Origin of the sequence: Agrobacterium sp. ST15.13.013 (genome assembly GCF_027956525.1) — a bacterium.
Taxonomy (GTDB): domain Bacteria; phylum Pseudomonadota; class Alphaproteobacteria; order Rhizobiales; family Rhizobiaceae; genus Agrobacterium; species Agrobacterium salinitolerans.
In genome coordinates this window covers 1-113,688 of the sequence record NZ_JAQKGP010000011.1, presented here as the reverse complement: position 1 = coordinate 113,688, position 113,688 = coordinate 1, and the positions used below count along the sequence as shown (strand labels likewise).

The following is a 113,688-nucleotide window of genomic DNA, read 5'->3' as shown; positions in this document are numbered from 1 at the left end:
GGATGAGGAATTCAAGGCGACGATCCGCCGAAACCGCGCCTTCTGAGCGCGGCAGACCGGCCTCAGCGCTTTTTAAAATGATTCTTCGTAACCGCCTGGACCCTCCGGGCGGTTTTATTTTGCCGCCTCACGGGGCGATACGGAGAAGATGACGGCCGAAAAACCGGCCTCCAATCACATAAGCGTTTTCAAAACCCCGTTTTTCCAAGGCAAATTCCCTTCAATTTCCCTTTGGATTGATTTAAGGAACGCCGATACGTTGCGGGCCGGAAGGCTGGCGACCGCAATGACGTTCCTGTGAGGTTTGCATAACGATGCTCGATTCCCTGAGAAATGCTTCTCGAACCATGGCAGCCAAGCTGCTGCTTCTCCTGCTTGTTGTTTCGTTCGGCGTCTGGGGCGTTTCCGCATCGCTTGTCACCTCCAATTCCCATGCCGTCATGACGGTGGGTGACCAGACGGTGAGCCCGCAGGAATTCCGCCTTGCCTATCAGCGCCAGATTTCCGATCTCAGCCGTCAATTCGGAACAAGGCTGACGACCGAGCAGGCCAAGGCCTTCGGCATTGATCGTCAGGTCTTTAGCCAGCTTGCGGCGGGCGCAGCACTTGACGAACTGGCATCAAAAATGAATCTCGGCCTTTCGGAAGACCGCCTCGCCAACCTGATCGCCGAAGACCCGGCCTTCAAGTCGGTCAACGGCCAGTTCGATCGCAATCTCTTCAGCGAACGCCTGCGCAATTCGGGGTTCCGCGAGGATGACTATATCAAGGAACGCAGCAAGGTCGCCGTCCGAAGCCAGATCGTCGAAGCCGTGTCGGACGGTTTTACCGCACCGCAGGTGCTGGTGGATGCGTTGAAACAATATCGCAACGAGCAGCGCGCCGTCGATTACGTCATTCTTTCGAACGCCGTCATTCCACCGGTCAAGGCACCGGGCGACGACGTGCTTGCCCCCTGGTTCGAAACCAACAAGGCGAAATATCGCGCACCGGAATTCCGCAAGTTCACCTATGTGAAGCTGGAACCATCCGATATTGCAGAACCGGCGTCGGTAACGGACGCGCAGATTGCCGATTATTATAACAGCCACAAGGACAGCTTCCGCACCGCCGGCCGTCGCACCGTCGAGCAGCTGACCTTCCCGGAAAAGGAAATGGCAGCCGCTGCCGCCGAGCAGATCAGGCTTGGCAACACCACCTATGACCAGGTGGTGAAGGATCAGGGCAAGACCGCGTCCGACGTCACGCTCGGCGAATTCACCAAGGACACCATTCCCGACCAGTCGATTGCCGACGCCGCTTTCGCCATCCAGAAGGATGGCGGCGTATCTCCGGTGGTCGACGGCTCTTTTGGCCCGGTCATCCTGCGCGTCACCGGCATCAAGCCGGAAACGACCCGCACACTGGAAGAGGCGAAGGAAGATATCCGCAAGGATCTCGCCACGGCCGCCGCCGCCGAAGAAATCACCAATGTTCACGACCGGTATGAAGACCTGCGCGCCGGCGGTTCTTCGCTCGCCGACGCTGCCCAGCAGCTGAACCTGAAACCCGTCACCGTCGCCGCCATCGACGCGTCCGGCCTCGATGAAAAGGGTGATAAGGTTGAGGGCCTGCCCTCCCCGCAGCTGGCGCAGGAGGTCTTCAAGACCGAACCCGGGACGGAAGCGCTGCCGATAAATCTCGGCCGTGAAGGCTACATCTGGTTCGATGTCGACCAGATCATCCCCGCCCGCGACCGCACGCTTGCCGAAGTCCGCGACGATGTCGTGGCCGACTGGACGGCGGAGCAGCAGCGTAACGCGCTTGCCGCCAAAGCCGAAGAACTGAAAACGCGCGTCGAAAAGGGCGAGACGCTGGAAGCAGTAGCGGGTGAGTTGAGCCTCGCGGTCGAACAGAAGTCCGGCCTGCGCCGCAACAGCGAAGACGCTATTTTCGGCCAGCAGACGATCGCGGCGGTCTTCTCCGGCGCAGAGGGCAAGGTGGGCGAGGCGGCTGATGCCGACGGTTCCAGCCGTATCCTCTTCAAGGTCACCTCGGTCGACACCAATGCGCCTGCCGATGCGCTCGCCAATGACGACCAGCAGTTCGCCGCCATTGCCCGCGCCGCCGGCGACGACATGCTGGACCAGATGGTCAACCGCCTGCAGAATGACTATGGTGTGACGATCAATCAGGCCCTCGCCGATCAGGCGATGGTCGGTTTCTAACCGGGGGGCGACAAGATGGCCGAACTGAAGCCGCTGATCGCCAAGGTCGCGAACGGAGAAAGCCTGAACCGCGAGGATGCGCGCACTGCTTTCGACATTCTGATGTCGGGCGAAGCCACCCCGTCGCAGATCGGCGGTTTCCTGATGGCGCTGCGCGTGCGTGGCGAAACGGTAGACGAAATCGTCGGCGCCGTTTCTTCCATGCGTGCCCGCATGCTGCCGGTTTCGGCCCCCGCCAATGCCATCGATATCGTCGGAACCGGCGGTGATGGCATCGGCACCTACAACATCTCGACCCCGGCCTCGATCATCACCGCCGGCACTGGTCTGCCGGTCGCCAAACACGGCAACCGGGCGCTGAGCTCCAAGTCAGGCACGGCAGATGCCCTCTCGGCACTCGGCGTGAAGCTCGATATCGGTCCCGATCTCATCGCCCGCTGCATCGCGGAGGCTGGCCTCGGTTTCATGTTCGCGCAGCTTCACCACTCGGCCATGCGCCATGTCGGCCCGAGCCGCGTCGAACTCGGCACCCGCACCATTTTCAACCTGCTCGGCCCCCTCTCCAACCCCGCCGGTGCAAAACGTCAGCTACTTGGCGTCTTCTCGCCGCGCTGGCTGGTGCCGCTCGCCGAAGTGCTGCGCGATCTGGGGTCGGAGAGCATCTGGGTCGTGCATGGCGACGGCATGGACGAGGTGACGACGACGGGCGTTACCCACGTCGCGGCGCTGGAAGACGGCAAGATCCGCACTTTCGATCTGACGCCGAGGGATTTCGGTGTCGAGCCCGCTTCCATGGAAGACCTGAAGGGCGGCGATGGCATTGCCAATGCGGCTGCGCTGCGCGAGGTTCTGTCCGGCAAGCGCAACGCCTATCGTGACGTGTCGCTGTGCAACGCGGCCGCAGCGCTGGTCATTGCCGGCAAGGCGGAAACGCTTACCGACGCGATGACGATTGCAAGCGATGCGCTCGATAGCGGCAAGGCCGCTGCCGCGCTCGACCGATTGGTCGCCGTATCCAACGAAGCCAATTCAGGGCAGGAATGAGAGCGAGATCATGAGCGACATCCTGAAAAAGATCGAGGCTTACAAGCTCGAGGAAATCGCCGCCGCCAAGGCCAAGGTTTCGCTGGCCGATCTGAAGGCCATGGCTGCGGATCAGAGCGCACCGCGCGGTTTCTATAAGGCGCTGCGGGCGAAACAGACCGAAGGCAAGTTCGGGCTTATCGCCGAAATCAAGAAGGCCAGCCCCTCGAAAGGCCTCATCCGTCCGGATTTCGATCCGCCGGCGCTGGCCGCCGCCTATGAAGCCGGTGGCGCTGCCTGTCTTTCGGTGCTGACGGATAGGCCAAGCTTTCAGGGCGCACCGGAATTCCTGACCGCCGCCCGCAATGCCTGCGCCCTGCCGGCGCTGCGCAAGGATTTCATGTTCGACACCTATCAGGTGCATGAGGCCCGTGCCTGGGGTGCGGACTGCATTCTCCTCATCATGGCATCGCTGTCGGACGACGATGCGAAGCGCCTCGAAGACGAGGCTTTCGCGCTCGGCATGGATGTGCTGATCGAAGTGCACGATGAAGAGGAAACCGAGCGCGCGCTGAAGCTCGCCTCGCCGCTTCTCGGCATCAACAACCGCAACCTGCGCACCTTCGAAGTCGGCCTCGAAACCAGCGAAAAACTGGCGGGCCTCGTACCGGCTGACAAGCTGCTGGTCGGCGAAAGCGGCATCTTCACCTTCGAGGATTGTAAGCGTCTCGAAAAAAGCGGCATCAGCACCTTCCTCGTCGGCGAAAGCCTGATGCGCAAGGACGATGTGACAGCGGCCACCAAGGCGCTGCTGACCGGCCAATCCGGCATTCTGGCAGCGGAATAAGACGCCAATGAGCGATGGCCAGAAGCTCACCCATATCGATGCGAGCGGCGAAGCGCATATGGTCGATGTCGGAGACAAGTCCGAAACCGTCCGTGTCGCAGTGGCCGAAGGTTTCGTGAAGATGAAGCCGGAAACGCTGGCGCTCATCCGCGAAGGCAACGCCAAGAAGGGCGATGTCATCGGCACCGCGCGCCTCGCCGGCATCATGGCCGCCAAGCAGACGGCAAACCTCATCCCGCTCTGCCATCCGCTGATGCTGACCAAGGTGGCGGTGGACATTGCCGAAGACGCCGCCCTGCCCGGCCTGCGGGTCGAAGCGCTGGTGAAACTGTCCGGCAAGACCGGCGTGGAGATGGAAGCGCTGACCGCCGTCTCCATCGCCTGCCTGACAATCTATGACATGGCGAAAGCCGCCGACAAGGCGATGGAGATCGTCAATATCCGCCTGCTCGAAAAGAGCGGCGGTAAATCCGGCGATTTCCGGCGACAGGAGAATTGAATGAAACCGCTGCTGCCCGTGGATGAAGCCATAAGGCGCCTTCTGGAAGCGGCGGTTCCTGTAGCGGAAAGCGAGACCCTACCGCTTGCCGAATGTGATGGCCGGGTTCTTTCGACCGATCTGACGGCGCGCCTCACCCAGCCGCCCTTCGACGCCTCTGCCATGGACGGCTACGCGCTGCGCAGCGCCGATGCGGCCGATATCGGCTCGGTGCTGACCGTCATTGGTCAGGCCGCCGCCGGCCATGCCTTTACCGGCACGGTAGGTGAAGGCCAGGCCGTTCGCATCTTCACCGGCGCGCCCGTGCCTCAGGGTGCGGATACCATTCTCATTCAGGAAGATGCCGAAGTGCTGGAGGGCGGAAAAATCCGCACCGCCTTCGACGTCACCGCCGGGCGACATATCCGCCCGCGCGGACAGGATTTTACCGAAGGCGAAGCGGCCCTGAAGACCGGTCGGGAACTCGGCTTCACCGAACTGACGCTGGCGGCCGCGATGAACCATGCCGCTCTCACTGTCTATCGCAGGCCCCGCATCGCCATCCTCGCCACCGGCGACGAGTTGCTGCCGCCGGGAAGCGCGCCACAGCCCGCGCAGATCATCGCCTCCAACACCTTCGGCGTCGCAGCCCTTGCCCGGCAGGCCGGGGCCGAGGTTATCGATCTCGGCATCGTCGCCGATAATGACAGGCTGATCCGCGCCGCCATCGGCAAGGCCGTCGCAGCGAATGTCGATGTGCTGGTGACGCTCGGCGGCGCTTCCGTCGGCGACCATGACCTCGTGCAGGCAGCCTTGAAGGCGGAAGGCATGCAGCTCGATTTCTGGCGCATCGCCATGCGTCCGGGAAAACCGCTAATGGTCGGCGCCATCGGCTCCATGCAGGTTCTGGGCCTGCCTGGAAACCCGGTTGCCAGCCTTGTCTGCGGCCTGCTGTTCCTGGAACCGCTGATCCGCAGCATCGCCCGCCGCGCACCCCGGCAACGAGCGGCGACCGCCCGCACCGCCACACCGCTGAAAGCGAATGATCATCGGCAGGATTATCTGCGCGCCCGTTTCAGCACCGACGAAAACGGCCTGCTGGTGGCGGAAGCCCATACGAAGCAGGACTCATCGATGATGAAGATATTGGCCCATTCCGACGGGCTGCTCGTGCGCCCGCCAAATGCGCCAGCGGCGGCGGCTGGGACAGAATGCCCGGTCATCCGGTTGAAATCCTGACGCACGGTCTATACGCGCGAATTACGGCCGGCCGCATAGCTGGCCTTTTCCTGAACCTTGCCGAATGATTGCCGCGCCGTCCCAAAACGGCGCTGCCGCGTCCCGCAGGCGCAGGAACCCAAGATAAGACTGTAACATTCCTGTATCCCGACACGAATGACAAAAAAAACCGCCTATAGGCGGGGTCGCGCCGAATTAAAAAACCACCATACCTTTTCACGCCGGGATTATTTCTCCATCTTGTTGTACCAAAATAAACCACACGAATCCCGTTATTAGGATTGACAGAATAAATGCGGTTCTGCCACCAAGGCAAACAATAGAGGAAAAAGTACCGGAATTCGGGAAAATGAAAATTACTTATATTTATCAATTAAATAAAATACAAAGTGGCAAAAATGAAGTTTCATGGCACAAAAATTAGTTTCCCATAAATTAAGCTTTCCAAAACGAACTTCATAATAATAATCATAGTCGATAAGCAGACTCACTGGAGTTTCTTGATGAACACGGCATCCACGCCCAAAACCACGGGGCCCGACATTGCCGGGCAGATTGCCTATGCCATGCGGAGCATGGGTGTTTCGCCGATCCCGCGTAACTATAGTCTCTTTTACGAAGCCTATATCGGCTCGAACCCTGCCCTGACGAAGGAGCTGGCCGCGCTTGGACACCGGGTGACGCAGGAGGATCTGGACGAGCTGTCCTCCCGTTACGGAGAAGGAAATCCCGCCCGGTCGATCGACGACGCGCATGAGAAGCTCAGGCGCGAACTGGAGGGCCTTCTGGGCACGCTGAGGCGCGAACAATCCTCCATCGAAAACTACAACCGGATACTCGGTGAAACGCGCCAGCGCATCGATGACAAGAATGCAGCCAGCAGCAATATTCTAAGGAATGCGATTTCGCTGCTGGCCGAGGCCACTGGCTCGAAAATCATCGACGGCGAAAAGACCTTCAACGATGTCAACCGCCATGCCGAGGAAATGCACCAGGTGCGCCTGGAGTTGGATGAGTACAAGCGCATCGCCAATACGGATTCGCTGACGCGCCTGTCCAACCGACGCGCCTTCGATGACCGGCTGGCGTCCATCTATGACAGCTCCATCGGCCTGCAATATACCACGCTCGTCCTGCTCGATATCGATCACTTCAAGCGGATCAACGACACTTTCGGCCACCCGGTCGGCGACAAGATTCTCGCCACCGTCGCTTCCGTCATCCGCGCCAATGTGCGCAAGGACGGTTTCGTCGCCCGAAGCGGTGGCGAGGAATTCGCCATCATTCTGGATGGCAACACACCGGAAGAGGTGATGGTGATGTGCGAGCGCATCCGCCTGTCGCTGGAAAGCACGCCCTTCCGCAATTCCAGATCAGGCGCCGACTACGGCACGGTCACAATCTCCCTCGGCTTCGCTTCCGCCGCGCAGGCCAGCAACCCGAGCGAGCTTTACGGCCATGCCGATACCGCGCTCTATCATGCCAAGGAAACCGGCCGGAACCGTTCCATCTATTACGAGGACGGCATGCAGAAGAACTATGCGGGCAAGAACTGGCTGATTTATCGGACGTGAAAATTAGAGGGCAGCAGCCGTTCCGTTGACGCCCTCATTCCTGTGCTCGTCACAGGAATGAGGGCGGGGTGACGCAAGTGCATGCCCTTTAAATGCCAACCTGTTGCTGCGGCAATTGATGCCTCACCACATGGTCTTTGCCGCCCGCGCCGCCCATTCCTGATCATAAGTCTCCTGATCGAACTCCGCCTTCGCCGCCTTGAGCATGGTGCCGGGCGTCGGCAGCGATGCCACATCGACGAAATTGGCGGGGTTCCACAGTTCGGAGCGCATCAGCGCCCGTGCACACTGGAAATAGACCTCGTTTATCGTCACCACGATGACGGTGCGCGGATGTTTGCCATCCATCTCGAAGCTCTGCAACAACCCCGTATCGACGGAAACCACCGCGTGGCCATTGATGCGCATGGTCGTGTTGGAACCGGGGATCAGGAACATCAGCGCCACCCGTGGGTCGCGCACGATGTTCAGAAGCGAATCGATGCGGTTGTTGCCACGCCAGTCCGGCAACAGCACGGTCCTGTCATCGGCCACCCGCACCACGCCGCCCTTGTCGCCGCGCGGTGAACAGTCCATGCCTTCAGGCCCCACCGTCGCCAGCGCCAGAAAGGGCGATGCCTCGATCATCAGCCGGTATTCGGCTGTCAGCGCGGCTGTCACCTTGGCGATCGACGCCTCGCTCGTGCCGTCATAGATGGCCTTCAATTCCTCAACCGTGCGAATGATCGTCATGTCCGTTCCTATCCCTGCCAATTGCCTCTGTCGCCGCCGAAAGACCGGGGCGTCCTATTCCTCTGCGGCTTCCGCCTTTTCCCGCTCTGCCCGCTCGCGCGCGGTGCGGGCGGCCACGAGATCGGCCGGCTGGGCGTTGCCGCGGATCAGCGAACGGCCGGCATAGATGCCGCCGACGACTTCCATGGCGAAACGCTCCTCGTCGCGGTCGCGGAATTCCTCCACCAGACGTGCGGCGTCTTCCCGCTCCTCGCCCATGGCGCCCAGCACTTCCTCGCTGAAATTCAGCGCCGATTCCAGCGTCTCGCGGATCTGGTAGTCGACGCCGGCTTTCAGCAGATCGATGGCATGGCCGCGGTCGTAAGCACGGGCGAGAACCGGAACCAGCGGAAATTCGTGTTTGACGATCTCCGCGATCCGCACAGCAGCTTCCTTGTCATCGACGCAAATAAGTACCGCGCGCGCCGTGCTGGCACCGGCGGCATGCAGGATTTCCGCCCGCGAACCGTCGCCATAATAGACCTTGAAGCCGAATTCCGCCGCATCGCGCACGAAGTCGGCGTCCTTGTCGATCAGCGACAGCGTATAACCGCGCGCCAGAAGCGGCTGGCTGACGATCTGGCCGAAACGGCCGAAGCCGATCAGCAGAATGCTGCCCTCGACATTCTCAGGCACATCGAGATCGTCGGTATTGGGAACCGCCGCCGGCACCAGCCGGTCATGCAGTATGACCATCAGCGGCGTCAGCACCATGGAGATGATGATGGTCGCCGTCAGGATGGCGTTCGCCTCCCGGTCGAGAATGCCGGCGCTGACGGCAGCCGAATAGAGCACGAAGGCGAATTCGCCGCCCTGCGCCATCAGCACCGCCCGTTCCAGGCTTTCGCGCCGGGTGGTGCCGAGCGCCCGCGCCACGCCATAGATCAGGAAGGCCTTGAGCAGCATATAGCCCACAACGCTGATGACCACGAGCTGCCAGCTGGAGGCAATGACGGCAAGATCGATCGCCATGCCGACACCGAGGAAAAACAGGCCGAGCAGAATGCCGCGAAACGGCTCGATATCCGCTTCCAGCTGATGGCGGAAGGAGGATTCCGACAGCAGCACGCCGGCGAGAAAGGCCCCCATGGCCATGGAAAGGCCGCTGACCTGCATCAGAAGCGCTGAACCCAGCACCACCAGCAGCGCGGCGGCCGTCATCACCTCGCGCGCGCCGGAGGCCGCCAGCAGGCGGAAGAACGGGTTGAGCAGATAACGCCCGGCAAGGATGAGCGCACCGACGGCAGCAAGCGCGATGCCGACGGAAGCCCAGCGCTCCGATGCCGTGACGTGTTCGCCGCCCGAACCGAGGAAAGCGACAAGCGCCAGCAGCGGCACGATGGCCAGATCCTCAAACAGCAGAATGGCGATGATGCGCTGCCCTTTCAGGCTCGACATGCTGTTGCGCTCCTGCAGCATCTGCATGACGATGGCTGTCGAGGTCAGCACGAAACCGGTGCCGGCAACGAACGACATGATGACGGGAAAACCGAGACCGACCCCGATCAATGTCAGGCCGGCCATGCAGACCAGCACCTGAAGCGCACCCAGCCCGAAAATATCCTGCCGCATCGACCACAGCCGCGACGGTTGCATCTCAAGGCCGATGATGAACAGGAACATCACCACGCCGAGTTCCGCTATATGCAGAATGGCCTGCGAATCGGAGAAAAAACCGAGACCGTAAGGCCCGATCACCAGACCGGCGGCCAGATAACCGAGCACCGAACCGAGGCCGATGCGCTTGAAGATCGGCGCGGCGACAACGCCGGCCGCCAAAAGCACGACCACCTGGGCCAGATCATTCCCGTTCGCTTCTACAGCCACACGCCACCCCGCTGAAAATCGATAAGACGAGGGTGTTCCCTCCCTCACTTCCTAGCGCATCGGCGTGAAAAGCGAAAACGATTTTACTGAAGGACGATGCACAGATTCAACGGGTTATTTGTCGCTCAGGGCATGCGATCCTTGGATGCCGCTGTCCTCCTCCCCTCATTGGTGTGCTTGTCACAGGAATGCGGGTGGGTCCGCAGGCCTTGCGTCCGTCTACCGGTATCGCGGCTCTCTGCTCAAGCCCTTTTCGGCGAGCTCCCGCTCATAATCCGCAAACAGCGCATCGCCGGTCTCGCCCAGTTCCTTCACATATTTCCAGGTGTAGATGCCGCTATCGTGGCCATCGTCAAAGATGATGCGCACCGCATAATTGCCGGTCGCGACCATGGAGCGGATGGCGACATCGCGTTTTCCGGGCACCGTGACCTTTTGCCCCGGCCCGTGGCCCTGCACTTCGGCCGAGGGAGAAAGGACGCGCAGCATCTCGGCTCGGAGACGGTAAACGCTGCCGTCATCAAAAGAGACGGTCAGTTCGCGCCGGTCTTTTGACACAAGCAGCTCGGTCGGCCAGGCATCACTCATTTTTCACTTCCGCAAGCTCGTCATATGCGTCAGAATTACGAACTTGCCTCACGATAGGCAAGCCACTACATCACCTGATAGAGCACACATTCGGCGTGTGTGCCAGGCGCGAGGCGCAGTGAGGATGGAGACGTGAACGGTTTCTCCGGTTCGCTTGAAAAAGCGAAAACCCTGACGGAAAACAGCACACCGATGGTGGACCCTTTCGGCCGCTCCATCACCTATCTGCGTGTCTCGGTCACCGACCGCTGCGATTTCCGCTGTACCTATTGCATGTCCGAGCACATGACCTTCCTGCCCAAAAAGGATCTTCTGACGCTTGAAGAACTGGACCGGCTCTGTTCCGTCTTCATAACGCGCGGCGTGCGCAAGCTGAGGCTGACCGGCGGCGAACCGCTGGTGCGCAAGAACATCATGTCGCTGGTGAGAAACCTTGGCCGCCACATTGAAACCGGTATGCTGGAAGAGCTGACGCTGACGACAAACGGCTCACAGCTCGCCAAATTTGCCGACGAGCTTGCCGATTGCGGGGTGCGCCGCATCAACGTGTCGCTCGATACGCTCGACCGCGATAAGTTCCGCCATATCACCCGCTGGGGCGATCTCGACCGCGTCATGGAGGGGCTCGACGCCGCCCAGGCCGCGGGCATCAAGGTCAAGCTGAACGCGGTGGCGCTGAAGGACTTCAACGACGCCGAGATTCCCGATCTCATGCGTTTTGCCCATGGTCGCGGCATGGACCTGACGGTCATCGAAACCATGCCGATGGGCGAGATCGAGGAAGACCGGACAGACCGCTACCTGCCGCTTTCGCAGTTGCGCGCCGATCTGGAAAAGAGCTTCACACTGATCGACAGCGATTACCAAACCGGCGGTCCCGCCCGTTACGTGACGGTGAAGGAAACCGGAGGCCGGCTCGGCTTCATCACGCCGATGACGCATAATTTCTGCGAAAGCTGCAATCGCGTCCGCCTCACATGCACCGGAACGCTTTATATGTGCCTGGGCCAGGATGACGCCGCCGACCTGCGCACCGCGCTGCGCGCCTCCGACAGTGACGCCTATCTTTCCAGCGCCATCGATGAAGCCCTTCTGCGCAAGCCGAAAGGGCATGATTTCATCATCGACCGCACCCACAACCGGCCTGCCGTCTCCCGCCATATGAGCGTGACCGGCGGCTGAGCGAAGGCTGAAACTGTTTCTCGTCCACCCACCCATATAAACGGTTGAAATGCCGGCTGTGGCGTGCCACGTCTCTTTGCATGGAGGAATGCGTGGTCACGCCCGAAAGGCGGCCCAAATCGCCCCGAAAGGGCGGCCGGAAAACCGCGCATGGTCTGGGATATTTTGGAATGGCATTGACGGACAATACGCGCGGCGCCCTTTTCATGGCGCTCGCCATGGCAAGCTTCACGGCCAATGACGCCCTGACGAAATCCGTCACCCCCTATATCAACACCGGCCAGATCATGTTCGTCCGCGGCATCATAACGGTGGTGCTGATCTACATCGCCGCCCGCCATTTCGGTGCGCTCCGGCCGCTGAAAACCCTCATGCGCCCCATCATCATCCTGCGCTGTCTCTGCGAGGTGACTGCGGCCGTGCTCTATCTGACGGCGCTCGGCCTCATCGAATTTTCCAATGCCTCGGCCATATTGCAGTCCCTGCCCCTGGTGGTGACGCTGGGTGCGGCGCTGTTTCTGCGCGAGCCGGTGGGCTGGCGACGCTGGATGGCGATCATCGTCGGCTTTATCGGCGTGCTCGTCATCATCAGGCCCGGCCCGGAAGGCTTCACGCCGGGGGCGCTTCTGGTCGTCGCATCGCTCGCCGTCACCGCCGCTCGCGATCTGCTGACGCGGAAAATGTATGCCGATGTGCCCTCGCTCGCCATCACCGTCATCACCGCTTTCGTCAATATGGCGGTGGGCGGCCTGCTGATCGTGCCCTTCGGCGGCTGGCAGCCGATGAATTTCATGATCCTCTCACATCTCGCCGGTTCCGCCATCCTGGTGCTGGTGGGCTATCAGGCGATCATTCTCGCCATGAGATCGGGCGAAATCTCCTTCGTCGCGCCGTTCCGTTACACAAGCCTGCTCTGGGGTTTCATGATCGGCGTATTCTTCTTCAATGAAAAAATCGACAATTATACCATCGTCGGCGCCCTGATCGTCATCGGTTCGGGCCTCTACACCTTCTACCGCGAAAGCCTGCGCAAGCGCTCGCAGATGGCCAAGCGCGCGGCCGCCACCCCCACCGCCGCGACCACGGTACGGCCGGCTTCCGTTACGAAAGCTGCCGTAACGGGCGAGGCTGGAGAATGATATGAACAGCGGCCGTTTTCTGGACAGGACCACACCGCCGCACATCATCACGCTGGTCGTCATCGCCGGCGTTGCGGCTCTGTGCATGAATGTGTTCCTGCCCTCGCTTGCGGCCATGGCGGTTTATTTCGAGACCGACTACGCGGTGATGCAATTTGCCGTTTCGGGTTATCTTGCCGCCACCGCCTGCCTGCAGCTCATCATCGGCCCGCTTTCCGATCTTTTCGGGCGCCGCCCGGTCATGCTGGCCAGCATCGCCATCATGATCGTCGCAACGCTCGTCTGCATGCTCGCGCCCAACATCACCGTCTTCATGATCGGGCGCGTTGCGCAGGCGGCAGTCGTTTCCGGCTTCGTGCTGGCGCGCGCCATCGTGCGCGACATGGTGCCGATGGAACAGGCAGCCTCGATGATCGGCTACGTGACCATGGGCATGTCCGTGGTGCCGATGGTGGGGCCGACGGTTGGCGGGCTGCTCAACGACATTTCCGGCTGGCAGTCGAGCTTCGCCCTCCTCTCCCTGCTCGGCGTCGGCATTCTGGTGCTCGCCTGGTTCGATCTCGGTGAAACCAACCATAATAAATCGGCGAGCTTTTCGCAGCAGTTTCACGCCTGGCCGGAACTTCTGCGCTCTCCGCTCTTCTGGGGTTATGCGCTGACCTCGACCTTCTCGTCCGGCATGTTCTTCTCCTTCCTCGGCGGCGCGCCCTTTGTCGGCAGCGTGCTTTACGGGCTCGCCCCGGCCATGCTCGGCCTGCAATTCTTCTTCATGGCCAGCGGTTACATGCTCGGCAACTTCATCTCCGGCCGTTATGCCAGCGAAATCGGCATTACCCGCATGATGCTGTCGGGCAATGTCATCGCCATTGCCGGCATCGTAACGACCATGCTGCTGATCTCCGCCGGGGCGGAAAGCGCCTATGCGTTTTTCGTGCCGCTTGCCTTGATCGGCGTCGGTAACGGCGTGACACTGCCGAGCGCCAATGCCGGCATGGTCAGCGTCCAGCCGCATCTGGCCGGCTCCGCCTCCGGCCTCGGCGGCGCGATGACCATCGGCGGCGGCGCAGCGCTCTCGGTGCTCGCCTCCTCGGTCCTGTCCAGGGAGGACGGAACCTGGCCGCTTCTTCTGGTGATGCTGGCGACCGGCCTTGTCGCCCTCCTCACCACCCATGTCGTAAGGCTGCAGGAACAGCGGGAATGACGGCCCCTTTCGAAATACCAGGTCTTGTGCTCGCCGGCGGGCTTTCGCGGCGCATGGGCAGCAACAAGGCGATGGTGCAATTGGGCGATACGCCCCTCATCTCCCATGTCATCAACCGCATCGCACGGCAGGTGTCAGACGTCACCATCAATGCCGCCGATGGCTGGGCGGAGAGTTTCGGCCTGCCGCTGCTTCGAGATACGCTGAGCGGCCATGCCGGACCGCTTGCCGGCATTCTGGCCGGCATGCGCCATTTCCAGCATCGTGAGGGCGCGGTCAGTCACTTCCTGACCGCGCCCGCCGACAGCCCGTTTTTCCCGAACGATCTCGTGGCGCGGCTTTGCGAACCCCTGTCAGACGATGCAATCGTCATCGCCGCCTCCAGCGGCCAGCTTCACCCGGTTTTTGCGCTGTGGCCGGTAGCGCTTGCCGATGATCTCGAGGACTGGCTGAAGAACGATGAAAACCGGCGCATCCGCGCCTATCTCGCCCGGCACGTCACCATCGGCGTGGCCTTCCCGCCGCTGGAAACGGCAAAGGGCAGCCTCGATCCGTTCTTCAACATCAACACGCCGGATGAACTGGCGCTGGCGCGCAGCTATCTGGAGAAGCTGGAGCAATGACGGCACAAAAGGTCTTCGGCATCGCCGGCTGGAAAAACTCGGGCAAGACCGGCCTTGCGGTCCGTATCGTCGCCGAGCTGGCGGCGCGCGGCTACCGCGTCTCCACCATCAAGCACGCCCATCATGATTTTGATATCGACAAGGTCGGGGCGGATAGCTGGCGTCACCGGCAGGCCGGCGCGCACGAAGTCACCATCGTCTCCGGCACCCGCTTCGCCATCATGCATGAATTGCGCGGCGAACCGGAACCCTCCTTCGAGGACATCCTCTCCCGCCTCGCCCCCTGCGATCTCGTGCTGATCGAGGGTTATAAATACGAGCCGGTGCCGAAGATCGAGGCGCGCCGACTGGACGCGGCCAAGACCGAACCGCTTGCGCCGCTCGATCCGCATATAATCGCCATTGCTGCCGATCATGACGTGGCGGACACGACGTTGCCCGTTTTCGATCTCGACGATACCGGCGCAATTGCCGATTTCATCGAGAAGACGGTGGGACTGGTGAGGCAGTAGCGACGTTTCCGCCGCCTCCTCTCCTCCGTCATCAAGCCAAAAAATGAAAAAGCCGGGCTCATCACCCGGCTTCATCATTCCTTGAGACGCAATACCTATTCAAGGAAAGTGGAAGGGTTCACCGGCGTCGCATCCTTGCGAACTTCGAAGTGAACCTGCGGACGCTTGGCGCTGCCGGTCATGCCCGATGTGGCGATGGTCTGGCCGCGCTGGACCTTCTGGCCACGCTGCACGTCAAGATTGGCGGCGTTGCCGTAAACGGTGACCTTGCCGTCGTCATGGCGCACGAGAACCGTGTTGCCGAGCTGCTTCAGGCCGTTGCCCGCATAGATGACTACACCGTTTTCGGCGGCCTTGATCGGCGTGCCTTCCGGAACGGAGATGTTGATGCCATCGTTGCGGCTGCCTTCGACATTATCGCCGAAATTGTTGATGACCGCGCCGCGAACCGGCCAGCGATATTTACCGATGCCGGTGGATTCCGGTGCGACGGAAGCCATGTCGGCCTTTTTCTCGATGTCGCTGACACTGGCGGTGGCCGGTGCGGCAGGCGCAGTCGGAGCCGCGGCAGCAGCCGGGGCCTTGTAGGGCTCAGGCTTGGCGGACGCTGTTTCAACCGGCTTGGCCGCTTCTTTGGCCGGAACGGAAGCCGTCTTGATGGCGTCCGTCGAAGCGCCCGGCATGTTGAGCGTCTGGCCGACGCGAATGTTTTCGTTGCTGAGACCGTTTGCCGCCTTGAGGGCGGCGACCGACACGCCGTTTGCGCGGGCGATCTTGGACAGGCTGTCGCCCGGCTGCACCTTGTAGCCGCCGGTGGGCGGCAGCGGCTTGCCGCCGGGCGGCGTCAGCTTGCCGGTTTCGGAGGAAACCTTGTCACGGGCGGCGGCCTGCGACGGCAGCACAGCCACGTTCCCCTCGGGACTACGCAGCGGCGTCGGCTGGTCGCCATTGCGGTTGAGCGCAATATTGCCGGCGGCATCCTTGGCGGCATTGCGGACCTGACCGAACTTCGGAATGATGATCGACTGGCCGGCCTGTGCCGAGGATGCGGTCTTCAGGCCGTTGACGCGCAGCAGTTCCTTTTCCGGAACGCCGTAACGGTTGGAGAGCGTCGCGATGTTTTCGCCGGGACGCAGGGTCACGGAGGCGGCGCCATCCGTGTGCCAGCCGTTCTTGTCGGAGCGGACCGTTGCGGTGGTCAGATTGTCGGCCGCGGGAGCGGCAGCCTGCCGGGCGGGCGCTGCAAGAGACGGCGCGGCCTTGGGCTGGGCGGATGGGAAAGGCTGGGCCATGGCTTCGCTGCGGGTCGACGGATCGCGGCTTGCCACAGCTGTCGGCGCAGCCAACTCGGATCGCTGCACGGGAGAGGCCGAAGCCGAGCGGGCCATGGAAGGCTGAACGCCACCATAACCGCCCGATTGCGGATAGGAATTGCCCGCCATGTTCTGGTTGGCATAACCGCCCTGCGGCGCGGCGGAGGCGTAACCGCCATTCATGTCGCCCTGCGGCACCGGGGCCTGCCCGTAAGCACCGCCGCCCTGACGGGCAGGAATTGACGCCGTGGTCATCTGATCCGGTCCACTGGAAAAGAGGCCGCTGAACCGCGTTGCATCCGAGCTACAGCCCGTTGCGACGCTTGCCAGCAATGCCGCTGCGAACATTTTTGCGACTGATTTTCCGATTTTAGACGAATGTCTCATACGCATGACTCGATCTACACTGACGCCAACCCGCCGCATCGAGACCGATCCGGCACAAATTTCACTTCTTGCAAGGCCCATTTCCCGAAGTGGGAAAACCATGCGTCGATGTTTATGATTAAAGCGCGTTAGTGTTACCACGCCGTTAAAACGTTAAGCCGCTTGGCGCTTTTTTGACACTTCGATAACCATGACGAAAACAGAATGCGTCACGTTGGAACAATAATGATATTAAAAATCAGTTAGTTGCAGAAATTCAGAACATTAGGAGACAAAGATGGAATGTCTCCAAAATTTTCATTTCGTCACAAATGACGCGCAATATGCGTGCTGAGCGGCAGGTAAGGCGCCTCGAACAGTTCTTCCTTCTCGAAGCGGCTGCCGGTCTTGGAGAACCGCGTCATCACGCAACGCTCGTCTTCGAGAATGATCGGGGCGATCATCATGCCGCCTGAAACGATCTGTTCGGCAAAGAAGCGGGGCATGGTGGTGAAGGCCGCCGTGGAGACGATTCGGTCGAAGGTACCCTCGCCCACCAGGCCGTTGCTGCCATCCGCCTGACGGATGACGACATTACGGATGGAGAGATCGTCGAGACAGTTCTGCGCCCGCTGCACCAGCGTCCTGTAACGCTCCAGAGAAAAGACGCGTTCGACCCGGCGAGCGATGATCGCCGTCATGAAACCGCTGCCCGTGCCGATTTCCAGCACACGCTGGCCGGGTTTCAGCTGCAGTCGGGCAAGGATTTTCACCGCCATGTCGGCGCCTTCCATGAAGGCGCCGCAGTCGATCGGGATCGTGCGGCTGGAATAGGCATCGGCCGCAAATTGCGGCGGCACGAATTTCGAGCGCGGCGTCTGCTCGACCGCCGTCAGAAGGTCGAGATCGGAAATCCCCTCACCCCTTAAGCGGAGAACGAGAGCGGCAAAACCTTCCTTTTCGACCATTGCGGATTTCAATCGGCTGCTCCGAATCCAAGTGCTTGCGCAACCCGATCCTTCACCGTGTAGTCCGTCAGGTCAAGCTTGAGCGGTGTGACGGAAATCTTGCCATGTTTCAAAGCGTGGATATCGGTGCCTTCGCGGAAGGTACCGAGACGCTCGCCGAAGCGCAGCCAGTAGTAGGGAAGACCGCGACCGTCCTGCCGTTCCTCCACCGTCAGGCCAAAATCGAGCTTGCCCTGCCCGGTGACAGACACGCCCTGCACATCCTTGGGCGCGCAATTGGGGAAGTTGAGGTTGAGGAAGGTGCCATCAGGCAGATCGACATCGATGAGCTTGCGGATGAGATCGGGCGCATAGGTCTCCGCCACTTCCCACGGCACGACACGGCCTTCGGCATGGCTGAAGGCCTGGCTGAGCGCAAAGGAGCGCACGCCCTGCAGCGTGCCTTCGATGGCGCCGGCAATGGTGCCGGAATATGTCACGTCATCGGCCATGTTGGCGCCGGCATTGACGCCGGAGAGGACGAGATCGGGCTTTTCAGGCAGAACTTCGCGAATGCCCATGATGACGCAATCGGTCGGCGTGCCGCGCAGCGCGAAATGCTTGTCGGAAACTTTTCGCAACCGCAGCGGTTCGGACAAGGTCAGCGAGTGCGCGAGACCGCTCTGGTCTGTCTCCGGCGCAACGATCCAGACATCGTCGGACAGCGTGCGGGCGATACGCTCCAGCACCGCCAGACCTTCGGCGTGGATACCGTCGTCATTGGTCAGCAAAATCCGCATGGTTCTCTCTCCGCTTTTCATATCTTCAAGGACGGAGCATCCTCCCCACCGGCAGTGAGGTGTGCAGCTCTCCCATGGTCATCCTCAGGCCTGTCCAGAGAATCTAATCACGTCGAAATCAATCGATAGGTTGCAGATCCTCAGGCCTGTCCCGAGGACGACGTCGGCCTGATTGGAAGACTCTCCTTCCAATAGCACGACGCTGCGCTCCCTCAGGCCGCTTTCTCGATCCGAGTCAGACCACCCATATAGGGAAGCAGCACGTCCGGAATTGTGACGGAGCCATCGTCGTTCAGGTAATTTTCGAGAACCGCGATCAGGCAGCGACCGACAGCCGTTCCGGAACCGTTCAGCGTGTGCACGAATTTCGTCGCCTTGTCTTCCTTGCCGCGATAGCGCGCATTCATGCGCCGCGCCTGGAAATCGCCGCAGACCGAGCAGGACGAAATTTCGCGATAGGTGTTCTGGCCCGGCAGCCACACTTCCAGATCGTATGTCTTGCGGGCGCTGAAGCCCATGTCGCCGGTGCAGAGCGTCATGGTGCGGAAATGCAGGCCGAGGCGCTTCAACACCTCTTCGGCGCAGGCCGTCATGCGCTCATGTTCGGCGACCGCACTTTCCGCATCGGTGATGGAGACGAGTTCGCATTTCCAGAACTGGTGCTGGCGCAGCATGCCGCGCGTGTCGCGGCCGGCCGAACCCGCTTCCGAACGAAAGGATGGCGTCAGCGCGGTAAAACGTAGCGGCAGCTTCTCCTGATCGAGAATTTCGCCGGACACGAGGTTGGTCAGCGTCACCTCGGCCGTCGGAATCAGCCAGCGGCCATCCGTGGTCTTGAACAGGTCCTCGGAGAATTTCGGCAATTGACCGGTGCCGAACATGGCTTCGTCGCGCACCATCAGCGGCGAGGAAACTTCGGTATAGCCATGTTCCGAGGTGTGCAGGTCGATCATGAACTGGCCGAGCGCCCTTTCCAGACGCGCCAGCTGGCTGGTCAGCACGGTAAAACGTGCGCCCGATAGCTTGGCGGCACGCTCGAAATCCATATAGCCGAGCGCTTCGCCAATCTCGAAGTGCTCCTTTGCCTCATGGTTCCAGCCGGGCTTCTGACCGACGACGCGGGTCACCACATTGTCATGCTCATCCTTGCCATCGGGCACATCGTCGAAGGGCATATTGGGCAGGCGCGAAAGCGCATCGTTCAACTCGGCGGTGACCTGGCGGTCCTCCTCCTCGGCGCGCGGCATGTTTTCCTTGATGTCGGCGACTTCGGCTTTCAGCTTTTCGGCCAGCTCCATGTTCTTCTGCGCCATCGCAGCGCCGATTTCCTTGGAGGCGGCGTTGCGGCGCGACTGCATGTCCTGCAGGGACTGGATGACGGAACGACGCTTTTCATCAAGCGCGATCAGGCCGCTGGCGGCGGGCTCTGCGCCACGGCGTGCAAGCGCCGCATCGAAAGCTTCGGGGTTTTCGCGTATCCATTTAATGTCGTGCATCGTCGTTCCAGACCGTTGTTGCATCATCGGTGTTTTACAGCAAAACGCCGGGCATGAGCCCGGCGCGAGGAAATGTCGTGAGCGGCGAGACCCCGAGAATATCAGGTCTCCTCCAGCTCCGTGCTTGCGGATTCTGCCGCACGTTTCCTCTCCACGAGTCGAGCCATGTAGATGGAAATCTCGTAGAGAATGATTGCAGGCAGCGCAAGACCGATCTGGGACATGGGGTCCGGCGGCGTCAGGACGGCTGCGACTACAAAGGCGAGGACAATCGCGAACTTGCGCTTTTGCCGCAGCCAGTCGCTGGTCAAAAGCCCGACGCGGGCCAGAAGTGTGGTGACGACGGGCAGCTGGAACACCAGACCGAAGGAGAGAACCAGCGTCATGATGAGGCTGAGATACTCCGACACCTTCGGCATCAGCGAAATCGCCACCTCGCCGTCTTCGGGCAATTGCTGCATGGCGAGGAAGAACCACATGACCATGGGCGTGAAGAAGAAATAGACAAGCGCCGCACCGATGAGGAAAAGGATCGGCGAAGCGATGAGGAACGGCAGGAAGGCCGCCCGCTCGTTCTTGTAAAGGCCGGGCGCCACGAATTTATAAAGCTGCGAGGCGATCACCGGGAAGGAAATCACAATGGCGCCAAACATGGCGACCTTGATCTGCGTGAAGAAGAATTCCTGTGGCGCGGTATAGATCAGCGACGACTTCGCAACATCGAGCCCGGCCCAGATCACCGCCCATTTATAGGGAACGACCAGCAGGTTAAACAGATGTTTGGCAACGGCGAAACAGGCGATGAAGGCGACGAAGAACGCGCCGAGCGACCAGATCAGCCGCGTGCGCAGTTCCATGAGGTGCTCGATCAGCGGCTGCGGCTTATCCTCGATATCCCCGCTCATGCTTCATCCTTTTTGGGCTTTGCAGCCTTGGTTTTTGCCGTTTTAGCCGGCTTGGCCACGGCCACGACCGCCTTGTCTGCGGAGGACTTGCTGACGGCCGCCTTTTTGGTGACCGTCTTCACGGCGGGCTTCGAGGCGGCGGGCTCACTGGTTTTCACGGTGGCGGCGGTTTCTGGCGCTGAGGCAACCTTGCTCCGCGCTGCACGTTTCGGCTTGGCGGCAACCGCTTCGGCCTCAACAGTCGCAATGGATTTCGCCCGCGCGCGCTTGGGCTTTTCCTCCGCGGCGACAGCTGCGGCGACCGGCGCAGCGGGTGCGGCAACGGGAGGCGGCGCATCCGGCAGCTTCATTTCAGGCTCAGGCACGCTGACCAGCGGCGCGACCGGCTCCCCTGTCGCCGGCGCCGGCGTGGACGAAAGGCCATCCGGCGCAGCCGTCGCCTTCTGGAGATCGGATTTGATCTCGTTGCCCAGCTGGCGAAGTGGGTTCATCGCATCGCGCAACGAATTGGTCGGGTTTAGATTGCGGACATCGGAGATGGTTTGGCGCACATCGTCCATGTCGGCTTCTTTGAGGGCCTCATCGAACTGGCTGCGGAAATCCCCCGCCATCTTGCGAAGGCTAGCCATCGTTTTGCCGAAAGCGCGGATCATGGGCGGCAAGTCTTTAGGCCCGACGATCACGATCAACACGACCGCAATCACCAGCAGCTCGCTCCAGCCGATATCTAACATCAATATGCTCCCGAGACCCTAGCGCTCCGGCCCGACAATCGGAATCGATTTTCGACGGGAATGAAGCGCAACATACAAGTGGCAGAGCGTCCTTGGTGCGTCAAAAAAGGACGCAAGGCGCTCTAGCGCCAGTCTCACACCAAGCGGCGAAAGGCCGCTTACTTGATCTCGTCAGCCTTGTGGTCGACGGTCTTCGTGTTGGCATCGGCCGGCGGCGGCGTCTGGTCTTCGTCAGCCATGCCCTTCTTGAAGCTCTTGATGCCCTTTGCGACATCGCCCATCAATTCCGGAATCTTGCCGCGTCCGAAGAGGACGAGAACAATCACCAGCACGATGAGCCAATGCCACACACTAAAAGAACCCATAACTGAAACTCCTGAATTTCGCTTTCAGACGATGTAAGACGTTTGAAAGGCTTTTTCAAACGACAAATCACCCCTTCGACAGCGAGTGCGCATAAAGTTTTCGTGGCCGCGCCGGCAGGATGTCGATATCAGTCGTCGCCATCGCCGCCGCCGGGGGCCAGCAGGCCCAGTTCCTCGAGATCCAGCTGCGTGATCGGATCTTCATCCTCGCGCAGCTCGTCACTCATCATCGGCAAAGGTACGCCGAAATTGGAGGGAATGCGGCCCGAAAGCAGCCCTGCCCCCTTCAGCTCCTCGAGCCCCGGCAGATCGCGCAACTCCTCAAGACCGAAATGATCGAGAAACTCCACCGTGGTGCCGATCGTCACCGGCCGGCCGGGGGTGCGCCTGCGGCCACGGAACCTGACCCAGCCCGCCTCCATCAACACATCGAGCGTGCCGCGCGATGTCTGCACGCCGCGAATCTCCTCGATTTCGGCGCGTGTCACCGGCTGATGATATGCGATAATCGCCAGAACTTCCAGCGCCGCGCGCGACAGCTTCTTCGGCTCCTTTTCCTCAGCGCGGATGACGAAGGAAAGATCGCCGGCGGTGCGGAAGGCCCATTGCCCGCCCACCTGCACGAGATTGACGCCCCGCTCCGCATAAAGCACCTTGAGACGCTGCAGAATGGCAACGACATCCATGCCGCGCGGCAGGCGCTCGGCGATGAAAGCCACGGAGACCGGCTCGGACGAGGCGAAGACCAAAGCCTCGGTGATCCGCTCGGCCTCCTTCAGTTGCCGTTCGGAAAATACCGTGGGTTCGAATCCCACCCCATCTGTTACGATCATCGCCTCGCCGGTCTCTTCATCATCAGTCATTGTCGCTCCTCCCGGCACTGGCCGCGGGCTCATCCCTCGTGCCGCGGCGCATATAGATGGGCTGGAAAGCGCCCTCCTGCCGGATTTGCAGCGATCCCTCGCGCACCAGTTCCAGCGAAGCGGCAAAGGCGCTGGCGATCGCCGTCACCCGCATGGCGGGATCGGGTACATATTGCAGCAAATATTGGTCGAGCACGGTCCATTCCCCGACATCGCCGAGGAGGTTGGTCAAAAGCTCACGCGCCTCGACAAGCGACCAGACCTGCCGTTTTTCAATCGTGACCTGGGTAATCGCTTGCCGCTGCCGCAGATTGGCATAGGCGCTGAGCAGGTCATAAAGGCTCGCCTCATAGGCGGAGCGGTTGATGTGCGGAATATGCTCGGGCGCGCCGCGGGCGAACACATCGCGGCCGAGCTGGGCGCGGTTGACGAGACGTTCGGCCGCCTCGCGCATCGCCTCCAGACGCTTCAGCCGGAAGGCCAGCGTGGCGGCCATTTCTTCGCCCGAGGGACCGTCATCCTTGGATTGCTGCGGAATGAGGAGCTTGGATTTCAGGAAGGCGAGCCACGCCGCCATGACGAGATAGTCAGCCGCAAGCTCGATGCGGACGCGGCGCGCGCTTTCCACGAATTGCAGATATTGTTCGGCAAGGGCCAGCACCGAAATGCGCGACAGATCGACCTTCTGCGTCCGGGCAAGATGCAACAGCAGATCGAGCGGGCCTTCGAAACCCGCGACATCGATGACCAGCCCGGCCTCGCCCGTCAGCCGCTCCGGCGTCACATCCTGCCAGAGCTTGTCCATCGGTGTCGAATTGCGAGACTTGTCTGCGGCCATTGTTCCATCCGCCGGGCGTCCGGCCTGTCGTCCCGAGTACCGGGCCGCCGCCCGACTGTCAGGAAACGGCCCACATGGCGTTGAATTCGGCTCTCAGCTCCGCTTCGTCGGAAGGGTCCGCAACAGGGAAACCCGCTTCCACGGCCCGCACCCGCTCCAGCGAACGGCCGGAAAGAACGGGAACCTCCTTCACGACCTGCAGCATTTCACCCATCACGCCGTTGCAATGCAAGACTATATCGCAGCCGCCCGCAACAATATTCGCAGCTCTTTCACCAAGCGTGCCCTTCAGCGCATTCATGGAGCTGTCGTCGGACATCAGCAAACCGTCGAAGCCGATCCGCCCGCGAATGATCTCCTCGATCACCTTCGGCGAGGTCGTCGCCGGGCGTTCACGGTCGACGGCGTTGAACACCAGATGCGCGCTCATCGCCATCAATTCGCGGTTCAGCGCCCGGAACGGCACGAAATCATGGGCGTCCAGCTCATCGAGCGGCACATCGACGACCGGCAGTTCATGGTGCGAATCCACCATGCCGCGGCCATGGCCCGGCATATGTTTCATGACAGGCAGCATGCCTCCCGCCTTCAGGCCGTCGGCCGCTGCTTGCCCCATCTCGGCCACCATGGTCGGCGTGTAGCCATAGGCGCGGTTACCGATGACATTGCTGGCGCCTTCCACCGGCACATCGAGCACCGGCAGGCAATCGACATTGATGCCGAATTTCATGAGGTCGAAGGCATGCAGGCGCGACATCAGCCAGGCGGCGCGCAGACCCGCCCCCCGGTCGCGCTCATAGATTTCACCGAGAATGCGGGCGTTCGGATAGGCCTGCAGGATCGGTGGCTTGATACGCTGCACGCGCCCACCCTCCTGATCGATCAGAACCGGCGCATCTGACCTCCCGACGGCGTCGCGCATGGCGGCGACGAGATCGGTGATCTGCTGCGGCTCGCCGATATTGCGCCCGAACAGGATGAAGCCCCAGGGCTGTTCATCGCGGTAAAGGGCAATCTCGTCGGCCGTCAGCGAAAGCCCGCTGCATCCGAGGATCATAGCTTTGCAATCGGTCATGGGTGTCACGCTCAAAGGGAAAAGAGATGGAGGGTGGGTAAAAGGGGATGTGCTCTCGGAGTGCGAAAACAGTCAGGTGGACCTGCGGCCGCCATCCTCGCATAACCTCTCCGCCGTCATCCTCGGGCTTGTCCCGAGGATGACGGCGGAGCGTGAGCAAAGGCCGAGTGCCATCCAAAAGGGCTGCCTCACGCGGTAGCCCCGATCTGTCTAAGCCAATCCGGCCACTATCACCGCGCCACCAGGCAGCTGCCGCCGGCCGAGCGGAACCTTTCGCACAGCGCCACGGCTTCGCTCTTGTCACCCGCCGGGATACGGACGCGGTAGAACGTGCCCTTGCCAGCGATTTCGGCGGCCTTGATGTCGACGCCGCGTCCACCGATGACCGAGCCGAACTTGGCCGACATGTTCTGGTAGGACTTCTGGGCTTCCGCCTGGCTCGGCAACGAGGCGATCTGGATGTAGTAGCCGCCGGCGGAAGGCGTGCTGGTCGCCGCCGGCGTCGCGGCCGCCGTCTGCTGCTGTGCCGGAGCGTTCGTGGGGCGGACATTGCCCTGGTTGGTCACAGTCGCCACCACATTGGCTGGCTGCGAGGACGGACGCGCCGAGGGAACTGGCGCCGCCGACTGTGCTGCCGGTGTCGTGGCGGCAGGCGTGTTCGCCTGCGGCTGAGCCTGCTCCGGTGTGACCGGGACCCGCGATGCGGCGATGACGGCGGGCGCGCCCTCACCCGGCTTTGCGGTCTGCGGTGCTGCAAGCTCCTCAACCTTGTCGGCCTTCGGCGGCTGGGCGGCCGGCGCTTCGACTTCCTGGGCAACCAGCGTGCCGTCAGGCTTGACGATCATGGTGCGGACCTTACGCGGCGAAACGCCGGTTGCAGCCGAACCTTCATTCTGCGCAGCCTTTTCTTCCGGCGAAAGCAGGCGCGGATCTTCTGTCTCGCCAACCGGCGTGCCGGCGGGTTCCATATCCGCGTCGTTTTCGCCTTCCAGCGGCAATTGTTCGGGGATCAGCGTACGCTGCACCACATCCACCGGCTGCTCGTTGCTGGAAATCAACGACGGCTGTTTCGGATCGGCAGCGCCGCCGCCGGCCACGCGGTCATAAACCGCCTTGTCCTGGTTCGGCACAACGCGACCGCCCGGATTTTCCGGAACGACCTTCATCGGATCGCTATCGGCGGAGATGATGACCGGCGCGCCATTCGAACCCATGCTGGACGAACCGCCGGAAACCAGCGCGTAAACGCCGCCGCCGACCAGCACCAGACCGATTGCCGCGGCAACCGGCATGATCCAGCGGCGACCGCCGCGTTCATCCTCACCACGATAATCCGCCGGATGCTCCACATAGGTATTCTCGGCGTCGCGGGATGCGTTGCCACGGGAAGCCGCAGCCTCCTGCATGGAACGACGGAAATCCTCTTCCAGCGCCCTCTCGAACTCATCGGCCTCTTCCGGAGCCGGCGCAGGACGCGCCTGGGCGGCGCCGCGACTGTCGCCATGTTTGTGACGGTCGAGACCACCGGCGACAGCAGGCGCAAACAGCGTCGCAAGCTCGGTATCGATATCGAGATCTTCCTCGTGACGGCGCGCGGCCGGCTTGGGTTCGAAAACACCGACCGGCAGTTCCGGCACATCCATTTCGACGATGGTTTCCGGATGTTCTTCCGTCTCGCCGATCTGCGAAGGATCGAAAGGCAGGCTTTCCAGCGTCTGCGGTGCGACTGGCTGCGGTGCTGCTGCAACAGCGGGGCGCGGCTGCACCGGAACGGCGGTCACCGATGCGGCCACGGAAGCCGGGCGCGGCTGCGGCGCGGGCTGTTCCCTCACCGGCTGCGGCGCGGCGGCCGCAACGGCAACCGGAGCGGCTGGCGGCTGGCGAACGGGTTGCGGCGCGGGCGTAGGCGCGACTTCCGCCTCGGCGATTTCAGACAAATCAAGATCCAGATCGAGATCGTCGAGTGCAAGCTCGAAATCATCATCGTTGAAGCCGGCGAAATCCGTGAAATCCAGCTCTTCTGCGGGTGCCGCGGGCGCAGCAGCGGCAATCGGCGCGGCCTTGACCGGCGCGGCGGCAACCACGGGCGGCTCCACCTTCGCAGCCTGCGCAGCGGGAACATCTTGCACGAGCGGTGTTTCGCCGCGACCGGGAATGGAATATTTCGCGACGTCGTAAATCAGCTCGTCCATCGGCGACAGATGTTTCGCTTCCGGCTTCTCGGCAACCTCAAACGCCATACGCTCTGCGGCAGGCGTGAAGGTCTCGGCGACCGAAGGCGCAAAGGACGGAGCGGCCTCCACCGCCTGAACGACGGCAGGCGCGGGAGCGACTTCGACCTGCGGCTCGATGCGGGCTGCGGCAGGCTGCTGCTCGGAGCGTGGCTCAACCCGCCTCGGATCGACAGCCGAAACATCCCGGCGCGCGCCGAAATTGGCGAGCGGCAGCCGCAGGCTGGAAAATTCCAGCGAGGACCGGCCGCCATGCGACGGCGGACGCACGGAAACCGGTGCGGGCGCCTCCTCGGCGACAGCTATTTCAACCTCGTCGGCGAGATCGAAAGCCTGCGGCTCCGGCGCATAGGAATGACCATCGGCGTGAATGTTGCTCGAAACATCGGCGGGAAGCTCCGGCATCGCATGCCATTCGGTCGCGGCGGGTTCCGCTGCCTGCGGCTCTTCCCACCCAGCCTGCTCGGCGACGGGCTGGTAAACCATCGGCTCGGCGGGACGCGACTGGCGCGAATGCACATCGAAAACTTCCGCCACCGCGGAGGCGTCGTCGCGGAAATCCGCACGAATATCCTGCGCGGTCGTTTCGACGTAGTTGTGAATATAGGCCTGATCGACTTCCGGAAGCGGCTCTTCCATCACCTCCGGTGCGGATGCGGCAACAGGCGCGGGTTCATCCGCCGGCGCAAGCTCGGGCTCGCGGCGGGCGAAAACCTGCTCGACACGCTGCATGAAATCGTTGGGATGGATGCCTGTGCGAACATCGTTTGCCGGATCAAGAACGACCGGATCGGCATGCGGCGCATCGTAGACTTCGAACTCCCGCAGAAGCTCGTCCTCGAGGTTGAATTCCGGTTCGCGGCGGGTCGCCGGCGAAGCGGCGCGCGGCGCAGCCTCGGAACCCGCATGCGAAGGACGATCTTCGAAGCCGACGATACGCGCCAGTTCTGCCAGAGGATCGTTGTCAGCGAACCCTTCGGACCGGGCGTCCCGGTTATACGCGACTTTTTTTTCGACCATTACGTGTTCCACCATCTACGCATTGCAGCTCTTGCCAGCGTATTGTGAGCAAATAATGGTGATATGTTATCGCATTTCGGCAGGTGCGTCCGCTCCTAAAAGCGTGAGGCCGGACCTCAAAACATTCGCGACAGCATTCACCAGCCCAAGTCTGGCAATGCTCAATTCTCGGTTTTTATCGTTAATAAAACGTAATTCCGGCTGGTCTTTGCCCTTGTTCCAGTGTCCATGGAAGGAACTGGCGAGGTCATAGAGATAAAAAGCAAGCCGGTGCGGCTCGTGCGAAAGAGCCGCCGATTCGATCAGGCGCGGATATTCGGCGAGCTTTGCAACCATCTGCAACTCGTTGATATCGCTAATCAAAGCGACGGAGGCCGCCATCTCCTCAGCCGAAGGAGAAAGCCCCGGAAACGCTTCCTGCGCCTGCCGGAAGATCGACTGTGAGCGGGCGTGCGCATATTGCACGTAAAAGACCGGATTATCCTTCGATTGTTCGGTCACTTTCGCGAAATCGAAGTCCAGCGGCTCGGAATTCTTCCGATAAAGCATCATGAATCGCACCGGGTCGCGACCCACTTCGTCGACAACATCGCGCAGCGTGACGAAGTCGCCGGAGCGCTTCGACATCTTCACCGGCTCACCATCGCGGAACAGCTTGACGAGCTGGCACAGCAGCACCGTCAGTTTCGACTTGCCTTCGGAGACGGCGCGCGCGACCGCTTCCAGCCGCTTCACGTAGCCGCCGTGGTCGGCGCCGAGCACATAGATCATCTCGGAAAAACCGCGGTCGAACTTGTTCTTGAAATAAGCGACGTCCGCGGCGAAATAGGTGTAGGAACCGTCCGATTTCATCAGCGCGCGGTCCATGTCGTCGCCCACCTCGGTGGAGCGGAACAGCGTCTGTTCGCGGTCTTCCCAGTCGTCAGGCAATTCGCCCTTCGGTGGCGGCAAGGTGCCCTTGTAGACATGGCCCTTGAACGTCAGGTCATTGATAGCAGAGAGGATCGGACCGCCATTGCCCTCATGCAGCGTGCGCTCCGAGAAGAACACGTCGTGCCGGACGTTGAGCAGCGCCAGATCCTCGCGGATCATCGCCATCATCGCGTCGATCGCCTTGTCCTTGACGATAGGCATCCATTTTTCCTCGGGCATGGCGCGCAGCTTGATGCCATATTCATCCGCCAGCGCCTGGCCGACGGGAACGAGGTAGTCGCCGGGGTAAAGACCGGACGGAATGGTGCCGATATCTTCGCCGAGCGCCTCGCGGTAGCGCAGGAAGACGGAACGGGCTAGTACATCGATCTGCGAGCCGGCATCGTTGATGTAATATTCCTTGGTAACGCCGTAGCCTGCGAATGCCAGCAGGTTCGCCAGCGTGTCACCCACGACAGCACCACGGCAATGGCCGACATGCATCGGGCCTGTCGGATTGGCGGAAACATATTCGACGTTGATCTTCTGGCCGGAACCGATGGTGGAGCGGCCGAAATCGATGCCCTGCCCGATCATGTCTGCCAAAAGACGCTGCCAGTAACCGACCGAGACCTTGAGATTGATGAAACCAGGACCCGCGACATTGACGCTGTCGACATCGCTATCCGCCTGAAGCGCGGGCACGATGAGTTCGGCGAGCGCGCGCGGATTGGTGCCGAGCGGCTTGGCCAGCACCATAGCGGCATTGGTTGCAACATCGCCGTGGCTGAGATCGCGCGGGGATTCGACGGTAATTCGACTGAAATCGACCTTTTCGCGGTTCTCTTTCACGAGATCGAGGGTCTCGAGCGCGTTTTTGATCCTGGTATCGAAATCAGCAAAAATGTTCATCGTTCCAACCTGCGCGAAGGGCTTCTGTTTATGTCCGGCCATCATAACCGGGTCGGCTCCGCGATTGCCCGCTGCCCTATCGCAAATCGGGGGTGTGGTCAAACAGCCGCTGGTGGGCGCGCAGTGCATAACTATCGGTCATGCCGGCCAGATAGTCGCCCACATGCCGGGCTTTTGCGGCCACGCTCATGCCGGAAATGCTGTCCACCCAGTAATGGCTCTGCATTTCCGCCGGCGTTTCCATATAACGGTGGAAAAGATCGGTGACGATCTGTGTCGCGCCGGCGCGGATGCGCATGATTTCCGGATGGCGGTAGATATGGCCGAACAGCAGCTTCTTGATCTGCCGGTCGGTCTCGGCCATTTCCGGCGAGAAGGTCGCGACGGTGAAATCGGCGGCGCGGATATCGGCCGCGCTTCGTGGTTTCAGGCGGGCAAGATTCTGCTGGGCAACGCCGATCACATCCTCGACCATATGGGTGATCTGGCGGCGCATGATCTCATTGGCAAAACGCTCCTTGTCGAGCACGGGATATTTCGCCCGCACCTGCGCCATCAGTCCGCTGAGGAATGGCACCTCCTCCAGCATCTCGAAAGTGAGATAGCCGGCACGCAATCCGTCATCGATATCGTGGGTATTATAAGCGATGTCATCGGCAATCGCCGCCACCTGCGCCTCGAGGCTCGCATAGCTGCCGATTTCCAGATCCTGCTGCTCGCAATATTCGAGGATGGGCAGCGGAACCGGCCCCTTGATCCCCTCGCCCCTCGCATTCACCAGCGGACCGTTGTGTTTGACGAGACCTTCCAGCGTCTCCCAGGTGAGGTTGATACCGTCATATTCGGCATAACGGCGCTCCAGCTTGGTGACGATGCGCAGCGACTGGGCGTTATGATCGAAGCCGCCATAGGGCAGCAACACCGCATCCAGCGCGTCTTCGCCGGTATGGCCGAAGGGCGTGTGGCCGAAATCATGCACCAGCGCCACGCCCTCGGCCAGATCCTCATCCAGCTTCAGCGCACGGGCGAGAGCGCGGGCGATCTGCGCCACCTCGACGGTGTGGGTAAGCCGCGTGCGATAGTGGTCTCCGTCAGGGCTGATGAAGACCTGGGTTTTGTGCTTCAGGCGGCGAAAGGCCGTCGTGTGAACGATGCGGTCGCGGTCGCGCTGGAATTCGGAACGCGTCAGGCTTCCCTCTTCGGGAAAAAGACGCCCGCGCGTGGTCCATGGATCCGAGGCGAAAACCGCCCTCTCACCGCTTCCGAAACCCAATGCGCGCTGGTCTATGATCATGCATCCACCTGTTGTCTTCGCCGCCATGACCTAGACTGTGACTTCCTTTTCACCTCGGCCATTGACCTTTTCATTTACCCTTCATACCTATCGCAGAGGTCGGCGCAAAGCATCATCGCCGCGTTGACCGCCCTCACACAGGCTATAGACCGTTAATTTGACCGGTTTATAATGGTGACAACGAGATTATTGCTCTCCGGTTCTTGACCCCGGCAGGAGGAACGACATGGAAAACAGCGACATTACCCTTTCGGAAGCCGCGGCAAAGCGAATCGCCCAGATCGTCGCCGCCGACGCCGGCAAACAGGCGCTGCGCGTCTCGGTGGAAGGCGGCGGCTGCTCGGGCTTCTCCTACAAATTCGATCTGGCCGAAGACAAAACCGATGACGACATCGTGATTGCCCGCGGCGACGCCAAGGTGCTGATCGACAGCATGTCGGTCATCTATATGGCCGGCTCCGAAATCGACTTCGTCGACAATCTGCTCGGCCAGTCCTTCCAGATCAAGAACCCCAATGCTGTGGCAAGCTGCGGCTGCGGCACCAGCTTCTCGATCTGACGATTCTATCCACCACATCCTCGCCACCACCTTCCAAAAACGGTGGCAATCGGTTTTGCATCGGGTAAAAGTACCCCCGCAAAAGGGAAACTCCGATGAAGATTGCCACCTGGAACATCAATGGCGTCAAGGCGCGTATCGAAAACCTCTGCCAGTGGCTGAAGGATTCATCGCCTGACATCGTCTGCCTTCAGGAAATCAAGTCGGTTGACGAGGGTTTTCCCCGCCTTGAGATCGAGGCGCTCGGTTATCACATCGAAACCCACGGCCAGAAGGGCTTCAACGGCGTCGCGCTGCTCTCGAAGGTCAAGCCGGACGAAGTCAACCGTGGCCTGCCAGGCGATGATGCCGATGAACAGGCCCGTTTCATCGAAGGCGTGTTTTCCGTGGAAGGCGGCGCGATCCGCGTCTGCTCACTTTATCTGCCGAACGGCAATCCGCCAGACGATCCGGTGAAATATCCCTACAAGCTTGCCTGGATGGAGCGCCTGCAGCGCTTTGCAGAAGATCGCCTTGCAATGGAAGAGCCGCTGATCCTGGCCGGTGACTACAACGTCATTCCCGAACCCTTCGATTGTCACGACCCACGCGTGTGGGAAGGCGACGCCCTGTTCCTGCCGCAGACCCGGGCGGCCTTCCGCAAGCTGGAGAATCTCGGCTTCACCGATGCCGCGCGCGCGACGACGGATGAAGCAGGACTTTATTCCTTCTGGGATTATCAGGCTGGCGCATGGCCAAAAAACAACGGCATCCGCATCGATCATCTGATGCTGTCAGCCGAAGCCGCGGACAGGCTGGAATCCGTCAGCATCGAAAAACATGTGCGGGCCTGGGAAAAACCGTCCGACCATGTGCCGGTCTGCGGTTATTTCGCTTTCAATCCGGTCGGCTGACCGGCCCCTTCAGGCGGAAGAAACCACCCTGATCGCCATTCTCAATCCGGGCCATCTCTCAATCCGGCCAACTCTCAATCCGGATCGCTAAACTGCATGTTCTGTGCGAGTGCGATTGCCGCGCGGCGATCCTTCTCACCGGCGAGCGAAAAAGCCTGCTCCTGCAGGTTCTGTATCCAGGTACAGTCCGCCGCCGCGCATTTGTCGAGCGCAGCCGTCATGAAGGCCAGCCCCCGCGTCGTCTGGCCTTCCTGGAAGATCAGGTTGCCGAAGATCGACATCGCGCCTGCATGGCCGTGTTTGCGGGCCTGATTGAGCCACTTCTTGGCCTGCTGCACGTCGGCGCGACCGCCCTCGCCGGCGAGAATCATCTCCGCCAGACGGAACTGCGCCTCCGCGACGCCAAAGGTGGAGGCAACCTGGAAATAAAGCTGGCGGGCCTGCGACAGGTCCATCTTCACCGGGCTGCCGGGAATGCCGTGACGGTAATAATCGGCAAGGGAAAGCAGCGCATTGACAAAAAAGCCGGTATCTTCCGAACCGGGCTCAACGCCCTGGCTGGCGATTTCGCTGTAGATCTTGAAAGCTTCGAAGTCGTTCTTGGCAACGCCGTCGCCATAGGCATACATATTGGCAAGCGCCCAGCGAGAGCCGGTATGGCCTTTTTCAGCCGCATAGCGATAGGCCTCGACGGCTTCGCCCTTGTTGCCGTTCTTGTAGGCCTTGAAGCCGAACTTGAACAGGTCGAAGGGGCCGGATTCCTTGGTCACGCCCGCATTGATGTCAAAAGCCGCAGCAGGCATTGCGAGCGACGCAAGCAACATGCCCATGAGGAGCGGCTTTAAAACGTTGGCTTCACATTTCAGCATTTCAGCGAACTTCTCTCACTCTTCCCGGCATATAGCCAATACTTGCGGAATACTGCAAAGCCGAACTCCGCCGGGTCGCGATTTTTCGAACACACTGCGTCTTTCCGGCAGCACTTTCCAGCGCACCACCGGTGGTCTTTTGCAGCAACTGCCCTAATTTTCCAGTGAGACAGATATAGGCATAATTTCCGGCAATATAACGGCATTTCGCCGTCCACCGGTCAGACCTGAACAAGAATGCCGGATGTAATTCCCGTATTACTTGCTTAAACCCTGAATCCAAACCCGTTTTCACTTTCCGGCCTTGCGCATCACCACATCAAACGCCTGCATGTTCTTCCATTCCCGCGTCCCTAAACATAAGCCAAGCACCCTGTTTGTGGCGGGAAATGGACAGATATGCTCACATTCCAACGCGACCACACGCTTGCAGAAAAGTGTTGCCAAATCGTCACAAAACTTTCGGCCTAGAAAATTTTATCGAGCAGGAATCATAGTCGCGCACGAAAAAGGCCCGGCTGGTAAACCGGACCTTTATTTTAGCATCTGCGGAAGGATGCTGTCAGAATTTGACCTTCACGCCCGTGGAGATTGCTGCCACGAGGTCGTTGCCGAAGTCGTAGCCCACCTCGTTGCCGCAAGTGAACCCGGCACCGCACGGTCCGCCATTAATGGAAGAGCTGCCGGAGGTCAGGAGGCCGAGAGCACCGGCAATCTTGAACTCGATATTCTTGTTCGGGGAGTAGACAATCTGCGTGCCCAGCGTCCAGGTGTCGGTCTGGGTGCCGATGACAGTCGATGTACCGCGATCCCAGGTCAGGCTCACAGCGCCGCTCCACTGCTCATTGAACTTGTGGCCAACGCCACCGGAAATCGTCCAGCCATCGCGGTAAAACAGGTCGAGCGTGTTCAACGTGTCTTGTCCAGCGGGAACGCAAGGTGACGTGCCGACAGCGCAGAAAGGAATGACCTGAATCTGGCTCCAGTCGGTCCATTTCACCGAACCGAAAGCAAGCCAGTCCGGCGCAATGCCGGATTGCACCTTGAGTTCGATACTGTCTGGCATGGAAACAGAGCCATAGATCGGCACGAGCTTGCCGCCGTATTTCGCAAGCGTCGGAGAAATGGACGGCGGCGTCTGCGGAATCGCCCTGACATCGGCGAAGCCGGTCAAGTCGTGATCGACGGCGCTGTTATAAACAAGGCTCGCACGGAAGGCGATCTCTGGAATCTCATAGGCCATGCCGGCGCGCCAGCCCCAGCCATCACCTTCCATCTCAAGTTTGCCAACGCCGCTGAAGCTGGACCAGGCCGGATTGAGGCCCAGAACGGCCGGCCCGAGAACCTGACGGTATTTATAACCGCTGATCTCCTGGTAGAAACCGCCGCCGATGATCGAGAAGTCGCCTTTGCCAAGATCGAACTTCACCCGGCAGGTGGTAGCGTAATTGTGCGACTTGACCTTGGTCTCGATATTGTAGCTCGATCCCTGCCAGATGCCGGGATTGAGATGTGCGCCCCAGGGCTGCGAATAATCGAACATGCAGTCGCCGAAATCGCCGATTGCCGCCTTGGCACCGACGCGGGTCGACCAGAAGTTTTCAGAGTCGTCTGCGGTGCTTGACCAAGAAGCAGGTAAGGGACCGCTCTTTGCCGGGTTGTCGCGCGCATTCTCCACCTTGCGCTGCGGCGCGACGAAGGTTGCGGAACTGTCGAGAACATAATCGGACGGATCGAACAGCAGGTCGATATTGTAACCGCCACGCTCAAGGCCGCCGGCCAGTGAGGGCGTTACCGCCGCGATGCTGACTGCGAAACATACCGCGCCGCGAAAAATTGCAGTTTTTGCCATCTCTCTCCCCAATCAAGGCAATGTGATCGTCAAAAGAGTGAAGCGCTTCGCGGCAAATGACAATCTGCCGCACACTGGCACAGTTCCGCGACACTTCTCCATTTTTTACGTAAGAATTTTATGCGTATGCCCTTAAATAGTCATTTTAGGTTATTTTTCTAATCCAATTGAAGCAATCAGACATAAAATGAAACAAATTCCCACTTGAGACAGGAATTGTCGCCAAATAACCACACTTGCGAGTTTCCCGAAGAAACGCACTTATCAGGCCGTTTTTGTTGGATTTTTTGGCTGTTCCAAAGGTTTTGGGGCGGGCATGGCCTGAAATAATCGCTCTTTCGAACCCGCGTGATTCGTCGTTGCGGCGCAGCAATCAACCGGGGCAATTGTTCCGCCAAAACAAAAAACGCCCCCGTTTCGAGGAGGCGTTTTGTATTCGTAAATGACGGAGGCAGCTATTATCCGGCTTCGCTGACCCGTGTAAGTGCTGTTCTCAAGCTTGCAAGCTGCACTTCCAGCTCCGCCTTGCGCTCGCGCTCGGCGGCCACGACTTCCGGATCGGCATTGGCCACGAACTTCTCGTTCGACAGCTTCTTGTCGATGCGTTCCATTTCCGCATCCACCTTGCCGATCGCCTTTTCGAGCCGGGCCTGTTCAGCCGCGAGATCGACGAGGTTGCCGAGCGGCAGGCAGACCGTGGCCTCACCGACGATGATCTGGGCCGAACCCTTCGGCGCGACATCGGCAGCGCGGATTTCATCCGCCCGCGCCAGGCGCCGGATGGCCGCGGCATGGCGGTCCAGTCGCGCTTCCGTGGAGGTATTGGCACCGACGACCACCAGCGAGGCGGTAGCGCCCGGCGGCACGTTCATCTCCGCGCGCGCGGAGCGAATGCCGGAGACGAGATCGATCAGCCAGTTGATTTCGGCGGCTGCCGCATCGTCGCGGAATTCCGGCTCCGGCCAGTCGGTGAGGCAGAGCAGGTCGTCGCGCTCCTCGCCCTCGCCGGCCGTATGTGCCCAAAGTTCTTCGGTCATGAAGGGCATGAAGGGATGAAGGAGCTTGTAGATCTCCTCCAGAACATAGGCCGCGCAGGCCTGGGATTCCCGCTTCGCCTTTTCGTCCTCGCCGCTGAAGACAGGCTTCAACAGTTCCAGATACCAGTCGCAGAACTGGTTCCAGACGAAACGGTAGAGAATTCCGGAGGCGTCGTTGAAACGGAAGTTCTCAAGCGCCGCCGTCACGTCGCGCGCCGTATTGGCAAGCTCGGTCAGGATCCAGCGGTTGATGGTCAGCGAGGCGGTCTCGGACAGGAAATGCGGATCGCGCTTCACGCCGTTCATCTCGGCAAAACGCGTGGCATTCCATAGCTTGGTGCCGAAGTTGCGATAACCGGCGATACGCGCCGGATCGAGCTTCACGTCGCGGCCCTGCGCCGCCATGATGGCCAGCGTGAAACGCAGCGCATCCGCACCATATTCATCGATCAGTTCCAGCGGATCGATGACGTTGCCCTTGGACTTCGACATCTTCTGGCCGTTCTTGTCGCGAACCAGCGCATGGATGTAGACCGTGCTGAAGGGCTCGACCGGGTTGCCGGCATCGTCCTTCATGAAATGCAGGCCCATCTGCATCATGCGGACAACCCAGAAGGGGATGATGTCAAAACCGGTGACCAGCACGTTGGTCGGATAATAACGCGCCAGTTCCGGCGTCTGCTCGGGCCAGCCAAGGGTCGAGAACGGCCAGAGCGCCGACGAGAACCAGGTGTCGAGCACGTCTTCGTCGCGCGTCAGGATTTCGCCCGGCTTGAAGTTTTCGAGCTTCTCTTCCACCCAGGCCTTCCACGGACCTTCATGGGCAATATAATGCTGGATGGCCGCCTGAAGCGCCTCTTCCTCGGTTTTCTCAACGAAGACCTGCCCGTCCGGGCCATACCATGCCGGAATCTGGTGTCCCCACCACAATTGCCGCGAGATGCACCAGGGCTGGATGTTCTCCATCCACTGGAAGTAGGTGTTTTCCCAGTTCTTCGGCACGAAATTGGTGCGGCCTTCGCGCACCGAGGCAATCGCCGGCTGGGCAAGCGTCTTGTTGTCCACCCACCATTGGTCGGTCAGGCGCGGCTCGATCGGCACACCGCCACGATCGCCATGCGGCACGACGTGCTTGTGCGGCTCGATCTTGTCGAGCAGACCGGCTTCCTCGAAGATTTCGACGATGATCTTGCGCGCGGTAAAGCGGTCCTGCCCTTCCAGACGGTCCCATGCGCCATGCAGCGCAGCCGGATGGCTGAGGCCTTCGAGGAAATCCTCATTCTCCTTGATGGTGATCGTGCCGTCGATATTCATGACGTTGATGGCGCGCAGGCCGCAACGCTTGCCGACTTCGAAATCGTTGAAGTCATGCGCTGGCGTGATCTTGACCGCACCCGTGCCGGCCGTCGGATCGGCATAATCATCGGCGACGATCGGGATCTTGCGCCCGACGATCGGCAGGATGACATGCTTGCCGACGATGCCCCTGTAACGCTCGTCTTCCGGGTTCACCGCAATGCCGGTATCGCCGAGCATCGTTTCCGGACGCGTCGTTGCGACGACGATGTAATCGCGGGTTTCGAACTCGGTGGGCTTGCCCTCTTCGTCGAAGGCAACCGGATACTGATAGGTAACGCCCTTTTCCAGCGGGTAACGCAGGTGCCAGAGATTGCCCTTCATCTCGATCTGCTCGACTTCCATGTCGGAAATCGCCGTCAGCAGCTTCGGATCCCAGTTGACGAGGCGCTTGTCCTTGTAGATCAGGCCCTGCTTGTAGAGCGTGACGAAAACTTCGAGAACCGCTTCGGAGAGGCCTTCATCCATGGTAAAGCGTTCCCGCGACCAGTCGCAGGAGGCGCCGAGACGTTTCAGCTGGTTGAAGATGAGGCCACCGGATTCGGCCTTCCATTCCCAAACCTTTTCGACGAAAGCCTCACGGCCCATATCGCGGCGGCCCGGAAGCTGCTGTTCCATCAGCTTGCGCTCGACGACCATCTGCGTGGCGATGCCGGCATGGTCCATGCCCGGTTGCCACAGCACGTCCTTGCCGCGCATGCGCTCGAAGCGGACCAATATATCCTGCAGCGTGTTGTTGAGCGCGTGGCCCATATGCAGGGAGCCGGTCACATTCGGCGGCGGAATGACGATGGTGAAGGTTTCCGCACCCGGTTTGGCGTTGGCGCCGGCACGAAAAGCGTTAGCCTCGTCCCAGGCTTTGGCGATTTTCGGTTCGACGGAAGCGGAATCGTAGGTCTTTTCGAGCATTTCCTGACCTGAATTTTAGAGTTCTTGTGTGGATTTTTTAAATAAGGATGGACGGGAGAGAGTCAACAGAAACCCGCCCGCGAGCCAACCATTGAGCGGACCCACGGGTGACTATGCCCCCATAACACCTTCATCTTCAACAAAAAAAGCCGCCCCTATGCCGGAGCGGCCCCTGTTTCGTCGCATCCGCCGCAATCGCTCGTGCGGCCGGAGGAGAACTTAGCGACGCGAACCGCGCGCCACGCGCTCGATTTCCTCACGCACCAGACGCTCCACGAGCGTCGGAAGATTGTCTTCCAGCCACTCCTGCAGCATCGGGCGCAGCATTTCAGCGGCCATGTCCTCGATCGAGCGCCGCTCGACGCCGTCGAAAACCTGCGCAAGCTCGCTGAAGGAACGGGCGATCTGCGCGCCGGCAGCGGCGGAAAGGAGATTGAGCGACAGGCCGCCCTCACCATCCGCTACGTCTTCTGCCTGTGGCTTGGCCAGATCGAATGCATGTTTTTCAACAGCAGGTTCCAGCACCGCCATATCGAAACGATCCGCTGTCAGCGGCGTTTCGATGGCGCCGCGCAGCGACAGCTGATCGAAGCGGTTTTCGGCCGAAGGCGCGCTCTCGATGGCGGCAGCGGCGGCGCGATCCTCGGCGGCAAAAGATACCGGCTGCTCGCTCACGCTGGATGCCGGCTGCTCGCCGACGCTCGCGGCGGCCGCAGCCATCAGCGGCCGAACATCCGTCGGGCGCTGCGGTGCGGCGCGTTCCGAAGACGTCGCGGACAAAGGCTGCGATAGAGCCGGCGCAGCAGCCGGCGGCGCGGTCTCGGACGCTCCACTGCGGGCCTGCGCGGCGAAAGCCTGCGGCCCCATGGCCGCGTTACGGTCTGCGGCGGCACGCACACGGGCGGCAACATCGGCAAGGGACATGGTCTTTTCGGCGGGGCTTTCCTGCCCTTCAGCCATTGGCTTTTCGGAAACCGGCGAAAACTCCTGCGCAGGCCGTGAGCCGAAAGCCTGGTTTGCAGCGGGGGGAACGCGCGCCGGCGGGCTGATGGGCTCCGCCACGAAGGCCGCTTCGCTCGCAGCCTCGTCTTCATCGTCATAGACCGGCGGCAACTGCCCGGAAAACGCACCGGCAGGTCCGGTCTCGTTGCTTTCGATGATCCGGCGAATGGACGCCAAAATCTCTTCCATGGACGGTTCACGCGCTACGCTTGGCTGAGCCATATCAATCCCCGGTTTCCACTCTTCGAGCGCCCTTGCCGCATCCCTCGGACACCGGATGAGCGCTCCTTGACCTGTTCAATTTGCACATCGCGTTTTCGACAATCGAAATCGATCGTCACACCGATGCTCTGAAACATGGCCGGCCAAGCGCTTGAGCATTTCGCCGTCCCTGTCGCAGGATCATGCGGGGCAGAAATACGCACACCCCGAATCACCCTTAGTTTAGGTCAGCATAGCGAGGAACTAAATCACTGATTCGACAAGTTTCGTGATGATGCACAGCTTTGTGAGAGCGGCCCGGAAGGAAGCGCCCGCCGGCAAACCGAACATAAAAACGCCGGGGCGGAAACGTCACCCCGGCGTCAAAAGAGAAGATGATCCTTTGCCGATCAGAAAACGAATTCGGCCGCCTTGGCAAAACCCGGCAGCGGCTTGATCGAAGCATTGAAGAAAGCGGCTGCCGATGTGCTGTTGCCATCGCGGCGATAGACGGTGGCCTTTGCGGCGCCACCATATCCGACGACCACGACCAGACGTCCGCCGTCGCGCAGCTGGTCGATCAGTGCCGCCGGCACTTCTTCCACCGAGCCGTTGATGAAAATGAGGTCATAGGGCGCTTCGCCCGCATAGCCCTTTTCGAGATCGCCTGTCACGACGGCGACATTGTCATATCCGAGCGAGGCGAGCGTCTCGGTCGCCTGTGCGGCCAGCGCCTCATCGCTTTCAAGCGAAACCACCGAACCGGCAAGCTGCGAAAGGATGGCAGCCGCATAACCTGCGCCGCCGCCGACTTCCAGCACCACGTCCTCCTTCGACACGGCCGAAAGCTGCAGCAGCTTTGCCAGCGGCGAGGTCTTCATGACATAACGGGCCGGACGGCCATCGCGGGCGGGACAGATCTGCAGATCCTCGTCCACATAGGCAATCTGCCGCACGCCCGCCGGCACGAATGCCTCGCGCGGCACACTCAAAAACGCCTTCAGCACGGAATGCGACGTCACGTCGGTCGTACGCAACTGGCTGTCGACCATATTGGCGCGTGCGGTTTCGAAATCCATCATATCGTCTCGCCTCAATTTCAAGGATGCCGGTCGGGAAGCCTCGGCTCCAAAAGCTCAAAACGGCAGGGGCTCACCCTCGCCTTTGGATAATCTCATAATTGCCCAAGCGCACGCTTTCAAGCGCGCTGAGCAGGATGTGCGGGAAAAAGCGAAACAGTGGAGTTTTCCGGAACAGCAAATTACCGCGAAGCGGGGCAATAATACCGAAAACATTGTGTTCGTGGAATTTTTTGGAGGCCTCGCCCGGAATTGAACCGGGGTACAAGGATTTGCAGTCCTCTGCGTCACCACTCCGCCACGAGGCCTCACACGCTCGTCAATCAAGCGATGGCGGGCATTTAGAACGAATCCATTATGGGCGCAAGAGGGTTCGTTCCGAATGTGGTGTTTTTTCGGGCCGGACCGGCACACCACAGCAGCCGAACTCCTAAGCGCTTAAGATTATGAAGCTTTTCGTATCCGCTGCATATTTCAGAACAAACAAAGCCCGCACCCGGCGCGTTTGCGCCGTTGCGGGCGATGCTGCATTTGCTGTGCCGGGAGGTCAGATTCGCCCAAGCAGAACCAGGATCAGGACGATGACCAGAACCAGTCCGAGACCGCCTGACGGGCCGTAGCCATAATTATGGTAACCCCAGCTTGGCAGTGCGCCGATGAGAAAAAGAATGAGAAGGATGACGAGGATGGTGCCGAGCATGTGTAACCCTCCACTATTGGCATATGTCCTGCGTGTTTGAATGATGAAACGCGCAAAAAGTTCCCTTCTCTCTATAGCCGGCAGCATAAGGGTGGAAACGCATCCTCATCAGTTTCAACGGGTTACACCGGAAATTCGGAAATGCGGCCTTGCCGCTCCGTCTCGGGAAATAATTCTCCGCCAAGTTAGGTCGCCACAAAAGCCCCGTGGAGCTGTGGCGGGCCGGCCTTAACCGGGATGACCAAAGCAGCGATTTATCCGAGGTGATTTCTCGGCCTATGTCTATTGGCGGTTGTCCGTCATATTAATGCCAGTCACCCGTCCCCTGAAACTGGCGGGAGACGGAGAGATCCGGCATCACTGGCAGTGCGCCGGATCTCTCCCGCCCCTCCCAACAGCCCCTCATATCCCCTTCCCCTTCGCAGGCACACGGATATTTTACCGGCTATCTCCTGCCTTTCGCTTGCATTGCCGGTTTCACTCCGGCTAGACCCCGGACCGGGAGGGAGAAACGAGCATCACATGTCCGGTTTTGCGAACCTCATCCCGCTTTTCATCTTCGGCCTCCTCGTCTATTTTTTCTTTCGCTGGGTCGCGCGCGACATTCAGAAACCGAAGAGCAAATAGTCGGGAAAATCGTCTCCGCCCCTCTGCCGCCGGGAACCGTCGCGCCTCGACATCGTTTTCACAGACGCACTTGGGAGGACAGGATGAAAACGCTCGTATCGTCGGCCGCTATCGCGCTTGCACTGGCGCTTGCCGGATGCACCACGGCCGGGCCGGCCGCCTATCTCGGCCCCGCGCCCTATGTCGAACCCATCCCCGGCAGCATCATCTACAGGGGCCAGCCGCGAACCAAACTGACGAAATCGCCAATCGGCAGCACTTTCACCCATGAGTTCCGCATCGACGGCAGCACTAGAGCGGTGGAAACCTACCGCATCGCGCCGGACCGCTCGCTGGAACTCATCGACCGCCGCATCATCCGCGAATGGCTGTTCGGGCGCGACGACTGACCGCACCGTAACCGGCAGAAACGCATCCGCAACGGGATTGCACATCCTGACCGCTTGGTTTAGAGCCGGGCGCGACAACCACGATGGATAGGCAATGAATACGCGCTGGCAAAAACCCGTCCTGATCGCGTTCGAGACGCCGGGCGATTACACGAGCATCGACACCACGCAGGCCGCCTCCTGGGCGCTGATCGAGGACTGGCCGATAGAAGACGGCGATGCGCTGGACAAGGCGCTGCTGATCTGCGCCGCCGTCGATGCAGGCCGGAAAAAGCCCGAGGATGCGCGCAAGGCCTTCATCGCAGCCGCAATCGAAGCGGGCCTCGATATCAAGGCCTGACGTCGAAATAACTGGGGCCGCAGACTATAAATGCCGCCAGCAGCGCTGCGTTTTCAAAAAGACAGGTTCGATGGATCGCAACAGATGGAAGCTTCCGGAAATATGAAAAAAGCCCTGTTCATTTTTCTCCTCTCCTGCCTGGCGATCGGCCTTCTCGGCCACCTCGTGGTCGCTTTCGTCGTCACTGGCTGAAGCGTGAAAACGCCCTCCGTCGGACGGCGGAGAGGCTGGATTTGAGAATTTGCTGAATTTCATTCTTTCGTTATGGAACCGCGATAAACTTTGCCCGTTCTCTTTTCACTCGACAGGAGGAGGGTTGGAATGCGTGACGGATTGAACGGTTTTCTGGAAATCTCGATGATCGGCTTCGTGGTCGCAAGCTGCCTTTTCATGGTCAACCCACCGATTTGAGCGACCTCAAAAATCTGTCTCCGACAGAACCGGCGACTTGACGTTCCGGCATAAAAAATGCGGCCTTTTGGGCCGCATTTCTGTATCAACACATCATCCCATCAGGCAGAAAGCTTGGCCGCCAGCTTGGCGACATGGGCACCCTGATAACGAGCGGCTTCCAGCTCGATTGCGGAAGGCTGGCGCGAACCGTCGCCATCGGTGATGGTGGAGGCGCCATAGGGCGAACCGCCCTTGATTTCATCGACGCCCATCTGGCCCTGGAAAGCATAGGGCAGGCCGACAACGGCCATGCCGTGATGCAGGAAGGTGGGGATAAAGCCGAGAATGGTGGATTCCTGGCCACCATGCTGGGTGGCGGACGACGTGAAGACCGAGCCGACCTTGCCGACCAGCTTGCCACTGAACCACAGGCCGCCTGTCTGGTCCCAGAAATTGCGCATCTGCGAGGCGACCGTGCCAAAACGTGTGCCGGCGCCGACGATGATGGCGTCGTAATCCGCCAGTTCGTCCACCGTCGCCACCGGGGCCGGCTGATCCAGCTTGAAATGGGAGGACTTTGCAACTTCTTCCGGAACGAGTTCGGGAACGCGCTTCACCACGGCTTCCGCGCCGGTGGACTTCACGCCCTCGGCAACCGCATAAGCCATTTTCTCGATATGGCCGTAAGAGGAGTAATAAAGTACCAGAACCTTCGTCATTCTCTTCGTTTCCTTTGCTGGAACTGTTTCCGGCGTACCGGCGACAAGCTTCTTTAAAAACTCGATGATCATCGGCTTTGACCTGTAAAAAGCGTATGACAAAAAAGGTAGCGGACGGATCGGTCTGCCGCCAGCCGGGGATTGGCATACGCACTGTTCACGATGAGTGAACGCTCCGAGTCATCGTCAACCAATCCCCCTTCTGCGTTTCTTCAAAACCGCTTTGCATTCGCGCTGGCGCGGCGTTAACGTCGGGTGAAACAGATGACGAGTGCAACCATGTCCAATCCCTCCTCCGCTCAATCCGTCGTGACCGCCGCCATGCTCGCCATTGGCGACGAACTGCTTTCGGGCCGCACCAAAGACAAGAATATCGGCCACCTCGCGGATGTCCTCACCATGTCCGGCATCGACCTGAAGGAAGTACGCATCGTCTCCGACGAGGAGGAAGCGATCGTGGAAGCACTGAACGCACTGCGCAGCCGCTATGATTATGTTTTCACCTCGGGCGGCATCGGCCCGACCCATGACGACATCACGGCAGATGCGGTCTCTGCGGCGTTCGGCCTGCCCTGCGAACACGATTCCGAGGCGCTGCGCATGCTGGGTGATATGTATCGCGTCCGCGAGATGGAGTTCACCGAGGCGAGGAAGCGCATGGCGCGCATGCCGAGAGGTGCGGCCCATATCGCCAATCCCGTTTCCGTCGCTCCCGGCTTTGTCATCGGCAATGTCTATGTCATGGCCGGCGTGCCGCAGGTGTTTCAGGCCATGCTGGACAATGTCATGCCGACGCTGCGCACCGGCGCCAAAGTCATGTCACAGGCGGTGCGCTCGCCCTATGGCGAAGGCGATATCGGCACGCCGCTGACGGCCATCCAGAAGGCCCATCCCGAAACCAGCATCGGCTCCTATCCGAAATATGACGGGCAGCGCTTCTCAACCGAAATCGTCGTGCGCGCCCGCGACGCTGGCGTATTGAAGGCAGCAGCAGACGCGGTTGCCGCCATGATCGAAGCGATCGGCCAGGAAAAACAGCTGGCCGCAAGCAAGGGCGATGCAACCGCCTGAGGGAGAAATTTCAAAGGCGTCGAGTTGACCAAAATCAAGGTGGCCATCGGCAAAGACGGCCATTCTGCGCACAGCAACCAGATGTCACCGAGGAGAGAGAAAATGGGTTACAAGACGATACTGGCAGTGGTCGACAATGTTTCGAACACACAGAAGCTCGGCGAATTCGTGGTGAGCCTTGCCGACCAGTTTTCCTCGCATGTGATCGGCCTTCACATGGAAACGCTGGCGGCCGTTCCGCTGGTCGCGCCGATGGAAATTCCCGACCCCGCCACCGTGCAGGCGCTGCAGGACGTGGCGCACAAGGAAACCACCGATGTCGGCGCGCTTTTCGAGCGTACACTGTCGGCCAACGGCATCTCGCATGAATGGCGCAGCTTCGTCACCTCGGTCGGTTACGCTTCCGCCTCCGCCATCGACAGCGCACGCTGCGCCGACCTCATTATCGCGCGCCAGAGCAGTTCCTCGGCGCTATCGGACAGCCGCTCGGATATTGACGGTTTCCTTTATGAAAGCGGCCGCCCCGTTCTCCTCGTGCCGCATGTGCTGACCGTTGCCAAACCGATCAAGCGCGTCCTGATTGCCTGGAACGGCTCGCGCGAGGCGACCCGCGCCACCTTCGACGCCCTGCCCTTCCTCAAAGCGGCCGACAGCGTCGAAATTTTCTCCGTTGATCAGGCGGAAAGCGAAACGCAGTCATCAGGCCTTGCCGGTACGGAACTCGCCGCCACGCTTGCCCGCCACGGTGTCAACGTCACGGTCACCTCGCAGGAAAAGATCGCCGGCATCTCACCGCAGGCGGCTATCGAAAACCGTCTATCGGATAACAGCATCGACCTTCTGGTCATGGGTGCTTACGGCCATTCCCGCTGGTGGGAACTGCTGTTTGGCGGCGTCACCCGTACACTGCTCGATTCCATGACGGCGATGACGCTGCTGTCGCGTTGAAAATGGATGGGGCGCGGATACCCCCTCAACATCCGACATGAAGCGGGCGATTGCCGCTTGTTTCTTCTCCCCGCCGGGGAGAAGTCCGCGGCAGCGGGATGAGGGGGCAAGCCCTCCGCATATCTCTACCGTTGCCCCTTCATCCGGCCCTTCGGGCCACCTTCTCCCCCGTGGGGAGAAGAACCAAGCCGTAATCTCCCGCACTCACCTTTTTGCGGAACTCTTGCCTTTTTGCCGGTCTTGCGGCTATTAGCCAAAGCCATCGACAATTTTGACCAGATGGTAGACGACATGTCCCTTCCCGATAAAGCCTTTCCCGTTTCCTGGGACCAGTTCCACCGCGACGCCCGTGCGCTTGCCTGGCGTCTTGCCGGTCTCGACAAAGAGTTCCGGGCAATCGTCTGCATCACCCGCGGCGGCCTCGTTCCGGCGGCGATCATTTCGCGCGAGCTCAACATCCGCATGATCGACACGGTCTGCATCGCCACCCGTCATGACTATGTCAACCAGGGCGACACGGTTCTCCTGAAGGGCGTGGCCCCCGAGCTGACGAGCGACGCCGGCGAAGGCGTGCTTGTTGTCGACGATCTGACCGACACCGGCAAGACGGCGCTGGAAGTGCGCGAAATGTTGCCGAAGGCGCATTTTGCCTGCGTTTACGCCAAGCCGAAGGGCGTGCCGACCATTGACACCTTCGTCACTGAAGTGAGCCAGGACACCTGGATTTATTTCCCCTGGGACATGGGCTTCACCTATCAGGAGCCGATCGCCAAGGGATCGCGCGGCTGATTGCTGCCGTCATTCAAAATCGCACATGAAAAGCCGCCCCTTCGTGGGCGGTTTTTTGTGGAGAAATGTCTTTTTTGAAAGCTGCGGAAAACACGGAAAAACCGCAGTGTCGCCATTATGCCTCACCCCGGAAATGCAGGGTTTTGCCTTTCCGTTGCGGAAACCAGCCTCGCGCAAGCTTCAAACCTTCCCGCCAAGTCACTGATTTTTCTACTAGCTTTTCCTATCCCCGTTTTCCACAGGCACTCCACACAATATCTTGTGGTTAAAAATGGGTTTCAATCTATGGCTTGACGAATCTGTGCCGCGAGAGGAAAGTGACACTTATGTTGCGGCGGCAACGGACCGGAAAGTAACGAGGCCGGTTCTTCTCCATCTTCAGCGCGCATGTCCAAACGGCGTCCCGGCCATGAGGGGGCGGCTCGCCGGTGGTTTTTCTGCGCCTTGTGGAACCGCCAAAAACATGAGGCGGGGACTGGCAGCAAGAATGTGTTAATACTATATATAGTAGGCTTGCAGCCATCTTAAACACGAGATACAGGGATGACATCCAAGGATGAGCATCCCTATTAGATCGGCAAAACCCGGCTGCGCGAAGGCATCGCACGGCTGGAACGGATTTTTGCGCCCTTCACCGGGCGCCCAATGGACGAGGACACAAACCCATGCGCATTGAACGCCGCTTCACGAAGCCCGGCCAATCGCCTTATGCGGAGATCGACTTCCGCAAGGCCGTCAGTGAAATCAAGAACCCGGATGGATCCATCGTGTTCCGTCTGGCGGACATCGACGTTCCCGCGCAGTTCAGCCAGGTTGCGACCGACGTTCTGGCGCAGAAATATTTCCGCAAGGCCGGCGTTCCGAAGTTTCTCAAGAAGGTTGAGGAAAACGACGTTCCTTCCTTCCTGTGGCGCTCCGTTGCCGATGAAAAGGCGCTGAAGGACGTGCCGGAAGCCGAACGTTTCGGCTCCGAGACCGATGCGCGCCAGGTTTTCGACCGTCTGGCCGGCACCTGGGCCTATTGGGGCTGGAAGGGCAAATATTTCTCGTCCGAAGAAGATGCGCTGGCCTTCCGCGACGAGCTTGCCTATATGCTCGCCACCCAGCGTGTTGCGCCAAACAGCCCGCAATGGTTCAACACCGGCCTGCACTGGGCCTATGGCATCGATGGCCCGGGCCAGGGCCACTTCTATGTCGACCCCTTCACGGGCAAGCTGACCAAGTCCAAATCCGCTTACGAACATCCGCAGCCGCATGCCTGCTTCATCCAGTCCGTTGAGGACGACCTCGTCAACGAAGGCGGCATCATGGACCTGTGGGTGCGTGAAGCGCGCCTGTTCAAATACGGCTCCGGCACCGGCTCCAACTTCTCCTATCTGCGCGGCGAAGGCGAAAAGCTTTCCGGCGGCGGCAAATCCTCCGGCCTGATGAGCTTTCTCAAGATCGGCGACCGTGCTGCCGGCGCCATCAAGTCCGGCGGCACGACCCGCCGTGCGGCCAAGATGGTGGTCGTTGATGCCGACCATCCCGATATCGAAGCCTATATCGACTGGAAGGTGAACGAGGAGCAGAAGGTTGCCGCTCTCGTCACCGGTTCCAAGATCGTCGCCAAGCACCTGAAGGCGATCATGAAGGCCTGCGTCAACTGTGAGGCCGACAATGGCGATTGCTTCGACCCGGCCAAAAACCCTGCCCTGAAGCGCGAAATCCGCGCTGCCAAGAAGGACATGGTGCCGGAAAACTACGTCAAGCGCGTCATTCAGTTCGCCGAGCAGGGTTACAAGGACATCCAGTTCAAGACCTATGACACGGACTGGGATTCGGAAGCCTACCTCACGGTATCAGGGCAGAACTCCAACAACTCCGTCTCGCTGAAGGACGACTTCCTGCGCGCTGTCGAAAATGACGGTGACTGGAACCTGACCGCCCGCAAGGACGGCAAGGTCATGAAGACGCTGAAGGCCCGCGACCTCTGGGAAAAGATTTCCCACGCCGCCTGGGCGTCCGCCGATCCGGGCCTGCACTTCAACACCACCATGAACGACTGGCACACCTCGCCGGCCGAAGGCCCGATCCGCGCTTCCAATCCGTGCTCGGAATACATGTTCCTCGACGACACGGCCTGCAATCTTGCCTCGCTGAACCTGCTGCAGTTCAAGGATGCCAAGACGAAGCGCATCGACATCGCCGATTACGAACACGCCGTCCGCCTGTGGACCGTCGTTCTCGAAGTCTCGGTCATGATGGCGCAGTTCCCGTCGCGCCAGATTGCCGAACGCTCCTATGAATACCGGACGCTCGGCCTCGGTTACGCCAATATCGGCGGTCTCTTGATGTCCTCCGGCATTCCCTATGACAGCGACGAAGGCCGCGCCATCGCCGGTGCACTGACCGCCATCATGACCGGCGTTTCCTACGCAACCTCGGCTGAAATGGCCGGCGAGCTTGGCCCGTTCCCGAGCTTTGCGCCGAACCGCGACAACATGCTGCGCGTCATCCGCAACCACCGCCGCGCCGCCCATGGCCTGTCGGATGGTTATGAGGGCCTGTCGGTCAATCCGGTCGCGCTCATCCACGCCGATTGCACGGATCAGGACCTGATCGCTCACGCAACGGCTGCCTGGGACAAGGCGCTGGAACTTGGCGAAAAGCACGGCTATCGCAACGCCCAGACGACCGTTATCGCGCCAACAGGCACGATCGGCCTCGTCATGGATTGCGACACGACCGGTATCGAGCCGGACTTCGCGCTGGTAAAATTCAAGAAGCTCGCCGGTGGCGGTTACTTCAAGATCATCAACCGGGCTGTTCCGGAGGCGCTGCGTTCGCTCGGTTATTCCGAAAGCCAGATCGCCGAGATCGAAGCCTATGCCGTCGGCCATGGCAATCTCAACCAGGCGCCGGCCATCAACCCCTCGACGCTGAAGGCCAAGGGCTTCACCGATGAGAAGATCGAAGCCGTCAACGGCGCGCTGAAGAGCGCCTTCGACATCAAATTCGTCTTCAACCAGTGGACGCTCGGCGCCGACTTCCTCAAGGAAACGCTGAAGGTTTCCGACGAGCAGCTCTCCGACATGAGCTTCAACCTGCTCGAGCACCTCGGCTTCGGCAAAAAGGACATCGAAGCAGCGAACGTGCACGTCTGCGGCGCGATGACGCTGGAAGGCGCACCGTTCCTCAAGAACGAGCACCTGCCCGTCTTCGATTGCGCCAACCCCTGCGGCAAGATCGGCAAACGTTACCTCTCGGTCGAATCGCATATCCGCATGATGGCGGCGGCTCAGCCCTTCATCTCCGGCGCGATCTCCAAGACGATCAACATGCCGAACGATGCGACGGTGGAAGATTGCGGCGCAGCCTACATGCTGTCCTGGAAGCTGGCGCTGAAGGCCAACGCCCTTTACCGCGATGGCTCCAAGCTTTCCCAGCCGCTCAATGCTTCGCTGGTGGAAGACGAGGACGAAGAAGACCTGATCGAAGAGCTGATCCAGCAGCCCGCCGCACAGCAGGCCGTGACGATCACCGAAAAGATCGTCGAACGGGTCATCGAGCGTGTCTCGCGCGAGCGTGAAAAGCTGCCGAACCGCCGTCAGGGTTACACCCAGAAGGCAACTGTCGGCGGTCACAAGGTCTATCTGCGCACCGGCGAATTCGGTGACGGCCGCATCGGCGAAATCTTCATCGACATGCACAAGGAAGGTGCTGCCTTCCGTGCGATGATGAACAACTTCGCCATCGCCATTTCGCTCGGCCTGCAATATGGCGTGCCGCTGGAAGAATATGTGGAGGCATTCACCTTCACCAAGTTCGAACCGGCCGGCATGGTGCAGGGCAACGACGCGATCAAGAACGCCACCTCGATCCTCGACTACGTGTTCCGCGAACTCGCCGTCTCCTATCTCGGCCGTCACGACCTCGCTCATGTCGATACGTCGGACTTCTCCAATACCGCACTCGGCAAGGGTATCCAGGAAGGCAAGACCAACCTGCTCTCCACCGGCTGGACACGCGGTTACAAGCCGACGCTGGTTTCCAGCAATGAAGGTGAACGCGCCGCTTCAGAGCCCAAGGGTTCGGCAACGGCAACTCCTGCCCGCGCCTCGGCCAACGTCACCTCCTTTGCCGGCTCTGCCGCCCGCAAGCTGGAACCGACAGTCGCGATCTCCACATCGGAAATCGTCTCCTTCAAGCGCGACTATGAAGAACGCGCCAAGGAACTGGCCGAAGAAATCGCCGAAGAGGTGATCGACGAGGTCGTTCAGGAAGCCAAGCAGACCGCCACCGCCCTCTTCTCCGACAAGGCCGCCGCAGACGCTGCCTCGGCCAAGACGGAAGCCAAGAAGGTCGAAAACGAACGCCGCATGCGCTCGATCGCTCAAGGCTATACCGGCAACATGTGCTCGGAATGCCAGAACTTCACGATGGTGCGGAACGGCACTTGTGAAAAGTGCGATACTTGCGGTGCGACGAGCGGTTGCAGCTAAGCATTTGGCTTAGGCTCCACCAAAAAAATGAGTAGTCTTGAGGGCTCTTTCAGATATGAAAGAGCCCTTATTGTTTTGATGTTTTATTTATTGCAGCTACTGGAAACCCGTAGTTCAGAATGTTATATTTCGAATGGAATTCAGATAAGGCGTCAGCCAATCTCGCCAAGCATGGCGTCAGTTTTGAAACGGCCCGTGGAGTTTTTGACGATCCCTTTGCGGTGGATGTCGAAGATCGTTCGGCCAACTACGGTGAAGTCCGACGGCGTATAGTGGGATTGGGCAATGGATTGTTTCTGACCGTGATCTATACCGAACGAAGCGAAGTGATCCGTATCATCTCCGCACGAAAGGCGACACGCGCAGAGTGCAAGGAATATGACGACAATGGCTGGTAAAATCGATCAAACAGACTGGGCTCGTCTTCACGCCATGACCGACGAAGAGGCGGAGGCCAATGCGCTGGCCGACCCTGATAACGCGCCGCTTTCCGCCGAACAGCTTGCCGCGGCTCCCAGAATGCCACGCATAAAGATCATTCGCCGGGCGCTGAAGCTGACACAGGAAGAATTCTCTGCGCGCTATCATATTCCGCTCGGCACCCTTCGCGATTGGGAACAGGGCCGAAGCGAGCCGGATCAACCGGCCCGCGCCTATCTGAAAGTCATCGCCGTTGACCCCGAGGGAACGGCAGCCGCGCTCCGAAAGGGCGCGGCTTGACCCGCCTCACCCCATAAAATCCACCAGCAGCTTCACATTCAGCGCCGCAATCACCAGTGCGATCAACCATGCAATGGCCGAGAGCCAGAGTGGCGAGCGCAACTCGCCCATCTTCGTCCGGTCGGCGGTGAACATCACAAGCGGGAAGACGGCAAAGGAGAGCTGCAGGCTGAGCACCACCTGCGTCAGGATCAGCAACTGGCCCGTGCCGCTGTCACCATAAAAGATGGTGACAGCGGCGGCAGGAACGATGGCGATGGCGCGGGTGATGAGGCGGCGCAGCCAGGGGGCGAGCCGCATCTTGAGGAAACCCTCCATCACGATCTGGCCCGCAAGCGTTGCCGTGACGGTGGAATTGATGCCGCAGCACAAAAGCGCCACGCCGAACAGCGTCGGCGCAATGGCAAGGCCGAGCAGCGGCGCGAGCAGATTATGCGCCTCTCCAAGTTCGGCGACGTTCGTCTGCCCCGCCTTGTTGAAGGTCGCCGCCGCGAGAATGAGGATCGCGGCATTGATGACGAGAGCGAATGTCAGCGCGATGGTGGAATCGAGCGTGGCGAATTTCAACGCCTCGCGTTTCTGCGCAATTGTTTTGCCGATTTCGCGGGTCTGCACGATGCCGGAATGCAGGTAGAGATTATGCGGCATGACAGTCGCGCCGAGAATGCCGAGCGCCAGATAGAGCATGTCCGGGTTGGTCACGATGTCGGTCGTCGGCGCAAAACCGCGGATCACCTGGCCCCAGTCTGGATCGGCCAGCGCCAGCTGGATGGCGAAACACACGGCGATGACGCCAAGCAGCGTGATGACAAGCGCTTCCACCCAGCGGAAGCCAAGCCTTTGCAGGTAAAGGATCAGGAAGACATCGAGCGCGGTGATGAGGACGCCCAGCTCCAGCGGAATGCCGAAAATCAGGTTGAGACCGATCGCCGTACCGATGACCTCAGCGATATCGGTCGCGATGATGGCGATTTCGGCCAGCAGCCACAGCACCATCGCCACAGGTTTCGGATAGGCATCGCGACAGGCCTGCGCCAGATCGCGCCCGGAACCAATCGCAAGACGCGCACAGAGCGACTGAAGGACAACGGCCATGATGTTCGACATCAGCGCCACCGTCAGCAGCGTATAGCCGAACTTCGAACCACCGGCGAGCGACGTCGCCCAGTTTCCGGGATCCATATAACCGACGGCAACGAGATAGCCGGGGCCGAAAAAGGCCATGGCGCGCCGAAACGTCCCGGCATTCGGTTTGATGCGGATCGAGGAGTGAACGTCGGACAACGAGAGATCGTCGCCGTTCCGTCGCCATCCAAAGACAGGCTTGTCCATCTTATGTGCTTTCAAATGGGAGAATGAATTGATGCAATTGCAAATCATTCGCATAAGCGGCAGCGACTGGCAAGGGGCATTTTGCGGCCGGATATCGGCACACGACGCCGCAGGCGCGTGTCGAGCTTGCGCCTCACAGCCTTGTCATCTGCATGCCCTGTGGATTTCGGAACAGCTGCGCACCCGCCTGCGTTGGTCTTTGAGGAAGCACTCCAACACCGGGGGAAATTTATGCGACAGGGCCACAAATTCAGTCTGGTGAACCATCCAAGCCAGTGGCCGAAATATATTATGGCGAATAGGAAACCACGCGACTGGATGATGACGATCAGCGGAATCGTGCTGCTGTTCATTGTCGCCGCCGCGGTCGCCATGGGTTATCTCGTCACAAGCCACCCCGGCAAGCCGGAACCAAACCCCGGCATCGTGGAGGAGCAGGCGGCAGAGAACGGCGGGTAAGCGGCGGCGCAACCGCACCGGACTCAGCTGAGGCCAGCAAGATGCCCGCTGAACTGCGCCTCATGCAGACGGCTATAATGGCCCTTGGCAGCCAAGAGTTCGGCATGCGCGCCGGTTTCGGCAATACCGCTCTGGTCCACCACCACAATGCGCGAGGCATCGCGGATTGTCGCCAGCCGGTGGGCGATGACGAGCGTGGTGCGGCCCTTGGCAAGCTCGGTCAGCGATTGCTGGATGGCGCGCTCGGTTTCCGTGTCGAGCGCCGAGGTGGCCTCGTCAAGAATGAGGATCGGCGGGTTCTTGAGGAACATGCGGGCAATGGCGAGACGCTGTTTCTGCCCACCGGACAGTTTGACGCCGCGTTCGCCGATAACGGTGTCAAGCCCGAGCGGCATGGCCTCGATGACACCATCAAGACGGGCGCGGCGCGCCGCCTCCATGATCTCCGCATCCGAAGCGCCAAGCCGTCCATATTCGATATTCTCGCGGATTGTACCGCCGAACAGGAAAACATCCTGCTGCACGATGCCGATCTGGTTGCGCAGCGAGGCGAGCTTCATCTTTCTGATATCGATGCCGTCAATGGTGATCGCACCGCTCGTCACATCGTAAAAGCGCGGCAAAAGCGAGCACAGCGTCGTCTTGCCCGCCCCCGACGGACCGACGAAGGCAACAGTCTCGCCGGCGCTGATCTTCAGGTCGATATTGGTAAGAACCGTCTTGCCCTCGGCATAACCGAAACCGACATGGCGATATTCGATATCGCCGCGCAGCAAGGGCGCTTCCACCGCATCGGGCGCATCGACGATATCGGGCGCGGTGTCCAGAAGTTCGGTAAAGCGGCGGAAACCGGCAATGCCCTTCGGATAGGTCTCGATGACCGAATTGATCTTTTCCACCGGCCGGAAAAACACGCCCACCAGCAGCAGGAAGCCGACGAAGCCGCCTTCCGTGAGATCGCCCGTCAGCACGAACCATGCACCGCAGATCATCACGATCATCTGCGTCAGGCGCATGCTCATATAGCTGAGCGAGGTGCTGGCCGCCATGATCTTGTAGGCGTCGAGCTTGGTGCGACGGTATTTCTGATTGTCCTTCTCGAACAGCGTCCGCTCGTGATCCTCATTGGCGAAGGCCTGCACCACCCGCATGCCGCCGACATTTTCCTCGATACGGGCATTGAAATCCCCAACACGGCCGTAAAGCGCGCGAAAATTCTGCGTCATGCGGCCGCCGTAACGGCTGGTCACCCAGGCGGTAACGGGCACGACGGCGGCGGTGATGAGCGCCAGCGGCACATTCACTGACAGCATCAAAAGGAACGCGCCAATGAAGGTCATGATGGCGATGAAAAGGTCTTCGGGGCCGTGGTGGGCCACCTCGCCGATCTCTTCCAGGTCCTTGGTCAGCCGCCCGACCAGATGGCCGGTCTTCTGGTTGTCGAAATAACGGAAGGAAAGCTTCTGCAGATGATCGAAAGCCAGCCGCCGCATGTCGGTCTCGATATTGATGCCGAGCATGTGTCCCCAGTAGGTGACGGTCGCCATCAGCCCGGTATTCAGCACATAGATAAGCAGCAGCCCGACCGAAGCGGCAAGGATGATGGCCCATTCACCGCCCGGCAGCAGCACATCCACAAAGGCCTTCACCGCCATCGGAAAACCGAGTTCGAGCACGCCCGACAAAACCGCGCAGGAAAAATCGAGAATGAACAGACCGCGATAGGGGCGATAATAGGCGAAGAAACGGCGGAGCATGGCATGACCTGACGATCGGGCGCGGCGACGTTATGCCGCAGAAAAACGGAGTTTAATTGTCATATTTCAATGCGCGCGCCAAGACCGATGTTCTATTTTTACCAAAATTGTTCAATAGGTTCGGCAATAAACACACAACGGTAATGTGATCGGGTTATATTGCACTTATATGTATCGGTGTGACAGAGTGAATGCACCCTTCGGGGAGAATGCGAGAAAGAGCCTGCCGTGAGTAACATTGACAGCCGTAAGCCCAGTGGCGAACCGAGATGGCTTGGTCCTGCCAGCCCGACGCGGATCGCCCTGATCCCGCCCATCTCGGCTGCGCGCTGGCTTCTCGTTCTCGTCGCTCTTGCCGGCATTTATTTCTTCCATGGCTTCCTCGTTCCCGTTCTCGCCGCTCTCGTCATCGGTTTCGCCAGCTGGCCGGTTTACACCCGGCTTCTGCGGCAGGTGGGCGGCAACACCACGCTCGGCGCCACCATCGCCATCATCCTCATCCTCGCCTTCCTCGTCGTGCCGATCTTCATCGCCGCCTCCTATACGGCAAGCGAAATCCGCGAATGGTTCGGCTGGGCGGTGCATGTCAACAAGACGGGTGCGCCCGTGCCGGGCTGGATCGCCGCCCTTCCCGCCGTCGGCCCCTGGCTTGGCGAACAATGGGTGAAATATATCGGCACGCCGGGCGCCATCGGCGAACTCATCCAGCTCGTCAGCGGCGCGAATATCGGCAATATCTATCGGGCGATCCTCGCCGCCGGCAACGGCGCGTTTCATCTGGTTCTGACCCTGCTGTTCATGCTGATCGCGCTGTTCTTCGTCTACCGCAACGGCGCAGGCTTCACCCGGCAGGTCGATCTGGTGGGCGAACGCATCCTGCCGACGCGATGGGAACGCATTTCCCGCGTCGTGCCAGCCACCATCAGCTCCACGGTCACCGGCATGACGCTGATCGCCATCGGCGAAGGCATCATCCTCGGCATCGCCTACTGGATCGCCGGCGTGCCCTCACCCGTCACGCTCGGCGTGCTCACCGGCGTCATGGCGCTCATTCCGGGCGGTGCGCCGCTCTCGTTTACGCTGGTTTCGATCTATCTGGTCGCCAGCGGCTCGCCCGCCCACGGGTTGGCGCTGTTCGTCTGGGGTTCGGTGGAGCTCTTCATCGTCGACAAGACCATCCGCCCGAAACTCGTCGGCGGCCCGATCAAGCTGCCCTTCCTGCCCACCTTTTTCGGCCTCGTCGGCGGCGTCAAGACCATGGGCTTCCTCGGCCTCTTCATCGGCCCGGTGCTGATGGCGCTTCTGGTGGCAATCTGGCGCGAATGGGTGCGCGAGGTGGAACTGTCCGCCGCCGCGACCCCCGAGGCTCCGCCACCGCCGCCGACGGAGGACGATTCGGTTGATGAGGTTGCCGCGCTCGAAGAGGATAGCGAGCAAACGACCGCGTTTCGGAAAGCGGCGTTTTGATCGTTGAAGTCTGCGGCAGGCGCCTCCGTGATTAGATCGCGGCAGGGTCTCGGCAAACTGGCGCCGTAGTCTTAAAGCGCCTTCTCCATGAACAGGCTGAGCGGATCCGGCTTATAAGGCGCAAAGGCCTCGATCTCCACGAACCCCGCCTTGCGGTAAAGACCGATCGCCTCTGGCTGGCTGATGCCGGTCTCGAGGCGAATGGCGGAAAGGCCAAGCTCGGCGCCGCGCATGACAAGCGTATCCATGATCAGCTTGCCGATCCGCAATCCCCGCGCCTCGGGATCGACGAACATGCGCTTGATCTCCGCCGTGCCGTCACCCGCCTCCACCAGCGCGCCACAGCCGACCACGCGGCCATCGTACCGCGCCACGAAAAACGAAACATTGTCCTGCTCAAGCTGGCCGATATCGACCAGATGATTGCTTTCGGCGGGATAAAGCGAGGCCATATAGGCGTTGGAAAGGTCGATGAGGCGCAGAACCGCATCCTGCCTCGGTGTTTCAAGCTTGATTTCGGTGGCCAATGCGATGCCTGCCTTCTCTGTAAAAATGCGTATTTCGTCGTAATGTCACTGCAATCGGGATAGATGAGTTTCTAGAGCATAATTCCCGACAGAGGCAACACACCCCATGAAAACAGCCCTCGTTCTCATGACCTTCCTTGGCTGCGACGACAGCGCCACCGATTGCCATTACCTCGCCACCTCGCAGCAGCGCTGGACGAGCATCGAACTGTGCGACGCCGTGTCGGAAAAGGAGCTGGAGCGTTACGCCAACGCGCCCTACCCTGTCGTGGTAGCCGTGTGCCAGACACCGGGCGAACAGGCGCCGCAGACGGCCGGTACGCAACCTCCAGCCACTGCGCCGGCCACGGCGCCGCAGGCAACGGCAGCGGTTACGCCGAAGGAGGAGGAAAGCCTCACAAAACAGGCAATCAGCCGTGTCAGCCGTATCCTGCCTTCCACGGAAGGCATAAAGCATCTCCTGGGCACGCCGGTGAGGATGGTTGAGAACAGCTATTCGTGGATCGCAAAGCGGTTCGATAAGTGATTGCTAGGAACCGATCTTCCCTCAATCTAGTGCTTGTCACAGGAATCTAGCCAGCCCAAGTCCTTGGGCTTAGAGCGAGTCTTTTCGCCGCGCAGACGCGCGTCGGCTGGATTCCTGTGACAAGCACAGGAATGAGAGTGTGGGGATTCTCCTGCCCGGAAACATCACGAATCTCACGCCGCCTCGAGCGAAAGCGCTTCCGCGTAATACCGCGCCTTTTGCCGCTCTTCCGCAATGGCAAGTTTGCGCACGGCATGCAGCAATTCGAACAGCGTTTCGGAACCGTTGACGTCGCGGAAATGCGCCAGCAGTTCCGCCGAGACTGAGGCCGCCACATCGGCAAGCTGCGATCGGGCAGCGCGGCGCCACAGCAGCGTCGCCTCGATAAAGACGTCGACAACATCGCCGAAAAGACCGACCGACTGGAATAGCGCCTTCAACGCATGCGGCCGCCCGGTCGCCAGAATGGCGCGCACCTTGCGGTCATCGAGACCGGAGAGATTGACCATGGCCGCCGTGAAGAATTCCAGGCGTCCCGAACAGACGGCATGGATGAGCAGCGCGGGCGTCAGCTCCAGCCGCTGGCGCAGATGCTCCACCAGCGCCGGCAGCTCCGGCGAGGAAACGTTTGATGCGATAAGGATGGTGGCGGAATCTTCCGCCTCGCGGAAAACGCTGTCGGCGCGGTTTCGCGCGATCATCGCGTGAACGAGCGCGGAGCCTGCGAGAGCTTCGCTGATGCGGCCCACCAACAGGTGACGCGCATCGGCGGGCAGCGCCTCGCGGCGAAGCAGGAGGTCGCGAATATCGGCGTCCGAGCCATGACGCTCGGCGATGCGCCTGAGCGAAAACGGCGTGATAAAGGCATCGTCGTTTTCGAGCAGGATGATGGTTTCCGGCAGTTCGCCCACTTCGGCAAGCGCTGCGCAAACACCGCGCGGCAGGCCGGGCCGTGCCGCAATGAGCGCGCGCGTCAGGCTTTCGCCGCGCCCGGCCAGATCAACCAGGTCGGCCTCACCGAGAACCGGTGAACGGGCAATGACGGTGCAGGCGATTTCCGGCTGGTCTTCGGCGAGTGAAACGAGAATGGCGCGCGGTGCGTCATGGGCGTCGGCAAGCGCTTCGGCAAGCGCCAGCCGCACACGCGGCGAAGGATCGTCGAGCAGATAGGTCATCGCCATATAGGCGGCATCGCGGTTCTCGCGCGCCATGTCGGACTGAAGATAGGCACGGCCGAGCGCATTGGCGGCCTTCGACCGCTCGGTCGATCCAGCCTTTTCAGACCAGCGAAGAAATGCCTGTACGATCACCTGAGCCTCGAAAACATTCGCAACAATGGATGACGGCATCATCGCCGCCACCATGTATAAAACTCTAGGCGCAAATGGTTTACGTTTGGTTCACCATAAAAATTAACCGCCGCCGAAGAAGGGCTATATTTACGGCGCGGTAGAGGGGCGCTGCAGCTGGAATACATCGCTGCCGCCATCGCAGTAATCCATATAGCCCATTCGTGCCACGGGTCGCGACAGCCCCATATCGATGCGGCCGTCACGAATGATCGTTTCATCGATATGGATCGCCATGACCTGCCCGATCACCATCCGCGAATCCGCTGGCTGGCCATCGACGTCCGTAAGCTGCTGTATCTGGGTCACGCGGCACTCCAGAACCGCCAGCGCCTCGCCGACGAAAGGCGCATCCACCACCCGCCCGTCGACGGCGGTGAGACCGGCAAGGGCGAATTCGTCGACATCATAACCGACGGGCGCCGAAGACGCATTCATCCGGTCCACCAGATGGCGGCTGACGAGATTGGCGGTGAAGACGCCGGTTTCCTCGACGTTGCGCAGGCTGTCCTTCCTGCCGCTGGAGGAGAACATCACAAGCTTTGGCCGGTCCGAAATCGCATTGAAGAAGGAATAGGGCGAGAGGTTGAGAGAACCGTCCCTGCCCTTCGAGCCGATCCAGCCGATCGGACGCGGCGCGACGATAGCCTTGAACGGATCATGCGGCAGGCCGTGCTGATTGGTGTCCGTGGTGTAGAACATCAAACGTCCCCGACCCAGGTGACGACATCGGCAAGCTCCGGCCGCGGCCGCTCCACCGGCGGGAATGTCGTCGAGCCGATATGAATGAACCCGGCCACTTTCTCTTCCGCGCCGACCTCGATTTCCGTAAGAAATGCGGAATCGAAAGCAAGCCATTCGGTCAGCCAGTTCGCTGCAAAACCGCTGGCATTGGCGGCGAAGATGAGGTTGAGGCACACAGCACCGGCGGACATGACCTGCTCCCATTCCGGGATTTTGAAATGCGGCTTTGCGGTGCTGATAACGGCGATAACGACGGGCGCGCGGGTGAAGCGTGTCCGTTCCGCTTCCTGCTGCTGCAGGTCCAGTTCCGGGTTCTTTTCAAGCGCGATCCTGAGCGCCGTCTCACCCATACGCACGCGCTCCTCGCCGCGACAAACGACGAAACGCCAGGGGGCCAGCTTGCCATGGTCGGGCACACGCACGGCAAGACGCAGGATTTCCTCGATTTCAGTCTTAGAAGGCCCCGGCTCGGCAAGTTGCAGGGCCGGGGTGGAACGGCGAACCTTGAGATAGTCGAGGAGCTTGATATCACTGGTCATGATTAAAAATCTTCCATTCTGCTGTCATCGCAAAAACATTGGGCCTTGAAATAGCCACGGCATTGGTTTTGAAGTGATCCGGGAAAATCAAGAAGTCAATCGGTATCGAAAATGTCGGCAATCAAAATCGCGGCACGTCTGACCATTGCATGTGCCGCGCTTGGCCTTTTATCACAAGCCGCTTTTTCGCAGGACGCCTTCAAAGACTTCAAGCAGCTCGGCGGCACGCCGAAAATGCCGAAGCTCAATGCTTTCACCGCCCCAACGGCGCCCAACGCCCCGGAAAGCGCCGCCCGTGACATCGCCATGGAAGCCAAGCTGACCAGCGAAGGCGAAGCGGTGAAGGAAGGCCTGTCATGGCGCGTATTCAGCCCCATTCCCGGCGCTGACGGCAAATTGCCGATGCTGGCAAGCTCGGAAGGCGGCTCTGCCGAATTTCATCTGGTGCCGGGCGAATATTTGGTCAACGTCGCCTTCGGGCGCGCGGGCGTCACCAAAAAGCTCAATGTCCCGACTTCAGGCAACGTGCAGAAACAGGTGCTGATTCTCGATGCCGGCGGCTTCGTACTGAATGCGGTTGCAGGTTCCGACAAGCAGATTTCCGGCAACCAGCTCAAATTTTCCGTCTATTCCTCAGACGTCCGCTCCGACGGCGAACGCGGCCTCGTCATGGCCGATATCAAGCCCAATACCATCGTGCGGCTGAACGCCGGGACCTATCACGTGGTTTCGGAATACGGCAATGTCAACGCGGTGGTGCGCGCCGACATCCAGGTGGAAGCCGGCAAGCTTACGGAAGCGACCCTGCAGCATCAGGCCGCGCAGATCACCCTCAAGCTGGTCTCAGAACCGGGCGGCGAAGCCATTGCCGATACGGCCTGGTCGGTGCTGAACGGCGGCGGCGACGTTGTCAACGAAAGCGTCAGCGCCTTTTCGACCATGGTTCTTGCCGAAGGCGAATATACCGCCATCGCCCGCAACAAGGACAAGGTCTACCAGCGCAATTTCAAGGTGACCTCCGGCCGGGATTCGGACGTGGAAGTGCTGATGAAAGACCAGGCGCCGGAAGAGATGTCCGGGGATTTTGAGTAGCCGACATTGCACATTCATCGTCTCGTCGGAGGCGAGATTGTGAGGAACGACCCACACCCTCCACGTCATCCTCGGGCTTGACCCGAGGATCCATTCCCCGCGCCAGACCGTGGATCCTCGGGTCAAGCCCGAGGATGACTTCAGAGAGCTTTAAGCGTCCCTTACCCCGCAAACAAAAACGGCCCCCAAAGAGGCCGTCGTTATTTGTCAAGCAACCTGCTTCTTCGCCGCAAGCTTGCGCTTTATATCCGGCGGCGTCGCCTCGTCCACGAGGCTGGTGATCGCCTCCTCGAGCGACATCGACGTCTGGTTCTGCGAACCGAGACGACGGATGTTGACGGTGCGCTCTTCCGCTTCCTTGCGGCCGCAAACGATGATGACCGGAACCTTGGTCACCGAATGCTCGCGGACCTTGTAATTGATCTTCTCGTTGCGGAAATCGGTCTCGACCGCCATGCCCGCTTCGCGCAGCGCTTCGGCGACTTCGCGGCCGTAATCATCGGCATCCGAGGTGATCGTCGCGACTACCACCTGCAGCGGGGCGAACCACAAGGGCATGTGACCGGCGAAGTTCTCGATCAGAATGCCGAGGAAACGCTCCATCGAACCGCAGATGGCGCGATGGATCATGACAGGCTGCGTCTTCTCCGAGTTCTGGTCGATATAGAAGGCACCAAAACGTTCAGGCAGATTGAAGTCCACCTGCGTCGTGCCGCACTGCCACTCACGGCCGATGGCGTCCTTCAGTGTATATTCGAACTTCGGCCCGTAGAATGCGCCCTCGCCCGGCAGGATGCCGGTCTTGATGCGGCCTTCGGACTGTTCCTCGATGGTCTTCAGAACCTCCATCATCACGCTTTCGGCGCGATCCCAGAGATCGTCGGAACCGACGCGCTTTTCAGGGCGCGTGGAGAGCTTGACGACAACTTCGCTGAAACCGAAATCCTCGTAGACCGAGAGGATGAGGTCGTTGATGCGCAGGCATTCCGCCGCCATCTGCTCTTCCGTGCAGAAGACATGCGCATCGTCCTGCGTAAAGCCGCGAACGCGCATCAGGCCATGCAGGGCGCCGGAAGCCTCGTAGCGATGCACATTACCAAATTCCGCAAGGCGGACGGGCATTTCGCGGTAAGACTTCAAGCCATGTTTGAAGATCTGCACGTGACCCGGGCAGTTCATCGGCTTGAGCGCAAAGACACGCTGGTCGGCTTCCTCGTCATCGGGATGGGTGAAGGCATGGGCGGATTTCACCGCGAACATGTTTTCCTGATACCAGCCCCAGTGACCCGAAGTCTCCCACAGCGACTTGTCCAGAATCTGCGGCGCGTTGACTTCCTGATAGGTGTTGGCAAGCCGCCGGCGCATATAGGCCGTCAGCGTCTGGAACATGCGCCAACCCTTGCCGTGCCAGAACACGACGCCCGGACCCTCTTCCTGGAAATGGAACAGGTCCATTTCGCGACCGAGGCGGCGATGGTCGCGCTTTTCGGCTTCGGCCAGAACATGCAGGTAATTGTCCAGCTCTTCCTGCGTTGCCCAGGCGGTGCCATAGATGCGCGACAGCATCGCATTATTGCTGTCGCCGCGCCAATAGGCGCCGGCCACCTTCATCAGCTTGAAGGCCGTGCCAATCTGTCCCGTGGAGGCCATATGCGGACCGCGGCAAAGATCGAACCAGTCACCCTGATAATAGATCTTCAGGTCCTGGCCTTCGGGAATGGCGTCGACCAGTTCGACCTTGTAGTTTTCGCCCTTGGCGGCAAAGACTTCCTTCGCCTTTTCGCGCGACCAGACCTCGCGGGTAAACGGCTTGTTGCGCTGAATGATCTCCTTCATCCGCTTTTCGATCTTCGGCAGATCTTCCGGCGTGAAAGGCTCGTTCTTGGCAAAGTCGTAATAAAAGCCGTTCTCGATAACAGGGCCGATCGTCACCTGCGTGCCGGGCCACAGTTCCTGCACGGCCTCGGCCATGACGTGGGCGGCATCGTGGCGGATGAGCTCCAGCGCGCGCTTGTCGTCGCGCGTGACGATCTCGATTTTGCCATCGGTGATGGTCTCGGACAAATCGCGCACGGTGCCATCAAGCGCAATGGCGACGGCCTTCTTGGCAAGCGATTTGGAGATGGATTCGGCGACCTCACGGCCGGTCGTACCGGCGGGGTAGCTGCGCACGGATCCATCGGGAAATGTAAGGGAAATGGCTTCAGACATCGTCTCGTGCTCCTGTCCAGTCCCGCCAACGAATGCGGGTGGTGTTGGAATAATGATTTGCCCGCAACAGGCCGGCACGCAGGCTGATAAAGGCTTTTGCCATTGCAGTCAAAGGTGAAGGGTGCTTCAGCGAAGCATTTCCGCAAGGCCATTGACCGTATTGGCGTTACGGGTCGTGCCGACACCAAGCCTTTTGGTGGTCAGGACAGGCAACAGCCGGCTCTCGCTCGGTTTGCCGCAAAAATCGATCCATAGATCGCCACCGGCAAGCGTGATCTTCTCCCTGCCCCGATATTTCTCCAGCAATTCGAGGACGCTGTGGTCCAACGGCGCCCGCATGACCCTCACGCAGACATCCGGCGGATTGCCTTGCGGAAACGGATTATCCGCCGCCAGTTTCAGCCAGTCGTCGCCCGCGCGAACGAGAATATCGACATGTTTACCGAAACGCTTTTCGAAGGCGCGCTCCAGCCTGTCCTCGATCTCGCGAACAGGTGCCATCTCGGCGCGAAAAACCAGATTTCCGGTCGCGACAAGCGTCTTGCAGTCGGTAAACCCCAGCTGTTCCGCCAATGCCCTGAGATCGGCCATGATGAGCCGCTTGCCGGGGCCGAGCACGATGCTGTGCAGCAAGGCCACATAGTCATTCATCGATGCAGGCTCCAGTAACGCCACGGCGCCCACCAGCGCCCCGTGCTGCCGAGCGCTTCCGGCACCGGGTCCAGCCCGCTGGTGCCGCCCGGGCCGCAGCGCGCCACGCGAAACAGCGTCATCCACCCGCCGGCCCACAGCCCGTGGCGAGCAATCGCCTCATAGCCATATTCGGAACAGGTGGGGATATGGCGGCAGGAATTTCCGATGAAGCCGGATAGCGTCAGCTGATAAAGCCGGATGAAACCCACGCCCAGAAGCCGCCCCGGCGTTTTGGCGAAGCTGCCCGCCCAATTGCGGGATCGGCTCGCTTTTTCCGCTGTCTGCTGGTGCCGGCAGCCCGGTTCGCCACACATCGCCTAACCCGCAACGTTCAGAGCCGGCCGCCCCTCAATCTGGTCGAGCGCATCGACCACCGCTTCGAAGGTCAGCATGGTGGAGGCGTGGCGGGCCTTGAAATCCCGGACGGGCAAAAGCACTCGCATGTCCTCAAAACGACCCGTCGGCCCCTCACCGTCCTGTTTCAGCATGGCGAGCATGTCTTCCCGCGCCTGCCGGATTTCGCCGCTGGAAGCCCCGACAATGTGATGCGCCATGATGGAGGCCGAGGCCTGCCCCAGTGCACATGCACGCACTTCATGCGAAAAAGCCGTCACTATGCCGTCTTCAACCTTCAGATAGACCTTGAGTTTAGAGCCGCATAGTCGCGAGTGTTTTTCAGCACTCGCATCGGCATCCTCGAGAATTCCCGTCAGTGGAATATTCCCGGCGAAGTCCAGAATGCGATTGTTGTAGATATCGTCCATCGTCAGGTGCCCGGCGCGCTCAAGAATGCCCAAAAACAGGACAGGTCAGATTTTTCAAACACAGCGTTTGTCGCAGTGAAGCTTTCCTGCCCTTCATTCTCATTATATGCTATCGAGCTTTCTGGACATCAAGCCGTGATGAAATTAACGGCTCCGATACCGAAATAACAGCACCGGTCTTGCCAAAATGCTGTAAAACAACCAGATAGCAGCAACTGCGAACATGAGTTCGCGATGAAAAACGAATTCAGGTGCGGCCTTTACCCGCATCGGGAGAGACGGAATGGATGCGATCGTGAAGAATTTCCCCGGCGCTGGCGCAAAACCCGACGTGGCAGAAGCTCGCCCAAGCCAGGCCGAAGCGGAAGAAGCAGTGCGCGTTCTTTTGCGCTGGGCAGGAGAAAATCCCGCCCGCGAAGGACTTCTGGATACGCCGAAGCGCGTCGCCAAGGCCTATCGCGAGCTTTTTGCCGGTTATGAGCTGAATGTTCAGGACGTGCTTGGCACGACCTTCGAGGAAGTCGGCGGTTATGACGATGTGGTGCTGGTGCGCGACATCCCCTTCTTCTCCCATTGCGAGCACCATATGGTGCCGATCGTCGGTAAGGCGCATGTCGCCTATCTTCCGGCTGGCCGCGTGCTCGGCCTTTCGAAGATTGCCCGCGTTGTCGAAATCTTCGGCCGCCGCCTGCAGACGCAGGAAAACATGACCGCGCAGATCGCAAGATCGATCGAAGAAACGCTGAAGCCGCGCGGTGTGGCCGTGATGATCGACGCCGAACATATGTGCATGTCCATGCGCGGCGTCAACAAGCAAGGGTCCACGACGCTGACCACCAGCTTCACCGGCACGTTCAAGAACGATCCGGCCGAGCAGGTACGCTTCATGACCATGGTGCGGAACCGCTAATCGTTCCGCCATTTTCCGGGGTTACCATGTCCATTCCCTTTCCATCCGCGCCTGCGGACAAGGAAGTGCTCGAAAACGCAGGCCTGTTCTCGCCGAAATTCGATGCTCACGGCCTCGTTACCGCCGTGGTCACCGATGCGCGTGACGGCGAATTGCTGATGGTTGCCCATATGAACGCTGAAGCTTTGTCGCTGACGCTCGAAACCGGCATTGCCCATTACTACAGCCGCTCGCGCGACAAAATCTGGAAGAAGGGCGAGACCTCCGGCAACCTGCAGACGGTGAAGGAATTCCGCACCGATTGCGATCAGGACGCCGTGTGGCTGAAGGTCTCCGTCGCCGGCCATGACGCGACCTGCCACACCGGTCGCCGCTCCTGCTTTTATCGCAAAGTCGAACTCTCCGACGGCCAGGCGGTGACGAAGATCACCGACGATACCCGCCATTTCGATCCGGCGACCACCTATTCCGCAACTTGAACGGCCACCTTCCATCGGCCGCACCAATTTGCTACCAATATAGCGGGTTCCGGGGATAGGACGGAGCCTGACGGAACTGGCAGGGAGTGCAGTCATGTTGGGATGGGGAAATCGTCACAATCAACTTTCGGCTGGCAATCCCGAAGCCTTCGGCAACGAACCGCCGGTCACCCAGATCGTCGACAAGCACCGCATAGCGCTCGCGCTTGGCGGTGGGGCTGCGCGCGGCTGGGCCCATATCGGCGTCCTACGGGCGCTGGATGAGGCAGGGGTGAAGATCGGCATGATCGCCGGCACCTCGATCGGCGCGCTGGTCGGTGGTTGTTATCTCGCCGGCAAGCTCGATGAGCTGGAAGAATTCGCCCGCTCGCTGACGATGCGCCGCATTGCCGGCCTGCTCGATCTTACCATCGGCGGCGGCGGGCTCTTCGGCGGCATGCGGCTGACCAAGCGCATGCAGGAACATCTGGAAGGCCTGCGCGTCGAAAACCTCGACCATCCCTTCATCGCGGTCGCGACGGAACTGCGCACCGGCCACGAGGTCTGGATTCACCAGGGCGATCTCGTCACCGCGCTGCGCTCTTCCTATGCGCTGCCGGGCATTTTCGAACCCGTGCAGTGCAACGGCCGCACGCTGATCGACGGCGCGCTCGTCAATCCCGTACCGGTTTCGGTCTGCCGGGCCTATGAGCAGGCGCTGGTCGTCGCGGTCAATCTGAATTACGATCTTTTCGGCCGCTCCGCCGTGGTCAAGCACTCCGCGTCGCCATCGCATGGCGGCGTTGCGCCAGCTGTGGAAAGCCCGCCGCGTCCCGGCCTGCCGGGCGTCATGGTGCAGGCCTTCAACATCATTCAGGACAGGATTTCGCGCTCGCGCCTGGCGGGCGACCCGCCCGACCTGATGCTTCACCCCCGCATCAACGATATCGGCCTCTCGGAATTCCATCGCGCCAGTGAAGCCATCGACCGGGGATATGAGGAAACACGCTCCCGCATTCCGGAACTGGAGCGCATGCAGCAGGCATTCCGGCGCTGATGCGCGAGACCCTCATTCCTATGCTTGTCACACGAATCCAGCCGACGCATCTGCATGGCGGAGGGACTCCTTTCAGCCCAAGGACTTGGGCTGACTAGATTCCTCTGGCGAGCACAGGAATGAGGGACGTGATTCGCGTCGCGAACGAAATCACCCGGCAATATAGGCCTTGATTTGCTCCGCTTCGGCTTCGATCTCGCCAATCCGCGCCTTCACCACGTCGCCGATAGAGATGATGCCGGCAAGGCGGCCATTTTCTTCAACCGGCACATGCCTGAAGCGTCCGCCGGTCATGATTTCCATCAGCTGATCGGTGGTGGAATTATGCTGGCAGCGAATGACATTCTTGGTCATGGCCACCGACACGGATTGCTGGAGGGAGGCGGCGCCCTTGCCCGCCACAGCCTTTACGAGATCGCGCTCCGTGAAGATGCCGAGAACGACGCCATCGGCGTCTGTCACGACGACGGAACCGATCTTGTGAGCGTGCAGCGTTCCCGCCGCCTCACCGATGCTGACCTCCGGACCGACAGTCACGACGTCCCGGCCCTTGCGGTCGAGAAGATCCTTTACGAATGTTGCCATGCCTTCCTCCTCTTTGCAGCGACCCGCAGCGCCGCAGTCTCCCCCGGCGGTTGCAAATCATGGGATATGGTGCGCTGAGGCCCGCATGAATGCAATCCCGGATGGGACGCGCGAAAGCAAATTTGCGCCACGGCCGACAAGGAGCGTGATCGGCTCAGACCAGTCGCCGATCGAAAAGCCCGAAGAACAGGAAGCCGAGCAGAAAGCCGAAGACATGCGCGTCCCAGGCGATTTTGCCGCCGACATCGCCGAACAGCGGCACGCCGACCGCAATCAGCACATTGCCGAACAGCCACATCAGCGTGAAGATCAGCACGGTGCGGTTGGAAAGCGCCCCGAGAATGCTCTGTCTCGGCATCAGATGCCCGAAGGAGGCGCTATATCCACCGCGCGCAGGAAAAGCGAAGCGGCAGGCCGCCCCCATCAGCGCCGAAACGACCCCGGACGCCCCGATCAGCACCGTCACATCGCCCCAGTTCAGCGCCGCATGGCCGAAGGCGGAAACGGCGGCGGAAATGCACCATAACAGCACGAAGCGCACTGTTCCGATCCGGCGCAGAACCGGCGCGCCAAAGGCCATCAGCCACAATCCGTTAAAGAGAATATGCTCGATGCCGCCATGCAGGAAAGAATAGGTCACCGGCGTCCAGAGCCATTCCAGACCCTGCTGGGAAAACGGCACCGCATAACGCAGCGGAATGAAGCCGAAGGTGAAGATAAACCAGCCATTGCCTTCCTCCGAAAGAAGATAGGCGGGAACGACATAAGCGACGATCAGCGCGGCCAGAATGCCGACCAGCAGCGACGGCAAGTTGAAGACGGGATTGTTCGTGTCGTCTTTCGGCTCCGGCGTTTCCGAAACCGGCGGCTGTTCGCCGTCCCCGTAGGACATGATCCCATCCCTGTCTTGGTCGAATTTTGCGTTCCCCGAGCAATATAGGAAGCCCGAACGAAAAAAAAGCCGTCCCGCCTTCGAAGCGCGCGACGCCCAAACCGCTATCGGCAAGGACGCCGGGCCGCAGACGGTCCGGCTTGCGGGCCCGCCTTGAAATAACAGGCGACGCCATCGAATTGTGCTGACGGAGCTTTCCCCGACATGGCCGTTCCGATGCCACGACTATCGCCACCGGGCAATATCAACCCTTTGTTAACCTTAATAAATCCACTTGGCACGAAAATCGCTAGACCTCCAGATACAGACGTTCGGATGGACATGATGTCCCAAAAACGAACATGGAGAGATGCTATGAAGAGCATGGCCGGACTGGAGATATACGCTTATTGGGATGAACTGCGCGGCAAGCGATCGGCCCCGCGACGCGAGGACATCGATCCCGCAAAGCTGAAACATCACCTCGGCGATCTTTTTATCCTCACGGACAAGGGAGAGAACACCCCGTTTTTCCGCCTTGCCGGTACACGTCTTTGCGACCTGTTCGGCCGGGAATTGCGGGATCGCCCGTTTTCGGAGTTATGGCAGCCGGCGAACGCCGTCTTCCCCTGCCGCGTCGCGCGCGGCATCCTGCACCACCAGTTACCCGTGGTCTTCGATGTCGAGGCGGAGGATAGCTATGGCGCGGCGCCGCTGACATTCGAAATGCTGCTCCTGCCGCTGCGCACCGATCCCGACGCCGCCCCAAGGCTGCTCGGGGCGCTGCTTGCGGAGCGGCCGCGACACGAATTCGCCGCGCCCATCCACTGCCTGTCCATAAAGAGCAGCCGCCTGCTGCTCCTGGACATCGCGCCGGAAGGGTATCCGGTGAATGGGATGGCCGCCGATACACCGCGCGCCGAAAGCCGCTGACGGACCTGTTCCAACGCTCCCCGCCCCTCCAGGAGAGGTCCGGCAGCACCCGAATCTCAAAAAAATACGTCAGAACTGTAACGATATTGCCGATCAGAAAAATTGTAGAGATTAAACAATACAGTCTGTTAACTCGCGCAAGGTAGAAACTTACCGTCATCATTCATTACAATTGCGCTGCCCATGTTTTCGTCTCGTTCGGCCAACACCGCCCAAATCCTGCGTCCGGTTGAGGAAGCTCACCTCGACGACGCCGTCCGTGTGTCCTTCACCGGCCGTCTGATGTTGCCCGATCATGAAGAATATGATTGCACCGCAACCGAGATGACCGCCGAAAGGGCGCAGTTCACCTGCCCAGGCATTGCCCGCCGCGGTGATCGCGTCATCGCCTATCTCCAGCATATCGGTCGGATCGAAGGCACGGTGACATCACTCATCGCATCCGGATTCCTCATCGCCATCAACGCGCCGGAGCGCAAGCGGGAAAAACTCGCCGCGCAGCTCGCCTGGATCGCCAAGCGTCAATTGCTCGGCCTGCCGGAAGACCGCCGCCACGACCGTCTGACGCCGCGTAACGCCAAGGCACAGCTCGTTCTGGAAGACGGCGTGCTCGTCGCCTGCCGGCTGATCGACCTTTCCCTGTCAGGTGCGGCCATTGAGATCGAAAACCGGCCGCCGCTCGGAAGCCGGGTCCAGCTCGGCAAGAATATGAGCGGCAAGATCGTGCGCCACTTCATGGAAGGCGTCGCGGTCGAATTCGACCGGGTGCAATCGCCCGACGCGCTGATTGAATTTCTCTAGGACGTTCCATCGAACGCGGCAGGTTTTGCGCCCGTAAGAATACGGCGGCGTCTTCAGCGCGCGTTGCGCTCGCCCCATCGTCTCATAATTGAGAAGATTCCCTGATCGCGGTGTGGCGGTCTATGCTCTGCCCTTCGCGACAGCGTGAGGATCACACATCGCTCATGGCGTCCGACACTCCATTCTCTGTTTCTCGCCGCCGAACCTCCACTTTCACGCCGTAACCGCGCCGGCTCTGATCCGAGACAGCGCCGCGGACCATTTAGCGCCCTCGCTCAGGTCAGCCGCCGCGCGAACTGGGACGAAAAGCGCTCCGCAAAACTTTTTTCCGGAAAAAATGCAGTTTTTTTGAAGTTTTTTTGCCGCTTTTTCCTGCCTGTCCCAGCCTGAAACAGCCATCCCGAAACGGGAAATCCACCACTTCCTTGAGCGCCGTGAACCGGCCGCGCGCCGCCATGAAAACCGCAGGACGCGGAAAATCGCTGTCAATACAGCGATCTAGATGGCTACCAAAAGCCTAAGGCCAAGACGCGTAAAATTGTAATAAAATTTGCTTCAAACACGCATAAAAACTAGTTCGAATACAGTTCAAAACAACGGCTAATTTGCTGAAATTTAAGCTCAAATTGCGCTTCGCAAATTTCCGCGGGGTCAAAATATACCTGCGAATGTCTCCTCACCACGGGGAGACAAGCAATGAACAAGAACAACCGTTTCGTTTTCACTCTGATCGCATTCATCGTCAGCGCCTTCGCGCATCAGGCAAGCGCCTCGCCGGCCGCCGTCATGCGCGTCATCGGCAAAGCCAACCCGCCGATCGGCCACTATGAATTCTGCCAGACCTATCAGAGCGAATGCCAGCCGACCTCGCTGGACAACGGCCCGATGAAGCTGACCGAAGAGCGCTGGAAGACGATGCTCGACGTCAACTACACCGTCAACACCACCATCACGCCGATGACCGACATGGAAATCTATGGCGTCGAAGAACGCTGGGCCTATCCCACCACGGTCGGCGACTGCGAAGACTTCGTGCTCCTGAAGCGCAAGATGCTGATGAACAAGGGCTTCTCCGCCTCCAACCTCCTGATCACCGTGGTTCTGCAGCCGAATGGCGAAGGCCATGCCGTTCTGACCGTCCGCACCGATCGTGGCGATTTTGTTCTCGACAACATGCGCAACAAGGTCATGAACTGGTCGGAAACCGAATATACCTATCTGAAGCGCCAGGACACCGCCAATCCCGGCCGCTGGGTGAAAATTCAGGATGGCCGCGCCACCACTGCGGTCGGCGGCATCAACTGAACCAACAAACGACCTGTCTCCCCAAACGAAAAAGCCGGCTCCGCAAGGATGCCGGCTTTTTCATGTTCAAATCCGTTAAGCGTCAGAGCAACCCAAGCTCCGCCAGTTCCCGCCTGAGATCGGAAGGCATGTCCTCGCCGCCCATGCCGCCGCCGAGATCGCGTGGCGCTTCATCGTCCTTCAGGTAACGCCAGCCCTGAAACGGGCGCTTCGGCGCGGGTGAGGTTTCGATGACCTCTGGGCCGAGAATGAGATCGCAGCGGGAAATACCGTCTTCGCCCTTGAAGGAGCGGATATCGAGAAGTGTCTGCCGCGCCTGCACCTGTCCCTTGATGACCCAGTAGAGAGAGCCGCCTTCCAGCAGTTCCTCGACGCGCTTTGGGATCATCCGGGTGGTGTGGACGCTATGCGGCTCAAGGCCAGCGGCAATTGCTGTCAGCGCGCGGTGCGCGACCCAGTCTCGCAAGTCCTGGATCGAATCCGCGCCAACGCAAAGTTTGATGAGATGTAGAGGCATGCCTCTATCAATGCCTTTTTGCGACGGGCGTCAAGCATCTGCACGACGCCTGCCGCCCTGCCCGCTCAGCACTCCACAACGTTGACGGCGAGGCCGCCGGTGGAAGTTTCCTTGTATTTCTCGCTCATGTCGTTGCCGGTCTGCCGCATGGTCTCGATGCAGGCATCGAGCGGCACGAAATGCTGGCCGTCACCCTTCAGCGCCAGCGAAGCCGCTGTTACCGCCTTGACGGCGCCAAGCGCGTTGCGCTCGATGCACGGCACCTGCACGAGGCCCGCGATCGGATCGCAGGTCATGCCAAGGTGATGTTCGAGCGCGATCTCTGCGGCATTCTCCACCTGTTCGGGCGATCCGCCCATGACCGCGGCAAGACCCGCCGCCGCCATCGCCGCAGCCGATCCGACTTCGCCCTGACAGCCCACTTCCGCGCCCGATATCGAGGCATTGTGCTTGATGATGCCGCCGATGGCGGCGGCCGTCAGCAGGAAGTCCCGCACGTCGTCAATCGTCGCATCCTCATGGAAATGCCGGAAATATCTGACGGTGGCCGGAACGACACCAGCCGCACCATTGGTCGGCGCGGTCACCACGCGGCCGCCGGCGGCGTTTTCCTCGTTCACGGCCATGGCGTAGACGCTCAGCCAGTCATTGGCCATGACCGGGTTCAACCGGTTGCTGCGCCATTCCGCATTCAGCTTTTCGTAAATGGAGCGGGCGCGGCGGCGCACCTTCAGACCGCCAGGCATGATGCCATCCACTTTCAGACCGCGCTCGATGCAGCCATTCATGGCTTCCCAGATCTGGTCGAGACGCTCGTTCAGTTCTTCGCGGGCAACCACCGTCTCCTCATTGGCACGCTTCATCTGGGCGATGGTGCGGCCGGAACGGGCCGCCATATCCAGCATTTCCCGCGCCGTCCCGAAGGGATAAGGCACGCGCGGACCGTTATCGATGGTCTTGCCGCGCTGCTTGATCGCCTCCAGTTCCGTATCGGTCACGACGAAACCGCCGCCGACGGAATAATAGATGCGCTTGATGAGAAGCCTGCCCTGATTGTCGAAGGCGGAAAAAGTCATGCCGTTGGCGTGGCCGGGCAGCGGGTTCTTCTTGTCGAAGACGAGATCCTCGGCCGGATGGAACAGATAGGACGGGTGACCGGGCGGTGTGACCGTGCCCGCCTTTTCGACCGTGTCGATGATCGCATCCATGGCATCGGGATCGACAAGGTCCGGCCGCTCGCCGGTCAGGCCGAGGATGACGGCACGCCCGGTACCGTGGCCAATGCCGGTAAAGGCAAGCGAACCGTGCAGGCTGACCTTCAGCTGCGCAACGGCCGCGCCTGCCGGCCGCGGCCACTCATCGCTAAGGATCAGCGCCAGAAAGCGGTTAGCCGCCGTCATCGGCCCCATCGTATGGGAGCTCGAAGGACCGATACCGATCTTGAAGACGTCAAAGACCGAAAGAAACATGAAGTTCGCCCTGAATAAGAATGGATTCCACCACCATCATATCCAAAGCGGCAACGGATCGCCACAAAAGAGCGTCAGCGGTTTGCGCAGCTGCGACATGAGCGTCCCGGAAACGAAAACAGCACGGTTTCCAGAGGAAAACCGCGCCGTTTCAAAACCCGTCATTCAGGAGAAGTGCTTATGGGCTGCCAAAAATGTATGTCAATGCGAGAAAAGCGGCAAAGCCTGCAAGTGCGCGCAAAGTGACGCCCCAGCAGGATTTCTGAGCGGTTTCTTCCATGATTACTCCAGCTATTCACTCTCCGGGGGATCTTCAAGACCCGGCCCGTTGAGCCAAGCATTTATTAAAATCCGGCGGCGAAGGCAAATGCAAAAAGCGGCTAAATGAAGGCGTTTTTGACAGGCTGCCATTCGCGGTATGCATAGGTATGTGAAAAAACAAGGTGTTAGCGCGATGTGTGTTTAAGCGCCATTTTGGCGATCGCCGCAATTTAGGCTAAAGTGTAACCGTTATTTAAAGCTTTCCCACAAACGCCTGTTGAAAACTCATTCGGCAAAACACCTTAGAGTCGAATTTCTTTCGCCGAAGCGCCGAGTCTTGAAAGGCCGCGATTGCTGCTTTATCGACGTTGGCAACGACAACGATGCGAGTCTTTCCATGCAGCAGGCATCCTCCTTTCCTGATCGCGAAACGGTCGCGTCGAAACTCACTTCGCTTGGCAGTGAGGATAAAGCCTGGGTGCTGCTGTTGATGGAAAACGCCCTGCAGGACGAAAACCTGCTGGCCGGCCTCAATCTTTATCTCGACCGGCAGGCCAGTGCCCGTTTCCTCAACAGCCTGAAACTGGAAACGGCGGGCGAATGGCTTGGCGGCAATGCCCCTGCCCGGCTGCAGATTCGCATCACCGAAACCGCAAGGGCCAGCCAGCACCCCGCCTATATCGCCTTCCGCAAGGGGTTGACGGCATCGGCCGGTCTCGAAAAAGCCTATCCCAAGGCGCCGATCTGATCGGCCCGCCTAGTCCGGCACCCTGTCGACAACAGCGATAATCGGCCCCATCGGAAAGAGCGAGTCCCGCCTTTTCATCGCGGGAATATCGACGCTTGAGATCGTGCCGTCGAGATAGAGCGCGTTCGGCGCATCCAGCACATCCCTGAACAGCGTGGCGAAATCGTAAAATCGCACGGTATTTTCCGAAATCGCGAAATGCACCATGCCGTCGCGGGAAACGCCGACGCCGTTGCGCCGCTTCAGACTGTCGCTATCGGGCAGAAAGCGCGGATGCAGCGCGCCGTCTATGACGAGCATCGGCCCGGATTGCGTGGCGAAATCCGGTTTCGGATCCGCCGCCAGATAGGCCCCGGTTTCCAATACGCCAGCCTTGTCCCCCTTCAGATAAAACACACCGTTGGGCAGAAGGTGAAAATTGCCCCAGCCGCCCCGCGTGCTGATCGATGAGCGCTCCACCCCATTTTCAATGTAGAGGCCGACCGGCGAATAGTCGGAATGATACATGCCGCCGTTCATGGCGAAGATGCTGAACACATGCTGGCGCCACAGGGCTGAAGAAAGATCGGTGAAATTCCGATATCCCTGCCCGGAGATATGGTCGCGATCATAAATACGGATGGTATTCTTCGCCGGATCGAAACTGCAGACGATATAGCGCCCACCCGCATGGTCGATGGCCTTGCAGAAATCCGACTGCCCGCCGGCCTGCACGGAAAATGGCAAAAGCAACGGCAGCAGCAACTGCGCCAGTTTCTTCATCGATAAAATCATGCCCGCCCCTTTGATTCTCATCAGGCGAACATTCGCAGGGAAATTCGGTCAAAGAAAAGGCGTCGCCCTGGTTCTCGGGCAACGCCTTTCCGGGAGGGGAGTGGATTAACGGCGCGCTGCGCGGTCCACGCTGCGGCCGGCATCCTGCGTCGCGTCAACGGCGTTTGCCGTATCCCGGCCCATGCCGCGAATGGTGTTGCCGCAGGAACTCAGGGTGACAACGGTCAGCAAGGCCACGAAAACGGTCGAAAGAATACGTGTAATCATGTGAAACTACTCCCCTATGCCTTGCCGTCCAAAGGCAAGCGCCGATGTGATATGCGTCACAATAACGTGAGTCCGAAAAAACGGTTCCAGCGGCATTTCAAAAAATCCCGTCGATGAAAATTAACATGGTTTTGAAGTTCACGCGTGAAACTCGGCATCTGGATCATGGCTTAGGAAAATCCCGTGGGTGATATGACTGACATCAACAATCGGCTTCTGGTGATGACGGCCGGGGGCGCAAACCCCAATGTCATGATCAATGCGCTGGCGACACGATTTCCCGATATCCATGTTTTCATGGAGCAGCCGGAAAGCAAGTCGGTGATTTTCCGGCGGCGTGCGCGCCGGCTGGGCTGGATAATCGCCGCAGGCCAGATGGCGACGATGATCGCCTCACGGCTCGGCAAACGCTTCACGGTGCGTAGAAGCGCTGAGATCATCGCCGAACACGGTCTTTCCGCCGATCTCCACCACAGCCTTCCCGTCACGCAATTCGCCTCGCTCAACGATGAAGAATGCCGCAACGCCGCCAATCTGCTGAAACCGGCGGCGATCTTCACCATTTCCTGCCGCCTGCTGAAGCCAGCCACGCTGCAAACCCTGCAATGCCCGGTCATCAATTTCCACGCCGGCATCAACCCCGCATATCGTGGCCAGATGGGCGGTTACTGGGCACTGGTGGAAAGGGACCGCGGCAATTTCGGCGCGACCGTGCATCTGGTCGACAAGGGTGTGGATACCGGCGCCACGCTCTACGAAAAGCGGCTGAAACCCTCGCCTTCCGACACGATTGCCACCTATCCGCTGCTCTTGACCGCCGCTTCGGTGGATATCGCCGTCAGCGCCATAGAGGACGCCCTTTCCGGCAGCCTTGCGCCGCAGCCGCCTTCGCCCGGCAAATCGGTACTGCGCTTCCCGCCAACCATCTGGACCTGGCTGTGGAATGGCCTGACGAAACGAATCTGGTAAAACCGCACGTCAATGAATTGGGGGCGAGCTTCGTCGCAGATGCAAGCCTGTCTTGCCGCAACAGGCACAGACTTCGCCGCGAAATAGGTGCATGGTAATAAAAAGGATCACGCACAAATTGCCCGATATTTCCGCTGCTCCCATCATTCCCGCCTCCATCGAAGCCTCGCCCGCGCAGGTGCTTGGCACGACCGACCTTGCTGGCCTTTTTCCGCAGGGCGTGCGCGTCTATCTCACCGACACCGGAGCGGCCTCGCAGGAACGGCTCGTTGAAGCCGCAGCACATTTGCGCGACCTCGGTTACGAACCGGTGCCGCATCTTGCAGCACGACGCATCCCTTCAAGCGCGGCGTTTGTAGAACAGGTCAGACGGCTTGCCGGAGAAGCGGGCGTAACAGATGTTCTGGTTGTCGGCGGCGGCGTCGAACGGCCGGTCGGCCCCTTCGCATCCAGCATGGACATGTTGTCCACCGGCATTTTCGACCGTTGCGGCATAAATCAGATTGCCATCGCCGGCCACCCCGAAGGCAGCCCGGACTTCAACGACGACACGGCAATGGCCGCACTCCGGTTGAAACGCGATTTTGCGGAAAGAAGCGATGCCGCCATGCGCATCGTCACGCAGTTCGGTTTTGATCCTGCCCGTTTCATCGCCTGGGCGGAAGGGCTTATCGCGTCTGGCATTGAGCTCCCGGTGCATATCGGCGTTTCCGGCCCGGCCAAAATCACGACGCTCTTGAAATATGCAGCACTCTGCGGCGTCGGCAATTCCATTGCCTATCTGAAGAAAAACGCGCTTTCCCTGACGACGCTTGCCAGAGGACACTCGCCGGAAAGCATCGTCGGGCCGATCGAGCGGCACTGGCAGGCCAATCCGCAAGGGCCAATACGGCAAATTCACGTCTTTCCCTTCGGCGGATTGCAGAATTCGGCCGACTGGCTGGTCAAACGTGGAAGCTGGCAAACCGGCGCAGCGGACCGTTCTGCATCGCCGGATTCAAGGGCTGGCTAAAGCATTTCCGGGAAAAGCGGACCCCGGTTTCCGTCCGGAAATGCGCCAAAAATACTCTAAAAGCCGCCATTCTGGCGGCGCGACGGGCCATGGCCGCCGCGTACTCCCGAGGCCTCAAGCCGCCTTGGCAACCTCGAGAAACGCATTGCGAATGCTTTCAGCGACGGCAAGAACAGGACGGGACGCCTTGTCACCCATGATCAGGCGGATATCGAAACACCCAAGCTCGGGCAGTCCTTCCTTCTCGCCCAGAATGACCATGTCGTTCTGCACATAAGATCGCGGCAGCGGCGCGATGGCGAGATCGGCGACAATCGCCGCACGTTGTGCCATGGTATGACCGCTGAGATAGGCCACCCGGAAATTGCGCCCTCGCTTTTCCAGCGAATTAATCGCTTCCGAACGCCAGATGCAGCCGTCTTCCCAGATGGAGATGGGCAGCGGATCGCGCAAATAGGCGGCGCCGCATTTGGCGCCTGCCCAGACAAGCCGCTCGCGCATCAGCACCTCGCCCGTATCCCGCAAGGGATGGGAGGCGCAGTTGACGAGGGCGAGATCGAGCCTCTGCTCATCCATGCGCTTGTAGAGATTGGAGCTGGAATCGATGGTGACGTCGATCATGATGCCGGGGAAAGCCTCGGCGAAGCGCTTGAGAATGCCCGGCAGCAGGCCGCGCTCGCCAATATCCTCCGGCGCGCCGAGACGGACGACGCCGGAAAGCTCGGGCATGACGAAACGAGACACGGCCTCGTTGGACAACGCAATCATCCGCCGCGCATAGGTCAGAAGCGTCTCGCCATGCGCCGTCAATGTCACCGAGCGGGCGTCGCGCAGGAAAAGCGTCGTTTTCAACTGCTCTTCGAGCTTCTTGATCTGCATGGAAACGGCGGAAGGCGTTCTGAACACCACTTCCGCGGCGGTGGAGAAATTTCCCGTTTCCGCGATGGCGACGAAGGTTCTCAATATGTCGTTATCCAGCAACGGCAGCGGCTGGCGGAAAGTCACGGTCATGGCACGCACCTTCAAATATTTTGATTTATAGATGGATATCATTTCGTTTGATTGAATGTCAACAAGCGCGCACCATCCGTGAAATCGATTGACGGGGAGCATCGAGCCTCGTCGGCGGCGACTATAGAAATCGCAAACAGGATCGTGGTTCAGGAAAGGATCAAGACATGACCATGATACATTATCTACCGGTGGCGAACCGTTCCTCGCACCGTCCGTCATCCAGCGGCTGGCTTCATCGCCTGTCCGACCATGTTTCCACCCGTTATGCGGCATGGCGTCGCGAAAAAATGCTTCGTGCACTGGAAGCACTGCCTCCTGAAACATTGAAGGATATCGGATGGCCGACGACGGACAACAGCCGCATAAACGTCATCCGCAGATGACATTCAAACGATGGCTCGCAACGTTTTCAGATGTGCGAGCCATCCCCGCCAACCCGTCTAGTGCAAGGACGAGCGCGCAAAACAGCCTGCCTGTTTTACATGCGACACACCGCCTTTTTTTAAGACTTGTCGCAAAATTTGCATATTTCAAAAGCGATTTTTTGACAGCCCCGATTCCACGGCGTATTTTTCGTTAAAGATGTCGTAGGCAGGACATCCAGAAGACCAATTCCAAGAGAGGAATTGCGTATTCGCAACGGAGCACGGGCAAATGAGCAGGAACTCCCAGAAGAAACGCTCAATCGTCTTTTTTCTCATTCCGCAATTTACCATGCTGCCATTCGCTGCAGCGGTTGAAACGCTTCGCATCGCCAACCGAATGTTGGGCTATCAGGCCTATGAGTGGCGCCTCTCCTCGCTTGATGGCCAGAAGGTCATGTCATCAAGCGGCATCTGTCTGGAGGCCGACACCTGTCTTGCCGATGAGCGGCGTTACGTCAGCGGCGAAAACCGCCCGGAAATGGCGATCATCTGTTCGGGCATCGATGTGGACCAACACATCAACAAGTCCGTCAACGCCTGGCTGCGCGAAGCCTATAATCGTGGCATTGCCATAGGCAGCCTCTGTACCGCCGCCCATATTCTGGCACAGGCCGGCCTTTTGAACGGCAAGCGTTGCGCGATCCACTGGGAGAACCTGCCCGGTTTTTCCGAGGCCTTCCCGCAGGTGGAAGTCTATGCCGACCTCTTCGAAGTCGATAGCAACATCTACACCTGCGCCGGCGGCACGGCTTCGCTTGACATGATGCTGAGCCTGATCGGCCAGGATTTCGGTGAAAACCTCGTCAACCGCGTCTGCGAACAGCAATTGACCGACCGGGTGCGCAGTCCCAATGACCGTCAGCGCCTGCCGCTGCGCGCCCGCCTCGGCGTCCAGAACAGCAAGGTCCTGTCGATCATCGAATTGATGGAAGGCAATCTCGCCGAACCGCTGTCGCTGCTCGACATCGCCGACGCGGCCGATCTTTCGCGCCGGCAGGTGGAACGCCTCTTCCGCCAGGAGATGGGTCGCTCGCCCGCCCGCTATTATCTCGAAATCCGCCTCGACCGCGCCCGCCACCTGCTGGTGCAATCGGCCATGCCGGTGGTCGAAGTCGCCGTCGCCTGCGGTTTCGTCTCCGCCTCGCATTTTTCCAAGTGTTATCGCGAAATCTATAACCGCACCCCGCAGCAGGAGCGCGCCGAACGCAAGCTCCTGATCAGCGCATCGAGAATGGCTATGGCGAATCAGGCGGGCAAGGCCGCGCATTGAGAAGGCGGCTCTAACCTCTCAGGCGCGATGGTAGGCGCCTGGCCTCAACCGGAAAACAGTTCACAAAAACGGCCGAACCGCATGACCAAGGTCCTCCGCCGTCATGCCGTCACCTGCCCTATGGCCGGCCTCGCCATGCAGCCAGACCCCGGCCGCAGCCGCTTCGAAGGCCGGCGTACCCTGCGCCAAAAGCGCGCCGATGACGCCGGCCAGCACATCGCCTGATCCAGCCGTAGCAAGGCTCGCCGGCGCATTGGTGTTGACCAGCGCCCGGCCGTCGGGTGCGGCAATCACCGTGTCCGCACCTTTATAGACCAGCACCGCGCCACTGCGCGCCGAGGCGATCTGCGCCCTTTCGATCTTGCTCAACATCTTGTCGGCGACAAGATCGGGAAACAGTCGCGCAAACTCTCCCTCATGCGGCGTCAGCACGAATTTGCCCGCGCCCGACCCGACGCGCGCAAACAGGGCCTCCCTATGATCGCTGAAAGCCGTAATTGCATCGGCATCCAGCACCACCGCCTTGTCTCCAAGCAGGGACACGTATTGCCGCGCCTTTTCGAGATCGCCGAAACCCGGGCCGAGAACGAAAGTGCCATGACGCCTATCATCCAGCCACGACCGCAGATCGTCGGCATCGTCCACCGGCGCGTTCATCACCGCCGTTAGCGTGACGGACAGCACGTCGAGCGCTTGCCTCGGCGCGGCGATGGTGACGATCCCCGCCCCCGCCTTCAGTGCACAAAGCGCGGTCATGCGGCTTGCACCCGTCGCATGGGCCGGGCCGGAAAACACGGTCAGGTGCCCGCGACGGAATTTGTGGGTTTCCGTATCGGCATGAGGCAAGACATCCCGCCAGACCGGCGGGCTATTTTCTGCCACCGCTCCCGCGTGGGCATCAAGGATACGGGACGGAATGCCAATATCGAACACCTCGAGCGTTCCACAAAGCGCCCGCCCCGGCATCAGCAGATGACCCGGCTTGCGCGCCATGAAGGTCACCGTACGCTCAGCCCTGAACGATGCACCGAGAGGCACGCCCCGTCTGCCGCAGAGGCCCGAGGGCAGATCGACGGCGAGAACCGGCGCCTTCGCCTGCGTGACCGCCTCGATCACGCGGATAAGTTCCTGCGGAACATCGCGGGACAATCCAGCCCCGAATACCGCGTCGATCACCACGTCGCCCGAGAACGGCCTATAGTCGCCGAGCGGCAGCGGCGTCACGCCGCTTCGCTGGAATGCCGTCCGCGCATCGCCCCTGAGCGCGCCGACATCGCCGAGATGATGAACCGCGACGACCGCTCCGCTGTGCAAAAGCGCCCGCGCCGCCACATAACCATCGCCGCCATTATTGCCGCCGCCGCAGAGCACGACGAAACGCAGCGCCTGTGGATAGTGCCGCAACGCGGAAGAGGCGACCGCCTGACCCGCCCGCTCCATCAGATCATAGAGCGGAATGCCGGACTGCCCGGCCGCCGCATCGACAAGCGCCATCGTAGCAGGATCGAAAAGGGAAAACGGAGACAGGAATTTCATGCCCGATCATCCCTTCAAAACGCCGAAAAGGCAATCGATACAAAAATAAGCAATTTTGTGCGACGAAATAATAATCAAATGCATAAAATATAGACAATCAATCCGAGCCACATCTGTACGCCTTCTAATATCAAGGATTCCTAAAATAATACAAATGCGCATAAATGCTGGTCGATATTTCGCGTTTCGGCGAGAAATTGGCTGGAAAAGCGCAAAAAGCGAATGCATTTTGTGCCGGAAAGCCGGGGGATCGAAGTTTTTTCTTCAAGCCCGCTTCCGATCTGGCACAATACGTGCATTCTTGTGGCAGAGCGGGAGTTACCTGCTTTAACGGGAGAAGCGGAGAGATATTTTCTCATGAAAAAGATCGAAGCGATCATTAAGCCTTTCAAGCTCGATGAAGTGAAGGAAGCCCTTCAGGAAGTCGGACTTCAGGGAATCACGGTCACGGAAGCAAAAGGCTTTGGTCGTCAGAAGGGACACACGGAACTCTACCGCGGTGCGGAGTACGTTGTGGACTTTTTGCCGAAAGTGAAAGTCGAAGTCGTATTGGCGGATGAGAATGCGGAAGCCGTCATTGAGGCGATCCGCAATGCGGCCCAGACAGGACGTATCGGCGACGGAAAGATTTTTGTTTCCAATGTCGAAGAAGTCATCCGCATCCGTACCGGTGAAACAGGCGTAGACGCCATATAATTAAAAACGTCCCGAGCCGGGGAGGCTTGGGTTTTCACCTCGTCATCATCACACTCAAGGAAAATGTTTAAATGACGACCGCAAACGATATCTTGAAGCAGATCAAGGATAACGACATCAAGTTCGTGGACCTGCGCTTTACCGACCCCAAGGGCAAGCTGCAGCACGTCACCATGGATGTTGTCTGTGTGGACGAAGACATGTTCGCCGATGGCGTTATGTTCGACGGCTCCTCGATCGCCGGCTGGAAGGCCATCAACGAGTCCGACATGGTGCTGATGCCCGATCCGGCCACCGCCCATATCGATCCGTTCTTCGCCCAGTCCACCCTCGTCGTCCTTTGCGACATTCTCGACCCGGTCTCGGGCGAAGCCTATAACCGCGACCCGCGCGGCACCGCCAAGAAGGCCGAAGCTTACCTTAAGGCATCCGGTATCGGCGACACGGTTTTCGTCGGCCCCGAGCCGGAATTCTTCGTCTTCGACGACGTCAAGTACAAGGCAGACCCCTACAACACCGGCTTCAAGCTGGATTCGTCGGAACTGCCCTCCAACGACGACACCGATTACGAGACCGGCAACCTCGGTCACCGCCCGCGCGTCAAGGGCGGTTATTTCCCGGTTCCGCCGATCGACAGCCTGCAGGACATGCGCTCCGAAATGCTGACGGTTCTGGCCGAAATGGGCGTCGTCGTCGAAAAGCACCACCATGAAGTCGCTTCTGCGCAGCACGAACTGGGCGTGAAGTTCGACACCATGGTCTCCAGCGCCGACAAGATGCAGATCTACAAGTATGTCGTGCACCAGGTCGCCAATGCCTATGGCAAGACGGCAACCTTCATGCCGAAGCCGATCTTCGGCGACAACGGTTCGGGCATGCACGTTCACCAGTCCATCTGGAAGGGCGGCAAGCCGACCTTCGCAGGCGATGAATATGCCGGCCTCTCCGAGACCTGCCTCTATTACATCGGCGGTATCATCAAGCACGCCAAGGCGATCAACGCCTTCACCAACCCGACCACCAACTCCTACAAGCGTCTGGTGCCGGGTTATGAAGCGCCGGTTCTGCTCGCCTACTCCGCGCGCAACCGCTCTGCTTCCTGCCGTATCCCCTTCGGCTCCAACCCGAAGGCAAAGCGCGTCGAAGTCCGCTTCCCGGATCCGACCCAGAACCCCTATCTCGGTTTTGCGGCCATGCTGATGGCCGGCCTCGACGGCATCAAGAACAAGATCCACCCCGGCAAGCCGATGGACAAGGACCTTTACGACCTTCCTGCCAAGGAATTGAAGAAGATCCCGACCGTCTGCGGCTCGCTGCGCGAAGCGCTCGAAAGCCTCGACAAGGATCGCAAGTTCCTGACCGCTGGCGGCGTGTTCGACGACGACCAGATCGACTCGTTCATCGAACTGAAGATGCAGGAAGTCATGCGTTTCGAAATGACCCCTCACCCCGTCGAATTCGACATGTACTACTCGGCCTGATCGGCCCTGCGAGCGCTCTACAGGAGCGCTCGATCCATCTCGGCGGTTTTCCCCGGAAAGCCGCCGTTTTCTTTTGGAACCCAGCCATCATTGCGAAGAATGTCGAACAAGCCAGCCTCTCAGCAAACGCGCCTCACGGACTGGCTCATCTTTCTGGCGGTGCCGTTCTTTTTCTCCAGCAATGTCATTTTCGGCCGTGGCGTCGTCGGCGAAGTCTCGCCTTTCATCGCCGCCTTCATTCGCTGGATCGGCTCGACCCTCATCATCGCCCCCTTCATGATCGCCGACTGGCGCAACTGCCTTGCTTTCGTGCGGCGGAAAACGCTGCTCTGGCTCGTCCTAGGCATTCTGGGCATGGGAATTTGCGGCGGCGTGGTCTATTGGGGGCTGACCATGACGACGGCCGCCAACGGCACACTGATCTATACGACGTCGTCGCTGTTCATCATCCTGTTCCAGCGCGTCTTTCAGGGCCGCCCGATCCGCAAACTCGAAGTGGCTGGCATGGTCATCGCCTTTGCCGGCGTGGCGGCCATCGTGCTGAAGGGCGATGTGTCCGCCCTCTGGCGCCTGAATTTCAACATTGGCGATTTCGCGATCCTGACCGCAGCCATCTGCTTTGCGATCTACTCGCTGCTGCTGCGCGATCCCGCCGCGCGACAGATGGCCTCTTTCAGCCTTTTCGGCCTGATCGCCTTTTCCGGCGCGCTCGTGCTTCTGCCGCCGGCGGCGCTGGAACTGGCGCAGGGCGGCATGTTGCCCGCCACCCCAATGGCCTGGGCCAAGATCGGCGGCATCATCCTGTTCGCCTCACTCTTGGCCTTTTATTGCTTCACCCATACCGTACGCGTCTTCGGTCCCGCCACGGCGGGGGTCACGCTTTATATGATGCCGCCGGTCTCGATCCTCATGGCCACGCTGTTCCTCGGGGAGACCTTCGAGGCCTATCACGCCGTGGGAATTGTGCTGGTCACCGGGGGCGTCATTCTGGCCACCGCGCCGATCGGCAGAAGACGCTGAGCCGGCCGGCAGACAGCCTCAAACCGCTAGGTCTTGATATTTCGCATTACGCACCCAACTAGTATTGGGAAAGGAAGTTCATGCCATGAAACAAAGAGACGCAAAATTCACGCTTGGCGAGATCGTTCGCCATAAGGTGTTTCCGTTCCGCGGTGTGGTGATCGACGTGGACCCGGAATATGCCAATACCGAGGAATGGTGGAACGCCATCCCCGCGGAAATCAGGCCGGATCGCGACCAGCCCTTCTATCATCTTCTGGCTGAAAACGAGGAGACTGAATATGTCGCTTACGTTTCCGAACAGAACCTCGTCCATGACGAAAACGAGACGCCGCTGAGAAATCCCAATATCGGCCGCATCTTCGACAAAGCACCGAACGGCGAATGGCGACCGAAAATGTCGACGGCGCATTGACGCCGCGCCAACTTTCTCCCGCCCTCCCCGGGACATAAAAAAACCGGTCTGTCGCCAGACCGGTTTTTCTGTTCCTGAAGCTTACGCTGCAATCAGGGCTTCGGCGCGCCCTTGGCGGCGTCCTGTGCGGCTTCCAGCTTCTTGCGGGCCTCTTCAGCCTTCTTCTGCATGCCTTCCTGCAAGCTGCGCTGGCTTTCGGCAAGCTGCGACTGCGAGATGGCCGGACCGTCAAAAGCGCCGGTGAAACCGGTGAGCGCGATCTTGATGGGGTTCGGTGCGCGGCGGAAGTTGATGGAGGTGAAGACCACCTCGTTGCCCTTCTTCAGCGAAGCGATCATGGCGTCCGTCAGCGGAACTTCGGCCGTGCACTTGTCGGGCAGGCAAACGGCGTAATCGAGCTTCTGGCCCTTGCCGCCGTCGATCTGCATCATCACGCCCGGAGGGATGAGACGCGCGGTGGGGACCGAGACCTGCAGCAGCTTACGGTTGACCTTACCTTCAACGGTAATGAGGCCGACAGCCGTGATCATCTGGCCGTTCTGGGCAAGAACCACGTTCTGCACGACGCAGACGTCGTTGTCTTCCTGCTTGGAGCAGGTCTTGAACCAGCCGAGCGGCGGAGCGCCAGCGCCCTGAGCGGCGGGAGCAGCATCCTGCGCCTGCGAGATTGCCGGAGCAGACATTGCGCCGAGAGAAAGGACCAGAGCGGACAGAGCTGTCCGGGTGAATGTGTTTGCCTTGTGCATCATAAGAGTTCCGTCTCCTGAATGTCTGCCAGAACAGAACCGCAAGATCCTGTTCGCCGATGGCGGTATCCTTCTGCCCGTTCAACTGTCGTTTAAATGAGGCAAATGCGTGACCCGTCTCTTCCGGCCACCCTGTTACATGCCGATCGCGGCGATATCCAGCACTTCTTTAACTTTTTCTTGAGCGGACCCAAGATTTCCCGCACTCGCATGGGTCCTGCAATGTCCCTGTGCTACATATCTGCCAGAATCATGACGATAAACCATCGTAACGATCATCGGACGGATAGTTAGACAGGATAATGACATGCGCAACCTTGCGGCCTTCATCCCCGCATTGTTTCTTTTGGGATCATCCGTGCTTCCTGCTGGGGCAGCGCAGGCACAGCCGCTACACGGCATCTCCATGCATGGCACGCCTGCCCTTCCTGCCGATTTCCGGCACCTGCCCTATGTCAATCCGGACGTGAAAAAAGGCGGTCGCATTTCCTACGGCGTGGTGGGCACCTTCGACAGCCTCAATCCCTTTGTTCTCAAGGGAATGCGCACCACGGCGCGTGGTGTCTGGGATCCGGAATTCGGCAATCTGCTTTACGAGCCGCTAATGCTGCGCTCGAGCGACGAGCCCTTCAGCCTCTATGGCTTGCTTGCAGAAACGGTGGAATGGGACGATGAGCGCAGCTTCGTTCAATTCAACATCAATCCAAGGGCGAAATGGTCGGATGGTCAGCCGGTCACACCTGACGATGTGATTTTCAGTTTCAACCTGCTTAAGGACAAAGGCCGCCCACCTTTCAACAGCCGCCTCGACGGCGTGGCCAAGATGGAAAAAATTGGCGATCGCAGTGTGCGCTTCACCTTCAACGACAAGGCCAACCGCGAAACCCCGCTCATTCTCGCCTCCTCCACGCCGATCCTGCCGAAACATGCGACCGATCCGGAAAAATTCGAACAGGCGGGCCTTGGCGATGTTATCGGCTCCGGCCCCTACCGAATCAAAACGCTGCGCCCGGGTGAACGAATCATCTGGGAGCGAAACCCCGATTACTGGGGCAAGGATATTCCCGGCAAAGTCGGCTTCGATAATTACGACGAAATCAGCATCACCTATTTCCTTCAGGTCACGACCATGTTCGAGGCCTTCAAGAAGGGCGATATCGACATCTACCCAGAGGGTGACGCCATCAACGGCACCTCCGATACCTCCCATTGGGGCCAGGCTTATAATTTCCCGGCCGTCCATCGCGGCGATATCGTCAAGGACGTGTTCCAGCCGCGCCTGCCGACCGGCATGTTCGGCTTCGTCTTCAATACACGACGTCCCGTCTTCGCCGACGAGAAGGTGCGCGAGGGCCTCACCTATGCGTTCGATTTCGAGTGGATGAACAAAAACATCCTCGGCGGCTCCTTCAAGCGCACCCAAAGCTACTGGCAGAATTCGCCGCTCGGCGCTTACGGCAACGCCGCCGACGAGCGCGAGCTGGCGCTGCTGGGCGACGCAGCGAAGTCCATGTCGCCGGAACTGCTGGCCGGCACCTACGCCCTGCCCGAAACCGACGGCACGGGTGCCGACCGCAAGGTGCTGAAGATGGCCGTCGACAAGCTGAAAGAGGCTGGTTACAGCATCAAGAACGGTAAGATGTCCGATGCCAATGGGCGCCAGCTCGCCTTTGAGATCATGACGCAGAACCCGGCGCAGGAACGCATCGCGCTTGCCTATCAGCGTTCGCTGAACCTGATCGGCGTCGCGATGGGCATCCGCTCCGTCGATGACGGACAATACCAGTCCCGCTCGAACAGCTTCGATTATGACATGATCATCCGCTCCCTGCCCTCGTCGCTTTCGCCTGGTATGGAGCAACTGAACCGCTGGAATTCGCTTTCGCGTGATGCGCAGGGGAGCTTCAACTATGCGGGTGTTGCCAATCCCGACATAGACCGGATGATAGAGGCGCTGTTGCAGGCCCGCTCGACGGAAGACTTTCAGGCAGCCGTGCGCGCCTACGACCGCCTGCTTGTGGCCGGCCATTATATAATTCCGCTCTATTACATCGGCGCCCAATGGATCGCACGCTGGAAATATATCGACCGCCCGGATATGACACCAATACAGGGCAATCAGAAACAGACCTGGTGGGACGCGCGGGCGCAATAACCTGCCCCCGTCAGGTCGATCATATAAGGAACCTCAGCCATGGAACGAATCGTTGTTGACGTCGTATCGGACATGGTCTGCCCGTGGTGTTACCTCGGCAAGGCGCGGCTGGATCTCGCCATTGCCGAAGTGCAGGATGAAATCAGCGTCGACGTGAACTGGCGTCCCTACCGCCTCAATCCGGACTACCCACCGGAAGGCGTCGACCAGAAAGCCGCTCTCGAGGAAAAGCTCGGCAAGGAGCGCCTGGAACAGGCCCATGCCACCCTGGTGCAACTCGGCAAGGAAGTCGGCATCAATTACGATTTCGACGCGATCAAGATCGGGCCGAACACGCTCGACGCACACCGCCTGTCGCTTTGGGCCCATTCCGAAGGCCGCGATCTCCAGGAGAAGGTCGTGACCGGCCTTTTCAAAGCCAATTTCGAGGAAGGCCGCAATATCGGCGATCATGTTGTGCTGACAGACATTGCCGCAAAGGCTGGCATGGACGCGAAAGTGGTCGAGCGGCTGCTCGCCTCCGACGCGGACAAGGATACGATCGTTGCCGAAATCGACGCTGCGCAGCAGATGGGCGTCGCCGGCGTACCCTTCTTCATCATCGACCAGAAATACGCCATAAGCGGTGCACAAACGCCTGACATCCTGATTGCTGCATTGCGGGATATTGCAAAAATCAAGGCGGACGAGCATAGATCGATGAACTGACGGCCAAACCACCGGCGGTTTTCTGCAACTCGATTTTCCGCCGGTGTTTCCGTGTCCGACCAGACCCTGAAAGGCATTCTGCTCGCATTTGCCGCCTTCGCTGCCTACGCCTGGAGCGATGCGAGCGTTAAACTCATAGAAGGCCAGATTTCGCCGATCGAATCGGTCTTTTTCGGCGCCGTGTTCGGCCTCGTCGCCCTGCCATTCATCCGCAAGCGCAATGACAGCTGGCTGGATGTGGTGAAGACGACAAACCGGCCCTTGTGGATCATCCGCTTTTTTGCCGCCGGCACGGGTGCCGTCGGCAGCGTGACCGCCTTTACCCATCTTTCCATGGCCGAAGCCTTCGCGCTGATCTTCCTGCTGCCTTCCTTCGTCACCATCATGTCGGTGGTGTTCCTGAAAGAACAAGTGGGCATCAAGCGCTGGTCGGCCGTCATCATCGGTTTCCTCGGCGTGCTGGTCATCCTGCGTCCGGGCTTCCGCGAACTCGGCATCGGCCATCTCGGCGCCATCATAGGCGGCTTCAGCGGCGCGCTCAGCATTGTCATTTTCCGCGCCATGGGCCCGTCGGAAAAGAATGTCTCGCTTTATGGTGCTGGTGTGCTCGGCTGTCTCACCATAAGCGGCATCGCCATGGTCCCGACCTTCATCATGCCAGCCGGCGAGCAATGGCTGCTGCTGGCGGGATACGGCCTGCTCGGCGCGCTCGGCAACGTGCTGGTCATGTATGCCGCCCAATATGCGCCGGCCGCGATGATCGGCCCGACGCAATATAGCCAGATGCTCTGGGCCATCCTGTTCGGTTATCTGATATTCGGCGACCGTATCGACGGATGGATGCTGATCGGCATCGCCCTCATCGTCGGCTCCGGCCTGTTGACGCTGATCCGTGAAAAACAGAGAAAAGTACCGCTTCCCGCCTCGATTGCGGCTACCGACCAGAACGTGGCTGTTGGCATCACCCCGGAAGACAGCCGCTAGCTGAAAACATGCAAAAACCGACGACGCTCTGCACACCGCCGGTCTGCCAGTCGATCAATCGCAAACCCTGACCCGATACATGTCACCCCAGGCATTCTGCCTCCAAGCCACATGGCAGCGCGGATAAACCGGCGGGCCATAAGCCGGCGCAGCGTAGACGGGTGGACCGTAAGCCGGCGCGTAATAGGCGGGGCTGTAAGCGTAACCGGGATGTCTTGCCCCGGCGATAAGCGCTCCGCCGATGATCGTGCCTGCGATGCCGGCGGCAAGGCCGCGGCCGAAATTATTGCGCGCTTCCGCCTGACTGGTGGTGGCAATTGTGGTGCCCGCAATTGTCAAAGCAACCAGACCAGCGGTGGCAAACCTGTTGATATTGGTCCACATCGTCCTGCTCCTTCATCACCCGGCGGCTTCACGATCCGCCGCACCGGGTATGAGGCAAAGATTACGCCCGCAAAGACTACCGGCGCATGTCCGTTTCGTTACATCGCCGTAATGTCGCTGAGCCTTGCGGGCTGGGTTTTCCGAGGATTGGCCATTTGTTAGCGGGCCGAAGGGGGTAAACCCCACCCACCTTCGGTCAGTTGTCGAACCGGCACCCCCTGAAGCTCAAATCTACGACCGAGCCAGTTCCGCCAGCTGCGTCATGATCATTGCCGCACCCGTTAGCCGCTTTTCCGGCGTCGGCAGATCGCGGTTCAGGAACAGGCTGTGATCGGGGCGGATTTTCGCCATCGATCCCTGTTTGCCGATGTAACCGACCAGCGCGCCCGGATTCGGGAATTCCTTGTTGCGGAACTGCACGACAACGCCCTTCGGCCCGGCATCCAGCTTCTCGACATTGGCAATGCGGCAGAGAGACTTGATGTAGACGATCTTGAGCAGATGCTGCACCTCTTTCGGCAGCGGGCCGAAACGGTCGATCATTTCCGCGCCGAAACCGTCGATCTCGCTGATATCGGCAAGCTCGCCAAGGCGGCGGTAAAGCCCCATGCGTAGATGCAGATCGGGAACATAATCTTCCGGAATCATGACCGAGGTGCCGACCGAGATTTGCGGCGACCAGCCGCTATCCTGCACCTGCTCATCGCCCTTCACTTCGGCAACCGCCTCTTCCAGCATCTGCTGGTAAAGCTCGAAACCGACTTCCTTGATATGGCCGGATTGTTCCTCGCCGAGCAGATTGCCCGCACCGCGAATATCGAGGTCGTGGCTCGCCAGCTGGAAGCCGGCGCCCAGCGTATCGAGCGACTGCAGCACCTTCAGCCGCCGCTCGGCCATCGTCGTCAGCACCTTGTTGACCGGCAGGGTGAAGAGCGCGAAGGCGCGCACCTTGGACCGGCCGACGCGGCCGCGTAGCTGGTACAGCTGGGCGAGGCCGAACATATCGGCGCGATGCACGATCAGCGTGTTGGCAGTCGGCACGTCGAGGCCGGATTCGACGATGGTGGTCGACAGCAGCACGTCATATTTGCCGTCGTAGAAGGCGTTCATGATGTCTTCGAGTTCACCCGCCGGCATCTGGCCGTGCGCCACGGCCACCTTCAGTTCCGGCACATCCGATTGCAGGAAGGCATGGATATCGGCGAGATCGGCAAGACGCGGGCAGACGTAAAAACTCTGGCCGCCACGATAATGCTCACGCATCAAGGTCTCGCGGATCACCAGCGGATCGAAGGGCGAAATGAAGGTGCGCACCGCCATGCGGTCCACCGGCGGCGTGGTGATAAGCGACAATTCCCGCACGCCCGTCATGGCAAGCTGCAAGGTGCGCGGAATGGGCGTCGCAGACAGCGTCAGCACATGCACGTCGCTCTTCAGCTCTTTCAGGCGCTCCTTGTGCTTCACGCCGAAATGCTGCTCTTCATCGATGATGAGCAGGCCGAGATTGGCAAAACTGATGCCCGCACCCAGCAGCGCATGGGTGCCGACGACGATATCGGTCTTGCCATCAGCCACTTCCTTTTTCGTCAGCGTCAGTTCCTTGGAGCCGACAAGGCGCGAAGCCTGCTGCACCCGGATGGGCAATCCGCGGAAACGTTCCGAGAAAGTGCGGAAATGCTGGCGCGACAGCAGCGTCGTCGGCACCACCACCGCCACCTGCACGCCATTCATGGCGGCAAGGAAAGCGGCGCGCAGGGCCACTTCTGTCTTGCCGAAACCGACGTCGCCGCAGATGAGCCGGTCCATCGGCCGGCCGGCACCGAGATCCTCGCGGATGGCTTCGATGGCGTTCAGCTGGTCTTCCGTCTCGTCATAGGGGAAACGGGCGGCGAATTCGTCATAAAGCCCATCCGGCGCTGTCAGCACCGGCGCATGGCGCACCAGACGCGCGGCCGCAATGCGGATAAGCTCATCGGCCATGTCGAGCAGGCGCTTCTTGAGCTTGGCCTTGCGCATCTGCCATGCGCCACCGCCAAGCTTGTCGAGCTGCGCTTCCGCCGCATCGGAACCGTAACGGGACAAAAGATCGATGTTTTCAACCGGCAGGAACAGCTTGGCGTCATCGGCATAATGCAGTTCCAGACACGCACGCGGCGCACCCGCCGCCTCGATGGTCCGCAGGCCGACGAAACGGCCTATACCATGTTCGGCATGGACGACCAGCGAGCCCTCGTCCAGCCCGGCCACTTCCGAGATGAAATCGGCACCGCGCTTGCGACGCTTCGAGCGACGCACCATACGGTCGCCGAGAATATCCTGCTCCCCGATGACGGCAAGGTTTCCAGTCTCGAAACCCGCTTCGAGGCTCAGCACCGCCGAGGCCGCCTCGCCTTTTCCGAGCTTCTCCACCTCTTTCAGCGAGGTGATCGGCTTGATCTTCTCAAGCCCATGCTCGTTCAGCACCTGCAGCAGCCGGTCGAGCGAACCTTCCGACCAGCCTGTTATAAGCACCTTCCATCCCTTGGCGCGGCGCTCGGCAATATGCTTCACGGCCAGATCGAAGACATTGACCCGTTCTTCGCTCTCGCCTTCGGTTGGCGGCCGCGCCCAGCGCGGCCCGACATGGGCATCGAGCGTGGCAACCGGGCGGCCTTCGCTGTCCTGCTCGTTGAAGGGCGTGAGACGCACCGCATTGACGGCAGCAAGCGCGGCATCGAAGCTCTTGCCGTCGAGATAAAGCTGGCCGGGCGAAACCGGCTTGTAGGGCGCACCCTGCGTCGAGCCCTTGGTTTCGCCGGAGCTGCGGCGCGCATCGTAATAATCGAGCACCAGCTTGGAGCGTTCTTTCGCCGCCTCCCGCGCCGTATGATCGGTGACGATACGGAAGCCCCTCAGATAATCGAAAGCGGTCTCCAGCTGCTCATAAAACAGTGGCAGCCAATGCTCCATGCCGGCATAACGGCGGCCTTCGGAGACAGCCTGATAAAGAGCATCGTCACGCGTCGCCGCGCCGAACAGCGACAGGTAATTCTTGCGAAACCGGCTGATCGTATCCGGCGTCAGCGTCACTTCGCTCATCGGGTTCAGATCGAGCGAGCGCGCCTGGCCGATGGTACGCTGGCTGGCCGGATCGAAGGTGCGGATGCTTTCCAGCGTATCGCCGAAGAAATCGAGCCGCACCGGTTCTTCCGTGCCCGGCACGAAGACATCGAGAATGCCGCCGCGCACGGCGAACTCGCCCACCTCACGCACCGTTGCCACCCGGTCGAAACCGTTGCGCTCCAGCCGCGCGGCAATCTCCTCCATGCGAATCTGGTTACCGGGGCGCGCCGAAAAGCCCAGGCTTTCGATAATGTCGCGTGGCGCCATCTTCTGCAGCATGGCGTTGACGGTGACCAGCACGATGGCCGGATGCGGCTTCTTGGCGTGAGAGATCAGGCCGGAGAGCGCTGCCAGCCGGCGCGCCGAGGTATCGGCGCTCGGTGACACGCGGTCATAGGGCAGGCAGTCCCAGGCCGGCAGCGTCATCACCGGAATGTCAGGCGCGACAAACCCAAGGATCTGCTCGAGATCGGCGACGCGCTGGCCGTCCGACATCACATAGGCCACCGACGTGCCCGCCCGTGCCATGTCAGCAAGCAAAAGGGCTTCCATGCCTGATGGTACGTTTCCGATGGTCAGCGGCGTATCGGCCGACGACACCAGCTTTGCATCGAATCCGGCTATCATATTCTCAGGCTTTCAGGGTGTCAGTGGTGACGAGATCGAAATCGGGACGGTAGGAGGCGATCTTCTCAAACAGCGGGGTCTGGAATTTTTCCGGTATGGCAAGCGCGCCGGTCACCATCTTGACGAGGTCGTTATCCTCTTCCGCCATGATGACTTCCAGCTCATCGAGCTGCTCATCGGAAAGCCCGGCAATATTGTCTTCCGCGAATTGCCCGAGCACCAGATCCATCTCGCGAATGCCCCGGTGCCAGCAGCGGTAAAGAATCCGCCGGCGTCTCGGATCGAGGTCGGCACTCGTGCGCACCAGTCCAGTCATCGCATTCACCTTTCGGTTGATTAATCAACAAATTGTTGACTGCGACCTCCTATAGAACAGGAGGCGAACGCTTGGGAACCGGTTTTTATCGAAATAATGCCGAAGTAGTGAAAATCTGCCGGTGATAACCCGCCTTTGTGACCAGCGAAGTCTTGCATAAGCCGCCCCCTTCCCCGATTTTGCTGACCCATGCGCCCGGCCATTCTCGATCCGCTGTTTGCCTCCGTCGCCACCCTTGCCGGTGTGGGGCCGAAACTTGCCGATCTTCTGGCCAAGCTCTTGAGCCGGGAAAGCGCCGACGACACCCGCGTGATCGATCTCCTGTTCCACGCGCCATCCAACGTCATTGACCGCCGCAACCGCCCCGGCATTGCGCTGGCCAGCCCCGGCGCCATTGTCACCATTCAGGGACGCGTCGACCGCCACCAGCCGCCACCGCCGGGAAACCGCTCCGCGCCTTATCGCGTCTTCCTGCATGACGAGACCGGCGAACTGGCGTTGACCTTTTTCCGCGCCAAGGGCGACTGGCTGTCCAAGGCCCTGCCCGTCGATGAAGAGGTTCTCGTCAGCGGCAAGGTGGACTGGTTTAACGGCCGCGCCTCCATGGTGCATCCGGATTTCATGGTGAAGCTTTCCGAGGCGGAAAACCTGCCTCTGGTGGAAGCGGTCTATCCCATGACCGCCGGTCTATCGCCCAAGGTGCTGCGCCGCGCCATCGAGGGCGGGCTGTCAAAGCTGCCGGCCTTCCCGGAATGGATCGACGAGACGCTCAAGACCAGGCAGGGTTTCGGCGATGTCGCTTCGAGCTTCCGTGAACTGCACGATCCGCGCGACAGCGCCGATATCGAACCGCAGGCCCCGGCGCGCAGGCGGCTCGCCTACGACGAATTCCTCGCCGGGCAGCTGTCACTGGCGTTGGTGCGCCAGCGACTGCGCAAGGTGGCGGGCCAGCCGATCCGCGCCAAGGGTGATGTCGCCGCAAAAATCCTGTCGCAGCTGCCCTTCTCGCTGACGGCGAGCCAAAGCGCTGCGGTCAAAGATATCCTGACCGACATGGCCGGCGAAGACCGCATGTTGCGGCTGCTGCAGGGCGATGTCGGTGCGGGCAAGACGCTGGTGGCGTTGATGGCCATGGCGACTGCGGTGGAGGCCGGCGGACAGGCGGTGCTGATGGCGCCCACCGAAATCCTCGCCCGCCAGCATTACGCCACCATCTCCAAACTCGCGCAGGCAGCGGGCATCACCGTCGAAGTGCTGACCGGCCGCACCAAGGGCAAGGAGCGCCGCGAGATCGAGGAGCGGGTGGCCTCGGGCGAAGCGCAGATCGTCATCGGCACCCACGCGCTGTTTCAGGACAGCGTGAGTTACAGGAACCTCGTGCTGGCCGTTGTGGATGAACAGCACCGTTTCGGCGTGCACCAGCGCCTGCGCCTCACCGCCAAGGGCATCACGCCGCATATGCTGGTCATGACCGCCACGCCCATTCCCCGCACACTGGTTCTGGCCGCCTTCGGCGATATGGACGTTTCCAAGCTCACCGAAAAACCGGCCGGCCGCAAACCCATCCAGACCGTGACGATCCCCACCGAACGCATCGGCGACATCGTCGAACGGCTGCGCGCAGCGCTAAAAGACGGCAAGAAGGCGTACTGGATTTGCCCGCTGGTGGAGGAAACGGAGGAATCCGACCTGATGTCCGCAGAAGAGCGGCATGCGGTTCTCTCGCAGATGCTTGGCGCCAATATCGGCCTCATTCACGGGCGCATGAGCGGCCCGGAGAAGGATGCTGCGATGCTCGCTTTCAAGAGCGGCGAAACCCGGCTGCTGGTGGCGACGACCGTGGTGGAAGTCGGTGTCGATGTGCCGGATGCGACGATCATGGTCATCGAACATGCCGAACGTTTCGGTCTTGCTCAGCTTCACCAGCTGCGCGGCCGCGTCGGACGCGGCGACGAGGCTTCCACCTGTATCCTGCTCTACAAGGGCCCGCTCAGCGAAAACGGCCGCGCACGACTCTCCATCCTGCGCGACAGCGAGGATGGCTTCCTGATCGCCGAGGAGGATTTGAAGCTTCGCGGTGAAGGCGAGCTGCTCGGCACCCGCCAGTCCGGCACGCCGGGCTTCCGCATCGCCAGCCTCGAGGCCCATGCCGATCTTCTCGAAATCGCCCGCAAGGACGCAGCCTATGTCATCGAGCGTGATCCCGAACTGACAGGTCCACGCGGCGATGCCCTACGCACCCTGCTCTACCTGCACCGCCGCGACGAAGCGATTCGTTTCCTGCACGCTGGCTGAAAGTGAACGCCCATGAACATGATCGACCCGCGCCGCCCACCGCCCGCCTTCAGGAAAGGCTACGCGCTCTGCTCGCCGCAGAATATTCTGCAACCGGAGACATTTGCGAAGAGCGCGAAAAAGGCAATCGGCAAGGCGTTCAAGAAGCCCGGCCGCAAGAAGGCGTGGAGCCAGGCGCTGGAAGAAGGTTGGAGCGTGCGGCTGGTCTATATGCGGCTTTTCGTTCCGGTTTTCCACGCGACCACGACGGGGACAGAGATGGACGATCTGGATGACGAGGATTGATCGGGGCGCCTGAGAAATAGTTTGGTTAAAGTGCCGACGGCCATCGCTGCGAGGTGTGAATAACCGTCAGGATTTCGATATCCCGGCCAACACGATAGGCAACGATGTAGGAAATGTCGGACAGCACGGCTTCCCGCGTTCCCTTAATGCGCCCGACCCGTCCCATAGCTGGTTGATCCACCAACATGTCGGCCGCTGACACAATACGGGAAATCACGCGGGCGGCAGCTGCAGGATTGTCCGTTTCGATATGCCTACCGATTTCATCGAGCCGTCGCAGCGCCCGCACAGTCCAGCGAATTCTCCGGTCGCTCATGACGGCCGAGCGGACTTTACATATTTCCCGACAATGTTTGCCAGATCGTCTTGCGTTCCAAACTCGCCGCGATCCGCTTCCGCCAAACCGGCCTCGATTTCCGCGAGCTGCCACTCTTCGCGAGCAACAAAGTCCTCAATCGCCCGTGCCGCCATGTAGGACCGCGAGCGATCAAGCTTTTCCGCCAGCTGTTCAAGCTTGTTGGCAACTTCGTCCGGCAAGCGCACCGTGAATGCAGTCATGGTTGCGACCTTTCGTGGTTCACTATGATTATCGGTGAACCATATTGGTTCGTCAACCGTGGGCATGAAAACTCAAGGGAGAACAGAGCAACGAACCCAGTGCGTCACAAATCCTCAAACCGGCGCAATCATTTTCGGCGGCGTGAAATCCGGAGCTACCAGACCACCTGATATCAGCAGTTTCGCCGCATCTTCTGGCGTCATGTCCAGCATCACGATCTTGTCTTTCGGCACGAACAGCAGGAAGCCCGCCGTCGGCACCGGCGTGGGCGGCAGGAACACGGCGACCATCTGCTGGCCCATTTCGTTGAAACGATGGGCAAGCTCGCCCTTGGCCTCGGACGCGACGAAGACCATCGCCCAGGTGCCGGATGACGGAAACTCGATCAGGCCCACCTTCTTGAAGGAGTTCGAATGCTCTTTCAGAACGGATTCGAACAGCTGCTTGATGCTTTTATAGATCGGCCGCACCAGCGGCATGCGGTTGAGGATGGATTCGCCGACGCCGACGATCCATTTGCCGATCAGGTTGTTGCCCAGAAAGCCGATGAGTGTGATGCCGATGACGGCGATCAGCAGGCCGAAACCGGGGATCGCCACATCGAAATATTGCTCCGGATCGTAACGGGCCGGAATATAGGGCTTCACCCAGCTATCCGCCCATTGCAGGAAGCTCCACACCAGCCACATGGTGATGGTGACAGGCGCAAGGATCAGAACGCCCGTGAGGAAACTGTTGCGCAGGCGGGCTGCGAATGAAATTTTTACTGGAATATCGGTCATTTACCGTTCGGAATTAAGCGTTGTCGCCATCGAAACCCGGATGAAAACCGACAATGCCGGATGGAGTTCCACCATGCAAGCGAAGAACTGTGAAATATTCGTCAGGAATCCCTTCCGCGTTCACCCCATCGACATGGCGAAAACCGAAGCGGCCATAGTAGTCCGGATCGCCCGCGACGACCACGCCGGAAGCATTCAGACGCTCCAGGGCAGCAAGCCCGTCCCGCACCAGCCTGGAGCCGACACCCTGCCCCTGCCGTTCCGGCGTTACGGAAAGCGGCGCGAGGCAGAACCACCTGGTCTCGCCGCTGGTAAGCGTCACCGGCGAAAAGCCGACATGACCGATGATGCCTTCGCTGTCCTCGGCAACCAGTGAAACGGTGAGCGCACCTGCCCTGCGCAACCGCCCGACGATGAGATGCTCCGTCTTGTCGCTGTAATCGACGTTACGGAAGGCATCTTCCGTTACGCGAGCAATCGCCTCTTCATCCGCCCGCCGCTCCGGCCGGACGATCATTCCACCGTGACCGACTTCGCCAGATTGCGCGGCTGGTCCACATCCGTGCCCATGAAGACAGCGGTGTGATAGGCAAGCAGCTGGATCGGCAGCGAGAAGACCATCGGCGCAATCAGCTCGTCGACATTGGGGAGCGTGATCGTCGCCATGGTGTCGAGCGTGGAGGCAGCAGCCCCCTTCTCATCGGTGATGAAGATGATGCGGCCGCCGCGCGCGGCGACCTCCTGCATGTTCGAAACGGTCTTTTCAAAGAAACGGTCATGCGGGGCGATGACGATAACAGGCATGTTCTCGTCGATCAGCGCGATCGGCCCATGCTTCAGCTCGCCGGCAGCATAACCTTCAGCGTGGATATAGGAGATTTCCTTGAGCTTCAAAGCACCCTCCAGCGCCAGCGGGAAGCTGGTGCCGCGGCCGAGATAAAGCACGTCCTTGAAGCGCGACAGATCGCGCGACAGCGCCTCGATCTGCGGCTGGATGAGGTTCAGCACCTTGCTCATGATGCGCGGCATCTCGATCAACTGCTGCACCAGCTCCTTTTCCTCGCCCGGCTTCAGCGTACCGCGCGCCTTGCCCGCGGCGATTGCCAAAGACGCGAGGACCGCAAGCTGACAGGTGAAAGCCTTGGTGGAGGCGACGCCGATCTCCGGGCCTGCAAGGATCGGGAAAATGGCGTCGGATTCGCGCGCGATGGTCGATTCCCGCACATTGACGATGGCGCCGATCTTGAGATCGTTTTCCTTGCAATAGCGCAGCGACGCCAGCGTATCGGCGGTCTCGCCCGATTGCGAGATGAAGAGCGCCGCCTGGGACGGCTGAAGTGGCATTTCGCGATAACGGAATTCCGAGGCGACATCGATTTCCACCGGCAAGCGTGCATAACGCTCAAACCAGTATTTACCGATCAGGCCGGAAAGATAGGCCGTCCCGCAGGCGGAAATGGCAAGGCCGGAAAGCTTGGCGAAATCAATGGCCGTGTCGGCCTGCTTCACGGTCTTGGAGGCGAAGTCCACGTAATGGCTGAGCGCATGGGAAATGACTTCCGGCTGCTCGTAGATTTCCTTTTCCATGAAGTGGCGATGGTTGCCCTTGTCGACCACATAGGCCGTCGCCTGCGATATCTGCCGCTCGCGCTTCACCGGTTTGCCGGAGAAATCGATGATCTCAGCACCCTGCCGGGTCACGATGGCGCAATCGCCATCCACCAGATAGGTGATCTCATTGGTAAACGGCGACAGCGCGATGGCATCAGACCCCAGGAACATCTCGCCCCGACCGTAACCAACGGCAAGCGGCGGGCCGGAACGCGCCGAGAGAAGCGTGCCGGGATCGTCCTTGAACATGACGACCAGCGCATAGGCACCCGTCACGCGGTTCAGCATCTTCAGCATCGCCTCGCGATGGCCGAGACCCTCGCGGGTATATTTCGCCAGAAGCTGCGCCACCACTTCGGTATCGGTCTGGGTGGTGAAGCTCGCACCCTCGGCTGTCAGCTCCTCGCGCAGTTCGGCGAAGTTTTCGATGATGCCATTGTGGACAACGGCAACGCCATCGACGAAATGCGGATGGGCATTGGTTTCGTTCGGAACACCATGCGTCGCCCAGCGCGTATGGGCGATGCCGACCACACCCGGCAGCGGCTTTTCCGAAACCAGCTTCTCGAGATTGAACAGCTTGCCTTCCGCCCGGCGGCGATCCATCGCGCCATTGTCGATGGTGGCGACACCAGCCGAATCGTAACCGCGATATTCGAGACGCTTCAGCGCATCGACAAGCCGTTCAGCAACTGGCTGGGTTCCGACAATTCCGACAATTCCGCACATATATTTCTCCAGACGGCGATCTCTTCACCGCAACGTTCAGAGTATTTTCGCATTTCCCTGAAATGCAAAAATACTCCACCTTTTTGTTCTGACGCATTTCCGGACGTAAAACCGCTGCGCACTTTTACTGGAAATGCTTTAACCGTTTCCCTGAAATCGGCAATTACGCCGCCGGTCACTTTCGGTATCGCCCGGTAACGTCTTTCAAGAGGATTTTTTCTTCGCTTCCTTCAGCGCTTTCGCCCGCTCGCGCAGGGCGACCGCCCTGCCCGGTTTCACCTCCTGGCGCGCGCGCCCGAAAACCAGCGCATCGGCAGGCACGTCATCGGTAATCACGCTGCCGGAGGCGATATAGGCCCGCTCTCCGATGGTGACGGGAGCGACCAGCGACGAATTAGAACCGATGAAGCTGTTGGCCCCGATCCGTGTTTCGGACTTGTTGTAACCGTCATAATTACAGGTGATGGCACCCGCGCCGATATTGCTGCCTGCACCCACGAAAGCATCGCCGATATAGGTCAGATGGTTGACCTTGGCGCCCTCACCGATCTCGGCCTTCTTGACCTCACAGAAATTACCGACCTTGGCGTTGGCGTGCAGGTTTGCACCCGGACGCAACCGCGCAAATGGACCGACAACCGCACCCTCGGCCAGATAAGCCCCTTCCAGATGCGAAAACGCATGAATGATCGCACCCGGCTCGATCGTCACGCCGGGACCGAAAACGACGTTGGGTTCGATCAGGACATCCTGACCGATCTTCGTATCGAAGGAAAGGAATACTGTCTCGGGCGCGACCATCGAGACGCCATCGACCATCAGCTCATGACGGCGGCGCTCCTGCCAGAGCTTCTCGATAAAGGCCAGTTCGGCACGGTTGTTGCAGCCGACCAGTTCCGTTTCGGGCGCATCGATGGCAACTGCGCGGCGGCCGAGCGAGCGGGCAATCTCGACAATGTCGGTCAGATAATATTCGCCCTTAACATTGCTGTTGCCGATGCGGTCGAGCAGATCAAGGGCGTTGCGGCCGTTGATGGCCATCAATCCGCTATTGCACCAGGTCACCTTACGCTCCGCATCGGTCGCGTCCTTCTCCTCGCGGATCGCGACAAGTTCGCCATCCTTGACCAGAAGTCGGCCGTAACCGGTCGGGCGGTCGGTATGGAAGCCGATGACGGCGACATCGGCGCCGGCGGCAATCGCCTTACGCGCCCGGTCGAGCGTTGCAGACGTGATGAGCGGGACATCGCCATAGGCAACGATGAGATCGTCAAAACCGCGTTCGATAGCTGCGCGTGCGGCAAGCACCGCATGGCCGGTGCCCTTGCGTTCCGTCTGCACGAAAGCTTCCACCTCAAGGCCCGGCAGGCTTGCGGCCGCAGCGACATTCTCGGCATCGCGCCCGACCACCAGCGCCACCGTGCTGACGCCAGATCCAGCCACCGCCCCAACCACATGGGCGATCATCGGACGCCCGGCGACCGGATGCAGCACCTTGGATTTCGACGATTTCATGCGCGTGCTGTCGCCCGCTGCGAGAATAACGGCTAGAGAGCTGCGCTCCATAAGACCTCCAACACCGCGTCACCGACCGCAGGACGGTCAGGACGGCGGCATATGTTTGACTTCACGCCGTCCGGCAAAACGAACGGGCGCATCGGTAATTTCATTCCGAAATTGCTATAACGGCGGCCCACTTAAGAAACCATGCAAATCTGCACCAAATTTCCGCACCGATTTTCATCAAACGTGATTGCAACGGTATCGCATCCCGTTCCCTCGGTCTGATTTATCGCCGTGGATTGCGGGCAGTGAATTCCAGCACCTGCTGGCGGCCGTTTTCGATCAGCCTTTCCATCTCGCGGCGCGCTGCACCGTCATCGCGCAGGCGAAACGCCTCCACGAGCCGCAGGTGCGAGGCGGACACGTCGGAAATCTCATTGGGATCGGTTTCCGGGTTGCTCATCCGGAAAATGCCCACCAGAGCCGCCTTTATCAGCGAACCGACGGTGCGCATGAACGGATTACCGGACATTTCGGTGATGAGCACATGGAAATTCATATCCGCAAGCGCGCGCTTTTCCTTGGAATAGGCCGTATTGCCCATCTCGTTGGCGTAAGCGGCGAGCTTGGCGATATCGGCGTCCTGCGCCCTGATGGCGGCGAGCCCCGCGCCATAGGGCTCGAAGGCCTGACGGATATCGTAAAGATGCAACAGAAACTCGTCGCTGACGCCAGCCTCGAAATGCCAGAGCAGCACCTCGCTGTCGAACATGTTCCAGCTTTCGCGCTCCGTCACCCGGGTGCCGATCCGCGCCTTGGGGGAAATCATACCCTTGGCGGTCAGCGTCTTCATCGCTTCGCGCAGCACTGTGCGCGATACTTTCAGGCGGTCCATCAGCTCGGCATCGCCCGGCAGGATATCACCCGTCTTGAAGACGCCGGACACAATATCGAGACCGAGCTTGTGAACGACCTGTGCATGATTTGTCCGCAGCTTTCGAAAACCGATCGCCGCATCGAGCATTCCGCGCTGCAAGTGCCATATCCTTCCGTTCGGTTGGCGATCTTGAAAAAATCGCGCCAGACGTGTGTATCTCAAGTCAGATTATAGTGAAAAACATCAAGTTGCATGAAAAGCAAAGGTAAACTTCATCCCTGCAATAAAACGCGTGAAAATAAGCAAGGCCGCACATGACATATGTGCGGCCTTGCTTCAGTAACGATGGCTAAAAAGCATTATTGCGGCAGCTTGTCGTCCACACCGGCGACGTAGAAATTGAGGCCGAGCAGAACGCCGTCCTCGGCCTTCTCACCCGCCTTCAGCCATTCCGAACCGTCCTGCTTCTTCACCGGACCGGTGAAGGGGTGCAGCTCGCCCGACTTGATCTTGGCTTCGGTGTCTTCGGCCATCTTCTTCACGTCATCAGGCATGTTGGTGTAAGGCGCCATGGTCAGGATGCCGTCCTTCAGGCCGTCCCATACCGATTCGGACTTCCAGGTACCATCGAGAAGAGCCTGCGTGCGCTTTATGTAGTAGGCTCCCCAGGTGTCCTTGATGGCGGTAAGCTGCGTCTTCGGACCGGCCGCGATCATGTCGGACGCCTGACCGAAGGCCTTGATGCCGCGTTCTGCGGCAACCTGCATCGGCGCGGTGGTGTCGGTGTGCTGGGTCAGAATATCGACGCCCTGATCGATCAGCGCCTTGGCGGCATCGGCTTCCTTGCCGGGGTCGAACCAGGTGTTGGCCCAGACGACCTTCACCTTGAAGTCGGGATTGACGGACTGCGCGCCGAGCACGAAGGCGTCGATGCCCATCACCACTTCCGGGATCGGGAAGGACGCGATGTAGCCGGCGAGACCCTTCTGCGACATCTTCGCGGCGATCTGGCCCTGAATGTAGCGGCCTTCATAGAAGCGCGAATTGTAGGTCGCGACATTTTCGGCGGTCTTGAAGCCCGTAGCATGTTCGAACTTCACCTTGGGGAACTTCTGGGCAACCTTGATGGTGGCGTCCATGAAGCCGAAGGAGGTGGTGAACACCAGTTCGCAACCCGAGCGGGCCATGCGTTCGATGGCGCGTTCGGCATCCGGACCTTCCGGAACGCTTTCGAGGAACGGCGTTTCGATCTTGTCGCCGAAATGCGCCTGCAGTTCCTGACGGCCGATATCGTGCGCCTGTGTCCAGCCGCCGTCGGTCTTTGAACCGACATAGATGAAGCAGACCTTCTTGGCGTCGGCGGCCTCAGCCGAGGAAACGACGCCGCCGAGAGCCGCAACGGAAGCGGCGAGTGCGATGACCAGTTTTTTCATTTTTACCCCTGTTGGTTTGGAGACGTGAGAATGCTTCACCTGTCCGGCACGAAGGACTTGCCAAGCGAGGCCGGTGTATTGATCAAGGTCGTGCGGCGATTATGCGAGATGATGACCAGCACGACAATAGTGGCGAGATAGGGCAGCGCCGACAGCAATTGCGACGGCACCCCGATGCCGAACGCCTGCGCATGCAATTGGCCGATGGTGACAGCGCCGAACAGATAACCGCCCGCCAGCACTCGCCATGGGCGCCACGAGGCGAAGACGACGAGCGCCAGCGCAATCCACCCGCGCCCGGCCGCCATGTTTTCCACCCATTGCGGCGTATAGACCAGCGACAGCTGCGCCCCCGCAAGCCCCGCACAGGCGCCGCCGAACATGACGGCCAGATAGCGGGTGCGGATGACATTGATGCCGAGCGCATGGGCCGAAGCGTGATTATCGCCGATGGCGCGAATTTTGAGACCCATGCGGCTTTTGAACAGAAACCAGCTGATGCCGGCGACAAGCGCGATGGAGAGGTAGAAGATCAAATCCTGCCGGAAAAGCAGCGGACCGAGGAAGGGAATGTCCGACAGCAGCGGAAAGACGATGGGCTGCAGCTTGATGCCCGGCAGGCCGACGAAACTTTCACCCAGCATGCCCGAGACGCCGAGGCCGAGAATGGTGAGCGCAAGACCCGTCGCCACCTGGTTGGTAACGAGCGTCAGCGTCAGGAAACCGAAGAGCAGCGAAAAAACCGCACCGGAGGCAATGCCGGCCAGAATGCCGAGATAGGGAGATCCGGTCATATGCGCGGCCGCGAAAGCGCAGACCGCACCCATGATCATCATGCCCTCGACACCCAGATTGAGGACGCCGGAGCGCTCCGTTACCAGCTCGCCTGAAGCGGCGATGACGAGCGGCGTGGCGGCGGTGATGACGGTGAGGAGAATGGCCTGAAGCATATCCATCATGCCGCTCCTTCTTTACGATGCGCCTTGCCGGGAAAGAACACCCTGATGCGATAGAAGATCAGCGTATCGCAGGACAGCACGAAGAACAGCATCAGCCCCTGAAACACGCGCGTCACCTTGTCCGACACACCGATTGAAAGCTGCGCCGCTTCGCCGCCGAGATAGGTCAGCGCCAGCACCAGCCCGGAAAGGATGATGCCGAGCGGATTGAGACGACCGAGAAAGGCGACGATGATGGCGGTAAAGCCGTAACCCGGCGAAATGCTGGGCTGGAGATGGCCGATGGAGCCGGAGGCTTCCGATATGCCAGCAAGCCCCGCCAGCGCGCCGGAAAGCAGCAGCGAAAACCACACCATGCGGCTCGACGAAAAACCGGCGAAACGCCCTGCCCGCGCCGATTGGCCAAGCACGGTGACTTCGAAGCCCTTCAGCATGTAGCGCATCATGAACCATAGCGCGATGGCCGCAACGATGGCGAAAACGAAACCCCAATGCGCCCGGCCCGAGGCCAGCATTTCCGGCAAAACGGCGCTGTCGTTGAAAGGCTTGGTCTGCGGGAAGTTGTAGCCGCCCGGATCGCGCCAGATGCCGCGCGTCAGCCAGTCGAGGAAAAGCTGCGCGACATAGACCAGCATCAGGCTGACGAGGATTTCGTTGGTGTTGAACTTCGTCTTCAAAAGTGCGGGAATACCCGCATAAAGCGCGCCGCCCACGGCGCCCATCACCAGCATTAAAGGCAAAAGCAGCGGCGAATGCCAATCGGGATAAAGCACCGGCAGGATGGAACCGGTGATCGCGCCGATGGTGAACTGCCCCTCCGCGCCGATGTTCCAGTTGTTGGAGCGATAACAGATCGATAGCCCGACGCCGATCAGGATCAACGGTGCGGCCTTGATCGCCAGTTCATGGAGCGACCAGACTTCCAGCAGCGGCTCGACGAAAAAGGCATAGAGCGCGTCCAACGGGTTCTTGCCGAGCATGGCGAACATGATGGCGCCGACAAGCAGCGTCAGCGTGAGCGCCAGAAGCGGCGAAAGCAGGGTGAACAGCCGGGAGACGCCTGCGCGTTTTTCAAGTTCAATGCGCATGCTGGGCGGCTCCCGAATGTGACGTGTGAATGCCGCCCATCAACAGGCCGATCTTTTCGAGCGTCATTTCCTCCACCGAATGGGTCTCTGACAGCTTGCCGTCGGAAATGACAGCGATATTGGTGGCGACTTCGAAGATCTCATCGAGATCCTGACTGATGACGATGACGGCCGAGCCCGCTTTGGCAAGGTCGACAAGCGCTTGACGGATGCGGCTCGCCGCACCCGCATCCACGCCCCAGGTCGGCTGGTTGACCACCAGCACGGCAGGCTGGCGGTCAAGCTCGCGCCCGACGATGAATTTCTGCAGATTACCGCCAGACAGCGACCCTGCGAGCGGATCGGCCCCGCTTTTGCGCACATCCATCGTTTCCGAAATGCGTCGCGCCGCAGCCCTGATGACTGAGCCACGCACGATGCGCAGGAAACCGCCGGTCAGAAACGCCTTGCGGTCGGAGCGCGCCCGCGCCAAGAGCAGATTGTCGGACAGGCTCATGCCGGGAACGGCGGCGTGGCCGTGGCGCTCTTCCGGCACAAAACCCGCGCCCATCAGCCGGCGGCCATTGATGCCGATGCGACCGACTGGCTTGCCGCGCAGGCGAATGGCGTCATTGTTATAGACCGGATATTCGCCCGAAAGCGCATCGAACAACTCACCCTGGCCGTTGCCGGCCACACCGGCAATCGCCAGCACCTCGCCGGCGCGCACCTGCATGGATATCGATTTCAGCGCCACCGCAAAAGGCGTGCGTGGCGCCACCGAGAGCCCACTGACCTCGATCTGCGGCGCGCCGAGCGTCTCGCCCGTGGCCCGCGAAACGCTTGCGACATCGCTGCCGACCATCATGCGCGCCAACGACGCTGGCGTTTCCTTGCGCGGATCGCAGGCGCCCGTCACCTTCCCATGCCGCAGGACGGTGGCACGGTCGCAGATGCGCTGCACTTCTTCGAGACGATGGCTGATATAAAGCACGGAACGGCCTTCAGCCTTCAGCTTCTCCAACGTCTCGAACAGCTTGTCGGCCTCCTGCGGCGTCAAAACCGAGGTTGGCTCATCGAGAATGATCAGGCGCGGGTTCTGTAAAAGCGCGCGGACAATTTCGATGCGCTGGCGCTCGCCGACCGAAAGATCGGCCACATGGGCATTGGGATCGAGCGGCAGGCCATAGGCGCGCGACAACGTTTCCGCTTGCCCGGCGATTTCCTTCAGTGAAATTTTCGGGTCGAGCGACAGGGCGATGTTTTCAGCCACCGTCAGCGCTTCGAAGAGCGAAAAATGCTGGAACACCATGCCGATGCCAAGCCTGCGGGCCTCGCTTGGCGAGGCGACGGAAACCGGCTGGCCCTGCCAGACAATCTCGCCTTCGCTTGGCGCGAGAACGCCGAACAGCATCTTGACGAGCGTGGATTTGCCCGCGCCGTTTTCACCCAGAAGCGCGTGGATTTCGCCCGGCGCAATATCGAGATCGATGCCGTTGCAGGCGGCGAAATTGCCGAACAGCTTGGTCAGCTTGCGAACGGACAGGAGAGGCACGGCCTCCGGCGCCAAAGTTCCAGTCACGAGTTCCCTCTCTCACCGACCGCCGCGCCTTCTTCGAAGCGTTTCCAACGATCGTGGTCATTGTTCCCAATCGGACGCCAATGCGTATGCAATCTCATCCAATCAAGACTTATTGATAACGGTTTTGCTGCTGCGCACAACTGAAAAAGAAGCCGCTTAAATGCAATTTGCACAAGCAATAAACGGCTTTACCCGTTCTTACTTTGCGCCGAGCGAGGGGAAAAACTGCAATATTCCACCGATGCAATAAAGATAGAGGCCACTTGCCACAAAGCCGATCACGGCCCAGCTCGGGGTTTCGAAGTGCATCAGCAGCGAATAACCGCCAAGCGCGCACCAGATGAAGACCACGGCGAGATTGAGCGGCCGCAATCGCTTCACCCGCACCGGATGCAGGAAGTTGATCGGCAGGAATGTCAAAAACACCGAAACGGTAACGACAACCATTGCCGTCGTGGCGCTGGCGTCCATGACGAACAGGGTGAACACCACCATATTCCACACCACCGGAAAGCCGGAGAAGAAATACTCGTCCGTCTTCATGCCCATGTCGGCGTAATAAATGGCGCTCGACACCACGATCATGCCGGCGGCCACGAAGGACAGCGGCTCGCCGATCATGCCCTTCTGATAAAGCGCAAAGGCGGGCAACAGCACATAGGTGACATAGTCGATGATATTATCGAGCGTATCACCGGACCAGTTGGGCAGCACTTCCTTCACCCTGACCTTGCGGGCGATGGGACCGTCGATGCCATCCACCAGCAGCGCAAGCCCCAGCCACCAGAACATATCGACGAAGCGGTGTTCGGCTGCGGCGACAACACCGAGAAAAGCCAGAAACGAGCCGGAGGCCGTGAGCATGTGGACGGAAAAGGCGCGGATTTCCGCGTAGGGAACACGCTTATAGTTGAAAATTTTCATGGTCAGCGTCTGCGCCCCGTTTTTCATCCGCCCTGTTTGTTCCGGTATGCGGCCATTCACCACGCTTTGCAACCGGCTCAATCCGCTTATCCTAGGACTAATATAGCGGCACAACTAACGAATCTTCGCAACCGGATGTTCCGGGACCGAAGTGGATTTACCCAACCGAAGCCTTTATGATGGTTTGGAAATAACAACGGATCACGACCATGAGACACTTCGATATCGCCATCACCGGTGCGGGACTTGCGGGGCAGATCGCGGCCATCGCGCTGGCGCGGGCGGGCCGCCACGTGGCGCTCATCGCACCTTCCAGCGACAGGAAGGACCAGCGCACCACCGCGCTGATGGACCAGTCCATCCGTTTCATGGACCGCCTTGGCCTCTGGTCGCGCATCGCGCCTTCGGCCGCACGCCTTTCCACCATGCAGATCATCGATGGCACCGACCGCCTGCTGCGTGCACCCAACGTGCAGTTCCGTTCCTCCGAAATCGGGCTTGACGCCTTTGGCTGGAACATCCCCAACGAGGCGCTGCTCGGCGTCCTGAGCGAAGCGGTCGAGCAGGAACACAATATTTCCCGCCTCGACACGTCCGCCGAGACAATCGACATCGGCAACGACCGCATGACGGTGACCCTTGCGAATGGCGAAACGCTCTCCGCCGATTTCCTCATCGGCGCGGATGGTCGCAAATCCATGGTGCGGGATGCAGCCGGCATCGGCGTCAAATCCTGGTCCTATCCGCAGACCGCCATTGTTTTGAACTTTGGCCATAGCCGGCCGCACGGCAATGTCTCGACGGAGTTCCACACACCCACCGGGCCTTTCACACAGGTTCCCTTGCCCGGCGACCGCTCCAGCCTCGTCTGGGTCGTTACCCCGCAGCAGGCGGAAGAGTTGACGGCGCTGCCGCTGGAGACGCTCAGCCTGCGCGTCGAGGAGCGCATGCAATCCATGCTGGGAGCGGTCACCGTCGAGGACAGCGTTCAGGCCTGGCCGCTTTCTTCCATGACTGCGCACCGCTTCGGCAAGGGCCGCGTCGCCCTGATCGGCGAGGCAGCGCACGGTTTTCCGCCCATCGGCGCGCAGGGGCTGAACCTCAGCCTGCGCGACATCATCGCGCTGACGGAATTGCTGAGCGCCGTCTCCGACTGGCCGATTGCGGCCGACGCCGGCGATAGATTCGACCGCAAGCGGCGAGCGGATGTCTATAGCCGCACGCTGAGCGTCGATCTCCTGAACCGCTCGCTGCTTTCCGATCTCCTGCCGGTACAGATGGCGCGCGCGGCGGGACTGCACGTGCTTTCCGGCATCGGCACGCTTAGAAGCATGGTCATGCGCGAAGGCATCGAGCCGGGTCGCGGGCTGAAGGCCCTGCCCTCGCTGCTGTTCGGCAGCTTCAAAAAGGCTGGATGAAATAAACCACGCCGGTCAGCGTGAAGACAGACAGAACCGTCGAAATCAGGATCGTCGCAGACGCCCTCTCCTGCCATACGTGATATTGCTGGCCGATGACGAAGACATTCGTCGCGGTCGGCAGCGCGGCCAAAAGCACGGCTGAATAGATCCACACCGGCTCGAACCGCCCGAGCGACGACAGCACGAGATAGGCGGCGAGCGGATGCAGGATCAGCTTTGCCGGCACGATATAGCTGATTTCCACCGGCACACGTTTCATTGGCCGAAGCGCCAGCGTCACGCCCATGGCAAACAGTGCGCAGGGCGCCGCCGATTGCGCCAGATAATCCACCAGCCGCTGCACCGCCTCCGGCGGCTGCCACGACAGCGATGCGGCCAGAAAGCCGGCGATGACGGAGACGATGAAGGGATGGGTAATGACCTTGCGCGCCACATCCAGCGCAAGCCTTGGCGGGGAACGCTTGTCGCCGCCGGCAACCGCCATCATCGCCGGGGCGACGATGAAATGGGCGGCATTTTCAAGGCAGACGATCAACGCCACCGGCACCGCCGCCTTCTCGCCAAGCGCCAGAAGCGCTAGGCCCGGCCCCATATAACCGATATTGCCGTAGCTGGCCGCGAAACTCTGGATCGTGGTTTCGGAAAGGCTGTTTTTCCGTACGAATCGGCCGATCAGGAACACTGCCAGGAAAACACCATAGGTGCAGGCGAGACTGGCCGCGACGAAATCCATCCGCGCCAGCTCTTCCACCGGTGTTTTAGACACAAGCTTGAAAAACAGCGCCGGCAGCGCCGCATAGATGATGAAAGTGTTCAGCCAGCCCATCGCCTCGACCGGCTGCTTCGTGATGCGCGCCGCACCGTAGCCGATGAAGATCAGGCCGAAAAACGGCAACAGCAATCCGACGATATCCGTCACTATATTTCCCCCGCAAGCAACTCAAGCGGGAGGCTTAACCGATTTGCATCAGGATCGGAAAGGTCTCCTGGAACCAGATCGCCACATTGGTGATAAAACCGGACATGAAAGCGAGACCGGTCAGCACCAGCAACACGCCCAGCAGCTTTTCCACGAGCCCAAGATGGCGGCGGAAGCGGACGAGGAAACGCATGAAGGAGCCGGAAAACGCCGCCGCGATCCAGAACGGCACCGCAAGGCCAAGAGAATAGACCGCAAGCAGCGCCGCACCGTCGCCAACCGTATCGCGTGCGGCGGCGACGCCGAGAATAGCCCCCAGAACCGGACCGATGCAGGGCGTCCAGCCGAAAGCGAAGGCAAGGCCCATGACATAGGCCCCGGACAGCGTGGCCGGCTTGCCCGCGCCTTGAAACCGCGCCTCGCGCGAAAACAGGCCGATTCGGAACACGCCGAGGAAATTCAGCCCCATCAGAATGATGATGAAACCACCGACCTTGGCGAGAATATCCAGATTCTGACGCAGGAGCGTACCGATCGTCGAGGCGCCTGCCCCAAGCGCCACGAAGACCGTGGCGAAACCGAGCGTGAAGAAGAAGGCTGAAAACAGCACGGCCCTGCGAATCTCCGGCCGCGGCGCGGTATCTTCCGTCCTGAACTGCTCGACCGAAACACCCGCCATATAACAGAGATAAGGCGGCACCAGCGGCAGGACGCAGGGCGACAGAAACGAAAGAGCGCCGGCCAGAAGCGCGCTGAACAGGGAAATATCGGCAATCGACAACAAAGAACTCCGCATCCCGCAAAGCCGCCGCGATTCTCAAGCTGCGCCGCCGCTTCACGCTTCATTTTCGTGCATGTCATTGCTGCAAAAGGATTTCACCCGTCCAGCCGACATGTCTGAAGCCGGTTTTATCCCCAGCCGCCCCCTGTCTCCAATCACCTTTTCGGGGGTGCGACAAAAAAAACCGGATTGATTGTCGAAACCGCTTTTTTTGGGTTGACCGAACGGATCGCTCTACCTATGTTCCGCGCACTTCCGAAGGGCAACCAAGCCCCGACACGGGAGAGCGTAGCTCAGCCGGTAGAGCAACTGACTTTTAATCAGTAGGTCCAGGGTTCGAATCCCTGCGCTCTCACCACCTCAAATCTGTCCAGACCGGAGACATAGGTAACAGTTTGTACCTAAGACATAGGTGACAATCTCGTGCCGAACGGATTGTCGATTGTTTGCAGCGTTCTCTGTTCCA

The 113,688-nt window shown here is 60.1% G+C and carries 110 protein-coding genes and 2 tRNA genes (1 of these 112 only partly in view); 49 read left to right on the top strand and 63 right to left on the bottom strand.

Annotation, left to right across the window (positions count from 1 at the left end):
* The 7 genes from PL597_RS13290 to PL597_RS13260 form a co-directional block, all read left to right on the top strand.
* A protein-coding gene (locus PL597_RS13290) for a hypothetical protein (protein WP_006314429.1) crosses the window boundary here: on the top strand, positions 1-46 show its end. It extends 89 nt beyond the left edge of the window; 46 of the gene's 135 nt are visible here — the last part of the coding sequence; its start codon lies beyond the left edge, outside the window; it ends in the stop codon at positions 44-46.
* A 268-nt stretch (positions 47-314) separates the two neighbouring features.
* Positions 315-2,207, top strand: coding sequence for a peptidylprolyl isomerase (locus PL597_RS13285; RefSeq protein WP_137410468.1), 1,893 nt, complete (start codon positions 315-317; stop codon positions 2,205-2,207).
* A gap of 15 nt (positions 2,208-2,222) precedes the next feature.
* Complete coding sequence (trpD, locus tag PL597_RS13280) at positions 2,223-3,251, top strand: anthranilate phosphoribosyltransferase (protein ID WP_271365336.1); 1,029 nt, start codon at positions 2,223-2,225, stop codon at positions 3,249-3,251.
* Positions 3,252-3,261: 10 nt separating this feature from the next.
* Positions 3,262-4,077, top strand: a complete 816-nt coding sequence (gene trpC / locus PL597_RS13275; protein WP_077982171.1) for an indole-3-glycerol phosphate synthase TrpC — start codon at positions 3,262-3,264, stop codon at positions 4,075-4,077.
* Between the two features lie 7 nt (positions 4,078-4,084).
* A complete protein-coding gene (moaC, locus tag PL597_RS13270; protein WP_271365334.1) occupies positions 4,085-4,576 on the top strand; it encodes a cyclic pyranopterin monophosphate synthase MoaC in 492 nt (163 codons plus the stop codon).
* A complete protein-coding gene (locus PL597_RS13265) occupies positions 4,577-5,794 on the top strand; it encodes a molybdopterin molybdotransferase MoeA (protein ID WP_077982169.1) in 1,218 nt (405 codons plus the stop codon).
* Between the two features lie 503 nt (positions 5,795-6,297).
* Positions 6,298-7,368, top strand: a complete 1,071-nt coding sequence (locus tag PL597_RS13260; RefSeq protein ID WP_269824685.1) for a GGDEF domain-containing protein — start codon at positions 6,298-6,300, stop codon at positions 7,366-7,368.
* Positions 7,369-7,491: 123 nt separating this feature from the next.
* Here PL597_RS13260 and PL597_RS13255 read toward each other — a convergent pair whose 3' ends face one another.
* The 3 genes from PL597_RS13255 to PL597_RS13245 all read right to left on the bottom strand — a co-directional run bounded on the left by PL597_RS13255 (position 7,492) and on the right by PL597_RS13245 (position 10,554).
* On the bottom strand, positions 7,492-8,100 hold the full coding sequence (locus PL597_RS13255) for a pyridoxamine 5'-phosphate oxidase family protein (protein WP_271365333.1): 609 nt from the start codon (positions 8,098-8,100) through the stop codon (positions 7,492-7,494).
* Positions 8,101-8,154: 54 nt separating this feature from the next.
* Positions 8,155-9,966 (bottom strand): monovalent cation:proton antiporter-2 (CPA2) family protein, encoded by a 1,812-nt coding sequence (locus PL597_RS13250; RefSeq protein ID WP_142912301.1) that lies wholly within the window; start codon positions 9,964-9,966, stop codon positions 8,155-8,157.
* Between the two features lie 219 nt (positions 9,967-10,185).
* A complete protein-coding gene (locus PL597_RS13245; RefSeq protein ID WP_271365332.1) occupies positions 10,186-10,554 on the bottom strand; it encodes a DUF971 domain-containing protein in 369 nt (122 codons plus the stop codon).
* 132 nt (positions 10,555-10,686) lie between these two features.
* Here PL597_RS13245 and moaA point away from each other — a divergent pair, with 132 nt between their 5' ends.
* The 5 genes from moaA (at position 10,687) to mobB (ending at position 15,211) form a co-directional block, all read left to right on the top strand.
* A complete protein-coding gene (gene moaA / locus PL597_RS13240; protein WP_269824688.1) occupies positions 10,687-11,736 on the top strand; it encodes a GTP 3',8-cyclase MoaA in 1,050 nt (349 codons plus the stop codon).
* A 170-nt stretch (positions 11,737-11,906) separates the two neighbouring features.
* On the top strand, positions 11,907-12,875 hold the full coding sequence (locus PL597_RS13235) for a DMT family transporter (protein WP_142912304.1): 969 nt from the start codon (positions 11,907-11,909) through the stop codon (positions 12,873-12,875).
* A 1-nt stretch (position 12,876) separates the two neighbouring features.
* Positions 12,877-14,076 (top strand): multidrug effflux MFS transporter, encoded by a 1,200-nt coding sequence (locus tag PL597_RS13230; RefSeq protein ID WP_137410475.1) that lies wholly within the window; start codon positions 12,877-12,879, stop codon positions 14,074-14,076.
* Positions 14,073-14,699 (top strand): molybdenum cofactor guanylyltransferase MobA, encoded by a 627-nt coding sequence (mobA, locus tag PL597_RS13225; protein ID WP_142912306.1) that lies wholly within the window; start codon positions 14,073-14,075, stop codon positions 14,697-14,699. Before PL597_RS13230 ends, mobA begins: the two co-directional genes overlap by 4 nt.
* Positions 14,696-15,211: a molybdopterin-guanine dinucleotide biosynthesis protein B gene (gene mobB / locus PL597_RS13220; RefSeq protein ID WP_142912307.1), complete on the top strand. Its 516-nt coding sequence runs from the start codon at positions 14,696-14,698 to the stop codon at positions 15,209-15,211. The genes mobA and mobB overlap by 4 nt, the downstream gene beginning before the upstream one ends.
* Positions 15,212-15,306: 95 nt before the next feature.
* Here the strand turns inward: mobB and PL597_RS13215 are convergent, their stop codons facing one another.
* From PL597_RS13215 to PL597_RS13155, 13 genes are all read right to left on the bottom strand, one after another.
* On the bottom strand, positions 15,307-16,872 hold the full coding sequence (locus PL597_RS13215; RefSeq protein ID WP_162520386.1) for a peptidoglycan DD-metalloendopeptidase family protein: 1,566 nt from the start codon (positions 16,870-16,872) through the stop codon (positions 15,307-15,309).
* A gap of 344 nt (positions 16,873-17,216) precedes the next feature.
* Positions 17,217-17,858 (bottom strand): protein-L-isoaspartate(D-aspartate) O-methyltransferase, encoded by a 642-nt coding sequence (locus tag PL597_RS13210; RefSeq protein WP_077982158.1) that lies wholly within the window; start codon positions 17,856-17,858, stop codon positions 17,217-17,219.
* An 8-nt stretch (positions 17,859-17,866) separates the two neighbouring features.
* Entirely contained in the window at positions 17,867-18,637 is a 771-nt protein-coding gene (surE, locus tag PL597_RS13205; protein ID WP_217004806.1) for a 5'/3'-nucleotidase SurE, read from the bottom strand.
* A gap of 212 nt (positions 18,638-18,849) precedes the next feature.
* Positions 18,850-20,133: a serine--tRNA ligase gene (gene serS, locus PL597_RS13200; RefSeq protein ID WP_271365330.1), complete on the bottom strand. Its 1,284-nt coding sequence runs from the start codon at positions 20,131-20,133 to the stop codon at positions 18,850-18,852.
* A gap of 101 nt (positions 20,134-20,234) precedes the next feature.
* Positions 20,235-21,038 carry a twin-arginine translocase subunit TatC gene (tatC, locus tag PL597_RS13195; RefSeq protein ID WP_077982157.1) on the bottom strand — a complete coding sequence of 268 codons (804 nt, stop codon included), beginning with the start codon at positions 21,036-21,038 and terminating at the stop codon, positions 20,235-20,237.
* A complete protein-coding gene (tatB, locus tag PL597_RS13190) occupies positions 21,035-21,772 on the bottom strand; it encodes a Sec-independent protein translocase protein TatB (protein WP_271365329.1) in 738 nt (245 codons plus the stop codon). Before tatB ends, tatC begins: the two co-directional genes overlap by 4 nt.
* Before the next feature lie 158 nt (positions 21,773-21,930).
* A complete protein-coding gene (locus PL597_RS13185) occupies positions 21,931-22,137 on the bottom strand; it encodes a twin-arginine translocase TatA/TatE family subunit (RefSeq protein ID WP_003509722.1) in 207 nt (68 codons plus the stop codon).
* Between the two features lie 128 nt (positions 22,138-22,265).
* Entirely contained in the window at positions 22,266-23,000 is a 735-nt protein-coding gene (gene scpB / locus PL597_RS13180) for an SMC-Scp complex subunit ScpB (RefSeq protein WP_089153214.1), read from the bottom strand.
* On the bottom strand, positions 22,993-23,838 hold the full coding sequence (locus PL597_RS13175; RefSeq protein WP_077982155.1) for a segregation and condensation protein A: 846 nt from the start codon (positions 23,836-23,838) through the stop codon (positions 22,993-22,995). The genes scpB and PL597_RS13175 overlap by 8 nt, the downstream gene beginning before the upstream one ends.
* A gap of 58 nt (positions 23,839-23,896) precedes the next feature.
* Positions 23,897-24,913, bottom strand: coding sequence for a beta-N-acetylhexosaminidase (gene nagZ / locus PL597_RS13170; protein WP_269824692.1), 1,017 nt, complete (start codon positions 24,911-24,913; stop codon positions 23,897-23,899).
* 230 nt (positions 24,914-25,143) lie between these two features.
* Positions 25,144-28,164 (bottom strand): SPOR domain-containing protein, encoded by a 3,021-nt coding sequence (locus PL597_RS13165; protein WP_173989237.1) that lies wholly within the window; start codon positions 28,162-28,164, stop codon positions 25,144-25,146.
* Positions 28,165-28,230: 66 nt separating this feature from the next.
* Positions 28,231-29,988 (bottom strand): arginine--tRNA ligase, encoded by a 1,758-nt coding sequence (argS, locus tag PL597_RS13160; RefSeq protein WP_271365317.1) that lies wholly within the window; start codon positions 29,986-29,988, stop codon positions 28,231-28,233.
* A gap of 76 nt (positions 29,989-30,064) precedes the next feature.
* Complete coding sequence (locus PL597_RS13155; RefSeq protein WP_271365316.1) at positions 30,065-31,282, bottom strand: deoxyguanosinetriphosphate triphosphohydrolase; 1,218 nt, start codon at positions 31,280-31,282, stop codon at positions 30,065-30,067.
* Positions 31,283-31,508: 226 nt separating this feature from the next.
* Between PL597_RS13155 and erpA the strand changes: the two genes are divergently transcribed.
* Both erpA and xth read left to right on the top strand, forming a co-directional pair.
* Entirely contained in the window at positions 31,509-31,841 is a 333-nt protein-coding gene (gene erpA, locus PL597_RS13150; RefSeq protein WP_077982150.1) for an iron-sulfur cluster insertion protein ErpA, read from the top strand.
* A 95-nt stretch (positions 31,842-31,936) separates the two neighbouring features.
* On the top strand, positions 31,937-32,734 hold the full coding sequence (xth, locus tag PL597_RS13145) for an exodeoxyribonuclease III (RefSeq protein WP_271365315.1): 798 nt from the start codon (positions 31,937-31,939) through the stop codon (positions 32,732-32,734).
* A gap of 74 nt (positions 32,735-32,808) precedes the next feature.
* On the opposite strand, the gene exoR is transcribed toward xth, so the two are convergent.
* From exoR to PL597_RS13110, 7 genes are all read right to left on the bottom strand, one after another.
* Positions 32,809-33,603 (bottom strand): exopolysaccharide production regulator ExoR, encoded by a 795-nt coding sequence (gene exoR / locus PL597_RS13140; RefSeq protein WP_077982148.1) that lies wholly within the window; start codon positions 33,601-33,603, stop codon positions 32,809-32,811.
* A 562-nt stretch (positions 33,604-34,165) separates the two neighbouring features.
* Positions 34,166-35,455 (bottom strand): outer membrane protein transport protein, encoded by a 1,290-nt coding sequence (locus PL597_RS13135; RefSeq protein ID WP_077982146.1) that lies wholly within the window; start codon positions 35,453-35,455, stop codon positions 34,166-34,168.
* A gap of 458 nt (positions 35,456-35,913) precedes the next feature.
* Positions 35,914-38,757, bottom strand: coding sequence for a valine--tRNA ligase (locus PL597_RS13130; RefSeq protein WP_271365313.1), 2,844 nt, complete (start codon positions 38,755-38,757; stop codon positions 35,914-35,916).
* Positions 38,758-38,976: 219 nt separating this feature from the next.
* Positions 38,977-39,981, bottom strand: coding sequence for a cell division protein PopZ (popZ, locus tag PL597_RS13125; protein WP_271365312.1), 1,005 nt, complete (start codon positions 39,979-39,981; stop codon positions 38,977-38,979).
* 389 nt (positions 39,982-40,370) lie between these two features.
* Positions 40,371-41,042, bottom strand: coding sequence for a protein-L-isoaspartate O-methyltransferase family protein (locus PL597_RS13120; protein WP_077982143.1), 672 nt, complete (start codon positions 41,040-41,042; stop codon positions 40,371-40,373).
* Between the two features lie 231 nt (positions 41,043-41,273).
* Positions 41,274-41,347: transfer RNA gene (locus tag PL597_RS13115), tRNA-Cys, on the bottom strand.
* Positions 41,348-41,586: 239 nt separating this feature from the next.
* Complete coding sequence (locus PL597_RS13110; protein WP_003495626.1) at positions 41,587-41,739, bottom strand: DUF3309 family protein; 153 nt, start codon at positions 41,737-41,739, stop codon at positions 41,587-41,589.
* A gap of 710 nt (positions 41,740-42,449) precedes the next feature.
* Here PL597_RS13110 and PL597_RS13105 point away from each other — a divergent pair.
* Both PL597_RS13105 and PL597_RS13100 read left to right on the top strand, forming a co-directional pair.
* Complete coding sequence (locus PL597_RS13105) at positions 42,450-42,755, top strand: hypothetical protein (RefSeq protein ID WP_077982113.1); 306 nt, start codon at positions 42,450-42,452, stop codon at positions 42,753-42,755.
* Between the two features lie 94 nt (positions 42,756-42,849).
* Positions 42,850-43,095, top strand: coding sequence for a DUF982 domain-containing protein (locus PL597_RS13100; RefSeq protein WP_003523370.1), 246 nt, complete (start codon positions 42,850-42,852; stop codon positions 43,093-43,095).
* A gap of 24 nt (positions 43,096-43,119) precedes the next feature.
* Here the strand turns inward: PL597_RS13100 and PL597_RS13095 are convergent, their stop codons facing one another.
* Positions 43,120-43,350, bottom strand: a complete 231-nt coding sequence (locus PL597_RS13095) for a hypothetical protein (RefSeq protein ID WP_269825135.1) — start codon at positions 43,348-43,350, stop codon at positions 43,120-43,122.
* 257 nt (positions 43,351-43,607) lie between these two features.
* Positions 43,608-44,207 (bottom strand): NAD(P)H:quinone oxidoreductase type IV, encoded by a 600-nt coding sequence (wrbA, locus tag PL597_RS13090; protein WP_271365311.1) that lies wholly within the window; start codon positions 44,205-44,207, stop codon positions 43,608-43,610.
* A 279-nt stretch (positions 44,208-44,486) separates the two neighbouring features.
* Between wrbA and PL597_RS13085 the strand changes: the two genes are divergently transcribed.
* From PL597_RS13085 to PL597_RS13060, 6 genes are all read left to right on the top strand, one after another.
* On the top strand, positions 44,487-45,278 hold the full coding sequence (locus PL597_RS13085; RefSeq protein ID WP_269825168.1) for a competence/damage-inducible protein A: 792 nt from the start codon (positions 44,487-44,489) through the stop codon (positions 45,276-45,278).
* 102 nt (positions 45,279-45,380) lie between these two features.
* Entirely contained in the window at positions 45,381-46,226 is an 846-nt protein-coding gene (locus PL597_RS13080) for a universal stress protein (protein ID WP_137410492.1), read from the top strand.
* A gap of 291 nt (positions 46,227-46,517) precedes the next feature.
* Positions 46,518-47,015, top strand: a complete 498-nt coding sequence (gpt, locus tag PL597_RS13075; protein ID WP_060724333.1) for a xanthine phosphoribosyltransferase — start codon at positions 46,518-46,520, stop codon at positions 47,013-47,015.
* 665 nt (positions 47,016-47,680) lie between these two features.
* Complete coding sequence (locus tag PL597_RS13070; RefSeq protein WP_271365310.1) at positions 47,681-51,499, top strand: vitamin B12-dependent ribonucleotide reductase; 3,819 nt, start codon at positions 47,681-47,683, stop codon at positions 51,497-51,499.
* A gap of 119 nt (positions 51,500-51,618) precedes the next feature.
* Entirely contained in the window at positions 51,619-51,897 is a 279-nt protein-coding gene (locus PL597_RS13065) for a BrnT family toxin (RefSeq protein WP_137410494.1), read from the top strand.
* Positions 51,887-52,219: a helix-turn-helix domain-containing protein gene (locus PL597_RS13060; protein WP_170985515.1), complete on the top strand. Its 333-nt coding sequence runs from the start codon at positions 51,887-51,889 to the stop codon at positions 52,217-52,219. The genes PL597_RS13065 and PL597_RS13060 overlap by 11 nt, the downstream gene beginning before the upstream one ends.
* Before the next feature lie 6 nt (positions 52,220-52,225).
* Here PL597_RS13060 and PL597_RS13055 read toward each other — a convergent pair whose 3' ends face one another.
* Entirely contained in the window at positions 52,226-53,551 is a 1,326-nt protein-coding gene (locus PL597_RS13055) for an Nramp family divalent metal transporter (RefSeq protein ID WP_269825137.1), read from the bottom strand.
* A gap of 231 nt (positions 53,552-53,782) precedes the next feature.
* On the opposite strand from PL597_RS13055, the gene PL597_RS13050 reads away from it, so the two are divergent.
* On the top strand, positions 53,783-54,010 hold the full coding sequence (locus tag PL597_RS13050) for a hypothetical protein (protein WP_269825138.1): 228 nt from the start codon (positions 53,783-53,785) through the stop codon (positions 54,008-54,010).
* A 23-nt stretch (positions 54,011-54,033) separates the two neighbouring features.
* Here the strand turns inward: PL597_RS13050 and PL597_RS13045 are convergent, their stop codons facing one another.
* Entirely contained in the window at positions 54,034-55,767 is a 1,734-nt protein-coding gene (locus tag PL597_RS13045; protein WP_269825594.1) for an ABC transporter ATP-binding protein, read from the bottom strand.
* Between the two features lie 228 nt (positions 55,768-55,995).
* On the opposite strand from PL597_RS13045, the gene PL597_RS13040 reads away from it, so the two are divergent.
* On the top strand, positions 55,996-57,234 hold the full coding sequence (locus PL597_RS13040) for an AI-2E family transporter (protein ID WP_137410495.1): 1,239 nt from the start codon (positions 55,996-55,998) through the stop codon (positions 57,232-57,234).
* Positions 57,235-57,305: 71 nt separating this feature from the next.
* Here the strand turns inward: PL597_RS13040 and PL597_RS13035 are convergent, their stop codons facing one another.
* A complete protein-coding gene (locus PL597_RS13035) occupies positions 57,306-57,761 on the bottom strand; it encodes a GNAT family N-acetyltransferase (RefSeq protein WP_137410496.1) in 456 nt (151 codons plus the stop codon).
* Positions 57,762-57,867: 106 nt separating this feature from the next.
* Between PL597_RS13035 and PL597_RS13030 the strand changes: the two genes are divergently transcribed.
* Complete coding sequence (locus PL597_RS13030; RefSeq protein WP_077982104.1) at positions 57,868-58,287, top strand: hypothetical protein; 420 nt, start codon at positions 57,868-57,870, stop codon at positions 58,285-58,287.
* Positions 58,288-58,460: 173 nt separating this feature from the next.
* Here the strand turns inward: PL597_RS13030 and PL597_RS13025 are convergent, their stop codons facing one another.
* The 3 genes from PL597_RS13025 to PL597_RS13015 all read right to left on the bottom strand — a co-directional run bounded on the left by PL597_RS13025 (position 58,461) and on the right by PL597_RS13015 (position 60,919).
* On the bottom strand, positions 58,461-59,651 hold the full coding sequence (locus PL597_RS13025) for a DUF2336 domain-containing protein (protein WP_142912332.1): 1,191 nt from the start codon (positions 59,649-59,651) through the stop codon (positions 58,461-58,463).
* Between the two features lie 75 nt (positions 59,652-59,726).
* Positions 59,727-60,338 (bottom strand): flavin reductase family protein, encoded by a 612-nt coding sequence (locus PL597_RS13020; RefSeq protein WP_271365309.1) that lies wholly within the window; start codon positions 60,336-60,338, stop codon positions 59,727-59,729.
* A complete protein-coding gene (locus PL597_RS13015; protein WP_271365308.1) occupies positions 60,338-60,919 on the bottom strand; it encodes a nitroreductase family protein in 582 nt (193 codons plus the stop codon). Before PL597_RS13015 ends, PL597_RS13020 begins: the two co-directional genes overlap by 1 nt.
* 111 nt (positions 60,920-61,030) lie before the next feature.
* On the opposite strand from PL597_RS13015, the gene PL597_RS13010 reads away from it, so the two are divergent.
* On the top strand, positions 61,031-62,011 hold the full coding sequence (locus PL597_RS13010) for a hypothetical protein (RefSeq protein ID WP_137410500.1): 981 nt from the start codon (positions 61,031-61,033) through the stop codon (positions 62,009-62,011).
* A gap of 207 nt (positions 62,012-62,218) precedes the next feature.
* Here PL597_RS13010 and thrS read toward each other — a convergent pair whose 3' ends face one another.
* From thrS to PL597_RS12990, 4 genes are all read right to left on the bottom strand, one after another.
* Positions 62,219-64,222 (bottom strand): threonine--tRNA ligase, encoded by a 2,004-nt coding sequence (gene thrS, locus PL597_RS13005; protein ID WP_077982099.1) that lies wholly within the window; start codon positions 64,220-64,222, stop codon positions 62,219-62,221.
* 126 nt (positions 64,223-64,348) lie between these two features.
* A complete protein-coding gene (locus tag PL597_RS13000) occupies positions 64,349-64,873 on the bottom strand; it encodes a DUF1697 domain-containing protein (RefSeq protein WP_137410501.1) in 525 nt (174 codons plus the stop codon).
* Positions 64,870-65,229 (bottom strand): membrane protein insertion efficiency factor YidD, encoded by a 360-nt coding sequence (yidD, locus tag PL597_RS12995; RefSeq protein WP_271365307.1) that lies wholly within the window; start codon positions 65,227-65,229, stop codon positions 64,870-64,872. Before yidD ends, PL597_RS13000 begins: the two co-directional genes overlap by 4 nt.
* 3 nt (positions 65,230-65,232) lie before the next feature.
* Entirely contained in the window at positions 65,233-65,679 is a 447-nt protein-coding gene (locus tag PL597_RS12990; RefSeq protein WP_142912336.1) for an iron-sulfur cluster assembly scaffold protein, read from the bottom strand.
* A 283-nt stretch (positions 65,680-65,962) separates the two neighbouring features.
* Here PL597_RS12990 and folE point away from each other — a divergent pair, with 283 nt between their 5' ends.
* From folE to PL597_RS12975, 3 genes are all read left to right on the top strand, one after another.
* The gene (gene folE / locus PL597_RS12985) at positions 65,963-66,589 is read left to right on the top strand and encodes a GTP cyclohydrolase I FolE (protein WP_003495569.1); all 627 of its coding nucleotides are present in this window, start codon (positions 65,963-65,965) and stop codon (positions 66,587-66,589) included.
* Positions 66,590-66,615: 26 nt separating this feature from the next.
* Complete coding sequence (gene hisI, locus PL597_RS12980; protein WP_077982096.1) at positions 66,616-67,068, top strand: phosphoribosyl-AMP cyclohydrolase; 453 nt, start codon at positions 66,616-66,618, stop codon at positions 67,066-67,068.
* 94 nt (positions 67,069-67,162) lie between these two features.
* Positions 67,163-68,104, top strand: a complete 942-nt coding sequence (locus PL597_RS12975) for a patatin-like phospholipase family protein (protein WP_077982095.1) — start codon at positions 67,163-67,165, stop codon at positions 68,102-68,104.
* 150 nt (positions 68,105-68,254) lie between these two features.
* Here the strand turns inward: PL597_RS12975 and PL597_RS12970 are convergent, their stop codons facing one another.
* Positions 68,255-68,689 (bottom strand): CBS domain-containing protein, encoded by a 435-nt coding sequence (locus tag PL597_RS12970; protein WP_080790547.1) that lies wholly within the window; start codon positions 68,687-68,689, stop codon positions 68,255-68,257.
* Positions 68,690-68,843: 154 nt separating this feature from the next.
* On the bottom strand, positions 68,844-69,581 hold the full coding sequence (locus PL597_RS12965) for a rhomboid family intramembrane serine protease (RefSeq protein ID WP_269825145.1): 738 nt from the start codon (positions 69,579-69,581) through the stop codon (positions 68,844-68,846).
* 354 nt (positions 69,582-69,935) lie between these two features.
* Here PL597_RS12965 and PL597_RS12960 point away from each other — a divergent pair, with 354 nt between their 5' ends.
* On the top strand, positions 69,936-70,493 hold the full coding sequence (locus tag PL597_RS12960) for a PAS domain-containing protein (RefSeq protein ID WP_271365306.1): 558 nt from the start codon (positions 69,936-69,938) through the stop codon (positions 70,491-70,493).
* Positions 70,494-70,676: 183 nt separating this feature from the next.
* Positions 70,677-71,294, top strand: a complete 618-nt coding sequence (locus tag PL597_RS12955) for a PilZ domain-containing protein (protein WP_077982091.1) — start codon at positions 70,677-70,679, stop codon at positions 71,292-71,294.
* 280 nt (positions 71,295-71,574) lie between these two features.
* Here PL597_RS12955 and PL597_RS12950 read toward each other — a convergent pair whose 3' ends face one another.
* Complete coding sequence (locus PL597_RS12950; RefSeq protein ID WP_271365305.1) at positions 71,575-71,751, bottom strand: hypothetical protein; 177 nt, start codon at positions 71,749-71,751, stop codon at positions 71,575-71,577.
* Between the two features lie 239 nt (positions 71,752-71,990).
* Here PL597_RS12950 and PL597_RS12945 point away from each other — a divergent pair, with 239 nt between their 5' ends.
* On the top strand, positions 71,991-72,599 hold the full coding sequence (locus tag PL597_RS12945; RefSeq protein WP_003523403.1) for a transglutaminase-like cysteine peptidase: 609 nt from the start codon (positions 71,991-71,993) through the stop codon (positions 72,597-72,599).
* Positions 72,600-72,681: 82 nt separating this feature from the next.
* On the opposite strand, the gene PL597_RS12940 is transcribed toward PL597_RS12945, so the two are convergent.
* Positions 72,682-73,116 (bottom strand): DUF1489 family protein, encoded by a 435-nt coding sequence (locus PL597_RS12940; RefSeq protein WP_077982090.1) that lies wholly within the window; start codon positions 73,114-73,116, stop codon positions 72,682-72,684.
* A 65-nt stretch (positions 73,117-73,181) separates the two neighbouring features.
* On the bottom strand, positions 73,182-74,585 hold the full coding sequence (locus PL597_RS12935; protein ID WP_271365304.1) for an L-serine ammonia-lyase: 1,404 nt from the start codon (positions 74,583-74,585) through the stop codon (positions 73,182-73,184).
* On the opposite strand from PL597_RS12935, the gene PL597_RS12930 reads away from it, so the two are divergent.
* Together PL597_RS12930 and PL597_RS12925 are read left to right on the top strand one after the other, a co-directional pair.
* Positions 74,584-74,973, top strand: a complete 390-nt coding sequence (locus PL597_RS12930; protein ID WP_165691127.1) for a hypothetical protein — start codon at positions 74,584-74,586, stop codon at positions 74,971-74,973. The genes PL597_RS12935 and PL597_RS12930 overlap by 2 nt on opposite strands.
* 270 nt (positions 74,974-75,243) lie before the next feature.
* Positions 75,244-75,594: a hypothetical protein gene (locus tag PL597_RS12925; RefSeq protein ID WP_173989280.1), complete on the top strand. Its 351-nt coding sequence runs from the start codon at positions 75,244-75,246 to the stop codon at positions 75,592-75,594.
* A gap of 9 nt (positions 75,595-75,603) precedes the next feature.
* Here the strand turns inward: PL597_RS12925 and PL597_RS12920 are convergent, their stop codons facing one another.
* Both PL597_RS12920 and PL597_RS12915 read right to left on the bottom strand, forming a co-directional pair.
* On the bottom strand, positions 75,604-76,368 hold the full coding sequence (locus tag PL597_RS12920) for a phosphodiester glycosidase family protein (RefSeq protein ID WP_271365375.1): 765 nt from the start codon (positions 76,366-76,368) through the stop codon (positions 75,604-75,606).
* A gap of 105 nt (positions 76,369-76,473) precedes the next feature.
* Positions 76,474-76,635, bottom strand: a complete 162-nt coding sequence (locus PL597_RS12915) for an entericidin A/B family lipoprotein (protein ID WP_004442283.1) — start codon at positions 76,633-76,635, stop codon at positions 76,474-76,476.
* 192 nt (positions 76,636-76,827) lie between these two features.
* Here PL597_RS12915 and PL597_RS12910 point away from each other — a divergent pair, with 192 nt between their 5' ends.
* Positions 76,828-77,604, top strand: coding sequence for a formyl transferase (locus tag PL597_RS12910; RefSeq protein WP_271365374.1), 777 nt, complete (start codon positions 76,828-76,830; stop codon positions 77,602-77,604).
* Between the two features lie 91 nt (positions 77,605-77,695).
* The gene (locus tag PL597_RS12905; RefSeq protein ID WP_271365303.1) at positions 77,696-78,616 is read left to right on the top strand and encodes a methylenetetrahydrofolate reductase; all 921 of its coding nucleotides are present in this window, start codon (positions 77,696-77,698) and stop codon (positions 78,614-78,616) included.
* A gap of 114 nt (positions 78,617-78,730) precedes the next feature.
* Here PL597_RS12905 and PL597_RS12900 read toward each other — a convergent pair whose 3' ends face one another.
* A complete protein-coding gene (locus PL597_RS12900) occupies positions 78,731-79,669 on the bottom strand; it encodes a LysR family transcriptional regulator (protein WP_170985519.1) in 939 nt (312 codons plus the stop codon).
* Between the two features lie 125 nt (positions 79,670-79,794).
* Here PL597_RS12900 and PL597_RS12895 point away from each other — a divergent pair, with 125 nt between their 5' ends.
* Positions 79,795-80,013, top strand: coding sequence for a hypothetical protein (locus tag PL597_RS12895; RefSeq protein ID WP_077982086.1), 219 nt, complete (start codon positions 79,795-79,797; stop codon positions 80,011-80,013).
* Between the two features lie 271 nt (positions 80,014-80,284).
* Positions 80,285-81,325, top strand: coding sequence for a GlxA family transcriptional regulator (locus tag PL597_RS26320; protein ID WP_077982085.1), 1,041 nt, complete (start codon positions 80,285-80,287; stop codon positions 81,323-81,325).
* 60 nt (positions 81,326-81,385) lie between these two features.
* Here PL597_RS26320 and PL597_RS12875 read toward each other — a convergent pair whose 3' ends face one another.
* Positions 81,386-82,861, bottom strand: coding sequence for an NAD(P)H-hydrate dehydratase (locus tag PL597_RS12875; protein WP_271365302.1), 1,476 nt, complete (start codon positions 82,859-82,861; stop codon positions 81,386-81,388).
* A gap of 357 nt (positions 82,862-83,218) precedes the next feature.
* Between PL597_RS12875 and PL597_RS12870 the strand changes: the two genes are divergently transcribed.
* The 4 genes from PL597_RS12870 to hspQ all read left to right on the top strand — a co-directional run bounded on the left by PL597_RS12870 (position 83,219) and on the right by hspQ (position 86,473).
* Positions 83,219-83,557, top strand: coding sequence for a P-II family nitrogen regulator (locus tag PL597_RS12870; protein ID WP_003515720.1), 339 nt, complete (start codon positions 83,219-83,221; stop codon positions 83,555-83,557).
* A 71-nt stretch (positions 83,558-83,628) separates the two neighbouring features.
* Positions 83,629-85,038 carry a type I glutamate--ammonia ligase gene (gene glnA, locus PL597_RS12865; RefSeq protein ID WP_077982083.1) on the top strand — a complete coding sequence of 470 codons (1,410 nt, stop codon included), beginning with the start codon at positions 83,629-83,631 and terminating at the stop codon, positions 85,036-85,038.
* A gap of 99 nt (positions 85,039-85,137) precedes the next feature.
* Complete coding sequence (locus PL597_RS12860; protein ID WP_077982082.1) at positions 85,138-86,058, top strand: DMT family transporter; 921 nt, start codon at positions 85,138-85,140, stop codon at positions 86,056-86,058.
* Between the two features lie 85 nt (positions 86,059-86,143).
* A complete protein-coding gene (gene hspQ, locus PL597_RS12855; RefSeq protein WP_003508038.1) occupies positions 86,144-86,473 on the top strand; it encodes a heat shock protein HspQ in 330 nt (109 codons plus the stop codon).
* 92 nt (positions 86,474-86,565) lie between these two features.
* Here hspQ and PL597_RS12850 read toward each other — a convergent pair whose 3' ends face one another.
* Positions 86,566-87,222: an invasion associated locus B family protein gene (locus PL597_RS12850; RefSeq protein WP_077982081.1), complete on the bottom strand. Its 657-nt coding sequence runs from the start codon at positions 87,220-87,222 to the stop codon at positions 86,566-86,568.
* Between the two features lie 304 nt (positions 87,223-87,526).
* On the opposite strand from PL597_RS12850, the gene PL597_RS12845 reads away from it, so the two are divergent.
* The 3 genes from PL597_RS12845 to PL597_RS12835 are packed head-to-tail and all read left to right on the top strand — an operon-like array spanning position 87,527 to position 91,066.
* On the top strand, positions 87,527-89,374 hold the full coding sequence (locus PL597_RS12845; RefSeq protein WP_142912340.1) for an extracellular solute-binding protein: 1,848 nt from the start codon (positions 87,527-87,529) through the stop codon (positions 89,372-89,374).
* Positions 89,375-89,413: 39 nt separating this feature from the next.
* The gene (locus PL597_RS12840; protein ID WP_142912341.1) at positions 89,414-90,082 is read left to right on the top strand and encodes a DsbA family oxidoreductase; all 669 of its coding nucleotides are present in this window, start codon (positions 89,414-89,416) and stop codon (positions 90,080-90,082) included.
* A 51-nt stretch (positions 90,083-90,133) separates the two neighbouring features.
* Positions 90,134-91,066 (top strand): DMT family transporter, encoded by a 933-nt coding sequence (locus PL597_RS12835; protein ID WP_077982078.1) that lies wholly within the window; start codon positions 90,134-90,136, stop codon positions 91,064-91,066.
* Positions 91,067-91,120: 54 nt separating this feature from the next.
* Here the strand turns inward: PL597_RS12835 and PL597_RS12830 are convergent, their stop codons facing one another.
* From PL597_RS12830 to PL597_RS12820, 3 genes are all read right to left on the bottom strand, one after another.
* Positions 91,121-91,450 carry a hypothetical protein gene (locus tag PL597_RS12830; RefSeq protein ID WP_077982077.1) on the bottom strand — a complete coding sequence of 110 codons (330 nt, stop codon included), beginning with the start codon at positions 91,448-91,450 and terminating at the stop codon, positions 91,121-91,123.
* A 231-nt stretch (positions 91,451-91,681) separates the two neighbouring features.
* Positions 91,682-95,179 (bottom strand): transcription-repair coupling factor, encoded by a 3,498-nt coding sequence (gene mfd, locus PL597_RS12825; RefSeq protein WP_271365301.1) that lies wholly within the window; start codon positions 95,177-95,179, stop codon positions 91,682-91,684.
* 4 nt (positions 95,180-95,183) lie between these two features.
* Positions 95,184-95,495 carry an FAD assembly factor SdhE gene (locus PL597_RS12820; RefSeq protein ID WP_077982075.1) on the bottom strand — a complete coding sequence of 104 codons (312 nt, stop codon included), beginning with the start codon at positions 95,493-95,495 and terminating at the stop codon, positions 95,184-95,186.
* A 189-nt stretch (positions 95,496-95,684) separates the two neighbouring features.
* Between PL597_RS12820 and recG the strand changes: the two genes are divergently transcribed.
* Positions 95,685-97,790, top strand: coding sequence for an ATP-dependent DNA helicase RecG (gene recG / locus PL597_RS12815; RefSeq protein WP_269825153.1), 2,106 nt, complete (start codon positions 95,685-95,687; stop codon positions 97,788-97,790).
* A 12-nt stretch (positions 97,791-97,802) separates the two neighbouring features.
* Positions 97,803-98,075: a hypothetical protein gene (locus PL597_RS12810; protein WP_269825154.1), complete on the top strand. Its 273-nt coding sequence runs from the start codon at positions 97,803-97,805 to the stop codon at positions 98,073-98,075.
* Positions 98,076-98,100: 25 nt separating this feature from the next.
* Here PL597_RS12810 and PL597_RS12805 read toward each other — a convergent pair whose 3' ends face one another.
* From PL597_RS12805 to pcsA, 13 genes are all read right to left on the bottom strand, one after another.
* Positions 98,101-98,391 (bottom strand): type II toxin-antitoxin system RelE/ParE family toxin, encoded by a 291-nt coding sequence (locus PL597_RS12805; protein ID WP_077982072.1) that lies wholly within the window; start codon positions 98,389-98,391, stop codon positions 98,101-98,103.
* Positions 98,388-98,633: a CopG family ribbon-helix-helix protein gene (locus PL597_RS12800; protein WP_077982071.1), complete on the bottom strand. Its 246-nt coding sequence runs from the start codon at positions 98,631-98,633 to the stop codon at positions 98,388-98,390. The genes PL597_RS12805 and PL597_RS12800 overlap by 4 nt, the downstream gene beginning before the upstream one ends.
* 114 nt (positions 98,634-98,747) lie before the next feature.
* Positions 98,748-99,416, bottom strand: coding sequence for a DUF502 domain-containing protein (locus PL597_RS12795; RefSeq protein WP_077982070.1), 669 nt, complete (start codon positions 99,414-99,416; stop codon positions 98,748-98,750).
* Between the two features lie 13 nt (positions 99,417-99,429).
* Positions 99,430-99,933 carry a GNAT family N-acetyltransferase gene (locus tag PL597_RS12790; RefSeq protein ID WP_142912346.1) on the bottom strand — a complete coding sequence of 168 codons (504 nt, stop codon included), beginning with the start codon at positions 99,931-99,933 and terminating at the stop codon, positions 99,430-99,432.
* Positions 99,930-101,756 carry a glutamine--fructose-6-phosphate transaminase (isomerizing) gene (gene glmS / locus PL597_RS12785; protein WP_077982068.1) on the bottom strand — a complete coding sequence of 609 codons (1,827 nt, stop codon included), beginning with the start codon at positions 101,754-101,756 and terminating at the stop codon, positions 99,930-99,932. Before glmS ends, PL597_RS12790 begins: the two co-directional genes overlap by 4 nt.
* Entirely contained in the window at positions 101,693-101,935 is a 243-nt protein-coding gene (locus tag PL597_RS12780; protein WP_269825155.1) for a hypothetical protein, read from the bottom strand. Before PL597_RS12780 ends, glmS begins: the two co-directional genes overlap by 64 nt.
* A gap of 25 nt (positions 101,936-101,960) precedes the next feature.
* Entirely contained in the window at positions 101,961-103,322 is a 1,362-nt protein-coding gene (gene glmU, locus PL597_RS12775; RefSeq protein ID WP_271365299.1) for a bifunctional UDP-N-acetylglucosamine diphosphorylase/glucosamine-1-phosphate N-acetyltransferase GlmU, read from the bottom strand.
* Between the two features lie 223 nt (positions 103,323-103,545).
* Complete coding sequence (locus tag PL597_RS12770) at positions 103,546-104,283, bottom strand: FadR/GntR family transcriptional regulator (RefSeq protein WP_271365372.1); 738 nt, start codon at positions 104,281-104,283, stop codon at positions 103,546-103,548.
* A 212-nt stretch (positions 104,284-104,495) separates the two neighbouring features.
* Positions 104,496-105,569: a BMP family ABC transporter substrate-binding protein gene (locus PL597_RS12765; protein WP_077982065.1), complete on the bottom strand. Its 1,074-nt coding sequence runs from the start codon at positions 105,567-105,569 to the stop codon at positions 104,496-104,498.
* Positions 105,570-105,604: 35 nt separating this feature from the next.
* On the bottom strand, positions 105,605-106,525 hold the full coding sequence (locus PL597_RS12760; RefSeq protein WP_165691193.1) for an ABC transporter permease: 921 nt from the start codon (positions 106,523-106,525) through the stop codon (positions 105,605-105,607).
* On the bottom strand, positions 106,525-107,616 hold the full coding sequence (locus tag PL597_RS12755; protein ID WP_077982063.1) for an ABC transporter permease: 1,092 nt from the start codon (positions 107,614-107,616) through the stop codon (positions 106,525-106,527). Before PL597_RS12755 ends, PL597_RS12760 begins: the two co-directional genes overlap by 1 nt.
* Positions 107,606-109,165, bottom strand: coding sequence for an ABC transporter ATP-binding protein (locus PL597_RS12750; protein WP_165691192.1), 1,560 nt, complete (start codon positions 109,163-109,165; stop codon positions 107,606-107,608). The genes PL597_RS12755 and PL597_RS12750 overlap by 11 nt, the downstream gene beginning before the upstream one ends.
* A 210-nt stretch (positions 109,166-109,375) precedes the next feature.
* Positions 109,376-110,101 (bottom strand): phosphatidylcholine synthase, encoded by a 726-nt coding sequence (pcsA, locus tag PL597_RS12745; RefSeq protein ID WP_080792861.1) that lies wholly within the window; start codon positions 110,099-110,101, stop codon positions 109,376-109,378.
* A 209-nt stretch (positions 110,102-110,310) separates the two neighbouring features.
* Between pcsA and PL597_RS12740 the strand changes: the two genes are divergently transcribed.
* Positions 110,311-111,519: a UbiH/UbiF family hydroxylase gene (locus tag PL597_RS12740; RefSeq protein ID WP_271365298.1), complete on the top strand. Its 1,209-nt coding sequence runs from the start codon at positions 110,311-110,313 to the stop codon at positions 111,517-111,519.
* Here the strand turns inward: PL597_RS12740 and PL597_RS12735 are convergent.
* A complete protein-coding gene (locus tag PL597_RS12735) occupies positions 111,503-112,441 on the bottom strand; it encodes an AEC family transporter (RefSeq protein ID WP_077982060.1) in 939 nt (312 codons plus the stop codon). The two genes, PL597_RS12740 and PL597_RS12735, sit on opposite strands and share 17 nt — an antisense overlap.
* Before the next feature lie 34 nt (positions 112,442-112,475).
* On the bottom strand, positions 112,476-113,222 hold the full coding sequence (locus PL597_RS12730) for a cytochrome c biogenesis CcdA family protein (protein WP_089153212.1): 747 nt from the start codon (positions 113,220-113,222) through the stop codon (positions 112,476-112,478).
* 282 nt (positions 113,223-113,504) lie between these two features.
* On the opposite strand from PL597_RS12730, the gene PL597_RS12725 reads away from it, so the two are divergent.
* A tRNA-Lys gene (locus tag PL597_RS12725) sits at positions 113,505-113,580 on the top strand.
* Positions 113,581-113,688 lie beyond the last annotated feature (108 nt).

Excerpts from the sequence above, each read along its gene's own strand:
- pcsA (WP_080792861.1), bottom strand. The coding sequence starts at position 110,101 with ATGAAAATTTTCAACTATAAGCGTGTTCCCTACGCGGAAATCCGCGCC.
- PL597_RS13175 (WP_077982155.1), bottom strand. The coding sequence starts at position 23,838 with ATGGCCGCAGACAAGTCTCGCAATTCGACACCGATGGACAAGCTCTGG.
- PL597_RS12820 (WP_077982075.1), bottom strand. The coding sequence starts at position 95,495 with ATGACTGGACTGGTGCGCACGAGTGCCGACCTCGATCCGAGACGCCGG.
- glmU (WP_271365299.1), bottom strand. The coding sequence starts at position 103,322 with ATGGAGCGCAGCTCTCTAGCCGTTATTCTCGCAGCGGGCGACAGCACG.
- PL597_RS13120 (WP_077982143.1), bottom strand. The coding sequence starts at position 41,042 with ATGATGGATTTCGAAACCGCACGCGCCAATATGGTCGACAGCCAGTTG.
- PL597_RS13210 (WP_077982158.1), bottom strand. The coding sequence starts at position 17,858 with ATGGTCGAAAAGGAAGGTTTTGCCGCTCTCGTTCTCCGCTTAAGGGGT.
- PL597_RS12895 (WP_077982086.1), top strand. The coding sequence starts at position 79,795 with ATGACCATGATACATTATCTACCGGTGGCGAACCGTTCCTCGCACCGT.
- PL597_RS12810 (WP_269825154.1), top strand. The coding sequence starts at position 97,803 with ATGAACATGATCGACCCGCGCCGCCCACCGCCCGCCTTCAGGAAAGGC.
- PL597_RS13025 (WP_142912332.1), bottom strand. The coding sequence starts at position 59,651 with ATGGTGGCGGCGATGATGCCGTCATCCATTGTTGCGAATGTTTTCGAG.
- PL597_RS12860 (WP_077982082.1), top strand. The coding sequence starts at position 85,138 with ATGTCGAACAAGCCAGCCTCTCAGCAAACGCGCCTCACGGACTGGCTC.
- PL597_RS13010 (WP_137410500.1), top strand. The coding sequence starts at position 61,031 with ATGTCGGCAATCAAAATCGCGGCACGTCTGACCATTGCATGTGCCGCG.
- hisI (WP_077982096.1), top strand. The coding sequence starts at position 66,616 with ATGTCCATTCCCTTTCCATCCGCGCCTGCGGACAAGGAAGTGCTCGAA.
- PL597_RS13135 (WP_077982146.1), bottom strand. The coding sequence starts at position 35,455 with ATGGCAAAAACTGCAATTTTTCGCGGCGCGGTATGTTTCGCAGTCAGC.
- PL597_RS13015 (WP_271365308.1), bottom strand. The coding sequence starts at position 60,919 with ATGACCAGTGATATCAAGCTCCTCGACTATCTCAAGGTTCGCCGTTCC.
- mobA (WP_142912306.1), top strand. The coding sequence starts at position 14,073 with ATGACGGCCCCTTTCGAAATACCAGGTCTTGTGCTCGCCGGCGGGCTT.
- PL597_RS12945 (WP_003523403.1), top strand. The coding sequence starts at position 71,991 with ATGAACAAGAACAACCGTTTCGTTTTCACTCTGATCGCATTCATCGTC.
- PL597_RS12805 (WP_077982072.1), bottom strand. The coding sequence starts at position 98,391 with ATGAGCGACCGGAGAATTCGCTGGACTGTGCGGGCGCTGCGACGGCTC.
- PL597_RS13105 (WP_077982113.1), top strand. The coding sequence starts at position 42,450 with ATGAAAACGCTCGTATCGTCGGCCGCTATCGCGCTTGCACTGGCGCTT.
- hspQ (WP_003508038.1), top strand. The coding sequence starts at position 86,144 with ATGAAACAAAGAGACGCAAAATTCACGCTTGGCGAGATCGTTCGCCAT.
- popZ (WP_271365312.1), bottom strand. The coding sequence starts at position 39,981 with ATGGCTCAGCCAAGCGTAGCGCGTGAACCGTCCATGGAAGAGATTTTG.
- PL597_RS12975 (WP_077982095.1), top strand. The coding sequence starts at position 67,163 with ATGTTGGGATGGGGAAATCGTCACAATCAACTTTCGGCTGGCAATCCC.
- moaC (WP_271365334.1), top strand. The coding sequence starts at position 4,085 with ATGAGCGATGGCCAGAAGCTCACCCATATCGATGCGAGCGGCGAAGCG.
- PL597_RS13155 (WP_271365316.1), bottom strand. The coding sequence starts at position 31,282 with ATGATCATAGACCAGCGCGCATTGGGTTTCGGAAGCGGTGAGAGGGCG.
- PL597_RS13185 (WP_003509722.1), bottom strand. The coding sequence starts at position 22,137 with ATGGGTTCTTTTAGTGTGTGGCATTGGCTCATCGTGCTGGTGATTGTT.
- PL597_RS12845 (WP_142912340.1), top strand. The coding sequence starts at position 87,527 with ATGCGCAACCTTGCGGCCTTCATCCCCGCATTGTTTCTTTTGGGATCA.
- PL597_RS12910 (WP_271365374.1), top strand. The coding sequence starts at position 76,828 with ATGACTGACATCAACAATCGGCTTCTGGTGATGACGGCCGGGGGCGCA.
- scpB (WP_089153214.1), bottom strand. The coding sequence starts at position 23,000 with ATGACTGATGATGAAGAGACCGGCGAGGCGATGATCGTAACAGATGGG.
- PL597_RS12955 (WP_077982091.1), top strand. The coding sequence starts at position 70,677 with ATGTTTTCGTCTCGTTCGGCCAACACCGCCCAAATCCTGCGTCCGGTT.
- PL597_RS12755 (WP_077982063.1), bottom strand. The coding sequence starts at position 107,616 with ATGCGCATTGAACTTGAAAAACGCGCAGGCGTCTCCCGGCTGTTCACC.
- tatC (WP_077982157.1), bottom strand. The coding sequence starts at position 21,038 with ATGAGCGGGGATATCGAGGATAAGCCGCAGCCGCTGATCGAGCACCTC.
- PL597_RS12900 (WP_170985519.1), bottom strand. The coding sequence starts at position 79,669 with ATGATATCCATCTATAAATCAAAATATTTGAAGGTGCGTGCCATGACC.
- PL597_RS12840 (WP_142912341.1), top strand. The coding sequence starts at position 89,414 with ATGGAACGAATCGTTGTTGACGTCGTATCGGACATGGTCTGCCCGTGG.
- PL597_RS12795 (WP_077982070.1), bottom strand. The coding sequence starts at position 99,416 with ATGACCGATATTCCAGTAAAAATTTCATTCGCAGCCCGCCTGCGCAAC.
- PL597_RS13085 (WP_269825168.1), top strand. The coding sequence starts at position 44,487 with ATGTCCAATCCCTCCTCCGCTCAATCCGTCGTGACCGCCGCCATGCTC.
- trpC (WP_077982171.1), top strand. The coding sequence starts at position 3,262 with ATGAGCGACATCCTGAAAAAGATCGAGGCTTACAAGCTCGAGGAAATC.
- PL597_RS12870 (WP_003515720.1), top strand. The coding sequence starts at position 83,219 with ATGAAAAAGATCGAAGCGATCATTAAGCCTTTCAAGCTCGATGAAGTG.
- PL597_RS12940 (WP_077982090.1), bottom strand. The coding sequence starts at position 73,116 with ATGCCTCTACATCTCATCAAACTTTGCGTTGGCGCGGATTCGATCCAG.
- PL597_RS13230 (WP_137410475.1), top strand. The coding sequence starts at position 12,877 with ATGAACAGCGGCCGTTTTCTGGACAGGACCACACCGCCGCACATCATC.
- PL597_RS13245 (WP_271365332.1), bottom strand. The coding sequence starts at position 10,554 with ATGAGTGATGCCTGGCCGACCGAGCTGCTTGTGTCAAAAGACCGGCGC.
- surE (WP_217004806.1), bottom strand. The coding sequence starts at position 18,637 with ATGCGGATTTTGCTGACCAATGACGACGGTATCCACGCCGAAGGTCTG.
- glnA (WP_077982083.1), top strand. The coding sequence starts at position 83,629 with ATGACGACCGCAAACGATATCTTGAAGCAGATCAAGGATAACGACATC.
- PL597_RS13045 (WP_269825594.1), bottom strand. The coding sequence starts at position 55,767 with ATGCTCCGCCGTTTCTTCGCCTATTATCGCCCCTATCGCGGTCTGTTC.
- PL597_RS12920 (WP_271365375.1), bottom strand. The coding sequence starts at position 76,368 with ATGATTTTATCGATGAAGAAACTGGCGCAGTTGCTGCTGCCGTTGCTT.
- PL597_RS13000 (WP_137410501.1), bottom strand. The coding sequence starts at position 64,873 with ATGAATGACTATGTGGCCTTGCTGCACAGCATCGTGCTCGGCCCCGGC.
- PL597_RS13260 (WP_269824685.1), top strand. The coding sequence starts at position 6,298 with ATGAACACGGCATCCACGCCCAAAACCACGGGGCCCGACATTGCCGGG.
- PL597_RS13080 (WP_137410492.1), top strand. The coding sequence starts at position 45,381 with ATGGGTTACAAGACGATACTGGCAGTGGTCGACAATGTTTCGAACACA.
- PL597_RS13285 (WP_137410468.1), top strand. The coding sequence starts at position 315 with ATGCTCGATTCCCTGAGAAATGCTTCTCGAACCATGGCAGCCAAGCTG.
- PL597_RS12850 (WP_077982081.1), bottom strand. The coding sequence starts at position 87,222 with ATGATGCACAAGGCAAACACATTCACCCGGACAGCTCTGTCCGCTCTG.
- PL597_RS12990 (WP_142912336.1), bottom strand. The coding sequence starts at position 65,679 with ATGGACGATATCTACAACAATCGCATTCTGGACTTCGCCGGGAATATT.
- PL597_RS12830 (WP_077982077.1), bottom strand. The coding sequence starts at position 91,450 with ATGTGGACCAATATCAACAGGTTTGCCACCGCTGGTCTGGTTGCTTTG.
- PL597_RS13255 (WP_271365333.1), bottom strand. The coding sequence starts at position 8,100 with ATGACGATCATTCGCACGGTTGAGGAATTGAAGGCCATCTATGACGGC.
- xth (WP_271365315.1), top strand. The coding sequence starts at position 31,937 with ATGAAGATTGCCACCTGGAACATCAATGGCGTCAAGGCGCGTATCGAA.
- tatB (WP_271365329.1), bottom strand. The coding sequence starts at position 21,772 with ATGTTAGATATCGGCTGGAGCGAGCTGCTGGTGATTGCGGTCGTGTTG.
- PL597_RS12925 (WP_173989280.1), top strand. The coding sequence starts at position 75,244 with ATGCAGCAGGCATCCTCCTTTCCTGATCGCGAAACGGTCGCGTCGAAA.
- PL597_RS13050 (WP_269825138.1), top strand. The coding sequence starts at position 53,783 with ATGCGACAGGGCCACAAATTCAGTCTGGTGAACCATCCAAGCCAGTGG.
- PL597_RS12930 (WP_165691127.1), top strand. The coding sequence starts at position 74,584 with ATGAAGTTCGCCCTGAATAAGAATGGATTCCACCACCATCATATCCAA.
- PL597_RS12740 (WP_271365298.1), top strand. The coding sequence starts at position 110,311 with ATGAGACACTTCGATATCGCCATCACCGGTGCGGGACTTGCGGGGCAG.
- PL597_RS13165 (WP_173989237.1), bottom strand. The coding sequence starts at position 28,164 with ATGGTCGAAAAAAAAGTCGCGTATAACCGGGACGCCCGGTCCGAAGGG.
- PL597_RS12770 (WP_271365372.1), bottom strand. The coding sequence starts at position 104,283 with ATGCTCGATGCGGCGATCGGTTTTCGAAAGCTGCGGACAAATCATGCA.
- gpt (WP_060724333.1), top strand. The coding sequence starts at position 46,518 with ATGTCCCTTCCCGATAAAGCCTTTCCCGTTTCCTGGGACCAGTTCCAC.
- PL597_RS12760 (WP_165691193.1), bottom strand. The coding sequence starts at position 106,525 with ATGGATATGCTTCAGGCCATTCTCCTCACCGTCATCACCGCCGCCACG.
- serS (WP_271365330.1), bottom strand. The coding sequence starts at position 20,133 with ATGCACGACATTAAATGGATACGCGAAAACCCCGAAGCTTTCGATGCG.
- wrbA (WP_271365311.1), bottom strand. The coding sequence starts at position 44,207 with ATGACGAAGGTTCTGGTACTTTATTACTCCTCTTACGGCCATATCGAG.
- PL597_RS13030 (WP_077982104.1), top strand. The coding sequence starts at position 57,868 with ATGAAAACAGCCCTCGTTCTCATGACCTTCCTTGGCTGCGACGACAGC.
- PL597_RS13020 (WP_271365309.1), bottom strand. The coding sequence starts at position 60,338 with ATGTTCTACACCACGGACACCAATCAGCACGGCCTGCCGCATGATCCG.
- mobB (WP_142912307.1), top strand. The coding sequence starts at position 14,696 with ATGACGGCACAAAAGGTCTTCGGCATCGCCGGCTGGAAAAACTCGGGC.
- trpD (WP_271365336.1), top strand. The coding sequence starts at position 2,223 with ATGGCCGAACTGAAGCCGCTGATCGCCAAGGTCGCGAACGGAGAAAGC.
- PL597_RS13070 (WP_271365310.1), top strand. The coding sequence starts at position 47,681 with ATGCGCATTGAACGCCGCTTCACGAAGCCCGGCCAATCGCCTTATGCG.
- PL597_RS13130 (WP_271365313.1), bottom strand. The coding sequence starts at position 38,757 with ATGCTCGAAAAGACCTACGATTCCGCTTCCGTCGAACCGAAAATCGCC.
- PL597_RS12935 (WP_271365304.1), bottom strand. The coding sequence starts at position 74,585 with ATGTTTCTTTCGGTCTTTGACGTCTTCAAGATCGGTATCGGTCCTTCG.
- PL597_RS12970 (WP_080790547.1), bottom strand. The coding sequence starts at position 68,689 with ATGGCAACATTCGTAAAGGATCTTCTCGACCGCAAGGGCCGGGACGTC.
- PL597_RS13055 (WP_269825137.1), bottom strand. The coding sequence starts at position 53,551 with ATGGACAAGCCTGTCTTTGGATGGCGACGGAACGGCGACGATCTCTCG.
- PL597_RS12965 (WP_269825145.1), bottom strand. The coding sequence starts at position 69,581 with ATGTCCTACGGGGACGGCGAACAGCCGCCGGTTTCGGAAACGCCGGAG.
- PL597_RS12950 (WP_271365305.1), bottom strand. The coding sequence starts at position 71,751 with ATGGCGGCGCGCGGCCGGTTCACGGCGCTCAAGGAAGTGGTGGATTTC.
- exoR (WP_077982148.1), bottom strand. The coding sequence starts at position 33,603 with ATGCTGAAATGTGAAGCCAACGTTTTAAAGCCGCTCCTCATGGGCATG.
- PL597_RS13065 (WP_137410494.1), top strand. The coding sequence starts at position 51,619 with ATGTTATATTTCGAATGGAATTCAGATAAGGCGTCAGCCAATCTCGCC.
- thrS (WP_077982099.1), bottom strand. The coding sequence starts at position 64,222 with ATGTCTGAAGCCATTTCCCTTACATTTCCCGATGGATCCGTGCGCAGC.
- PL597_RS12905 (WP_271365303.1), top strand. The coding sequence starts at position 77,696 with ATGGTAATAAAAAGGATCACGCACAAATTGCCCGATATTTCCGCTGCT.
- PL597_RS13060 (WP_170985515.1), top strand. The coding sequence starts at position 51,887 with ATGGCTGGTAAAATCGATCAAACAGACTGGGCTCGTCTTCACGCCATG.
- PL597_RS13235 (WP_142912304.1), top strand. The coding sequence starts at position 11,907 with ATGGCATTGACGGACAATACGCGCGGCGCCCTTTTCATGGCGCTCGCC.
- PL597_RS13110 (WP_003495626.1), bottom strand. The coding sequence starts at position 41,739 with ATGCTCGGCACCATCCTCGTCATCCTTCTCATTCTTTTTCTCATCGGC.
- PL597_RS12800 (WP_077982071.1), bottom strand. The coding sequence starts at position 98,633 with ATGACTGCATTCACGGTGCGCTTGCCGGACGAAGTTGCCAACAAGCTT.
- PL597_RS13265 (WP_077982169.1), top strand. The coding sequence starts at position 4,577 with ATGAAACCGCTGCTGCCCGTGGATGAAGCCATAAGGCGCCTTCTGGAA.
- yidD (WP_271365307.1), bottom strand. The coding sequence starts at position 65,229 with ATGTGTGGCGAACCGGGCTGCCGGCACCAGCAGACAGCGGAAAAAGCG.
- PL597_RS13215 (WP_162520386.1), bottom strand. The coding sequence starts at position 16,872 with ATGTTCGCAGCGGCATTGCTGGCAAGCGTCGCAACGGGCTGTAGCTCG.
- recG (WP_269825153.1), top strand. The coding sequence starts at position 95,685 with ATGCGCCCGGCCATTCTCGATCCGCTGTTTGCCTCCGTCGCCACCCTT.
- PL597_RS13095 (WP_269825135.1), bottom strand. The coding sequence starts at position 43,350 with ATGAAATTCAGCAAATTCTCAAATCCAGCCTCTCCGCCGTCCGACGGA.
- argS (WP_271365317.1), bottom strand. The coding sequence starts at position 29,988 with ATGAACATTTTTGCTGATTTCGATACCAGGATCAAAAACGCGCTCGAG.
- nagZ (WP_269824692.1), bottom strand. The coding sequence starts at position 24,913 with ATGACCGATTGCAAAGCTATGATCCTCGGATGCAGCGGGCTTTCGCTG.
- glmS (WP_077982068.1), bottom strand. The coding sequence starts at position 101,756 with ATGTGCGGAATTGTCGGAATTGTCGGAACCCAGCCAGTTGCTGAACGG.
- erpA (WP_077982150.1), top strand. The coding sequence starts at position 31,509 with ATGGAAAACAGCGACATTACCCTTTCGGAAGCCGCGGCAAAGCGAATC.
- PL597_RS12765 (WP_077982065.1), bottom strand. The coding sequence starts at position 105,569 with ATGAAAAAACTGGTCATCGCACTCGCCGCTTCCGTTGCGGCTCTCGGC.
- PL597_RS12790 (WP_142912346.1), bottom strand. The coding sequence starts at position 99,933 with ATGATCGTCCGGCCGGAGCGGCGGGCGGATGAAGAGGCGATTGCTCGC.
- PL597_RS13100 (WP_003523370.1), top strand. The coding sequence starts at position 42,850 with ATGAATACGCGCTGGCAAAAACCCGTCCTGATCGCGTTCGAGACGCCG.
- PL597_RS26320 (WP_077982085.1), top strand. The coding sequence starts at position 80,285 with ATGAGCAGGAACTCCCAGAAGAAACGCTCAATCGTCTTTTTTCTCATT.
- mfd (WP_271365301.1), bottom strand. The coding sequence starts at position 95,179 with ATGATAGCCGGATTCGATGCAAAGCTGGTGTCGTCGGCCGATACGCCG.
- PL597_RS12875 (WP_271365302.1), bottom strand. The coding sequence starts at position 82,861 with ATGAAATTCCTGTCTCCGTTTTCCCTTTTCGATCCTGCTACGATGGCG.
- folE (WP_003495569.1), top strand. The coding sequence starts at position 65,963 with ATGGATGCGATCGTGAAGAATTTCCCCGGCGCTGGCGCAAAACCCGAC.
- PL597_RS12915 (WP_004442283.1), bottom strand. The coding sequence starts at position 76,635 with ATGATTACACGTATTCTTTCGACCGTTTTCGTGGCCTTGCTGACCGTT.
- PL597_RS12960 (WP_271365306.1), top strand. The coding sequence starts at position 69,936 with ATGAAGAGCATGGCCGGACTGGAGATATACGCTTATTGGGATGAACTG.